At 62.2% G+C, this 114803-nt stretch carries 102 protein-coding genes and 4 tRNA genes (2 of these 106 cut by a window edge); 36 read left to right on the top strand and 70 right to left on the bottom strand.

The window, feature by feature from the left end:
* Together cheR and CRP40_RS02215 are read right to left on the bottom strand one after the other, a co-directional pair.
* On the bottom strand, window positions 1-373 hold the start of the coding sequence (gene cheR, locus CRP40_RS02220) for a protein-glutamate O-methyltransferase CheR (protein WP_023533991.1). The gene continues 455 nt to the left of window position 1, outside the view; only the first 373 of its 828 coding nucleotides appear in the window; its start codon is at window positions 371-373; its stop codon lies beyond the left edge, outside the window.
* A gap of 50 nt (window positions 374-423) precedes the next feature.
* Window positions 424-1353 carry a chemotaxis protein CheV gene (locus CRP40_RS02215; RefSeq protein ID WP_023533940.1) on the bottom strand — a complete coding sequence of 310 codons (930 nt, stop codon included), beginning with the start codon at window positions 1351-1353 and terminating at the stop codon, window positions 424-426.
* Window positions 1354-1429: 76 nt separating this feature from the next.
* On the opposite strand from CRP40_RS02215, the gene flgA reads away from it, so the two are divergent.
* From flgA to CRP40_RS02195, 4 genes are all read left to right on the top strand, one after another.
* Window positions 1430-2179, top strand: coding sequence for a flagellar basal body P-ring formation chaperone FlgA (gene flgA, locus CRP40_RS02210; RefSeq protein WP_027915933.1), 750 nt, complete (start codon window positions 1430-1432; stop codon window positions 2177-2179).
* 165 nt (window positions 2180-2344) lie between these two features.
* Complete coding sequence (gene flgM / locus CRP40_RS02205) at window positions 2345-2659, top strand: flagellar biosynthesis anti-sigma factor FlgM (protein ID WP_023533930.1); 315 nt, start codon at window positions 2345-2347, stop codon at window positions 2657-2659.
* 49 nt (window positions 2660-2708) lie between these two features.
* Window positions 2709-3176: a flagellar protein FlgN gene (locus CRP40_RS02200; RefSeq protein ID WP_027915932.1), complete on the top strand. Its 468-nt coding sequence runs from the start codon at window positions 2709-2711 to the stop codon at window positions 3174-3176.
* A gap of 79 nt (window positions 3177-3255) precedes the next feature.
* Window positions 3256-3999: a flagellar brake protein gene (locus CRP40_RS02195; protein WP_027915931.1), complete on the top strand. Its 744-nt coding sequence runs from the start codon at window positions 3256-3258 to the stop codon at window positions 3997-3999.
* A 470-nt stretch (window positions 4000-4469) separates the two neighbouring features.
* On the opposite strand, the gene CRP40_RS02185 is transcribed toward CRP40_RS02195, so the two are convergent.
* Both CRP40_RS02185 and bkdR read right to left on the bottom strand, forming a co-directional pair.
* Window positions 4470-5807, bottom strand: coding sequence for an MFS transporter (locus CRP40_RS02185; RefSeq protein WP_027915930.1), 1338 nt, complete (start codon window positions 5805-5807; stop codon window positions 4470-4472).
* A 165-nt stretch (window positions 5808-5972) separates the two neighbouring features.
* Window positions 5973-6458 carry a Bkd operon transcriptional regulator BkdR gene (bkdR, locus tag CRP40_RS02180; RefSeq protein ID WP_023533792.1) on the bottom strand — a complete coding sequence of 162 codons (486 nt, stop codon included), beginning with the start codon at window positions 6456-6458 and terminating at the stop codon, window positions 5973-5975.
* 198 nt (window positions 6459-6656) lie between these two features.
* Between bkdR and CRP40_RS02175 the strand changes: the two genes are divergently transcribed.
* From CRP40_RS02175 to lpdA, 4 genes are read left to right on the top strand one after another with little or no spacing between them, the layout of a single operon-like run.
* Entirely contained in the window at window positions 6657-7889 is a 1233-nt protein-coding gene (locus CRP40_RS02175) for a 3-methyl-2-oxobutanoate dehydrogenase (2-methylpropanoyl-transferring) subunit alpha (RefSeq protein ID WP_027915929.1), read from the top strand.
* 1 nt (window position 7890) lies between these two features.
* Complete coding sequence (locus CRP40_RS02170; RefSeq protein WP_027915928.1) at window positions 7891-8949, top strand: alpha-ketoacid dehydrogenase subunit beta; 1059 nt, start codon at window positions 7891-7893, stop codon at window positions 8947-8949.
* Complete coding sequence (locus tag CRP40_RS02165) at window positions 8950-10221, top strand: dihydrolipoamide acetyltransferase family protein (protein ID WP_027915927.1); 1272 nt, start codon at window positions 8950-8952, stop codon at window positions 10219-10221.
* A gap of 2 nt (window positions 10222-10223) precedes the next feature.
* Window positions 10224-11603 (top strand): dihydrolipoyl dehydrogenase, encoded by a 1380-nt coding sequence (gene lpdA, locus CRP40_RS02160; protein WP_027915926.1) that lies wholly within the window; start codon window positions 10224-10226, stop codon window positions 11601-11603.
* A 27-nt stretch (window positions 11604-11630) separates the two neighbouring features.
* Here lpdA and CRP40_RS02155 read toward each other — a convergent pair whose 3' ends face one another.
* The 3 genes from CRP40_RS02155 to phnN form a co-directional block, all read right to left on the bottom strand.
* Complete coding sequence (locus tag CRP40_RS02155; RefSeq protein WP_027915925.1) at window positions 11631-12629, bottom strand: diguanylate cyclase; 999 nt, start codon at window positions 12627-12629, stop codon at window positions 11631-11633.
* A gap of 202 nt (window positions 12630-12831) precedes the next feature.
* Window positions 12832-12908: transfer RNA gene (locus tag CRP40_RS02150), tRNA-Arg, on the bottom strand.
* 110 nt (window positions 12909-13018) lie between these two features.
* Window positions 13019-13612, bottom strand: a complete 594-nt coding sequence (phnN, locus tag CRP40_RS02145; RefSeq protein ID WP_027915924.1) for a phosphonate metabolism protein/1,5-bisphosphokinase (PRPP-forming) PhnN — start codon at window positions 13610-13612, stop codon at window positions 13019-13021.
* 343 nt (window positions 13613-13955) lie between these two features.
* Here phnN and CRP40_RS02140 point away from each other — a divergent pair, with 343 nt between their 5' ends.
* Window positions 13956-14282 carry an Arc family DNA-binding protein gene (locus CRP40_RS02140; protein ID WP_027915923.1) on the top strand — a complete coding sequence of 109 codons (327 nt, stop codon included), beginning with the start codon at window positions 13956-13958 and terminating at the stop codon, window positions 14280-14282.
* A 130-nt stretch (window positions 14283-14412) separates the two neighbouring features.
* Here CRP40_RS02140 and mgtE read toward each other — a convergent pair whose 3' ends face one another.
* From mgtE to alaS, 7 genes are all read right to left on the bottom strand, one after another.
* On the bottom strand, window positions 14413-15855 hold the full coding sequence (mgtE, locus tag CRP40_RS02135; RefSeq protein WP_027915922.1) for a magnesium transporter: 1443 nt from the start codon (window positions 15853-15855) through the stop codon (window positions 14413-14415).
* Window positions 15856-16256: 401 nt separating this feature from the next.
* Window positions 16257-16333 (bottom strand) — tRNA-Arg (locus CRP40_RS02130).
* A 70-nt stretch (window positions 16334-16403) separates the two neighbouring features.
* Window positions 16404-16480, bottom strand: a tRNA-Arg gene (locus tag CRP40_RS02125).
* 106 nt (window positions 16481-16586) lie between these two features.
* Window positions 16587-16677 (bottom strand) — tRNA-Ser (locus CRP40_RS02120).
* Window positions 16678-16749: 72 nt separating this feature from the next.
* Window positions 16750-16938, bottom strand: coding sequence for a carbon storage regulator CsrA (gene csrA / locus CRP40_RS02115; RefSeq protein WP_023533771.1), 189 nt, complete (start codon window positions 16936-16938; stop codon window positions 16750-16752).
* Between the two features lie 167 nt (window positions 16939-17105).
* Complete coding sequence (locus tag CRP40_RS02110; protein WP_023533761.1) at window positions 17106-18341, bottom strand: aspartate kinase; 1236 nt, start codon at window positions 18339-18341, stop codon at window positions 17106-17108.
* A 118-nt stretch (window positions 18342-18459) separates the two neighbouring features.
* Entirely contained in the window at window positions 18460-21084 is a 2625-nt protein-coding gene (gene alaS / locus CRP40_RS02105; RefSeq protein WP_027915921.1) for an alanine--tRNA ligase, read from the bottom strand.
* Between the two features lie 395 nt (window positions 21085-21479).
* Here alaS and CRP40_RS02100 point away from each other — a divergent pair, with 395 nt between their 5' ends.
* Window positions 21480-22313: a hypothetical protein gene (locus CRP40_RS02100; RefSeq protein ID WP_027915920.1), complete on the top strand. Its 834-nt coding sequence runs from the start codon at window positions 21480-21482 to the stop codon at window positions 22311-22313.
* A gap of 3 nt (window positions 22314-22316) precedes the next feature.
* Here CRP40_RS02100 and astE read toward each other — a convergent pair whose 3' ends face one another.
* From astE to acs, 13 genes are all read right to left on the bottom strand, one after another.
* Window positions 22317-23324 carry a succinylglutamate desuccinylase gene (gene astE / locus CRP40_RS02095; RefSeq protein WP_027915919.1) on the bottom strand — a complete coding sequence of 336 codons (1008 nt, stop codon included), beginning with the start codon at window positions 23322-23324 and terminating at the stop codon, window positions 22317-22319.
* A gap of 11 nt (window positions 23325-23335) precedes the next feature.
* Complete coding sequence (locus CRP40_RS02090; protein ID WP_023533754.1) at window positions 23336-23626, bottom strand: type IIA topoisomerase (DNA gyrase/topo II, topoisomerase IV), A subunit; 291 nt, start codon at window positions 23624-23626, stop codon at window positions 23336-23338.
* A gap of 13 nt (window positions 23627-23639) precedes the next feature.
* The gene (gene astB / locus CRP40_RS02085; protein WP_027915918.1) at window positions 23640-24989 is read right to left on the bottom strand and encodes an N-succinylarginine dihydrolase; all 1350 of its coding nucleotides are present in this window, start codon (window positions 24987-24989) and stop codon (window positions 23640-23642) included.
* A 20-nt stretch (window positions 24990-25009) separates the two neighbouring features.
* A complete protein-coding gene (gene astD, locus CRP40_RS02080; RefSeq protein WP_027915917.1) occupies window positions 25010-26473 on the bottom strand; it encodes a succinylglutamate-semialdehyde dehydrogenase in 1464 nt (487 codons plus the stop codon).
* Entirely contained in the window at window positions 26474-27502 is a 1029-nt protein-coding gene (astA, locus tag CRP40_RS02075; protein WP_023533743.1) for an arginine N-succinyltransferase, read from the bottom strand. It abuts the gene before it with no gap.
* Between the two features lie 69 nt (window positions 27503-27571).
* Window positions 27572-28591, bottom strand: a complete 1020-nt coding sequence (aruF, locus tag CRP40_RS02070) for an arginine/ornithine succinyltransferase subunit alpha (RefSeq protein WP_027915916.1) — start codon at window positions 28589-28591, stop codon at window positions 27572-27574.
* A 129-nt stretch (window positions 28592-28720) separates the two neighbouring features.
* Window positions 28721-29941 carry an aspartate aminotransferase family protein gene (locus CRP40_RS02065; protein ID WP_027915915.1) on the bottom strand — a complete coding sequence of 407 codons (1221 nt, stop codon included), beginning with the start codon at window positions 29939-29941 and terminating at the stop codon, window positions 28721-28723.
* A gap of 238 nt (window positions 29942-30179) precedes the next feature.
* Window positions 30180-31160, bottom strand: a complete 981-nt coding sequence (gene argR / locus CRP40_RS02060; protein WP_023533814.1) for a transcriptional regulator ArgR — start codon at window positions 31158-31160, stop codon at window positions 30180-30182.
* 98 nt (window positions 31161-31258) lie between these two features.
* Window positions 31259-32023 (bottom strand): ATP-binding cassette domain-containing protein, encoded by a 765-nt coding sequence (locus CRP40_RS02055; protein ID WP_027915914.1) that lies wholly within the window; start codon window positions 32021-32023, stop codon window positions 31259-31261.
* A 22-nt stretch (window positions 32024-32045) separates the two neighbouring features.
* Window positions 32046-32744, bottom strand: coding sequence for an ABC transporter permease (locus tag CRP40_RS02050; protein ID WP_023533799.1), 699 nt, complete (start codon window positions 32742-32744; stop codon window positions 32046-32048).
* Window positions 32741-33430, bottom strand: a complete 690-nt coding sequence (locus CRP40_RS02045) for an ABC transporter permease (RefSeq protein ID WP_023533806.1) — start codon at window positions 33428-33430, stop codon at window positions 32741-32743. Before CRP40_RS02045 ends, CRP40_RS02050 begins: the two co-directional genes overlap by 4 nt.
* Window positions 33431-33518: 88 nt before the next feature.
* Window positions 33519-34304, bottom strand: a complete 786-nt coding sequence (locus CRP40_RS02040; protein WP_027915913.1) for an ABC transporter substrate-binding protein — start codon at window positions 34302-34304, stop codon at window positions 33519-33521.
* Window positions 34305-34860: 556 nt separating this feature from the next.
* Window positions 34861-36822, bottom strand: coding sequence for an acetate--CoA ligase (acs, locus tag CRP40_RS02035; RefSeq protein ID WP_023533744.1), 1962 nt, complete (start codon window positions 36820-36822; stop codon window positions 34861-34863).
* A gap of 385 nt (window positions 36823-37207) precedes the next feature.
* On the opposite strand from acs, the gene CRP40_RS02030 reads away from it, so the two are divergent.
* Window positions 37208-37462 (top strand): DUF2790 domain-containing protein, encoded by a 255-nt coding sequence (locus CRP40_RS02030; RefSeq protein ID WP_027915912.1) that lies wholly within the window; start codon window positions 37208-37210, stop codon window positions 37460-37462.
* 105 nt (window positions 37463-37567) lie between these two features.
* Here the strand turns inward: CRP40_RS02030 and CRP40_RS02025 are convergent, their stop codons facing one another.
* On the bottom strand, window positions 37568-39130 hold the full coding sequence (locus CRP40_RS02025) for a sigma-54-dependent phenylalanine hydroxylase transcriptional regulator PhhR (protein WP_027915911.1): 1563 nt from the start codon (window positions 39128-39130) through the stop codon (window positions 37568-37570).
* A 250-nt stretch (window positions 39131-39380) separates the two neighbouring features.
* On the opposite strand from CRP40_RS02025, the gene phhA reads away from it, so the two are divergent.
* The 3 genes from phhA to CRP40_RS22280 all read left to right on the top strand — a co-directional run bounded on the left by phhA (window position 39381) and on the right by CRP40_RS22280 (window position 40933).
* Complete coding sequence (gene phhA / locus CRP40_RS02020) at window positions 39381-40169, top strand: phenylalanine 4-monooxygenase (protein ID WP_027915910.1); 789 nt, start codon at window positions 39381-39383, stop codon at window positions 40167-40169.
* Between the two features lie 40 nt (window positions 40170-40209).
* A complete protein-coding gene (locus CRP40_RS02015; protein ID WP_023533765.1) occupies window positions 40210-40566 on the top strand; it encodes a 4a-hydroxytetrahydrobiopterin dehydratase in 357 nt (118 codons plus the stop codon).
* Window positions 40567-40804: 238 nt separating this feature from the next.
* The gene (locus CRP40_RS22280) at window positions 40805-40933 is read left to right on the top strand and encodes a hypothetical protein (protein WP_255212317.1); all 129 of its coding nucleotides are present in this window, start codon (window positions 40805-40807) and stop codon (window positions 40931-40933) included.
* An 87-nt stretch (window positions 40934-41020) separates the two neighbouring features.
* Here CRP40_RS22280 and CRP40_RS02010 read toward each other — a convergent pair whose 3' ends face one another.
* Window positions 41021-44041, bottom strand: a complete 3021-nt coding sequence (locus tag CRP40_RS02010) for an FAD-binding and (Fe-S)-binding domain-containing protein (protein ID WP_027915909.1) — start codon at window positions 44039-44041, stop codon at window positions 41021-41023.
* A gap of 150 nt (window positions 44042-44191) precedes the next feature.
* Here CRP40_RS02010 and CRP40_RS02005 point away from each other — a divergent pair, with 150 nt between their 5' ends.
* Window positions 44192-45076 (top strand): LysR substrate-binding domain-containing protein, encoded by an 885-nt coding sequence (locus CRP40_RS02005; protein ID WP_027915908.1) that lies wholly within the window; start codon window positions 44192-44194, stop codon window positions 45074-45076.
* A 62-nt stretch (window positions 45077-45138) separates the two neighbouring features.
* On the opposite strand, the gene CRP40_RS02000 is transcribed toward CRP40_RS02005, so the two are convergent.
* The 6 genes from CRP40_RS02000 to CRP40_RS01975 all read right to left on the bottom strand — a co-directional run bounded on the left by CRP40_RS02000 (window position 45139) and on the right by CRP40_RS01975 (window position 51739).
* On the bottom strand, window positions 45139-46557 hold the full coding sequence (locus CRP40_RS02000; protein ID WP_027915907.1) for an amino acid permease: 1419 nt from the start codon (window positions 46555-46557) through the stop codon (window positions 45139-45141).
* A gap of 806 nt (window positions 46558-47363) precedes the next feature.
* Complete coding sequence (rluB, locus tag CRP40_RS01995) at window positions 47364-48431, bottom strand: 23S rRNA pseudouridine(2605) synthase RluB (RefSeq protein ID WP_027915906.1); 1068 nt, start codon at window positions 48429-48431, stop codon at window positions 47364-47366.
* A 193-nt stretch (window positions 48432-48624) separates the two neighbouring features.
* Entirely contained in the window at window positions 48625-49401 is a 777-nt protein-coding gene (gene scpB, locus CRP40_RS01990) for an SMC-Scp complex subunit ScpB (RefSeq protein ID WP_027915905.1), read from the bottom strand.
* Window positions 49388-50110, bottom strand: a complete 723-nt coding sequence (locus tag CRP40_RS01985; RefSeq protein WP_176505834.1) for a ScpA family protein — start codon at window positions 50108-50110, stop codon at window positions 49388-49390. Before CRP40_RS01985 ends, scpB begins: the two co-directional genes overlap by 14 nt.
* Before the next feature lie 125 nt (window positions 50111-50235).
* Window positions 50236-50865, bottom strand: coding sequence for an L-threonylcarbamoyladenylate synthase (locus tag CRP40_RS01980; RefSeq protein ID WP_023533818.1), 630 nt, complete (start codon window positions 50863-50865; stop codon window positions 50236-50238).
* A gap of 13 nt (window positions 50866-50878) precedes the next feature.
* Entirely contained in the window at window positions 50879-51739 is an 861-nt protein-coding gene (locus CRP40_RS01975) for a PHP domain-containing protein (RefSeq protein WP_027915902.1), read from the bottom strand.
* Window positions 51740-51806: 67 nt separating this feature from the next.
* Here CRP40_RS01975 and CRP40_RS01970 point away from each other — a divergent pair, with 67 nt between their 5' ends.
* From CRP40_RS01970 to CRP40_RS01950, 5 genes are all read left to right on the top strand, one after another.
* Window positions 51807-52400 (top strand): septation protein A, encoded by a 594-nt coding sequence (locus CRP40_RS01970; protein WP_027915901.1) that lies wholly within the window; start codon window positions 51807-51809, stop codon window positions 52398-52400.
* 1 nt (window position 52401) lies between these two features.
* Window positions 52402-52701 (top strand): YciI family protein, encoded by a 300-nt coding sequence (locus CRP40_RS01965; RefSeq protein ID WP_027915900.1) that lies wholly within the window; start codon window positions 52402-52404, stop codon window positions 52699-52701.
* A gap of 117 nt (window positions 52702-52818) precedes the next feature.
* Complete coding sequence (locus CRP40_RS01960) at window positions 52819-53496, top strand: response regulator transcription factor (RefSeq protein WP_027915899.1); 678 nt, start codon at window positions 52819-52821, stop codon at window positions 53494-53496.
* 134 nt (window positions 53497-53630) lie between these two features.
* Entirely contained in the window at window positions 53631-54047 is a 417-nt protein-coding gene (locus CRP40_RS01955; RefSeq protein WP_027915898.1) for a Spy/CpxP family protein refolding chaperone, read from the top strand.
* A 75-nt stretch (window positions 54048-54122) separates the two neighbouring features.
* The gene (locus CRP40_RS01950; RefSeq protein ID WP_027915897.1) at window positions 54123-55457 is read left to right on the top strand and encodes a sensor histidine kinase; all 1335 of its coding nucleotides are present in this window, start codon (window positions 54123-54125) and stop codon (window positions 55455-55457) included.
* Window positions 55458-55518: 61 nt separating this feature from the next.
* Here the strand turns inward: CRP40_RS01950 and CRP40_RS01945 are convergent, their stop codons facing one another.
* The gene (locus CRP40_RS01945; RefSeq protein WP_027915896.1) at window positions 55519-56079 is read right to left on the bottom strand and encodes a nitroreductase family protein; all 561 of its coding nucleotides are present in this window, start codon (window positions 56077-56079) and stop codon (window positions 55519-55521) included.
* A 167-nt stretch (window positions 56080-56246) separates the two neighbouring features.
* Between CRP40_RS01945 and CRP40_RS01940 the strand changes: the two genes are divergently transcribed.
* Window positions 56247-57701: a TrkH family potassium uptake protein gene (locus tag CRP40_RS01940; RefSeq protein WP_027915895.1), complete on the top strand. Its 1455-nt coding sequence runs from the start codon at window positions 56247-56249 to the stop codon at window positions 57699-57701.
* Here the strand turns inward: CRP40_RS01940 and CRP40_RS01935 are convergent.
* On the bottom strand, window positions 57658-58719 hold the full coding sequence (locus tag CRP40_RS01935) for an AraC family transcriptional regulator (RefSeq protein ID WP_027915894.1): 1062 nt from the start codon (window positions 58717-58719) through the stop codon (window positions 57658-57660). The genes CRP40_RS01940 and CRP40_RS01935 overlap by 44 nt on opposite strands.
* A 153-nt stretch (window positions 58720-58872) precedes the next feature.
* Between CRP40_RS01935 and CRP40_RS01930 the strand changes: the two genes are divergently transcribed.
* A complete protein-coding gene (locus CRP40_RS01930; protein WP_027915893.1) occupies window positions 58873-59184 on the top strand; it encodes a DUF962 domain-containing protein in 312 nt (103 codons plus the stop codon).
* A gap of 45 nt (window positions 59185-59229) precedes the next feature.
* Here CRP40_RS01930 and CRP40_RS01925 read toward each other — a convergent pair whose 3' ends face one another.
* From CRP40_RS01925 to recQ, 3 genes are all read right to left on the bottom strand, one after another.
* Entirely contained in the window at window positions 59230-59511 is a 282-nt protein-coding gene (locus CRP40_RS01925; protein ID WP_027915892.1) for a SelT/SelW/SelH family protein, read from the bottom strand.
* A 24-nt stretch (window positions 59512-59535) separates the two neighbouring features.
* Window positions 59536-59973 (bottom strand): MarR family transcriptional regulator, encoded by a 438-nt coding sequence (locus tag CRP40_RS01920; protein WP_023533772.1) that lies wholly within the window; start codon window positions 59971-59973, stop codon window positions 59536-59538.
* 148 nt (window positions 59974-60121) lie between these two features.
* On the bottom strand, window positions 60122-62269 hold the full coding sequence (gene recQ, locus CRP40_RS01915) for a DNA helicase RecQ (RefSeq protein WP_027915891.1): 2148 nt from the start codon (window positions 62267-62269) through the stop codon (window positions 60122-60124).
* Window positions 62270-62510: 241 nt separating this feature from the next.
* Here recQ and CRP40_RS01905 point away from each other — a divergent pair, with 241 nt between their 5' ends.
* The 3 genes from CRP40_RS01905 to CRP40_RS01895 all read left to right on the top strand — a co-directional run bounded on the left by CRP40_RS01905 (window position 62511) and on the right by CRP40_RS01895 (window position 65139).
* Entirely contained in the window at window positions 62511-63098 is a 588-nt protein-coding gene (locus tag CRP40_RS01905; RefSeq protein WP_027915890.1) for a UPF0149 family protein, read from the top strand.
* Between the two features lie 6 nt (window positions 63099-63104).
* Complete coding sequence (locus CRP40_RS01900; RefSeq protein ID WP_027915889.1) at window positions 63105-63470, top strand: YbaN family protein; 366 nt, start codon at window positions 63105-63107, stop codon at window positions 63468-63470.
* Between the two features lie 310 nt (window positions 63471-63780).
* Window positions 63781-65139, top strand: a complete 1359-nt coding sequence (locus CRP40_RS01895) for a TolC family outer membrane protein (protein WP_027915888.1) — start codon at window positions 63781-63783, stop codon at window positions 65137-65139.
* Between the two features lie 17 nt (window positions 65140-65156).
* On the opposite strand, the gene CRP40_RS01890 is transcribed toward CRP40_RS01895, so the two are convergent.
* The 5 genes from CRP40_RS01890 to CRP40_RS01875 form a co-directional block, all read right to left on the bottom strand.
* Window positions 65157-65768: a DTW domain-containing protein gene (locus CRP40_RS01890; protein ID WP_027915887.1), complete on the bottom strand. Its 612-nt coding sequence runs from the start codon at window positions 65766-65768 to the stop codon at window positions 65157-65159.
* A 90-nt stretch (window positions 65769-65858) separates the two neighbouring features.
* On the bottom strand, window positions 65859-67424 hold the full coding sequence (locus CRP40_RS01885) for a PAS domain-containing methyl-accepting chemotaxis protein (protein ID WP_027915886.1): 1566 nt from the start codon (window positions 67422-67424) through the stop codon (window positions 65859-65861).
* Between the two features lie 346 nt (window positions 67425-67770).
* Window positions 67771-67899, bottom strand: coding sequence for a PA1414 family protein (locus CRP40_RS22315; RefSeq protein ID WP_023533827.1), 129 nt, complete (start codon window positions 67897-67899; stop codon window positions 67771-67773).
* Window positions 67900-68085: 186 nt separating this feature from the next.
* On the bottom strand, window positions 68086-69012 hold the full coding sequence (locus tag CRP40_RS01880) for a DMT family transporter (RefSeq protein ID WP_027915885.1): 927 nt from the start codon (window positions 69010-69012) through the stop codon (window positions 68086-68088).
* Window positions 69013-69107: 95 nt separating this feature from the next.
* Entirely contained in the window at window positions 69108-69515 is a 408-nt protein-coding gene (locus tag CRP40_RS01875) for a hypothetical protein (RefSeq protein ID WP_027915884.1), read from the bottom strand.
* A gap of 200 nt (window positions 69516-69715) precedes the next feature.
* Here CRP40_RS01875 and CRP40_RS01870 point away from each other — a divergent pair, with 200 nt between their 5' ends.
* Window positions 69716-69988: a hypothetical protein gene (locus tag CRP40_RS01870; RefSeq protein WP_027915883.1), complete on the top strand. Its 273-nt coding sequence runs from the start codon at window positions 69716-69718 to the stop codon at window positions 69986-69988.
* 57 nt (window positions 69989-70045) lie between these two features.
* Here the strand turns inward: CRP40_RS01870 and CRP40_RS01865 are convergent, their stop codons facing one another.
* Window positions 70046-71368 (bottom strand): DEAD/DEAH box helicase, encoded by a 1323-nt coding sequence (locus tag CRP40_RS01865; protein ID WP_033695144.1) that lies wholly within the window; start codon window positions 71366-71368, stop codon window positions 70046-70048.
* Window positions 71369-71508: 140 nt separating this feature from the next.
* On the opposite strand from CRP40_RS01865, the gene CRP40_RS01860 reads away from it, so the two are divergent.
* Complete coding sequence (locus tag CRP40_RS01860) at window positions 71509-72816, top strand: mechanosensitive ion channel family protein (RefSeq protein WP_027915881.1); 1308 nt, start codon at window positions 71509-71511, stop codon at window positions 72814-72816.
* 54 nt (window positions 72817-72870) lie between these two features.
* Here the strand turns inward: CRP40_RS01860 and CRP40_RS01855 are convergent, their stop codons facing one another.
* Window positions 72871-73140 carry a DUF3077 domain-containing protein gene (locus CRP40_RS01855; RefSeq protein WP_081728226.1) on the bottom strand — a complete coding sequence of 90 codons (270 nt, stop codon included), beginning with the start codon at window positions 73138-73140 and terminating at the stop codon, window positions 72871-72873.
* An 830-nt stretch (window positions 73141-73970) separates the two neighbouring features.
* Window positions 73971-75146 carry a DUF3800 domain-containing protein gene (locus tag CRP40_RS01850; RefSeq protein WP_027915879.1) on the bottom strand — a complete coding sequence of 392 codons (1176 nt, stop codon included), beginning with the start codon at window positions 75144-75146 and terminating at the stop codon, window positions 73971-73973.
* A 463-nt stretch (window positions 75147-75609) separates the two neighbouring features.
* Here CRP40_RS01850 and CRP40_RS01845 point away from each other — a divergent pair, with 463 nt between their 5' ends.
* Complete coding sequence (locus CRP40_RS01845) at window positions 75610-76608, top strand: DUF2314 domain-containing protein (RefSeq protein ID WP_081728225.1); 999 nt, start codon at window positions 75610-75612, stop codon at window positions 76606-76608.
* 129 nt (window positions 76609-76737) lie between these two features.
* Here the strand turns inward: CRP40_RS01845 and CRP40_RS01840 are convergent, their stop codons facing one another.
* The 9 genes from CRP40_RS01840 to mtnA form a co-directional block, all read right to left on the bottom strand.
* Window positions 76738-77673: an AEC family transporter gene (locus CRP40_RS01840; RefSeq protein ID WP_027915878.1), complete on the bottom strand. Its 936-nt coding sequence runs from the start codon at window positions 77671-77673 to the stop codon at window positions 76738-76740.
* A gap of 1 nt (window position 77674) precedes the next feature.
* Window positions 77675-78550, bottom strand: coding sequence for a carboxylate/amino acid/amine transporter (locus CRP40_RS01835; protein ID WP_027915877.1), 876 nt, complete (start codon window positions 78548-78550; stop codon window positions 77675-77677).
* A gap of 154 nt (window positions 78551-78704) precedes the next feature.
* Window positions 78705-80381, bottom strand: a complete 1677-nt coding sequence (gene rpsA / locus CRP40_RS01830) for a 30S ribosomal protein S1 (protein ID WP_003252673.1) — start codon at window positions 80379-80381, stop codon at window positions 78705-78707.
* A gap of 124 nt (window positions 80382-80505) precedes the next feature.
* Window positions 80506-81192 carry a (d)CMP kinase gene (gene cmk / locus CRP40_RS01825; protein WP_023533778.1) on the bottom strand — a complete coding sequence of 229 codons (687 nt, stop codon included), beginning with the start codon at window positions 81190-81192 and terminating at the stop codon, window positions 80506-80508.
* On the bottom strand, window positions 81189-83396 hold the full coding sequence (locus CRP40_RS01820; protein ID WP_027915876.1) for a bifunctional prephenate dehydrogenase/3-phosphoshikimate 1-carboxyvinyltransferase: 2208 nt from the start codon (window positions 83394-83396) through the stop codon (window positions 81189-81191). The genes cmk and CRP40_RS01820 overlap by 4 nt, the downstream gene beginning before the upstream one ends.
* Before the next feature lie 110 nt (window positions 83397-83506).
* Complete coding sequence (pheA, locus tag CRP40_RS01815) at window positions 83507-84601, bottom strand: prephenate dehydratase (RefSeq protein ID WP_023533762.1); 1095 nt, start codon at window positions 84599-84601, stop codon at window positions 83507-83509.
* The gene (serC, locus tag CRP40_RS01810; protein WP_023533733.1) at window positions 84601-85686 is read right to left on the bottom strand and encodes a 3-phosphoserine/phosphohydroxythreonine transaminase; all 1086 of its coding nucleotides are present in this window, start codon (window positions 85684-85686) and stop codon (window positions 84601-84603) included. The genes pheA and serC overlap by 1 nt, the downstream gene beginning before the upstream one ends.
* A 136-nt stretch (window positions 85687-85822) precedes the next feature.
* On the bottom strand, window positions 85823-88588 hold the full coding sequence (gene gyrA / locus CRP40_RS01805) for a DNA gyrase subunit A (RefSeq protein WP_027915875.1): 2766 nt from the start codon (window positions 88586-88588) through the stop codon (window positions 85823-85825).
* A gap of 387 nt (window positions 88589-88975) precedes the next feature.
* Window positions 88976-90052 (bottom strand): S-methyl-5-thioribose-1-phosphate isomerase, encoded by a 1077-nt coding sequence (gene mtnA, locus CRP40_RS01800; protein ID WP_027915874.1) that lies wholly within the window; start codon window positions 90050-90052, stop codon window positions 88976-88978.
* Window positions 90053-90412: 360 nt separating this feature from the next.
* On the opposite strand from mtnA, the gene ubiG reads away from it, so the two are divergent.
* Genes ubiG through CRP40_RS01785 form a run of 3 tightly spaced genes read left to right on the top strand, consistent with a single transcriptional unit; the run spans window position 90413 to window position 92552 of the window.
* Complete coding sequence (gene ubiG, locus CRP40_RS01795; protein WP_023533768.1) at window positions 90413-91111, top strand: bifunctional 2-polyprenyl-6-hydroxyphenol methylase/3-demethylubiquinol 3-O-methyltransferase UbiG; 699 nt, start codon at window positions 90413-90415, stop codon at window positions 91109-91111.
* A gap of 2 nt (window positions 91112-91113) precedes the next feature.
* Entirely contained in the window at window positions 91114-91785 is a 672-nt protein-coding gene (gene mupP / locus CRP40_RS01790; RefSeq protein WP_027915873.1) for an N-acetylmuramic acid 6-phosphate phosphatase MupP, read from the top strand.
* Window positions 91786-91811: 26 nt separating this feature from the next.
* The gene (locus tag CRP40_RS01785) at window positions 91812-92552 is read left to right on the top strand and encodes a YciK family oxidoreductase (RefSeq protein ID WP_027915872.1); all 741 of its coding nucleotides are present in this window, start codon (window positions 91812-91814) and stop codon (window positions 92550-92552) included.
* Between the two features lie 103 nt (window positions 92553-92655).
* Here the strand turns inward: CRP40_RS01785 and CRP40_RS01780 are convergent, their stop codons facing one another.
* The 5 genes from CRP40_RS01780 to CRP40_RS01760 all read right to left on the bottom strand — a co-directional run bounded on the left by CRP40_RS01780 (window position 92656) and on the right by CRP40_RS01760 (window position 99208).
* Window positions 92656-93441 (bottom strand): iron-containing redox enzyme family protein, encoded by a 786-nt coding sequence (locus CRP40_RS01780; RefSeq protein ID WP_027915871.1) that lies wholly within the window; start codon window positions 93439-93441, stop codon window positions 92656-92658.
* Window positions 93442-93471: 30 nt separating this feature from the next.
* Window positions 93472-95928 carry an EAL domain-containing protein gene (locus CRP40_RS01775; protein ID WP_027915870.1) on the bottom strand — a complete coding sequence of 819 codons (2457 nt, stop codon included), beginning with the start codon at window positions 95926-95928 and terminating at the stop codon, window positions 93472-93474.
* 305 nt (window positions 95929-96233) lie between these two features.
* Window positions 96234-96554 carry a hypothetical protein gene (locus CRP40_RS01770; RefSeq protein ID WP_027915869.1) on the bottom strand — a complete coding sequence of 107 codons (321 nt, stop codon included), beginning with the start codon at window positions 96552-96554 and terminating at the stop codon, window positions 96234-96236.
* Entirely contained in the window at window positions 96551-97915 is a 1365-nt protein-coding gene (locus CRP40_RS01765) for an acyclic terpene utilization AtuA family protein (RefSeq protein WP_027915868.1), read from the bottom strand. The genes CRP40_RS01770 and CRP40_RS01765 overlap by 4 nt, the downstream gene beginning before the upstream one ends.
* On the bottom strand, window positions 97916-99208 hold the full coding sequence (locus CRP40_RS01760) for a citrate:proton symporter (protein ID WP_027915867.1): 1293 nt from the start codon (window positions 99206-99208) through the stop codon (window positions 97916-97918). It lies immediately after the preceding gene.
* Between the two features lie 129 nt (window positions 99209-99337).
* Here CRP40_RS01760 and CRP40_RS01755 point away from each other — a divergent pair, with 129 nt between their 5' ends.
* Entirely contained in the window at window positions 99338-100210 is an 873-nt protein-coding gene (locus CRP40_RS01755) for a LysR family transcriptional regulator (RefSeq protein WP_027915866.1), read from the top strand.
* Window positions 100211-100297: 87 nt separating this feature from the next.
* Here the strand turns inward: CRP40_RS01755 and CRP40_RS01750 are convergent, their stop codons facing one another.
* From CRP40_RS01750 to CRP40_RS01730, 5 genes are all read right to left on the bottom strand, one after another.
* Window positions 100298-102130 (bottom strand): ABC transporter ATP-binding protein, encoded by a 1833-nt coding sequence (locus CRP40_RS01750; protein WP_027915865.1) that lies wholly within the window; start codon window positions 102128-102130, stop codon window positions 100298-100300.
* A complete protein-coding gene (locus CRP40_RS01745) occupies window positions 102123-102755 on the bottom strand; it encodes a DsbA family protein (RefSeq protein ID WP_027915864.1) in 633 nt (210 codons plus the stop codon). The genes CRP40_RS01750 and CRP40_RS01745 overlap by 8 nt, the downstream gene beginning before the upstream one ends.
* 3 nt (window positions 102756-102758) lie before the next feature.
* Window positions 102759-103691, bottom strand: coding sequence for a rhodanese-related sulfurtransferase (locus CRP40_RS01740; protein WP_027915863.1), 933 nt, complete (start codon window positions 103689-103691; stop codon window positions 102759-102761).
* 217 nt (window positions 103692-103908) lie between these two features.
* Window positions 103909-104205 (bottom strand): BolA family protein, encoded by a 297-nt coding sequence (locus tag CRP40_RS01735; RefSeq protein WP_027915862.1) that lies wholly within the window; start codon window positions 104203-104205, stop codon window positions 103909-103911.
* Between the two features lie 8 nt (window positions 104206-104213).
* Window positions 104214-104738: a DUF2059 domain-containing protein gene (locus tag CRP40_RS01730; RefSeq protein WP_027915861.1), complete on the bottom strand. Its 525-nt coding sequence runs from the start codon at window positions 104736-104738 to the stop codon at window positions 104214-104216.
* A 152-nt stretch (window positions 104739-104890) separates the two neighbouring features.
* On the opposite strand from CRP40_RS01730, the gene CRP40_RS01725 reads away from it, so the two are divergent.
* Window positions 104891-106285, top strand: a complete 1395-nt coding sequence (locus tag CRP40_RS01725; RefSeq protein ID WP_027915860.1) for a class II fumarate hydratase — start codon at window positions 104891-104893, stop codon at window positions 106283-106285.
* Window positions 106286-106496: 211 nt separating this feature from the next.
* Here CRP40_RS01725 and CRP40_RS01715 read toward each other — a convergent pair whose 3' ends face one another.
* Window positions 106497-107459 carry a DMT family transporter gene (locus CRP40_RS01715; protein WP_027915858.1) on the bottom strand — a complete coding sequence of 321 codons (963 nt, stop codon included), beginning with the start codon at window positions 107457-107459 and terminating at the stop codon, window positions 106497-106499.
* A gap of 182 nt (window positions 107460-107641) precedes the next feature.
* Window positions 107642-109135: a polyphosphate:AMP phosphotransferase gene (gene pap / locus CRP40_RS01710; protein ID WP_027915857.1), complete on the bottom strand. Its 1494-nt coding sequence runs from the start codon at window positions 109133-109135 to the stop codon at window positions 107642-107644.
* Window positions 109136-109265: 130 nt separating this feature from the next.
* Between pap and mnmC the strand changes: the two genes are divergently transcribed.
* The 3 genes from mnmC to CRP40_RS01695 all read left to right on the top strand — a co-directional run bounded on the left by mnmC (window position 109266) and on the right by CRP40_RS01695 (window position 113880).
* Window positions 109266-111236 carry a bifunctional tRNA (5-methylaminomethyl-2-thiouridine)(34)-methyltransferase MnmD/FAD-dependent 5-carboxymethylaminomethyl-2-thiouridine(34) oxidoreductase MnmC gene (mnmC, locus tag CRP40_RS01705; RefSeq protein ID WP_027915856.1) on the top strand — a complete coding sequence of 657 codons (1971 nt, stop codon included), beginning with the start codon at window positions 109266-109268 and terminating at the stop codon, window positions 111234-111236.
* A 108-nt stretch (window positions 111237-111344) separates the two neighbouring features.
* Window positions 111345-111752: a DUF2946 family protein gene (locus CRP40_RS01700; protein ID WP_023533821.1), complete on the top strand. Its 408-nt coding sequence runs from the start codon at window positions 111345-111347 to the stop codon at window positions 111750-111752.
* A gap of 76 nt (window positions 111753-111828) precedes the next feature.
* A complete protein-coding gene (locus CRP40_RS01695) occupies window positions 111829-113880 on the top strand; it encodes a TonB-dependent receptor (RefSeq protein WP_027915855.1) in 2052 nt (683 codons plus the stop codon).
* 41 nt (window positions 113881-113921) lie between these two features.
* Here the strand turns inward: CRP40_RS01695 and CRP40_RS01690 are convergent, their stop codons facing one another.
* On the bottom strand, window positions 113922-114803 hold the 3' portion of the coding sequence (locus CRP40_RS01690) for an iron ABC transporter permease (RefSeq protein ID WP_027915854.1). It continues 138 nt past the right edge of the window; 882 of the gene's 1020 nt are visible here — the last part of the coding sequence; the start codon falls outside the window, past its right edge — the gene reads right to left on this strand; it ends in the stop codon at window positions 113922-113924.

The following is a 114803-nucleotide window of genomic DNA, read 5'->3' as shown; positions in this document are numbered from 1 at the left end:
CGATGGCCATGGAGATGGAGTACGGCTCCTGGCCCGACGAGCACGCCGCCGACCACATGCGCAGGCGCTGGCCAGGGTTGTTGCGGATGAACTCGGGGATGACCTTGTTCTTGAGCACCTCGAACGGGTAGGTATCGCGAAACCACAGGGTTTCGTTGGTGGTCATGGCGTCGACCACCTGCTCGCGCAGGCCGCCACGCGGCTGCGCCTGAATGCGCTGCACCAGCTCGCCCAGGCTCTTGATGCCCTGCTGCTCCATCAACTTGTTGAGGCGGCTGGACACCAGGTACTGCTTATTCTCGCCCAGCAAGATGCCACAGGCTTTTTCCAGAAATACCCGGAACTGTTCGAAATCCAAATTACCCGTAGACACTGCTGCCGCCTCTTTTCAATCACTGTGGCCGGGGCGAACCCCGGCGCCTTTCAATGCGCTGCCTTGATCCGGTCAACCACGCGCTGGGCCAGATCATCCGGCCGGAACTTGGCCAGGAAGTCATCGGCGCCCACTTTCTTGACCATCGCCTGGTTGAACACCCCGGACAGGGAAGTATGCAGGCAGATGTGCAGCTTTTGCATGCGCGGGTCGCTGCGAATTTCCGCTGTCAGGGTATAGCCGTCCATTTCCGGCATCTCAATGTCGGAAATCATCATCAGAAACTCTTCTTCGGGCTTCTTGCCTTCGTCCACCAACTGGCGCAGGTAGTTCAAGGCCTGGCGACCGTCATTGAGCGCCACCACCTCGACGCCGACGGTCTGCAGACAGCGGCTGACCTGCTTGCGTGCCACCGACGAATCGTCGACGGTCAACACCCGCAGCATCACGGCCTTGTCCTGCACCTCGGCGTCCACCACACCCGCCGACACCGACTCCGAAGACGGCGCGACCTCGGCCAGCACCTTCTCCACGTCGATGATCTCGACCATGCGGTTGTCCACCCGAGTGACTGCCGTCAGGTAGTGATCGCGGCCGGTCCCCTTGGGTGGCGGATGGATTTCTTCCCAGTTCATGTTGACGATGCGCTCGACCGAGTGCACCAGGAAGCCCTGGGTCTTGGTGTTGTACTCGGTAATGATCACGAAACTGCTGCGCGTGTCCTCCTGCAACGGGCGCAGGCCGGTGGCCATCGACAGGTCAAGGATCGGGATCGTCGCGCCGCGAATGTTGGCGACGCCGCGCACCACCGGGTGCGCCTTGGGCAGAATGGTCAGCGCAGGGCATTGCAGCACTTCCCTGACCTTGAAAACGTTGATGCCATAAAGCTGTTCGCCGTTGAGGCGGAACAGCAGCAGTTCCAGGCGATTCTGCCCTACCAGCTGTGTGCGCTGGTTGACCGAATCCATAACCCCCGCCATGCCGAACTCCTTACCTGTCAGCCATTCGTTGCCACTCACTCAAGAAGTCGGCACGGGCTTTGCTTTTTTGAGCGCCATGTACATGAAAACGACAGTTTCCCGACGATTGACGCGCCTGCTGGCTGGCTTGCTGGCCGCACTGTGCCTGCTGGTACCGGTTCGCACCTGGGCGGACACGTTCACCATGCCTGAACAGCTTATCGGTGTCACCCAGGGGTTTCTTGAGTTCACCGTCGAAGATTATCTCGCCACGACCCAAACGGCCGGCCGCTACGAGATTCAGGTCAACCCGTTGGACCCACGGTTGCGCATGCCCCTGTGCAGCCAGGCGCTCGACGCCTCGTTGGAAAGCCCGAGCGTGCCGCTGGGGCGGGTGACGGTGCGTGTGCGCTGCGACGGCGCGGCGCCTTGGACCGTGTTCGTGCCCGCCACTGTTCGCTTGTTCCGCGAGGTGGTCGTGGTCACCCGCCCGCTGCGACGGGACAACGTGGTGAGCGAAGGTGATGTGGCCCTGCGCGAACGGGACGTCGGCACGCTGGGCCAAGGGTTTCTGACCGATATGGGCCAGGCGGTCGGCATGAAGATGCTGCGCCCGACGGTGATGGATCAGGTGCTGACGCCTCAGCACCTGGAGCAGGCGGAGGTGGTGCGCAAAGGCGATCATGTGGTGATCGTTGCCCGCAGCGGCACGTTGAGCGTACGCATGCCTGGCGAGGCGCTGAGCAAAGGCGGCATCAGCGAGCAGATTCGGGTGCGCAACCTCAATTCCAAACGCGTGGTCAAGGCCATGGTGACAGGCCCGGGCCAGGTCGAGGTGAGCATGTAAGCCAGTGGGCGAAAGCCGCTGGCGCACGGGAACCGCTTTTTTTAGACTGTGTCAGAAAACGGGTAACAGGCTGTCGCTCAAGACAGCCACGCATTTGTGCCTAAAGTTTATCGTGAGTTGGCCGAAAACAAGGCAAGCGTCCATAAACCCAGAGGTTTTCTGATCATGGTCATCGACTTCAGTCGTTTGAATAATTCCCCGGCCGTCACCGGCGGCGTACGCGGCAGCAATGCCCCTGGCAGCACTGAAAAGCCGGCCGCCAGCCAGGAAACAGTAAAGGGCGCGGGTGCAAGCGGAGAAGCCGTACACCTGAGCCCAGAGGCCCAGCAGTTGCAAAAGATCAGCGACAAGCTGCGCGATGAACCCGTCGTCAACAGCGCCAAGGTAGCCCAGCTCAAACAGGCCATTGCCGACGGCAGCTACCAGGTTGATGCCGGCCGGGTCGCCAGCAAGCTGCTTGATTTCGAAGCACAGCGTTGACCGTCGGGTGCGCTGACTTCAATGGACGCTTGAAAACCGGGAGTTAGCCATGCATGACACCACGCTGCTGCAACTGATCGAACAAGACATTGCCCCCATGCAGGAGCTGCTCGAGCTGCTGCAGAACGAGGCCGTCGCGCTGCACGGTCGCGACATGCAGTTGCTCGAGCAGATCCTGGCGCGCAAACAGTCACTGATCATCCTGCTCGAACAACACGGCCAGCGCCGTGGCCAGTTGCTGACCGACCTGGGCCTGAGCGCAGACCGCGCCGGCGTACAGGCGGTGGCGGCGCAATCGCCGCACGGTGACGTGATGCTGGAGCGACTCGATACGCTGGCGCAGCTGATGGATGAATGTCAGCAGGTCAACTTGACCAATGGCCGTATCATTCAGGTTCAGCAACAGGTCACCAATAATCAGGTACGCATTCTCATGGGCGGTGACTCACCCTCGCTCTACAACAGCCGCGGCAGCACCTCGCCCCTGACCAAGCCGCGCGCCCTCAGCCAAGTGTGATTTCCCTATCAAGGCACGGCACATACTGGCAAAATGCTGTTAATTGCCTGTGTTGCTTTTGCCTGGAGAACGTCAAGCCGTGTTCAATGAATCCGATGCCCCGCAACCGCCCAAGGTGCTGAGCACACCCTTGGAAATTGCGGCCAATTTACGGCAGCTCCAGGAAAGTCACGACCCCCTGATCATCACCTTCCATGACCGAGGCCATCGCTTCCAGAGTTACGTGGTGGACGTCGATCGGGAAAACAATGTGCTGGCGCTTGACGAGCTGATCCCCCGCGACGGTGAGAAATTCATCGAAAACGGCGAGCATTTCCGGGTGGAAGGCTTTCATGATGGTGTGCGCATCGCCTGGGAATGCACCCACGGCTTGCGCATCAGCGAAGTGGACGGCCATCGCTGCTACCGCGGCGGCCTGCCACTGGAGATGACCTACCACCAGCGCCGCAACGCATTTCGTGCCGCGCTGAAGCTGTCGCAGCTGGTGGACATCATGCTTGATGGCACGCACCTCAAGGGCAATGGTGCCTTGCGTGGCAAGTTGCTGGATGTGTCAGCTACCGGGTGCAAGCTGCGCTTTGACGGTAATGTCGAGGATCGCCTGCAGCTGGGTCAGGTCTATGAACGCTTCAAGGCCGGCGCACCGCTTGGGTTGGTGGATACCATGGTCGAGCTGCGCCATCTGCATTATGAAGAGCGCATCAATACCACGTTTGCTGGGGTTCGTTTTCATAACCTCAGTGGGCCTGCCCAGCGCAAGGTGGAGAGTTTTGTCTATCAGCTGCAGCGTGAGGCGCGGCGGTTTGATAAGGACGATTATTGATTTGCAGCTGGCGGCTAGTTCGGTTTCTCGGCAGTTCTGGGGTTTGGTGGTATCGAGTAGGGTTTGAAGCGTTGGTGTAGGCGCTCAGGACGTGTAGGCATTCATTGGCGAGGGTGGCGCGCAGTCACCCTTCCGCCTTTACGGCGGCTCACTTTTTGTCTTGTCAAAAAGTAAGCAAAAACCGCCTGCTCCTATCATACGGCCCCTGCGCTGCGCTCCGGGGTTCCCTCGCTCCGGGCTTGCTCCCGGGAGGGCCGCGCTGCAGGCCCCATCCTGGGGCCCAGCGCTTGACAGGCATCCATGCCTGTCACCTCCCTGCGCAAGCCCTGCGCTCGGCCTCCTGAAGTCGCGATCTGCGGCGCCTGGGCTACCGCGCGCTTAGAAGCAGCAACAGCAACAGCTACAGCTACAGCAAAACAGCGCATGTCTCTGATTTCATGCTCAAGCAGCTGCCCAAACTTCCCCCACATTCAAACCGGCTTGTCCCCCTGAAGCTCCTCCTGCGGCGACTCGCTGTCTTTCTCGGCCTCCTCCGTATCCTCGGCCGCTACCGGTGTCTGCATCACATCCTGCACGGTCTGCTCATCCACACGTGGGTCCAGCGCTGCCGACAGGGGCGAGCCGGCGGCGGGCATGGCGACGTGGCCCAAGGGGGCATCCTGGACCTGGTGCAGGCCAGTAACGGCTTTTGGACGGATGCGCCAGACCAACACGAGGGCAAAGAACACGAAGAAGGCGTACAACATCTGCACCCCCAGCACTTTCATCAGCACGCCGGCAGCCAGTGGGCCGATGCACGCCCCTACGCCATAAGTCACCAGCAGCATGGCAGTCAGCGAAACGCGGCGCTCGCTCTCCACGTGGTCGTTGGAAAAAGCCACGGCCAGCGGGTACAGGCTGAACTGCAACAGCGACACCACAAAGCCCATGGCGAACAGCACCTCCAGCGGCACGTCGGGCAGGATCGCCAGCGGCGCGGCGGTCACAGCCAGCCCCACCGCGACACTGCGAATCAACACCGCACGGTCGTAACGGTCCGACAACCAGCCCAGCGGCCACTGAACCACCAGCCCTGCGAAGATGCAGCAGCCCATGAACAGACCGATCTGCTCGGTGCTCAGGCCCTGGCTGGCGGCATACAGCGGAGCAAGGCCGTAGAACGAGCCGACGATCAAACCCGAACCCAGTACGGTACTGAGCGACTGCGGTACGCGCTTGATGAAGAACTTCGGCTCCATGGGTGCCGGACGCAGCGGCGCAGGGTGGATGCGGCGGGTCATGGCCACCGGTACCAGGCACAAGGCGAAGCACATCGCGACCAGCATCAGCAGCTCAAGCCCCAGCTCAGGGTGCACCACCAGTATCAGCTGACCCAACACCAGGCCCAGGTAGGACGCGATCATGTACCCACTGAACACCGCGCCCCGGTACTTCACGTCCGCCTGCTCGTTGAGCCAGCTTTCGATGACCATGTACTGGCACATCATGCCCAGGCCCACGATCATCCGCAGCCCGACCCAGGCCGGCAGCCAGTTGGTCAGGCCATGCCCGAGCACGGCGGCGCCGACGATACCGGCGCAGGTGGCATAGGCGCGTATATGCCCTACTCGGCCGATGAGCCGGTGGCCGACCTTGCCGCCCACGGCGAGGCCGAAGTAGTTGGCCGCCATCAAGGCACCGACCCACAGGCTATCGACGTTGTCGGCAGCTAGGCGCAGCGCCAGGTAGGTACTGAGCAGGCCCGAGCCGATCAACATCATCAATGCAGCGAAATACAACGACTGAAACGGCTTCCAGATAGTGCGCATAAATCCCTTCGGCTCCCGGGTTGAGCTGGCAGTGGTACGTGCAGAATAAAGGCTTACGACAGGCGTTGCAGGCCCCGTGCTGCAAAATCGAATAGTCCCTCGTCCGTGGCCAGGTGATAGACGGGTCAGGCCACGCCACAGGGCACCGACGAACTTGGACAGCAGTCATTCGCGCAAGGTCATACCGTTTGCCGGTAACGGCAGGGCTGTCTTGTAACGCACCTGCTTGAGGGCGAAGCTGGAACGAATGTTGGCAACGCCCGGCAGGCGGGTCAGGTAATCCAGAAACCGCTCCAGCGCCTGAATGCTGGGCAGTAGCACACGTAGCAGGTAGTCCGGGTCGCCAGTCATCAGGTAGCACTCCATGACCTCGGGCCGTTCGGCGATCTCTTCCTCGAAGCGGTGCAATGCCTGCTCTATCTGTTTTTCCAGGCTCACATGAATGAATACATTCACATCCAGCCCCAGCACCTCGGGCGACAACAGCGTGACCTGCTGGCGAATGACGCCCAGCTCCTCCATGGCCCGCACCCGATTGAAACAGGGCGTAGGCGACAGGTTGACCGAACGTGCCAGCTCGGCGTTGGTAATGCGGGCGTTTTCCTGAAGGCTGTTGAGAATGCCGATATCGGTACGATCGAGTTTGCGCATGAGACAAAATCACCGGTTTTTTGTGTTTATGCGAAATGTTTATCTGGCCTGCTCGCCAAAGGCAATCAACTAGAGAGAAATATTCTGCGCCGAGGCAACTAACATGTAGTTAACGCTGACCTGCTGGTCACGAGCCGGCACTCAGCAGCGACCGCTTCAAAGCTCACAAAAACAAATACCCGAGCGAGCGTAAACAGCATGAACGAGTACGCCCCCCTGCGCCTGCATGTGCCCGAGCCTACCGGCCGGCCAGGCTGCCAGACCGATTTTTCCTACCTGCGCCTGAATGACGCCGGCCAGGTCCGTAAACCGCCCATCGACGTAGAAGCCGCCGATACCGCCGACTTGTCCGGCAGCCTGGTGCGCGTGCTGGATGAACAGGGCAATGCCCAGGGCCCCTGGGCCGAGGACATTGACCCCCAGGTACTGCGTCAGGGCATGCGCGCCATGCTCAAGACCCGGATCTTCGACAGCCGCATGGTCGTCGCCCAGCGCCAGAAGAAGATGTCCTTCTACATGCAGAGCCTGGGCGAAGAAGCCATCGGCAGTGCCCAGGCACTGGCGCTGAACCGCACCGACATGTGCTTTCCGACCTATCGCCAGCAAAGCATCCTGATCGCCCGTGACGTTTCGCTGGTGGACATGATCTGCCAACTGCTCTCCAACGAGCGTGATCCGCTCAAGGGCCGCCAGTTGCCAATCATGTATTCGGTACGCGAGGCTGGCTTTTTCACCATCAGCGGCAACCTGGCGACCCAATTCGTGCAAGCGGTGGGCTGGGCCATGGCCTCGGCCATCAAGGGCGATACCAAGATCGCCTCGGCCTGGATCGGCGATGGTGCCACCGCCGAATCGGACTTCCACACCGCCCTTACCTTCGCCCACGTCTACCGCGCCCCAGTCATCCTCAACGTGGTCAACAACCAGTGGGCGATTTCCACGTTCCAGGCCATCGCTGGCGGCGAGTCCACCACCTTCGCCGGCCGCGGCGTGGGCTGTGGCATCGCCTCGTTGCGCGTGGACGGCAACGACTTCGTGGCCGTCTACGCGGCCTCGCGCTGGGCAGCCGAACGCGCACGCCGCGGCCTCGGCCCCAGCCTGATCGAGTGGGTCACCTACCGTGCTGGCCCGCATTCCACGTCCGATGATCCGTCCAAGTACCGCCCTGCGGACGATTGGAGCCACTTCCCGCTGGGCGATCCGATCGCTCGCCTGAAGCAGCACCTGGTCAAGATCGGCCACTGGTCCGAAGAAGAACACCAAGCCACCACGGCCGAATTCGAGGCTGCCGTGATCGCCGCGCAGAAGGAAGCCGAGCAGTACGGCACCCTTGCCAACGGACACATCCCCAGTGCCGCTTCGATGTTCGAGGACGTGTACAAGGAAATGCCGGACCACCTGCGTCGCCAACGTCAGGAACTGGGGGTCTGAAATGAACGATCACAACAACAGCATCAACCCGGAAACCGCCATGGCCACCACCACCATGACCATGATCCAGGCCCTGCGCTCGGCCATGGACATCATGCTCGAGCGCGACGATAACGTGGTCGTGTATGGCCAGGACGTCGGTTACTTCGGCGGCGTCTTCCGATGCACCGAGGGCCTGCAGAACAAGTACGGCAAATCGCGGGTGTTCGATGCCCCGATTTCCGAAAGCGGCATCGTCGGCACGGCGGTGGGCATGGGTGCCTACGGCTTGCGGCCGGTGGTGGAGATTCAGTTCGCCGACTATTTCTATCCAGCCTCGGACCAGATCGTGTCGGAAATGGCGCGGCTGCGTTACCGCTCTGCTGGCGAGTTCATCTCGCCGCTGACCCTGCGCATGCCATGTGGCGGGGGCATTTATGGTGGCCAGACCCACAGCCAGAGCCCGGAAGCGATGTTCACCCAGGTGTGCGGGCTGCGCACCGTCATGCCGTCCAACCCCTATGACGCCAAGGGGCTGCTCATTGCCTCGATCGAGTGCGATGACCCGGTCATCTTCCTTGAGCCCAAGCGCCTGTACAACGGCCCCTTCGATGGCCACCACGACCGTCCTGTGACGCCATGGTCCAAGCATCCCCAAAGCGCCGTGCCCGACGGTTACTACACCGTGCCCCTGGACAAGGCAGTGGTAACCCGGCCCGGCAACGACGTCACGGTCCTCACCTATGGCACGACGGTCTATGTCGCCCAGGTCGCGGCCGAAGAGACAGGCGTCGATGCCGAGGTGATCGACCTGCGCAGCCTGTGGCCGCTGGACCTGGAAACCATCGTCGCCTCGGTGCAGAAGACCGGCCGCTGCGTGGTGGTACATGAGGCCACGCGAACCTGCGGGTTCGGTGCCGAACTGGTCGCGCTGGTGCAAGAGCACTGCTTCCATCACCTGGAGGCGCCCATCGAGCGCGTAACCGGTTGGGACACGCCCTACCCCCATGCACAGGAGTGGGCGTATTTCCCAGGGCCATCGCGGGTGGGTGCGGCATTGAAAAAGGTCATGGAGGTCTGAATGGGCACGCATGTCATCAAGATGCCGGACATTGGCGAAGGCATCGCGCAGGTTGAGTTGGTCGAGTGGTTCGTCAAGGTGGGCGACCTGATCGCCGAGGATCAGGTCGTGGCCGATGTCATGACCGACAAGGCCACGGTGGAGATCCCCTCCCCGGTCAGTGGCAAGGTCATGGCCCTGGGCGGCCAGCCTGGGGAAGTGATGTCGGTTGGCAGCGAGCTGATCCGCATCGAAGTCGAAGGCAACGGCAACCATGTGGACGCCCCGCAGGCCAAGGCCGCCGAAACACCACCTGCCAGCGAAGCCCCCAAGCAGGCTGCACAGGAACAACCCGCGCAGGCCACGCTGACGCCCCCGGCCAACCGCCCGGCCGCACCGCTGGCGCCCCGCCAGGCCAGCGACAAACCCCTCGCCTCGCCCGCGGTGCGCAAACGCGCGCTGGATGCCGGCATCGAGCTGCGTTATGTGCATGGGAGCGGCCCTGCCGGGCGCATCCTGCATGAAGACCTCGATGCCTTCCTCAGCCAGCCCCAACGCACCGGTGAGCAAGCGCCAAGCGGCTACGGCAAGCGCACCGACAGCGAGCAAGTCCCGGTAATCGGCTTGCGGCGCAAGATCGCCCAGCGCATGCAGGACGCCAAACGGCGCGTGGCCCACTTCAGCTACGTCGAAGAAATCGACGTCACTGCTCTCGAAGCGCTGCGCCAGCAGCTCAACGGCAAGCACGGCCAAGACCGCGGCAAGCTCACCCTGCTGCCGTTCCTGGTCCGTGCGCTGGTCGTGGCACTGCGTGATTTTCCACAGATCAACGCCACGTACGATGACGAAGCACAGGTCATCACCCGCCATGGCGCGGTGCACGTCGGCATCGCGACTCAAGGGGACAACGGCCTGATGGTGCCGGTGCTGCGCCATGCCGAGGCAGGCAACCTGTGGGCCAATGCAGCGGAAATCGCCCGTGTGGCCAATGCCGCTCGCACCAACAAGGCCAGCCGCGAAGAACTGTCGGGTTCGACCATCACCCTGACCAGCCTCGGCGCACTGGGCGGCATCGTCAGCACGCCAGTGGTCAACACCCCGGAAGTGGCCATCGTGGGCGTCAACCGCATGGTCGAGCGGCCCGTGGTCATCGACGGCCAGATCGTGGTGCGCAAGATGATGAACCTGTCCAGCTCGTTCGACCACCGTGTGGTCGATGGCATGGACGCCGCGCTGTTCATCCAGGCCGTGCGAAGCCTGCTGGAACAACCCGCCTGCCTGTTTGTGGAGTGAGCATGCAACCGATCATCGAAACCACGCTGCTGATCATCGGCGGCGGCCCCGGCGGCTATGTGGCCGCCATCCGCGCCAGCCAGTTGGGCATACCTACGGTCCTGGTCGAAGGGCAAGCGCTGGGCGGAACGTGCCTGAACATCGGTTGCATTCCGTCAAAAGCCTTGATTCATGTAGCCGAGCAGTTCCATCAAGCCACCCGGTTTGCCGAGGGCTCCCAACTTGGCATCCGCGTAGCCTCCCCCGAGCTGGACATTCATCAGAGCGTTGCATGGAAAGACGGTATCGTCGACCGGCTGACTACCGGTGTAGCCGCCCTGCTGAAAAAGCACGGGGTCAAGGTCATCCAGGGCTGGGCGAAGTTGCTCGACGGCAAGCACGTGGAGGTCGACGACCAGCGCATCCGCTGCGAGCACCTGTTGCTGGCCACGGGCTCGAGCAGCATTGAGCTGCCCATGCTGCCGCTGGGGGACGCCGTCATTTCATCGACCGAGGCACTGACGCCCACTACGGTGCCGCGCCATTTGGTGGTGGTCGGTGGCGGATACATCGGTTTGGAACTGGGCACTGCGTACCGCAAGCTGGGTGCGCAGGTGAGTGTGGTGGAGGCCCGCGAACGGGTGTTGCCCACCTACGACGCCGAGCTCACCGCCCCCGTGGCCGAGTCGCTGAAAAAGCTCGGCATCGCCGTTTACCTCGACCACAAGGTGGAAGGCTATGAGCAAGGCACGCTGGTGGCCCGCAATAGCGAAGGCTCGCCCCTGCGCCTTGATGCCGACAGGGTACTGGTAGCGGCCGGCAGGCGCCCGCGCACCCAAGGTTTTAACCTCGAATGCCTGGACCTGCGCATGAATGGCGCGGCGATTGCCATCGACGCGCAGTGCCAGACCAGCATGCGCAACGTGTGGGCCATTGGTGACGTGGCGGGCGAGCCGATGCTGGCGCACCGGGCGATGGCCCAAGGCGAAATGGTCGCCGAACGCATCGCTGGCAAGGCACGTCGCTTCGAGCCGGCTGCGATCGCTGCGGTGTGCTTCACCGACCCGGAAGTGGTCGTCGCTGGCCTGACCCCTGATCAGGCGGTGGCGCAAGGGCTGGACTGCATCGTGGCGCAATTCCCCTTTGCCGCCAACGGGCGGGCCATGAGCCTGGAGTCCAAGACGGGGTTTGTGCGGGTGGTGGCACGCCGCGACAACCACCTCGTGCTGGGTTGGCAAGCGGTAGGCGTGGCTGTCTCCGAACTGTCCACTGCCTTTGCCCAGTCATTGGAAATGGGCGCGCGGCTGGAGGATGTGGCAGGCACGATTCATGCCCACCCAACCCTGGGCGAGGCGGTCCAGGAGGCCGCCCTGCGCGCGCTGGGCCACGCACTGCACATCTGACCCTTGCCGCAGCCTGGGTCAGCCAGGTCATTGGGCGACGGCGTTCTTGCCTGCGCCCTTTGCCCGGTAAAGCGCCTGATCGGCGCGCGCCAGCAGACTGTGCGGGTCGTCGTCTTCGCGCCACTGCACCACGCCGTAGCTCAAGGTCAATCGACACTCGCCAATGGGCTCCAACTGCGCTACCACCTCGCGCAGTTGTTCGGCGCAGGCGCAGGCTTGCTCCAGGCTCGTCTGGGCCAGGACCAGGACAAATTCATCACCCCCCCAACGCGCCAGCAAGTCGGTAGTGCGCTGGCGTGAGCGCAATGCCTCGGCTACGCGAACCAAGGCGGCGTCCCCCTGCGCATGGCCGTATTGGTCGTTGATAGGCTTGAAGTCATCCATGTCCATGGCGATGATCGACAGCGGCTGGCGAAAGCGCTGAGCCCGCTCGCACTCCTGCTTGAGCACATTCTCCAACCGATAGCGGTTGGCGATGCGCGTCAGGGAATCACGCTCGGCAAGCTCGCGGTTTTCGTCCAGTTGGCGCTGGAGCTGCTCGTTCACCCAGGACAATTCGCGCGTGCGCTCGGCGACCAGACATTCCAGCGATTGGTTGCGCCGCTCAAGCTGCGCCAGTTGCCGCTTGCCGCTGTCGATGTTGCGATGGGCACCCAGCATGCGTGCCACCGAGCCGTCCGGATTGCGTGCAATGACGTACCCACTGTCTTCGACCCACAGGTAGCTGCCGTCGGCGCAGCGGCACCGGTACTCGACCAGGTAACGCTCGTTGCGCTGATGGATATAGGCATCGAAGTGGGCCATGACACGCTGGAAATCGTCGGGGTGGATCAACCGCTCCCAGGTCAATACCGAGTTTTCCTGCGAGTGAGGCGCATAGCCGAGCATGAGGTACCAGCCAGGATTGCGATAGACATAACCCGTGTTGGCATCCCAGTCCCAGATACCGTCGCTGATCAGGTCATAGAGCGTGTGCAGCTGCTCCTGGGTAAAGCCCGTGGGCACGGGGGTGACGTGCTGGTTCATGCAAACTCCTGGATAACCAGCAACTGCGCCCCCAGTCCAAGGGCTGCTGAAGGTGGACAGAGACGGCGCGCGCCCAGTGAGGGTGGCCTTTGACTGGGCAAGCATAGGGGTACGGGCGTAGGGCTGAAATACGTCTTAAGGCGTAGATTTGTAACGGGCGATTGGCGCAGGAGAACGGAGTGCTGGAGGCACTGGGGAGAAATGGCGTCCCAGGCAGGAATTGAACCTGCAACCTTCCCCTTAGGAGGGGGATGCTCTATCCAATTGAGCTACTGAGACACAACAACTGGCAGCAGGCGCTGCTCAGCGGGACGGCGTGCATGTTAACCAGCGTGTCGCCGTTTGTCATGTGTTGGAGTGCCATTTGAGCGTAATCCTTTTCCGCAGCCCTAGTGAGCCTGGATAACGCCCTCTTCTCGCAACATGCCCAGCAAGGCCTCCACTGCCGTGGACAGCGTAGTCGAGTTGTCCACCGTTCGTACGCCATAGTCGGCCGCATCACTCAAGCTGACATGCCGAGCCAGGCGCTGGTCGATCTCGGCTTGAGTCTCCCGGCCGCGGGCCTGCAGGCGTTGACGCAGGATATCGAGACTGACGTCCACACGGATGGCCAGCAAGTCAGGGTAGCGGATACGCGCCTGAGCCAGGTGGCCGCGCGAGCCGTTTACCAGCACCGACCTGCCCTGCGCTAGCCACTCGTCTATCTGCCGGGGAATGCCGTACTGCAACCCGTTGGCCTGCCAATGCATGGCGAACGCGCCTTGCAGCTTCATCTGATCGAACTCCTCGGCATCGACGCCTATCGCTGCCTCCCCTTTGGCCTCTGGCGAGCGTGTGATGACCCGACGGGCGATTTCGACACGCGCTGCCGCCAGCTGCGGTCTGGCAGCGTCGATCAATGAATCTTTGCCCGCGCCAGACGGTCCGATCAACAGAATCAGCCTGCCTTTAGGGCGCGAAACGCAGCTTGCATCATGGTGCATTGCCACTATGCTCTCTGGTTAAGAACCTGTGCGTTTGACGCTACTTTCGGCACAGGTTTCAGGTTTTTTGCAGGATTAGCGGGGATACATCTGACGTGAGGCCGCTAGTGGACGTGGGAAAATTTTAACCAGTGCTCATTTCTGATAATTGGTACTGGCATAAAGCCTTTATGAAGATCACTATTTGTCACAGAATTGACGCCAAGGAAACGGCAGAATTGAGGCAAGATGAGCGTCCATCTGCACAACCGGTTGAACATTTTGGCGATAAGGCGGTCGTATTTCCACCCCGCGCGGCCAATTTGAGAACCGCTTCCCCTGAACCAAAATCTGGTCAATTTATATGCGCCCAATGAAACAGGCTATTTATTCGAGCCGCACTGCTGACAAGTTCGTCGTTCGCCTGCCAGACGGGATGCGTGAGCGCATCGCCGAGGTAGCACGCAACCACCACCGCAGCATGAACTCGGAGATCATTGCACGCCTGGAGCAGAGCCTTATCCAGGAAGGTGCCCTGGGTGAGGAATTGAGCATGCGCCTGGACAGCCCTGAACTGTCGTTGCACGAACGCGAGCTGCTGCAACGCTTCCGCCAGCTCTCCCATCGCCAGCAGAATGCACTGGTTGCCCTGATTGCCCATGACGTGGAAATGGCCGCCGACGCTTCCTGACGCAAACCTTTGCTGTCACCCACAAAAAAGCCAGCTGATGCTGGCTTTTTTGTTTTGAGGGGTAGCCGCTTACCTGCCATCTATCACCCAGGCAGGCCAGGCGTTACGCAAGGCGTAACGCCCCGAGCCGTTAGAGCAGGAACACCGTGGCGAGCCCCAGGAAGATAAAGAAGCCGCCGCTGTCGGTGACTGCGGTGATCATCACGCTCGACCCCATTGCCGGGTCGCGCCCCAGCCGCGTCAAGGTCATCGGTATCAACACGCCCATCAGGGCCGCGAGCAGCAGGTTCAAGGTCATCGCGGCTGTCATTACCAGGCCCAGCGACCAGCTGCCATAGAGCCAGAAGGCCACGGCACCGATGACGCCACCCCATATCAATCCGTTGATCAAGGACACCGCCAGCTCTTTGCGCATCAGGCGCGAGGTATTACCGGGAGATACCTGGTCAAGGGCCATGGCGCGCACAATCATGGTGATGGTCTGGTTGCCGGAGTTGCCACCGATGCCCGCCACGATCGGCATCAGCGCAGCCAGGGCAACCAGCTTCTCGATGGACCCTTCGAACAAGCCGATCACCCGGGATGCGACGAAAGCGGTGATCAGGTTCACGGCCAGCCACGCCCAACGGTTGCGCAGCGAACGCCAAACCGACGCGAAGATGTCCTCTTCTTCGCGCAGACCGGCCATGTTCAGCACTTCGCTCTCACTCTCTTCGCGAATCAGGTCGACCATTTCGTCGATGGTCAGACGACCGATGAGCCGATCGCTCTTGTCCACGACCGGTGCCGATACCAGGTCATAGCGCTCGAAGGCCTGGGCTGCGTCGTAGGCGTCTTCATCGGGGTGGAAGGACACAGGATCGGTGGCCATCACGTCGGCCACTTGCTTGTCCGGGTCGTTGACCAGCAGGCGCTTGATCGGCAACACACCCTTGAGAATGCCATCGTGATCGACCACGAACAGCTTGTCGGTGTGGTTGGGCAATTCCTTGAGACGGCGCAGGTAACGCAATACCACTTCCAAGCTGACGTCTTCACGGATGGTCACCATCTCGAAGTCCATCAGCGCGCCGACTTGTTCCTCGTCATAGCTCAGCGCAGAGCGTACGCGCTCGCGTTGCTGGGCATCGAGGGTTTCCATCAGCTCGTGGACCACATCCCGTGGCAACTCAGGTGCCAGGTCGGCCAGCTCGTCGGCGTCCATTTCCTTGGCGGCAGCCAGCAGCTCGTGATCGTCCATGTCGGCGATCAACGACTGGCGCACGGCGTCTGACACTTCAAGCAGAATGTCGCCGTCACGATCCGAGCGCACCAGCTGCCAGACCGTCAGGCGGTCTTCGAGGGGCAAGGCTTCGAGGATGTAGGCGATATCGGCGGGGTGCAGGTCATCGAGCTTGCGCTGCAACTCGACGAGATTCTGCCGGTAGACGAGGTTTTCTACCAGGTCGTTGTGCGCACCCTCCTGGCGGTGGGTGACATCTTCGACCAGGCGCTGGCGCTGAAGCAGGTCAACGACCTGGGACAGGCGGTCCTGAAGGCTTTCTTGCGCTTTCTTTACTTCTACTTCAGTCATAGGCGAACTCCACTCCCAGCCGCGGAGCACGCCGGGGGAATCAATCGATTAGATCTATCTGTACGAAACGGTTTGGGGAGTAACTACTGGGTAAGTCCATGGTGGTAATCCACAAGCCCCGGCGGGGCTGACGGGCGCAATCATACACTGCTCAAGCTGACAGATCGCTTAAATTTTTGGCTATAACAATCGTTTGCGCGTCATTGCTCTGACAACGCATGAAACCATCGGTGCAATGGCATTGCGCGAGCTGGGTGTGCGCCCTGCCAAGGGCTTGGCATGCAGGCACAGAGCGCCTTAGCCGTATGTAAAACGTAGGGCGTAGGGCGTATAAGCGATTGGGAGTACAAACCCTGGAAAAACAAAAAGCCCGCTCAATGAGCGGGCTTCCTGTTTGGGTATGGCGGACTCAGCAGGATTCGAACCTGCGACCGCTCGGTTCGTAGCCGAGTACTCTATCCAGCTGAGCTATGAGTCCGTTTGGTAGTTTTAGACCAGGTTACCACTGGTTTCTTGAAACAGCCTTGATAACAAAGCCACTTCGAAAGTGGCGGACTCAGCAGGATTCGAACCTGCGACCGCTCGGTTCGTAGCCGAGTACTCTATCCAGCTGAGCTATGAGTCCGTGTCTTGCCGCGCATTATAGGTTGCTGAAACATTTTTGCAAGAACTTTTTCGTTTAAAATCAACTACTTAGCGTTCTTACAACTTACAGCAACCTAAGCGAATAATGGCGGTGAAGGGGGGATTCGAACCCCCGATACCCTTATGAGGTATACTCCCTTAGCAGGGGAGCGCCTTCGGCCACTCGGCCACCTCACCGCAACACGAGGCGAATATTAAACAGGTTCTTCCTCGTCTGCAACCCTTTTTTTGAAAAAAACTTCAAAAGAATTAAAGGCTTGGCTCCTCGTCCTTCTCGTTCTTGATCCGCAGGTAGATTTCCTCGCGGTGAACAGCCACTTCTTTTGGCGCGCTGACGCCGATACGTACCTGGTTGCCTTTGACGCCGAGCACCGTCACGGTGATCTCGCCATCGCCAATGATCAGGCTCTCCGCACAGCGACGAGTCAGAATCAACATAGCTTTCTCCTTACGCAAAACATTCAGGGGTAACAGTCTTTTGGGGTTTCAGCCGAGTCGTGGACGCCGACACGGGCTGTAATGCTTAATACACAGGCCTGGACGGGGCCTGCGCAACGAGCAGAAACGCGAAGGGCGCGGCAAGCCGCGCCCTCCCAGGCAGGGCCTTACTCGCTCTGTCGAGCCGGGGCGTCGAGCTCGAAGGCGGTGTGCAGGGCGCGCACCGCCAGTTCCAGGTACTTCTCCTCGATCACGACCGATACCTTGATCTCAGAGGTGGAGATCATCTGGATGTTGATGCTCTCTTTGGCCAGCGCTTCGAACATGCGGCTTGCAACGCCGGCGTGCGAACGCATGCCCACACCGACGATGGAAACCTTGGCGATCTTGGTATCACCGATCACTTCGCGGGCACCGATCTCGCGCGCGGTGTTCTGCAGCACGCTCTGGGCCTTCTCGTATTCGTTGTGCTGTACGGTGAAGGTGAAATCGGTGGTGTTATCGTGCGCCACGTTCTGCACGATCATGTCCACTTCGATGTTCGATGCACTGATCGGGCCGAGAATCTTGAACGCCACGCCCGGATTGTCCGGTACGCCGCGGATGGTCAGCTTGGCTTCATCACGGTTGAAGGCGATACCGGAAATGATCGGCTGTTCCATGGATTCCTCTTCATCGATGGTAATGAGGGTACCCGGACCCTCCTTGAAGCTGTGCAGCACGCGCAGCGGGACGTTGTACTTGCCGGCGAATTCCACCGAGCGGATCTGCAGCACCTTTGAACCGAGGCTGGCCATTTCCAGCATCTCTTCGAAGGTGATCTTCTCCAGGCGTCGTGCCAGCGGCACGACGCGAGGGTCAGTGGTATAGACGCCATCGACATCGGTGTAGATCTGGCATTCCTGCGCCTTGAGCGCAGCGGCCAGGGCAACACCCGTAGTGTCGGAGCCACCTCGGCCAAGGGTGGTGATATTGCCGTGCTCATCCACACCCTGAAAGCCCGCCACCACTACCACGCGCCCGGCCTTGAGGTCAGCGCGGATTTTCTGGTCATCAATTTGCAGGATGCGCGCCTTGTTGTGCGCACTGTCGGTCAGGATGCGCACCTGGTTGCCGGTGTACGACACGGCAGGTACACCGCGCTTGGTCAATGCCATGGCCAACAGCGCGATGGTGACCTGCTCGCCCGTGGACACGATCACATCCAGTTCGCGCGGAACCGGATGCTCGCTGATCTGCTTGGCCAGGTCGATCAGTCTGTTGGTTTCGCCGCTCATGGCAGACAGCACGACCACCAGGTCGTCGCCTGCCTCACGGTGCTTCTTGACCTTGTCGGCTACCTGCTCGATCCGCTCGATGGAACCGACAGAGGTGCCGCCAAATTTCTGTACGATCAACGCCATTTCAATGGTGCCTCAGCCCATACAGGGCCCCAAAAAACAATCCAACCTGAAGGGCAGGAAAACTCACCCCAGCAGGGCCATGAACGCCAATCGCGCTCAAGCCACCCTGCCCTTCATCTCAAAGTCCCTGCTCTGCGAACGGCACGGCCAGCGCCAGGGCCTGATCCAGGGCCGCGACGTCGACGCCGCCACCCTGCGCCATGTCCGGACGCCCGCCGCCCTTGCCACCCACTGCCGCAGCGGCTTGCTTCATCAGATCGCCAGCCTTGAGTTGGCTGGAGAGGTCTTTGGTCACGCCGGCCACCAGCACGACCTTGCCCTCATGCTCGCTGCCCAGCAGGATCACTGCATGGCCGAGCTTGTTCTTAAGCTGATCGACCAGGGCGAGCAAGGCCTTGCCATCCTGCCCGTCTACACGGGCGGCAAGCACCTTGGCACCCTTGACCGCCACAGCCGCGTTGGAGAGATCATCCCCGGCGGCACTGGCGGCCTTGGCCTGCAGCTGCTCGAGCTGCTTCTCCAGCTGGCGGTTGCGCTCGAGCACAGCCGACAGCTTGTCGATCAGGTTGTCGCGGTTACCTTTGACCAGTTGCGCAGCTTCCTTGACCTGCTCCTCGGCAGCGTTCAAATATGCCAGCGCAGCGGCACCGGTCACGGCCTCGATACGACGCACGCCCGACGCCACGCCGCCTTCGCTGATGATCTTGAAGACACTGATGTCGCCTGTGCGCTTGGCATGAATGCCCCCGCACAGCTCCACCGAAAAGTCGCCACCCATGGTCAGCACGCGCACCGTATCGCCGTATTTCTCGCCGAACAGGGCCATGGCACCCTTGGCTTTGGCCGTCTCGATGTCGGTCAACTCGGTTTGCACAGGCGTGTTGCGGCGCACTTCGCGGTTGACGATGTCTTCCAGCGCCTTCAGTTGCTCAGGCTTCACCGCTTCGAAGTGGCTGAAGTCGAAGCGCAGGCGTTGGCTGTCCACCAGCGAGCCTTTCTGCTGCACATGCTCGCCCAGCACCTGTCGCAAGGCTTCATGCAGCAGGTGGGTCGCCGAGTGATTCAGGGCGGTGGCGTGCTGCACGTCGGCATCGACCTTGGTCTGTACCGGAGAGCCTATGACCAGCGCACCGGTGGCGACCACACCGTGATGCAGGAAGGCGCCACCGGTCTTGGTGGTGTCCCGCACGTCGAAGCGCGCCGAACCTGCCTGGATGTAACCGGAGTCGCCCACCTGGCCACCGGACTCGGCGTAGAACGGGGTGCGATCGAGCACGATCACACCTTCCTGGCCTTCGCCCAGTTGGTCCACAGGCTGGCCATCGTGGTACAGCGCGATGATCCTGGCCGAGGCTTCGGTGGCCTCATAACCCAGGAACTCGGTCGCACTGTCGACCTTGACCAGGCTGTTGTAGTCCATGCCGAACGCGCTGGCAGAGCGTGCACGTTCGCGCTGGGCTTCCATTTCACGCTCGAAACCGGCCTCGTCGATGGTGAGCTCGCGCTCACGGGCGATGTCGGCCGTCAGGTCCATGGGGAAGCCGTAGGTGTCATAGAGCTTGAACACCACATCGCCCGGCACCACGCTGCCCTGCAACTGGGCCAGGTCCTGCTCGAGAATCCGCAGACCCTGCTCAAGTGTCTTGGCGAACTGTTCTTCTTCGGCCTTGAGCACACGTTCGATGTGCGCCTGCTGGCTACCCAACTCCGGGAACGCTTCACCCATCTCGGCGACCAGCGCGGCGACGATCTGGTAGAAGAAGCTGCCCTTGGCGCCCAGCTTGTTGCCGTGACGGCAAGCACGACGAATGATGCGGCGCAGCACATAGCCACGGCCTTCGTTCGAAGGCAACACGCCGTCGGCAATCAGGAAGCCGCAGGAGCGGATGTGGTCGGCCACCACTTTCAGCGAGGCCTGCCCCTCGTTGGTGCAACCGATGGCCGTGGCCGCCGCTGACAGCAGGTTCTGGAACAGGTCGATCTCGTAGTTCGAATGCACGTGCTGCAGCACGGCGCTGATGCGCTCCAGGCCCATGCCGGTATCGACCGACGGCGCCGGCAGCGGGTGCAGCACGCCGTCGGCGGTACGGTTGAACTGCATGAACACGTTGTTCCAGATCTCGATGTAACGGTCGCCGTCTTCTTCGGGCGACCCGGGCGGGCCACCCCAGATGTCTGCGCCGTGGTCATAGAAGATCTCGGTGCACGGCCCGCATGGGCCTGTGTCGCCCATGGTCCAGAAGTTGTCCGACGCGTAGGGTGCGCCCTTGTTGTCGCCGATGCGGACCATGCGCTCGGCCGGCACGCCCACTTCCTTGGTCCAGATATCGTAGGCTTCGTCGTCGGTGGCATAGACCGTGACCCAGAGCTTGTCCTTGGGCAGGTTCAGCCACTTCTCCGACGTCAGAAAGGTCCAGGCGAAGGTGATGGCGTCGCGCTTGAAATAATCACCGAAGCTGAAGTTGCCCAGCATTTCGAAGAAGGTATGGTGACGTGCGGTGTAACCGACGTTTTCCAGGTCATTGTGCTTGCCACCGGCGCGCACGCACTTCTGGCTGCTGACAGCACGGGTATAGGCGCGCTTCTCCGCTCCGAGGAAACAGTCCTTGAACTGGTTCATGCCGGCATTGGTGAACAACAGGGTCGGGTCGTTGTTCGGAATCAGCGAACTGGACGCGACTCGGGTATGCCCCTGTTCTTCGAAGAAGCGAAGGAAGGCTTCACGGATTTCTGCGCTTTTCATAGGATCTTCCACGGAAACGGCGGCCCATCAGGGCAAAGCGTCGACGAAACGACGGCAAAGGGCCGCATTATATCGGGCCTGCAGGCTTGGTGCAGTGAGTTTGTGCTATTGAAATGGCCGAATCGGCTATTGGCAGCGTCAAACGCATCAATCATTCATCACGCCTGATGCTAAATCCCCGGCTTCCCAACTGGCAACTCCTGAAACCGTTGCCTGCAACCGGTATCCCCGACAGGCGGCCTGAGCCCCGGGAATCAGCGTCCTGGCAGAATTAGCCACGCACCCCTGCGCATCACCGGCTCATTGAATACAGCGTCGGCCAAGCCTAAATAACTACCGCACCCAGCAAGCCCGGCAGCCTTAGCGTGAATGCTCTTGAACAGGAGATCATGCCCATGACTGCAGTAACCCAAACCGTCAATATCGACGGCGGCGACAATAGTGAGCGCTTGAGCTTCGGGGAACTGGACGAAGCGTTAGCCTACGACACTACAGACGGCGAAGAACGTCTGGGGTCTCGCGTCTACTTTGATTACGAGCTGTACAAACTCTATTCGGCTGGCCAGCTCAACATCCAACGAAGGGTGATCGAGGCATTCGACGACAACGTGAAGGTAGGCACCGTCGATGAAGTCCAGGTCTGGCTCGATACGGTGAACGTTAGCCTGAACCAGGAATGCGGCCTGGATCTGGAAATAGACGGCGTGCCGCTGAGACTGAACAGGTCCACACCCGATCAGCGTGTGCATCTGCTGTTCAGTGGCCAGGAGATTCCAGCGGGGCTGGCCGATAACGCCGACGGCACACTGCGCGTGGATGCCAATGCCAGCGCTGATGCGCGGTTCGAAACCACTGCCATCGACCACCTGTTCATCTACGGCACACCGCAGTTCCAGAACCGGGTGTATGAGCAGCTCGCACTGCTGTCGGGTTACCCAGAGTTGAAGAGGGCATTGGATGCTGCCCGCCAGGGCTATGCCGATGTGCCCGACATCGTGCTCATGCAATGCCATGCAGGCCCGGCGCAGCAGGGACCAGGCTTCGACCTGAGCCGCGTCATCCCAGCCAGATACGCCCATTTGCTACCCGGTGCCTACACCGCTGTACTGTACGACCCTTACCAAGCCAAGGGCCTGGACGGCCTGACTGCACTTGCCAGGCTGCTGCAGGACGCATACGAAGCCTTGACCCCAAGCGTACTGGTACCGGCTCTGGATATCGACATCTAGGGCTCAGGCCAGGTTTTCACCGTCATCAGGTACCACGATGATGCCCGCCCTGAGGCCATTGCGAACCTTGGGGTTGGGGAAGATGATCCGTGCGCCCTCCTCTTCGATCACCCAGCGCACGCCGGCAAGGTCATCGGCCAGCAGGTAGCCCTTGTTCAGCGGGGAGAAATTCTGGATGTCTGCTGGCAGGTGCAAGCGGAAACCATCGCTGTGCTTGATGACCTCACGCGCCACGCTGAACAACTGCAACCCCTCAAGCGACACGTCGTCATCGGGCTCGGTGGCTTGAAGGATGCGCACTAGCCGGGCTTCGAGCTTGTCGAGATTCACCGCGTCGTTCTGGCCAAAGGGGCGGGCCTTGCCCAGCTCAAGGGTAAAGGCCTCGGCGTCGAGCTGCTCGTAGGTAAACGCACTGAACGTGATTGAAGGCTTGCACTGCAGCAGTACCGCCTCCATGCCCGCTGCTGCCAGGCGGGCCAGTTCGCGCCGGGAATGCGCACGTCCTTGCTTGAAGGGATACAGCGCGAACTGCTCGATCCTGGAGCCTCGAATGGCCGTGTGCAGGTCGTAGTGCAGGCGACTACGCCCAGGCTTGCTGAAGAAGACCCGTGCGAACTGTTCGAGCTCCGCAGCGCGCAACGCCTCCGGCCCGCTGGACTGCTCGTGGCGGCCATTGAACAGGCGGTTGATGTCCTGTTCGATGAACCGCTCACCCTTGATGATGGCCGCCGGGTTGCCGAACAGGAACAGCACGCGCGCCCTGGGCACGATATCCCCGCGCGCAACGCCATGCAGCAAACGTTCGAGCAACTCGATCGGGGCCGTCTCGTTGCCGTGGATACCTGCAGACAGCAACAGGTCCAGGCCGCAGTCGTCAGCGGCGCTGGGGCTCACTTCCAGGGCACCCTGCCCCAGCCAGCGAAGGCGCACGCCCCTGGACGTCACTTGGGTCTTCTCGGCCGGTTCATGGCCGGTGAGGGTCAGCTCAAGCAGTTTGCCAAGGGCGAGCATGGCGGGCGTCCTCAGTGATGGTGGCCGCAGTCCGGGCCGTGAACGTGGTCGTCGTCTTCGCCCACGTCGGCCGGCTCCATTTCCAGTTGCAGGCTGACCAGGTTGGTCGCCAGGGGGCGCAGCAGCAGGTTGGCATACTCGGCATCGCCCTCCTCCACATCCACCCCGATCAGCAGTTGGCCACGGCCGTCCTGCTGGATCCATACTTCCTTGCCTTGCCACATCACGGCAAAGCGCGTGCACGAAGTTTCCAGCTGAGTGCCGTCTTCATCTTCCAGGATCAGGCGCAGGGCGTCGGTCATTGCAATTCTCTCTTCAAGGTTGGCGTTGGAACGGGTATACCGAGCCCAACTTGAGTATCTGGGTCAATTCGTCCAGTGCCGTACGGCACTCCTGCAACAACAGCGGATCGGCCAGGTCAGCGTCGACCAGACGGTCGCGGTAGTGCCGATCGACCCACTGCAGCAGTGTCTCGTACAACGGGGCGCTCATGATAACGCCTTGGTTCACCGCCGCCAGTTCCGTTTCGTTCAAGGCCACGCGAAGGCGCAGGCAAGCCGGCCCGCCGCCGTTTTGCATGCTCTGCTTGAGGTCGAACACCTGCACCTCCCGCACCGCCGTGCCCAGGCGGGTAAGCTGCTGCAGATACGCCCAGACCCGCTCATTGTTGCGGCACTCTTCCGGCACCACCAGCAGCATCGACCCATCGTCGCGGCTGAGCAACTGGCTATTGAACAGGTAGGAGCGCACGGCATCTTCTACCGATACGGTGGCACGCGGCACGCAAATGGCCTGCAACTCACCGCCCTTGGCGGCCAGCTTGATGCGAAGCTCGGTGAGCACGGCCTCGGTGTCGAGAAACGCATCCTCATGGTAGAACAGCACCTCCCCATTACCGACCGCGATCACATCGTTGTGAAACACACCTTGATCGATCACAGCGGGGTTCTGCTGAGCATAGACCACCGCGTCGGCGCTGAGCCCGTGCAGGCGGGCCACGGCCTGGGACGCCTCGAGGGTCTGGCGGGCTGGGTACTTCTGCGGAGCGGGGTAACGGTTGTCGAAGGCACTGCGGCCATAGACGAAAAATTCGACCCCAGCCTGCCCATAATCGTGGCAGAACCGCGTGTGGTTCGCGGCGCCCTCATCGCCGAATTGGGCGACGCCCGGCAAGGCGGGATGGTGGCTGAAATGCGCCTCGTCCCTGAACATCGCTGCCAGCACGCGGCTGGTGGTGGGGTGCTCGATACTGCGATGGTATTTGCAGTTGAGGTTGGCGGCAGTGAAGTGCACCCGTCCATCGGCCGTGTCGGCGCTGGGGCTGACTGTCGCGGCGTTGGCCACCCACATGCTCGACGCTGAGCAACTGGCCACCAGCAACGGCATGGCCTCCCGTGCGGCGCGCTGGATCACCTGGGCATCGGTGCCGGCGAAGCCAAGCTGGCGCAGTGCGGCCACATCGGGGCGCTCCTGAGGCGCCAGCACCCCTTGCTGGAAGCCAAGGTCGGCCAGCGCCTTCATCTTCGCCAGCCCCTGGCGCGCCGCTTCGCGCGGGTTGGACCCCTGGTGGCTGTTACTTTGAGAGGCCACGTTGCCGTAGGACAGGCCACCGTAGTTGTGGGTGGGCCCCACCAGGCCGTCAAAATTCACTTCGTATGCTTTCATCGGCAAGGCTCCGACCATCGTTATAGTGTGACGCCCGGCGCCAGGGTTGCCGGCAAGGTCAGGCCGGTGGCCTCCAGCGACGCGACGGGGTAGGCGCAGTAGTCGGCTGCGTAGTAGGCGCTTGCCCGGTGATTGCCACTGGCGCCCACCCCACCGAACGGCGCGCTGCTGGCAGCGCCGGTAAGCTGGCGGTTCCAGTTGACGATGCCTGCGCGGCTGTGGAGCCAGAAATGCTCGTAGCGGGCCTGGGAGTCGCTGAGCAACCCGGCAGCCAGGCCATAGCGGGTGTTGTTGGCTTCGGCAATGGCCGCCTCGAAATCGGGGTAGCGCAGCACCTGCAACAGCGGCCCGAAAAACTCCTCGTCCTTGCGCGGTGCCACGTCCGTGACATCGACGATACCCGGGGTCAGCAAGGCGGCGTCATGCTGCGGCTGCGTCATCTCCAGCAAGCTGACGCCGCCCCCGGCGATCAGCTCGGCCTGGGCGGCCAGCAGCGCGTGCGCCGCCTGCAGGGAAATCACCGAGCCCATGAATGGGGCTGGTTGCTGATCGAAAGCGCCCACGGCCAGGGTGCGGCTCACCTGAACCAGCCGCGCCAGCAACTGATCGCCCCATGGGCCCTGCGGCACCAGCAGTCGGCGCGCGCAGGTGCAGCGCTGGCCGGCCGAAATGAACGCCGACTGAACGATGGTGTAGACCGCAGCGTCGAGGTCCTGGACCTCGTCCACCACCAGCGCATTGTTCCCGCCCATCTCCAGGGCCAGAATCTTGTCGGGGCGGCCGGCGAACTGCTGGTGCAGCAGATGGCCGGTACCACTGGAGCCCGTGAAGAACAAGCCATCGATGCCAGGGTCGGCGGCCAAGGCCACACCCGTGTCACGCCCCCCTTGCACCAGGTTCAACACCCCGGTAGGCAGGCCGGCGGCAATCCAGCAATTGACGGTCAGCTCGGCCACCTTGGGCGTCAGCTCACTGGGCTTGAACACTACGCAGTTGCCAGCCAGCAGCGCCGGGACGATATGCCCGTTCGGCAAATGACCGGGGAAGTTGTAAGGCCCGAATACCGCCACCACGCCATGTGGCTTGTGCCGCAGCACTGCAGTGGCGTCAGCCAGTGGGCCGCTCTTCTCGCCGGTGCGTTCACGGTAGCTCTGCACCGAGATCGCCACCTTGTTGATCATGCTGGTGACTTCGGTAGCCGATTCCCACAAGGGCTTGCCGGTTTCCTCACCAATGCAATAGGCCAGCGCGTCGGCATGCTGTTTTAGCTGCGCGGCAAACTGTTCAAGCACCTCGATGCGCCCCTGCAGGCTCATGTGCGCCCAGGCGGGGAACGCCTGGCGCGCGGCCTGTACGGCAGTCCGCACCTGGCCTGCATCAGCCCCTTGACCTTGCCAGACGGTCGCCTGGCTCACCGGGTTGAGCGATGCCAGGTGCTCGCCGCGCCCTGCTACCCAGTTACCGCCGATGTAATGCGTGGTCATTTACTGGCCCTCCCGGGCGGCCGACAGGGGCACGGCCCGCACGTTGTCGCCTGCACCCATGCGCAGGCGCTTGGCCGTCAGCGGGTCGACCACCAAGGTGCCCGCCGCCAGCCGAGCCGGGGCGGCCGTGATGCGGCAGTCGTCGCGCTTACGGTTGTGGATGATGAAGGGCGTGGCATCCTCACCAGGCGTACCGATGGCCAGTACCAGTGTCTGGCTGTCGCGTACCGCGCGGATGCGGGCCGTGTCGCATTCGATGGCAGGCCCTGCGTCGAAAATGTCCACGTACCCCTGATAGGTGAAGCCTTCCTGCTTGAGCATGGCCAATGCTGGCTCGGTGTCGGCATGCACCCGGCCGATCACGCTGCGCGCCGCTTCGGACAGGAAGCAGGTGTAAAGCGGGAACCTGGGCATCAGCTCGGCGATGAAAGACTTGTTGCCCACACCCGTCAGGTAGTCGGCCTGGCTGAACTCCATCTTGAAGAAGTGGCGCCCCAGGCTTTCCCAGAACGGCGAGCGCCCCTGGGCATCGGACATGCCACGCATCTCCGCCATGATCTTCTGACCGAACAGCTCGGGAAACTCGGCGATGAACAGCATGCGCGCCCGGGACAACAGCCGACCATTGAGCCCTGAGCGGTAGTCATGGCGCAGGAACAGCGAGCACAGCTCGGAATTGCCGGTCAGGTCGTTGGCCAGGAACAGCGTGGGTATCTCGCGGTAGATCTTCAATTCCTGGGACGCACTGACGGTGAGCCCGACGCGGTAGTTGTACCAAGGCTCGCGCAAGCCTACGGCGCCAGCGATTGCACTGATGCCCACGACCAGCCCTTCGTCGTTTTCCAGCACGAAGAGGTAGTCGGTATCACCGCGCTCGGCTTCACCGCGAAAGCTCTTTTCCGCCCACCCTACGCGATGCTCCAGGCGTTCCTCGTTGGCAGGCAGCGTGGTCAGCCCCGTGGTGCCGGTGCTGCGTGCCAATTCGATCAACGCAGGCAGGTCGCTGCTGCGTACAGGACGAACGATCATGCTATCTCCTTGTGCGGCGGCATCAACCGGCGCGAAACTCTGCTAATCCTGCAAGATGGCGGTCGGCGCTCAGGCCGCGACCAGCCGCACACTGGCACCCTCGCCCACGCCCAGGGCGTCGGCCACCTCCTGGCTCAGGCTGACGGGCTTGCCAGGTACCCAGTCCAATTCCACCAGCACGGCACGGTAATCTTGCAGCTGGCCATTGCAGACCAGGTACGGCCGCGTGCCGCGGGCCGCCACCGGCTCGACTTTCACGGGCGCCACGCGGCTTTGTGCAATCGAACGAATACCGGAGGTACGGGCATGCAGGGTCGGGCCGCCATCGAAGATGTCGATGTAGTGCTCGGTTTCGAAGCCTTCGCGCATGAGGATGTCGAAGGTGATCTGCGCCCGCGGGTGCACCTGGCCCATGGCTTCCTGCGCAGCGTCAGGCAGCAACGGCACGTAGATAGGGTAATGGGGCATCAGTTCAGCCAGGAACGTGCGGCTTTTGAGGCCGCACAGGCGCTCGGCATCGGCGTAGCTCAAGTCGAAGAAGTTGCGCCCGATGGCGTCCCAGAAAGGCGACTCGCCCTGCTCGTCGCTGAAGCCTACGATTTCCGTCACAACCGACTCGGCGAACCGCTCGGGGTGCGATGCCATGAACAACAGGCGACCCCGGGAATTGAGTTCGGCCCACCCACTGCCCACAAGCTCGGGCAGCACGTAGAAGCTGGTCAGCAAACTGTTGCCGGTCAAATCGTGACACAGCGACAGGACGTGAATCTTGTTGTGGATCTTCAGTTCCCGCGAGGCGTGAACGAAGGTTTCGTTACGAAAACTGTAGAAAGGCTCGGAATAGCCTGCCGAGGCAACGATGGCCGAGCAGCCAGCCAGCTTGCCGGTCTCACTGTCTTCGAGTACGAAGAAGTAGCGTTCCTCGCCGTTGAAGCTCACCTCGGCGGCGAAGGAAGTTTCGGAGGCGGCGATCTTGTCGCCCAGCCGAGCGCTGTCGTCCGGCAACGAGGTGACACCAATGGGGCTGTCCGCAGCCATTCGCTGCACTTCGTTCAGATCAGCCATTTGCGCCGGGCGCATCACCAGCATGGTGTCACTCCTTGGAAAACGCGCTGCCAATGGCGGCGCGTGAAAAAGGCAGGCGCCAGGCGCCTGCGTTGGAATCCGGGCTCACCGGCCGGTGTCGCAACCGGCGCGGCGCCAACCCTGCGAGCCGGCTCAGCCTTGGGTCAAGGTGACCACGGCACGTTCGAAGCGCTGCAGGCCTTCCTCGATGTCGGCATCTTCGACAACCAGGCTAGGGGCAAAACGCACCACGTCAGGCCCTGCCTGCAACACCATGACGCCTTCTTTCTCGGCGGCATTGAGCACGTCCTTGGCCTTGCCCTGCCAGGCCTCGGAAAGCACACAACCGATCAGCAGGCCCACGCCGCGGACATGACTGAACAGCCCATTGTCACGACCGATCTGCTCCAGACGGGCCTTGAATCGTTCGTGCTTGGCCTTGATGCCCGCCAGGGTCTGCGGGGTGTTGATCACATCCAGCACGGCGCAGGCCACCGCGCAGCCCAGCGGGTTGCCCCCGTAAGTCGTACCGTGGGTGCCGACAGCCAGGTGCTTGGCCAGGTCATTGGTGGTGAGCATGGCGCCAATCGGGAAGCCGCCGCCCAGGCTCTTGGCGCTGGTCAGGATGTCGGGCGTCACGCCGTAGTGCTGGTAGGCGTACAGCGACCCGGTACGACCGACACCGGTCTGTACTTCATCGAATATCAGCAAGGCATTGTGCTGGTCGCACAAGGCGCGCGCGCCTTCCAGATAGGCCTTGTCAGCCGGGACCACACCGCTTTCACCCTGGATCGGCTCGATCACGACAGCGCAGGTCTTGTCGGAAATCTGCGCTTTCAACGCTTCCAGGTCGTTGTAGGGCACGTGGCTGATCCCGGTGATTTTGGGCCCGAAACCATCGGAATATTTTGGCTGACCACCCACGCTCACGGTAAACAACGTGCGGCCGTGGAAGCTGTTGAGCGTTGCGATGATCTCGTGCTTTTCAGGGCCGAAGCGATCATGGGCTACCCGGCGGGCCAACTTGAACGCCGCCTCGTTGGATTCGGCGCCGGAATTGCAGAAGAACGCGCGATCGGCAAACGTGGCCTCTACCAGTTTGTGAGCCAGGCGCAGGGCCGGCTCGTTGGTGAAGACGTTGGATACATGCCACAGGGTATTGGCCTGATCGGTCAGTGCCTTGACCAAAGCCGGATGGCAATGACCCAGTGCATTGACGGCGATGCCACCGGCAAAGTCGATCAATTCGCGGCCAGTCTGGTCCCAGACACGGGAGCCCTCGCCTCGCACAGGAATGAAGGCCGCCGGGGAATAGTTGGGGACCATGACCTGATCGAAATCGGCACGTAGCACCGGGGCTTGCTCAACGGACATCTGAGTCTCCTGAAGAGGATCGCTGACCTGAAAGTGGCGAGCGATGGGGGGATTGTAAGGAACGAAGAACGCGTGGCCTTGCGGCCAAGCGACAACTTGTTACAGCGCAAAACCGGCATTCGGGCGGGCTTTCGGCAATGCGACAAACACTGTCGCAATCGCGCAGTGTACGGCAGAGAAGAAGCTGGGTGAACGGGTGTTCACCTAGTTGTGCAGCCCGGCCGCGCTGACACGTCGACTAGCCTTTTTCAGCCGGCGCGGAGCTCAGTTCGAACGGGCTGCTGTTGCGTCGCTGATTGCGGTCTTCACGGGGCGTGGCGCCAAAGAAGTTGCGGTAGGCGCTGGAGAAATGCGGGCCGGAGGAGAAGCCGCACGACAGGCCTATCTGGATGATGGACTTGCTGGTCTGCATCAGCATCTGCCGTGCCTTGTTCAGGCGCAGCTCCAGGTAATACTGGCTCGGCACCCGGCTCAGGTACTGTTTGAAGATGCGCTCGAGCTGTCGCCGTGACACGCAGACATGCTGGGCAATTTCATCGGTGGTCAGCGGCTCCTCGATGTTGGCTTCCATCAACAGCACTGCCTGAGTGAGCTTGGGGTGGCTCGAGCCCAGCCGGTTCTGCAGCGGAATGCGCTGGCGCTCACCGCCCTCGCGAATACGCTCGACCACCAGTTCCTCGGACACCGCGCCTGCCAGCTCAGCGCCATGGTCCCGGGCCAGCACTGCCAGCAACAGGTCGGTTACCGCCATGCCGCCGCAGGCCGTCAGGCGATCGCGGTCCCAATCGAACAGGTGGCTGGTGGCGATGACCTTGGGGAACCGCTCGGCAAAATCGTCCTGCCAGCGCCAATGCACGGCCGCGCGATAGCCATCGAGCAGGCCGAGCATGGCCAGTGGATAGACCCCGGCAGACAACCCGCCAATCATGCAGCCGCTTCGGGCCAATTGCTTGAGCGCTGTCGACAGGCCAGCCCCGATGTTGCCCGGCGCTTCATCGGCCATCAGAAACAGCTTGTGGCACCCTTCCAGGCGCCCGTTCCAGGGCTCGCCCGGCATGCGCCAGCTGCCTTCGACCGGGGCTTCGGCCTGCAGGAACAGTGTTTCGTACACCACATCGGGATGGACCCGCTGCGCCACCTGCAGGACTTCTTCGGCCAGCGCCAGGGTCAGTGGCCGGGTGCTGGGCCAGATGAGAAAACCGATTCGCTGGGTGGTCATAGGGTAAGGTCCGAAACCTGAGATCGTTCGATTCGATGCGCCGGGTCAGGCTGCGCGTGACACGCAGCATGCCCTATCGTGGTGCAGAAAAGCAGCTTTTACTTCAGGCTGCCGGACAGGAACTGCTTCAGGCGTTCCGAACGCGGGTTGGCCAGCACCTCGCGTGGGCAGCCGGTCTCCTCGACCAGACCCTTGTGCAGGAACACCAACTGGTTCGACACCTCGCGGGCAAAGCCCATTTCGTGGGTTACCACCACCATGGTCCGGCCTTCCTGGGCCAATGCCTGCATCACCTTGAGCACATCGCCGACCAGCTCAGGGTCCAGGGCCGAGGTCGGTTCGTCGAACAGCATGACCTCAGGTTCAACGGCCAGCGCCCGTGCAATGGCCACCCGCTGCTGTTCGCCACCGGACATGTGGCCTGGGAAGGCATCCTTGCGGTGGGCGACCCCGACCTTCTCAAGGTAGTGCTCGGCCTTCTCAAGCGCCTCCTTGCGGCTGACCCCCAGCACATGCACCGGCGCTTCGATGATGTTCTCCAGCGCCGTCATGTGCGACCACAGGTTGAAATGCTGGAACACCATCGCCAGGCGCGAGCGCATGCGTTGCAGTTGGCGCGCATCGGCTGCCTTGAGTGCGCCATCCTTGCCGGGGGTCAGTTTCAGCTCTTCGTTGTTGAGCAGTATCTTGCCCGCATGGGGCTGCTCCAGCAGATTGATGCAGCGCAGGAAGGTGGACTTGCCCGAGCCACTGGAGCCGATGATGCTGATGACATCGCCTGCCTTGGCCGCCAGAGAAACACCCTTGAGGACCTCGTGGCTGCCGTAGCGCTTGTGCAGGTCTTGGACTTGGAGTTTGTACATGCTGTCGATTCTCACAGAGCGGTCAGTGCTTGCGCGGCGCCAGGTAGCCGAGCCAGCGGCGTTCGGCCATCTTGAACAGGCGCACCAGGATGAAGGTCAGGCACAGGTAGAACACGCCCGCCGTGATGTAGGCCTCGAAAGGCAGGTAGTACTGAGCATTGACCGTGCGTGCGGCACCTGTGATGTCGATCAGGGTCACGATCGATGCCAGGCTGGTGGTTTGCAGCATCATGATCACTTCATTGCTGTATTGCGGCAGCGCACGGCGCAGCGCAGACGGCAGCAGGATGCGTCGGTACATCTTCATGCGCGACATGCCCATGGCCTTGGCCGCCTCGATCTCGCCGTGGGGCGTGGCCTTGAGGCTGCCGGCAACGATCTCGGCGGTGTAGGCACTGGTGTTGATGGCGAAGGCCAGGCACGCGCAGAAGGTCGCGCTGGACAGCAAGGGCCAGAACACGCTGGCCCGCACGGCTTCGAACTGGGCCAGGCCGTAGTAGATCAGGAACAGCTGCACCAGCATGGGCGTGCCACGAATGACGTAGGTGTACAGCCAGGCCGGCAGGTTGACCCACGGGCGCTTTGACACGCGCATCAAGCCCAGCGGAATGGCCGCCAGCAAGCCGAAGAACAACGAGACCGCCAGCAGCTTGAGGGTGGTGAGCAGGCCGTCGAAATACATCGGCAACGCTTCCCAGACCACGTTGTAGTCGAAGATCATAGTTCGGTCACCTTGACACCCACCGAGTAGCGGCGCTCCAGATACTTCAGCGCCAGCAGCGAGACACTGGTCAGCACCAGGTACAAGGCGGCCACTGCCAGGAAGAAGGTGAAGGGTTCACGGGTGGCATCGGCCGCCTGCTTGGCCTTGAACATCATGTCCTGCAGGCCGACCACCGAAATCAACGCCGTGGCCTTGGTCAGCACCAGCCAGTTGTTGGTAAAACCTGGAATCGCCAGGCGAATCATTTGCGGCACCTGGATGCGGAAGAACACCTGCCGGGCATTCATGCCGTAGGCGACACCCGCCTCGGCCTGGCCTTTTGGAATGCCCAGGAATGCACCCCGGAACGTTTCCGAGAGGTAGGCGCCGAAAATGAAGCCCAGCGTCCCGATACCTGCCAGCAGCGGGTTCAGGTCGATGTAGTCGTCGTAGCCCACCAGCGGCGCCACGCGATTGATGATGTCCTGCCCGCCATAGAAGATCAGCAGGATCAGTACCAGATCCGGTATGCCGCGAATGACCGTGGAATACAGGTCGCCCAGCCAGGCCAGCCAGCGCACCGGCGACAAGCGCAGTGCCACGCCGATCAGGCCGAGCACGATGGCCAGGGCCATCGACGAAAGGGCGAGCTGTAGCGTCAGCCACGCCCCATCGAGGATGACTGCCCCGTAGCCTTTCAACATGTTGAGGTCCTCGACCTAGAGAATGAAAAATGGTGCAAACCTCAGCGCTCCTGCTGTTTGCACCATTGCACAGCGGTTGACGGCTGACTCAGTTCGCGTCTGGGCCGTAGATGTCGAAGTTGAAGTATTTCTTCTCGATCTCTTTGTACTTGCCGTTGGCACGGATGGCATCGATGGCCGCATTGATACGATCGACGTTGGCCTTGTCACCCTTGCGCACGGCAATGCCGACGCCGTCACCGAAGTACTTCACGTCGGTGAAGGCCGGACCGACGAACGCGAAGCCCTTGCCGGCATCGGTCTTGAGGAAGCCATCTTCCAACAGGGTGGCATCGGCCACGGTGCCGTCCAGGCGGCCAGCCGCCACGTCGAGGTAGATTTCGTTCTGGGTGCCGTAAGGCACCACGGTGGCCCCTTTGGGCGCGAGCACTTCCTTGGCGAAGCGATCGTGGATCGAGCCACGCTGCACGCCAATCTTCTTGCCCTTGAGCTCATCGAGGCTGTCGGTAACCGCGGTACCCTCCTTCATGACCAGACGCGCCGGGGTGAGGTAGTAACGCTTGGTGAAGTCCACCGACTTCTTGCGGTCCTCGGTGATGGACATCGAAGACAGGATGGCGTCGATCTTGCGCACCTTGAGCGCAGGAATCAGGCCGTCGAACTCCTGCTCGACCCAGGTGCACTTGGCTTTCATCTCTTCGCACAGGGCATTGCCGATGTCGTAGTCGAAGCCGGCGATGCTGCCATCGGGCTGCTTGAAAGCGAAGGGAGGGTAAGCCGCTTCGATACCGATTTTCAGCGGTTTTTCATCGGCCTGCGATACCAGGGAAAACACGGACAGCGCCAGGGCGCCAAGCAGTGCGAGCTTCTTCATCAGGTAACTCCATCGGTACGGGGCAATACAAGGCAGGTAACAGCTGCCCGATATGCGAATGGTTACAACGCGAGCCGCGCAGGGTTCGACCAAGGTCGCAGACCACGAGCGAGTGAATGGCATTTTAACGACAGCCCGGTAGTCGAAATTTCTTCAAAGCGACAACTACTTACAGAAGCGCTTGAAACCGCTACGGGCGATGTTGACAGCCAATGCAGAATATGCAAAAGCGCAAGAAATTGAACCCATGAATCTAGCAAATCCTGGGCCTATTATTGGCAAACCCTTGTGGGACGGCAAGTGTAGCGTGATAGACCGACACACATGACAGCCCAAATGCCCTCAAACAGCGCGAAGTGTTTCCAGGCGCCCCGCTATAGCGCATTGCCGGTGACAGAAAGTAACCGATCACTGTCGGGTAGCAGATTCAGCCGTCTCTTAAAGCAAAAACCCCGCCGGTTCACCCGGCGGGGCCGATATTGGACGCTGGCGTACTGCCGGCGCGACCCAAATTACCTTGCCATCAAGCTTGGATCTCGGGCCGCGCGCGGTGCCGTCAAGCCGTGGCCAAGCTCATGGCCTTGTGCGTGTCGATCAGGTGCTGCACGACACCTGGGTCTGCCAAGGTCGAGATATCCCCCAGTGCGTCATACTCGGCGGTTGCGATCTTGCGCAGGATGCGGCGCATGATCTTGCCCGAACGGGTCTTTGGCAACCCTGGCGCCCACTGGATCACATCCGGCGAAGCGATCGGGCCGATTTCCTTGCGCACCCAGTTCTTCAGTTCAAGGCGCAGTTGCTCGCTTGGCTCGACGCCGGCATTGAGGGTGACGTAGACGTAGATACCCTGGCCCTTGATGTCGTGCGGCACGCCCACCACCGCGGCCTCGGCCACCTTCGCATGCGCCACCATGGCACTTTCGATCTCGGCGGTGCCCATGCGGTGGCCCGAGACGTTCAGCACGTCATCCACGCGACCGGTGATCCAGTAGTAGCCGTCCTCGTCGCGGCGCGCGCCGTCACCGGTGAAGTACATGCCCCGGAAGGTCTTGAAGTAGGTATCGACGAACCGGTCGTGGTCACCGTACAGCGAGCGCGACTGGCCTGGCCATGAATCGAGGATCACCAGGTTGCCCTCGGTCGCGCCTTCGATCAGGTTGCCCAGGTTGTCCACCAGGGCCGGGACCACGCCAAAGAACGGGCGCGTGGCCGAGCCTGGCTTGAGCGCCGTCGCCCCTGGCAACGGGCTGATGAGGATGCCGCCGGTTTCGGTCTGCCACCAGGTGTCGACGACCGGGCAACGCTCCTTGCCCACGGTCTTGTAGTACCAGTTCCAGGCTTCGGGGTTGATCGGCTCGCCCACAGAGCCCAGCAGGCGCAGGCTGGAACCGTCGGCACCGTCCACCGCCGCCTGCCCTTCGGCCATCATGGCGCGGATGGCGGTGGGTGCGGTGTAGAGGATGTTGACTTTGTGCTTGTCGACGATCTTGGACACGCGGGTGATGTCCGGGTAGTTCGGCACACCTTCGAACAACACGGTGGTGGCACCGTTGGCGAGCGGGCCGTAGACGATGTAGCTATGGCCCGTGACCCAACCGACGTCGGCGGTGCACCAGTACACCTCGCCCGGGCGGTAGTCGAACACGCGCTCATGGGTCAGCGCCGCGTACACCAGGTAGCCACCGGTGGTGTGCAGCACGCCCTTGGGCTTGCCGGTCGAGCCGGAGGTATAGAGGATGAACAGGGCTTCCTCAGCCCCCATTTCCTTCGGCGCGCAGTGGCTGGAGGCCACTTTCATCAGGTCTTCGTACCAGATGTCGCGGTGCTGGTGCCAGGCGATGTCGCCGCCGGTGCGCTTGCAGACGATGATCTTCTGCACGCTGCTGGTTTCAGGGTTGGTCAGCGCCAGGTCGACGTTGGCCTTGAGCGGTGTACGGCGACCGCCGCGCACGCCTTCGTCCGCCGTGATCACCACCTTGGACTTGCAATCGATGATGCGCCCTGCCAGGGCCTCGGGCGAGAACCCACCGAATACGACTGAATGGATTGCACCGATACGGGCGCAGGCCAGCATGGCGACCACAGCCTCTGGGATCATCGGCATGTAGATGGTGACCACATCGCCGCGGTGCACGTCCTGCCCACGCAAGGCGTTGGCGAACTTGCACACCTGCTCATGCAGTTCGCGGTAGGTGATGTTGCGGTGTTCGGAGGGGTCGTCGCCTTCCCAAATGATGGCCAGTTGATCGCCACGCTCTTCCAGATGGCGGTCCAGGCAGTTGGAGGAAACGTTCAGAGTGCCGTCGGCAAACCATTTAATGTCCACATGGTGGTCATCGAAGGAGGTCTGCTTGACCTTGGTGAAGGGCTTGATCCAGTCAATGCGCTGGGCCTGCTCACGCCAGAAGCCGTCCGGGTTGATCACCGACTGCTGGTACATGGCCTTGTAGGTGGCCTCGTCTGTCAGGGTAGTGGCCGCGATCTCGGGACGAACGGGATACAGTGGAGCCGCACTCATCGTGTTTACCTCGGTGTAATAGTTGTTTTTGTATGGGACCGATGTAACTGTACCAGAGCGATAACCGCCATTCGACGTTGGTAGTAATTTGCCAGTCGATCAGGTCGCAACCGCTCAGGCGCGGGCATTTTGCTGCCTGCCAGGTTAAAGGCCTCGCAGATTGTTACCAATTTCACCAACAGACTTTATCAAAAGCCCCACTGTTTCAGCCTGGGCCACAGTTCTAGAATTGATCTCGCCAGCAACGGCAAGAAGATTGACAACCTGTAACCGCCCCCACGAAGGCAACTGTCAATTTTCTGCAAACGTGATCAATACCTTAACGGTTGTCGTAGTGCCTGACGCACTGCGCGCACCCTGACGACTTTAAACAGGCAGATTAAACATGAAAGCTTTAATGGTAGTACTGCTGGGCAGTCTGTGCGGGACGGCCATGGCCGACGAAGCCCAGGCCGCCGAACAGGCACCGGTTGAACAGTACAGTTACTCGCAACACCTGGACATCGACCACGTCATTTCCATGAGTGAAATCCCCAATGTCTGCGGCGTAGTGCCTGCTCGCATGACCTACGCCGACTCGCAAGGCCATACCCACGTGCTGGAATACCGCGTGATGGGCAATGGCTGCTCAAACGGCTGACAGCGCGGCGACCAAGGGGGCCGAATGACCCCCTTCGCGGCCGTCTGCACACAAGTAACACTCAAAAGTTAGAAGCAACAGGCCCCTACACTTATCACCGCCCACTCAGTGCCCTGCCGATTTGCCCAGTGAATAATCTTTCAACTTATTGGCAATGGTCGTGTGCGATACACCCAGGCGCTTGCCCAATGCTCGGCTGCTTGGAAACTCCTTGAGCAAACTTTCCAATACGGCTTTTTCAAAACGCCCGACAATATCGGACAATGCACCGTCCAGTGAAAAATCACCCAAAGGCTGTCGCACGCCATAATCGGGCAATCGCACATGTTCAGTCTTGACCACACCGTTTTCACATAACGACACAGCCTGGAACACCACGTTTTCCAACTGTCGAACGTTACCCGGCCACTCATAGCTGGCCAACTTTTGCATCGCCCCCGGCGCCAGGCGAGGCATGGCGCATCCGATCTGCCGACTGGCCTGATCGAGAAAATACTGCACCAGCCCATCAAGCCCATCCATGCACTCGCGCAAGGGCGGAATGTGCAATGACAGCACATTGAGCCGGTGGTACAGGTCCTGCCGGAACTCGCCCCGGGCACAGAGCTCGGACAGGTCCACCTGCGTGGCGCAGATCACCCGCACATCCAGATAGACCTCCTCGTCGCTGCCCACACGCCGAAAACATCCGTCTTGCAAGAACCGCAGCAACTTCACCTGAAGCCGCGGGCTCATTTCAGCCACGCCATCGAGAAACAGCGTGCCGCCGGCCGTCAGCTCCAGCAGCCCCAGCTTGCCTTCGGCGCGGGCGCCCTCGAAGGCGCCCGGCCCGTAGCCGAACAGCTCTGTCTCGGCCATCGACTCAGGCAAGCCGGCGCAGTTGAGCGCCATCAGCGGTGATTGTCCACGCGGGCTGGCCAGGTGGCACGCCCTGGCCAGAAGCTCCTTGCCGGTGCCGGTCTCCCCCTCGATCAACAGCGGTGCATCCAGCGGCGCCATTCGCCTGGCTTCACGGACAACGGCAGCCATCAGACGTGAACTCTGGAAAATGCTGTCGAACCCCCGCAACTCCTGCTTGCGCACATTGTAGATACGCTCACCGATGCGATCGGCACGGTGCAAGGTGAGCACGGCGCCAGCCAACGCTTCGCTGTCGTCATGCTCCGATTGCAGCGGCGCGATGTCGGCCAGGAACACATGGCCCCTGACCTGTACCCGCAGGCCGTTGATACGCGACTTGTTGCTACGCACCAGTTCCGGCAGGTCGAAGTCGTCCACGTAGCGAGCCAGAGGCAGGCCGGGCACTTCGTCGACTCGCACCCCCAGCAATTGGGCCGCCGATCGGTTCGCCGCCACAATGCTGCCACCCATGTCGATCGAGAGCACGGGAAACTCCAGCGCCCCTAACAGGGCATTGAGCTCCATGTGCCGGCGCTCGCTAGGCATCAGCCCCACGCGTTTGACGCCGAACACGCCCGTAATGGCCTCGAACTTGGGGCGCAGGGCCTGGAACTGAAGGTTGATGAGGTTCGGGCAGTGCAGGTAGATGGCGTTGCCATGGTCCCCACCCACTTCGCCCCGCAATACGTTGATGCCGTATTCGACCAGCAGGTTGAGGATGTCGCGCAGAATACCGATACGGTTCTGGCAGTGCACTTTGATACGCATAGAGGGTACGCCTGGCAAAAACTTCCCGTCTGAGCGGAAAACTTGTAAAGAAATGCTGACGAAATGACCGCTAACGATCATCGCAGGCGCTTGATGTTGGGACAAAATAGCGGATTTGTAAAATTATCCTTACAAGATAGCGTGTTTGCCTGCGCTCTAGCCCTTGCATAAGTAGGTGTGCACCGAGCAATAAAGGGTTATTTCTGATGCCTACCTGTACATAACGACAAGAGCCGACCAGGAGACCTTCATGAAGCACACCCAGTACGTGGCCCGCGAGCCGGATGCCCAGGGCTTCATCGATTACCCGCAGCAGGAGCATGGCGTGTGGAACACGTTGATCACCCGCCAACTGAAGGTGATCGAAGGGCGTGCCTGTCAGGAATACCTCGACGGTATCGAGCAGTTGAAGCTCCCTCATGACCGCATTCCGCAGCTGGGCGAGATCAACAAGGTGCTGGGGGCAACCACCGGCTGGCAGGTCGCTCGGGTTCCGGCATTGATTCCGTTCCAGACGTTCTTCGAGCTGCTCGCCAGCAAGCGCTTCCCGGTGGCGACATTCATTCGCACACCCGAAGAACTGGACTACCTCCAGGAACCAGACATCTTCCACGAAATCTTCGGCCACTGCCCGCTGCTGACCAACCCCTGGTTCGCCGAATTCACCCATACCTACGGCAAGCTGGGCTTGGCCGCCACGAAAGAACAGCGTGTTTACCTGGCGCGCCTGTACTGGATGACCATCGAATTCGGCCTGATGGACACACCCAACGGCCGCAAGATCTACGGCGGCGGCATTTTGTCCTCGCCCAAAGAGACGGTCTACAGCCTGTCCGGCGAACCGGAGCACCAGGCCTTCGACCCCATCGAGGCCATGCGCACCCCTTACCGGATCGACATCCTGCAGCCGGTGTACTTCATACTGCCAGAGCTCAAGCGCCTGTTCGACCTGGCTCATGAAGACATCATGGGCATGGTCGCGCAAGCCCAACAGCTGGGGTTGCACGCGCCGAAGTTTCCACCCAAGGTTGCCGCTTGACCGCTGCTTGCCACTCACAACGCCACATGGATAAGAACGTATGAATGCCTTGAACCAAGCCCACTGCGAAGCCTGCCGCGCCGATGCACCGAAAGTCAGCGAGCAGGAGCTTGCCGAGCTGATTCGCGAAATACCGGACTGGAACATCGAAGTGCGTGACGGGCACATGGAGCTTGAGCGCGTATTTTTGTTCAAGAATTTCAAGCACGCCCTGGCGTTCACCAATGCCGTCGGGGAAATTGCCGAGGCCGAAGGCCATCACCCAGGGCTGCTGACCGAGTGGGGCAAGGTGACCGTTACCTGGTGGAGCCACTCGATCAAAGGCCTGCACCGTAACGACTTCATCATGTGCGCACGCACCGACAAAGTGGCCGAGACGGCCGAAGGGCGCAAGTAAACTGCCCAAGGCTTCAGTCTCGGGGCTCACACGGGCGTGGCCGCCGGTCACGCCTTTTTTATGCCGCCAGAGCAGCCTTGAGCCTGCGGCACGAGCCGCCTTGATCGACCCGCTGCGGGGGCCGGGCGTAGGAAAAAAGCCAAACTGTCATCCAGACTTGTGTATCCTGCCCCAGCTTCTTGAAGCTTCACACGCGCCTGGCGCAGCCTTTTCACTCACACTTGCGAGGAACGACGAGATGCACGAGATCCCGAATCTTCCCTTCCCAAGCCTGAACCCAGAAGAGCCCACCGTTACCGCCCATGCCGACTCGGCACCTGCCCGCGAGCAGGAAGGTGACGATCAGACCAGCGCCGATCAGGACTAGACCGCGCGCACTGGCTGTGTGAAAACGGCTGATCGACACCTGGCGCTTCAGCACGTTTTCACACCGCTCGGTCGAGCAAGTTTCCCTTCAGCGCCTGGCGAACTGCAACACCACTTCCAATGGATGACGCATCGGCCGCCCGGCCATGCGCTTGACCTGACTGCGGCAGGAATAGCCGGTCGCCAAAGGCTCCCCTTCCTTATCCAGTTTCAGCGCCCACGACTGCTCGAAGATGTCCTTCGAGGTCTGCTGATTGCGCGCCTCGTGCCCATAGGTACCCGACATGCCGCAGCACCCGGTGGCCTCGGTGATCAGCTTGAGCCCCATGCGTTCGAACACCTGCTCCCACTGCCGGGTGCTGGCAGGGGCGTTGGTCTTCTCGGTGCAATGGGCCAACAGGCGGAAGGTGGACGTGCTCCCTGCCGCTTGCTCGGGCAACGCGCTCAGCAGCCACTCCTGAGGCAACAGCACGGTGGGGCACCCTTCGAGCCCAGGCACTTTCGGGTATTCCTGGCGATAGACGAGGGTCATGGCCGGATCCAGCCCGACCAACGGCACCCCGCAGTCGGCCAGCGCCTTGAGCTGGGTGGCGTTGCGCACGGCGGCCTTGGCGAAGGCACCCAGAAAGCCCTGAACATGCAGCGGCTTGCCATTGGCACTGTACGGTGCCAGGAAAACCTTGTGGCCCAGGCGATGCGCCAGGTCGATGAATGCCGACAGCAACGGCGTCTCAAAGTAGCGGGTGAATGCATCCTGCACCAGCACGATGCTGCGCTCGCGCTGGGCGGGTGTCAGTTCGCGTAGCGCCGGCACAGTGGCCACGCCCACGCCACAGCGCGTCAGGGTCGCCTGGAAGTTGAACCGGCTGATCAACGGGCTATCGACCATGCCCACCTGCTCGGCCAGCAGACGGCTGACCCATTTCGAGCCCATCACCGCGTTGTACAGACCAGGCGCATGGGCCAGGTACGGGATGGTGAATTCCAACGACCCGATCAGGTAGTCGCGCAAGGGGCGCTGGTAACGGGTGTGGTACAGCTCGAGAAAGCGCGAGCGGAAGTCAGGTACGTTGACTTTGATCGGGCATTGTCCTGCGCAGGATTTGCACGCCAGGCAGCCAGCCATGGCGTCATAGACTTCATGGGAAAAATCTTCCTGCCCCTGGCGCCGCGCCCGCTCGTTGCGCAACCGCGCTGGCAGCCCTTTGACCCAGGACACCGGCTTGCGCGCCACCTCCAGTACATCGACCCCCGCCTCGCCTTGCAGACGCAACCATTCGCGCATGAGCGAAGCCCGCCCCTTGGGCGAGTGCCGACTTTCACGGGTCGCCTTCCACGACGGGCACATGGCGTCGTTCGGGTCGTAATTGTAGCAGGCACCGTTGCCGTTGCAATGCACGGCGCTGCCATAGGCCTGCCAGACCCGCTCATCGATGGTGCGATCCAGCTCGCCGCGCAAGGTCACGCCATCGACCTTGGTCAGGCCCTCGCTGGCCCCGAGCGGCGTGCAGATCTTGCCGGGGTTGAGCTGGTTGTGCGGATCGAACGCGCCTTTGAGGCGCTGCAGTGCCGGGTACAGCTCGCCAAAGTACTCGGGCACGTACTCCGAGCGCAGGCCCTTGCCGTGCTCGCCCCACAACAGACCGCCGTAGCGACGGGTCAAGGCAGCTACTGCATCGGAGACAGGCTTGACCAATGCCGCCTGGGCCGGGTCCTTCATGTCCAGCGCAGGGCGCACATGCAGAACCCCGGCATCGACGTGCCCGAACATGCCGTACGCCAACCCGTAGCCGTCGAGCAAGGCACGGAACTCGGCGATGTAGTCGGCAAGTTTTTCCGGTGGCACCGCCGTGTCCTCGACGAACGGCTGCGGCCGCACTTCGCCTTCGACGTTGCCCAGCAGGCCAACCGAGCGCTTGCGCATGGCGTAGACGCGGGTCACCGCCTCAGCCCCCTCGGCCAGCGTATGGCCAAGGCGCTCGACGCTGGTGTCGACACGCAGGTGATCGATGAAGGCCTGGACCTTTGCGTTGACCTCGACGGGGTCATCACCGCAGAACTCGACCAGGTTGATGCCCAGCGTGGGGCGCTCGGGGTCGGCCGGGAAATACTCGGCGACGCTGTGCCAGACAATGTCCTTCATCGCCAGCCCAAGCACTTTGGAATCGACGGTCTCGATGGACAATGGCCGGTGCGCCATCAAGGCATTGGCATCGCGCAGCGCATCCATGAAGCTGGCGTACCGTACGTTCACCAGGGCAGCATACTTGGGAATCGGCAGCACGTTGAGCTTGGCCTCGACCACATACCCCAGCGACCCTTCGGCGCCGCACAGTACGCTGTTGAGGTTGAAGCGGCCTTGCTCGTCTCGCAGGTGCGCCAGGTCGTAGCCGGTCAGGCAGCGATTGAGCGGGGGAAAGGTGGTGCGGATGAGTTCAGCCTGGGTGTCCCAGATATCCAGGGCCGTGCGGTACACCTGACCCACGCGACCGGGCGCCGTACACGCTGCCTGCAACGCGTCTTCGTCAAGCGGCAGGCTGTGCAGGCGCTCACCCCCGAGCAGGATGCTGTGCAGCTCAAGCACATGGTCGCGCGTTTTGCCATAGGTGCAACTGCCCTGCCCGCTGGCGTCGGTGTTGATCATGCCACCCACGGTCGCGCGGTTCGAAGTGGACAGTTCAGGCGCGAAGAACAAGCCATGGGGCTTGAGGGCGGCGTTGAGCTGATCCTTGACCACACCGGCCTGCACCCGCACCCAACGCTGCTCGGCATTGATTTCGAGGATGCCGTTCATGTGCCGCGACAAATCCACGACCACGCCGTCGGTCAACGACTGGCCATTGGTGCCTGTGCCGCCACCGCGCGGGGTCAGCTTGATCGCCTGGAAGCGCGACTCGCCCATCAGCGTGGCGACGCGCGCCACATCATCGGCGTCCAATGGGAACACCGCAGCCTGCGGCAGACGCTGGTAGATGGAATTGTCGGTGGCCAGGACGGTTCGGGTACCGTAGTCGGCGCTGATCTGGCCACGAAAGCCACTGTCATGCAGGGCTTTGAGAAATGCCGGGTAGTCGGCGTCAGGTGCAACGGTAGGCAGCTGGGCGATCATCGAAGGACGGCCTCGGAATAGGGCTGGTTCACGGAAAAGATGTCGTGGCGGCATGGGTGGTGCCGGCAACAGTGACGAATGTGGCAATGTTCCTGTAGTTTTACGCCAGGGGCAAACGGATAATCCTGCCGCTATCGATGACTTTCATGAATGAATTACCGCCACCTAACCCCGTCCATGTCTCTGCTGCTGGCCTTCGAGGCGGCCGCCCGGCACCAGAGCTACACCCGCGCGGCCACTGAACTGTCGCTGACCCAGAGCGCGGTCAGCCGGCAAGTTCAGGCGCTGGAACAGCAGTTGGGTCTGACCCTGTTTCGCCGCGAGGGTCGCCAGGTACGGTTGACGGACGTCGGCCGCCTGTACCAACGCGAGCTCAGCGAAGCACTGGGCCGCATTCGGGGCGCGACCCTACAGGCGCTGGCCTACCAGTCCGGGGTCGGCACTTTGCGCCTGGCCACCTTGCCCACCTTTGGCTCCAAATGGCTGTTGCCGCGCCTGAACGACTTCTACAAGGCGCACCCTGGCATGCTTGTGCACTTGCATTCGCGTATCGAAGCCATCGACTTCGACACCAGCGAGATCGATGCAGCCATTGGCGTGGCCAGCGGTGACCTGCCAGGGCTGATCAGCCACCGCCTGCATGCCGAGGAACTGCTGGTGATCCTTCCGGCCCAGGCCGCAAACGAACAACCGCACTGGAGCCCCACCCGCATCAGCGAGCAGTTACTGTTGAACGTGGCCAACAACCCCCATGCCTGGGGTGAATGGTTCTCGCACCATGGCCTGCCCCACCGAAGCATGCGCCTGGGGCCAAGCTTCGAGTTGACCTCGCACTTGATTCAGGCCGTGCAGGCGGGTATTGGTGTGGGCCTGGTGCCCCGCGTGCTCGTGGAAGACGAGCTGGCCAAAGGGGCGCTGTACAGCCCAGGCCTGGCATTCGCCAGTCAACGCAGCTATTACCTGATCTATCCGCCGCGCAACGAAGCGCTACCTTCGCTACGGGCATTCAGGGCGTGGCTGCTGGAACAGATCTGACGCGCAGAAAAGAAAACCCGAAGCGGTCGACGCTTCGGGTTTTACAGGCGACTGTACGACGCTTATTTGGCGGCGCTGCCAACGGCTTCAGTGATGACGCCCTTACGCCGTGACTTGATGACATAAGCTACGAACATGCAGAGCAACCAGACCGGGATGGCGTAGACGGACACCTGGATACCCGGAATCTGCAGCATGATGCCCAGGATCAAGACCACGAAGGCCAGCACCACGTAGTTGCCGTAGGGGTACCACAGCGCCTTGAACAGGGGTTTCTGACCCGTGCGGTTGAGGTGCTGACGGAACTTGAGGTGCGAGTAGCTGATCATGGCCCAGTTGATCACCAGGGTAGCGACGACCAGCGACATCAGCAGCTCCAGCGCGCTGGAAGGCATCAGGTAGTTGAGCAGCACGGCGATCAGGGTCACGGCCGCGGACACCAGAATCGAACGCACCGGTACGCCACGCTTGTCGACCTTGGCCAAGGCAGCCGGCGCATCGCCCTGCTCGGCCATGCCCAGCAGCATGCGGGCATTGCAATAGGTACCGCTGTTGTACACCGACAAGGCCGCGGTCAGGACCACGAAGTTCAGCAGGTTGGCGGCCACATCGCTGCCCAGCAACGAGAACACCTGCACGAACGGGCTGCTGCCGTAGCTGCCGCCGGAGGCATCGATGCTGGCGACCAAGGTGTCCCACGGCGTGAGCGACAGCAGGATCACCAAGGCACCGACGTAGAAGATCAGGATGCGGTAGATGACCTGGTTGATGGCCTTGGGGATCACGGTCTTGGGCTTGTCGGCCTCTGCGGCCGTAAAGCCGAGCATCTCCAGCCCCCCGAACGAGAACATGATGAACGCCAGGGCCATCACCAGGCCACTGACCCCATGGGGGAAGAAGCCACCGTGCGACCACAGGTTGGCCACGGTAGCGTCAGGCCCGCCACTGCCGCTGGTCAGCAGGTAGGCACCCAGGCCAATCATGCTGACAATGGCCACCACCTTGATGATGGCAAACCAGAACTCAGCTTCGCCGAAGAACTTCACGTTCATCAGGTTGATGGCGTTGATCAGCACGAAGAACGCAGCGGCTGTTACCCAGGTAGGGATTTCCGGCCACCAGTAGTGCACGTACTTGCCCACGGCGGACAATTCGGACATGCCCACCAGGATGTACAGCACCCAGCAGTTCCAGCCCGACAGGAAGCCGGGGAAGCCACCCCAGTAGGTATGGGCGAAATGGCTGAACGAGCCGGCCACGGGCTCCTCGACGATCATTTCGCCGAGCTGGCGCATGATCATGAAAGCGATGAAACCACAGATCGCGTAGCCCAGGATCATCGACGGGCCGGCGGATTTCATCACGCCCGCCGAACCCAGGAACAGGCCGGTACCGATGGCGCCTCCCAGGGCGATCAACTGAATATGGCGGTTCTTCAGGCCCCGCTTGAGCTCGCCTGAATGCTTGTCGTGTCCACTCATGAACGAAGTCACCTGCATTGTTTTTATCTGTGACGGAATCGGACCCACCGCGCTCGTGGCGCAGCGGAATGGGCAAGGTGGTCACCTTGTTTCCTGAAGGTACAGCTGCGCGGTCGAGTCAACCGGGCGGGGTCAGGAGTGCGCGGTACGCAAAGGGGTCACAGGTAAAACGCGGCGCACTGTATAACCCTGCAAGCGCGCAGGCGTCAACGCGTTGCGTGGTTTCCGGCGGAAAAAACGCAGCGTTCCTGAGGTAATGGCCTTTGTGGGCGAGTTGATCGGCGTACATGGCGCCTCCATTTGTTGTTTTATCAACCGGCTCTGCGGCGGGCTGTTGCACGGGGCAATGAGGGCTATAACACCGTGGAGCGGGGGTTTAAGCAAGGGAGGTGAAGGGCTGAGGACGCAACCGGAGAGAGGGGCTTCGGCAAGCTTTCTTTACGGACGGGGACTTTTTCTGATTTGCTGCGAGAATCAGCCAAGGCTTGTAAACAAAACCTTACAAGCTGGAAATATAAGTTGCCAGACTAACGAAATGGCTTTGCGCCCAATGGGTTACGGCCGACCATGAGTTGAGTCAGATCAGCACACTCGCACCCTCTGGCAGGGTGCATCTGGCAAGGCATGCATCATTTAGCGGGCTGCACATTGGGGCCGCTTCGCGCCCCATCGTTGGCCACTGGCTCCTGCTCAGCGCGAGATATTCGCCTTTTGCAGAAGCCGGCTTGCGGGCAATGGGCTGCGTAGCAGCCCCAATGTGTTCAGCGTCGGTAATTAAGCAAGGGCCAACAATGGCTCCGAATGCCTCAGCCGCGTGGCTTGCCGCGACCACGGCCTGCAGGCTTGTCACCCTCGGGCTTGGCCGGGCGCTTGCGCATTTCGCTCGGGCGCTCGGCCACTGCGCTGCCACGGTTGCCTTTGCGCGGCGATTCTTCGCGCGCCGGGTGTGCTGGACGCTCGCCGGCCGCTGCGCCGTCCTGGGCCGGGCGCAGGCTGCGCACGCGCTCACCTCGACCCAGGGGGCGGGACGATTTGCGCTGCAGACGCTCCATCTTGTCCTTGGCCTTGAGCTTCAAGGCCGGCAACGCCACGGGCTGCAAGCCCACCTCGGCCGCCAGGATGTCGATTTCACCCTGGGTCATTTCCCGCCAGCGGCCCATGGGCAAATCCGAGTTGAGGAACACCGGGCCAAAGCGCACACGCTTCAGGCGGCTGACCACCATGCCCTGCGACTCCCACAGGCGACGCACCTCACGGTTGCGGCCTTCCATCACCACGCAGTGGTACCAGTGGTTGAAGCCTTCGCCGCCTGGTGCCTTCTGGATGTCGGTGAACTTGGCGGGGCCGTCTTCGAGCATGACACCCGCCTTCAGGCGCTCGAGCATCTCGTCATCCACTTCCCCACGTACGCGCACGGCATATTCGCGGTCCATTTCGTAGGACGGGTGCATCAGGCGGTTGGCCAGCTCACCGTCGGTGGTGAACAGCAGCAAGCCGGTGGTGTTGATGTCCAGACGGCCGATGTTGATCCAGCGACCTTCCTTGGGACGCGGCAGGCGATCGAACACGGTCGGGCGACCTTCAGGGTCATCGCGGGTGCAGATCTCGCCATCGGGCTTGTTGTACATGATCACCCGGCGCGTCGCCTCGGCCGCTTCTTCACGCTTGATCAGCTTGCCGTCGACGGCAATGGCGTCATGCAGGTCGACTCGCTGGCCAAGGGTGGCTGCAACGCCGTTGACCTTGATGCGGCCCTGGCTGATCCAGGCCTCGACGTCACGGCGCGAGCCCACGCCAATACGCGCGAGGACTTTCTGCAGCTTCTCGCCAACAGGTGGGGTGATCTGGGTATCTTGCAGGTCTTGCTCACTCATCTGGGCACCTCCCGGTGTAGGAATGAAAACAGGTTTCTGGCAACGAACGCGCCAAAAGGCCGCGCATCATACGTGGTTCGCCGCCTGAATGCATGGGAGGGTAGAAGCTTTTCCACCCTCTGCCACGACTTTCTGCCAGGCGGGCCCTGCTCGACGGCCTGGCCCATGGCCACAGCAGATCGAGTTGAGGCGATCAGGCCTGCTCGCTCGGCTCCCCCTCCAACGGCGTTTCGGCATCAGGGTCGTGCTGGAGCACATCGTCGAAATCGGTCTTGAGGCCCTGCTCCATGGCGTCGAGCTCCACGAGCAGGCTGCGAAAGCTGGTCTCATCCTTGACCGGCTCAGCCTCCTCGTCCTCGCCCAGGCTGGCGTCGGCCAGGGCCTGCAGGTGCGCCGGTACCGGGGCATCGTCCGGGTCGAGCAAGGGCTCGGGTTCCATCTCGCGCAATTCGGCCAGCGCTGGCAGCTCATCCAGGCTGCGAAGGTTGAAATGGTCCAGGAATGCCTTGGTCGTGGCAAACAGAGCCGGCCGTCCGGGCACTTCCCGGTGGCCCACTACACGGATCCACTCGCGCTCGACCAACGTCTTGACGATGTTGCTATTGACCGCGACGCCACGCACGTCCTCGATTTCGCCACGGGTGATGGGCTGGCGGTAGGCAATCAGCGCCAGGGTCTCGAGCAGCGCCCGAGAATAGCGCTGCGGGCGCTCTTCCCACAGCCGGCCGACCCAAGGCGCGTAATCCTCGCGAATCTGCAGCCGATAACCGTTGGCCACCTCCTTGAGCTCGAACGCCCGACCGGCGCACGATTTGCCTAGCACTTCGAGTGCTCGCTTGAACGTCTTCGGCTCGGGCCGCTCGGGCTCCTCGAACAGCTCGTACAAGCGCTCAAGCGATTGAGGCTTGCCAGAGGCCAGCAGGAAGGCTTCGATCAACGGGGCCAGGTCGCGGGGGTCATTCAGGTTCATGGGCGTCTTCGGCAGGAGCAGGGCGTAACCGCACATGGATGGCGGCAAAGGCTTCATTTTGCACCAGTTCGACGAGGGTTTCCTTCACCAGCTCCAACACAGCCATGAACGTGACCACCACCCCCAGCTTGCCTTCATCGGGCGCGAACAGATCGATGAAGGGCACGAAACCACCGTCTTTCAAGCGTTCCAGCACCTGCCCCATGCGTTCCCGGGTCGACAGGGTCTCTCGGCTGATCTGGTGGCTTTCGAACAGGTCGTTGCGGCGCATCACTTCGGCCATGGACGCCAGCAGCTCCGGCAGGCTGACCTGCGGCAACAGCTTGCGTACCTTTGCCTGGGGCGCCTCCAGGCACGGCACGACCAGGTCACGACCGACCCTGGGCAACCCGTCCAGGCCTTCGGCGGCCGCCTTGAAACGTTCGTACTCCTGCAGACGTCGGATCAGCTCGGCGCGTGGGTCGCCCTCCTCCTCGACCGTGACGCTGCGCGGCAGCAACATGCGCGACTTGATTTCGGCCAGCATGGCGGCCATCACCAAGTATTCGGCAGCCAGCTCAAGGCGCACGGTTTTCATCAACTCGACGTAGCCCATGTACTGGCGAGTGATTTCTGCCACCGGGATATCGAGGATATCGATGTTCTGCTTGCGAATCAGGTACAGCAGCAGGTCCAAAGGCCCTTCGAACGCTTCGAGAATGACCTCCAGGGCATCGGGGGGTATGTACAAGTCCAGCGGCAGCTCGGTCACGGCCTCGCCGTAGACCAGCGCGAGCTGCAACTGGCCTGGCAGCTCGGCCGGCTCGGCCGCTGCCTGGGCGAACGGCTCGGCGGTCACGCGTTGACCATGAACGGAGTAGGGTCGCCGCAGCCTTCGCGAATCAGTTCGGGTTCATCGCCTGACAGGTCGATGATGGTCGACGCCTTGAGGTCACCGTAGCCGCCATCGATGACCAGGTCGACATGGTGCTCCAGACGCTGGCGAATTTCGTAGGGGTCGGTCATGGGTTCGGCGTCGCCGGGCAGGATCAGGCTCACGCTCATCAAGGGCTCACCCAGCTCGGCAAGCAGTGCCAGGGTAATGGCATGGTCCGGCACGCGCAGGCCGATGGTGCGGCGTTTTTCATGCAACAACAGGCGCGGCACTTCGCGCGTGCCGTTGAGAATGAAGGTGTAGGGCCCCGGCACATGGGCCTTGAGCAGGCGGAAGGTGCCCGTATCGACCTTGGCGTACAAGCCCAACTGGGACATGTCGCAGCACATCAGGGTGAAATTGTGGGTCTTGTCCAGCCCGCGCAAACGGCGCACCCGCTCGATGGCCGACTTGTCACCGATCTGGCAACCCAGCGCATAGGCCGAGTCGGTGGGGTAGACCACTACCCCACCCTTGCGGATGATCTCGACCGCCTGGCGTATCAGTCGCGGTTGTGGGTTTTCCGGGTGAATCTGGAAAAATTGGCTCACGTCGTCGTCCTGTTCAAACCGGCAATGGCTGTTCATGGCTGAAACGGTGCCACACAGGTGGCAGGTCCTCGGGCAAAGGCCGATAGGCACCGATTTCGCCCCAGGTGCCGGGGCCGTGGAAGTCACTGCCAGCACTTGCCAGCAGCCCGAACTCACGGGTGAGGATGGACAGGGTGCCCACCTGCTCGGCCGGCATCATCCCATTGACCACTTCAAGCGCCTGCCCGCCTGCCTGAATATAGTCGGCAATCAGCCGCCTGCGCTTGCTGCGCGTCAGCTCGTAATGCATGGGATGCGCCAGGCTCACCCATGCGTTGGACTGGCGCAGGGTGGCAACGGTTTCCTCCAACGATGGCCAATGTTGCTTGACGTCACCGAGCTTGCCGGCACCGAGCCATTTGCGGAAGGCCTCGCCCCGGTCTTTGACGTGGCCGGCATGCACCAGGTAGTCGGCAAAATGTGGCCGGGCCGGGGCATTGCCACTGTCACCGAGCGCCTGCTGGATTTGCCGGGCACCTGCCAGCGTCCCTGGCATGCCCTTGGCTGCCAGGCGCTTGTCGATTTCCTCGGCACGCAACCAGCGGCCACGGTGCAGGGCCTCGATCGCCGCCAGCAAGGGCGGTGCATCTACGGGGAAGTTGTAACCGAGTATGTGGATGGTTGCGCCGCCCCAGGTACAGGACAGCTCGACGCCGCTGACCCATTGCATGCCGTGCTCGCGGCAGGCCTGGCGGGCTTCGGCCAGGCCTTCGAGGGTATCGTGGTCGGTGAGCGCCAGCGTACGCACCCCATGCTCGAAGGCCCGGGCGACCAGGGCCGAAGGCGACAGGGCGCCGTCGGAGGCCGTGCTGTGACAGTGCAGATCAACATTCATAGAGTAGCGCTTTCGCTGGATTCGATGTTTGTTATTATGCCGTCACATCCCGGTTCTGGCTGCCATTGTGAAACAATTCATCGATTTCATCCCGCTGCTGCTGTTCTTCATCGTCTACAAACTGGACCCACGGCCCGTCGAGCTGGCCGGGCACAGCTTCGAATTCGGTGGTATCTACAGTGCCACTGCCATGCTGATCATCAGCTCGCTGGTGGTGTACGGCGCGTTGTTCCTGCGCCAGCGCAAGCTCGAGAAAGGCCAGTGGCTGACGCTGGTCGCCTGCCTGGTGTTTGGCGGCCTGACCCTGGCCTTTCACAGCGAAACCTTCCTCAAGTGGAAGGCGCCGGTGGTGAACTGGCTGTTCGCCCTGGCCTTCGCCGGTAGCCACTTCATCGGCGACCGGGTACTGATCAAGCGCATCATGGGCCATGCGCTGACCTTGCCCGATGCCATCTGGGCCCGCCTGAACCTCGCCTGGATCGCGTTCTTTCTGTTCTGCGGCGCCGCCAACCTGTTCGTCGCCTTCACCTTCCCAGCGTTCTGGGTCGACTTCAAGGTGTTCGGCAGCCTGGGCATGACCGTGCTGTTCCTGGTGGCACAAGGGCTGTACCTGTCGCGCCACCTGCAAGATACCTCCTCTGCCTCCAAACCCAAGGACTGACATGCTCTACGCCATCATTGCCAGCGACGTCGCTAACTCCCTGGAAAAACGCCTGGCTGCGCGCCCGGCCCACATCGAGCGCCTTCAGCAGCTCAAGGCAGAAGGCCGGGTGGTACTGGCCGGCCCGCACCCGGCCATCGACAGCAACGATCCAGGCGAGGCAGGCTTCAGCGGCAGCCTGATCGTGGCCGAGTTCGATTCCCTGACCGCCGCCCAAGCCTGGGCCGATGCCGATCCCTACATCGCTGCCGGCGTCTACGACCAGGTCGTGGTCAAGCCCTTCAAGCAAGTGCTGCCTTGAAACACCTCGCCTAGAAGGCGTGCTTGGCATCGCCAGTTGGCAGCTGACCTCAAGACTGGGGTATCTTTCCGGCTGGCGGACCAACGCGTCGCCGTCAATGGTTGAATTGAGTGAGTCATGAGCGAGCTGTTACTGATTGATGACGACCAGGAGCTGTGCGAGCTGCTCAGCAGCTGGCTGACCCAGGAAGGGTTCACTGTGCGGGCCTGCCACGATGGCCAGGCTGCACGCCAGGCGTTGGCCGAACGTGCGCCAGCGGCCGTGGTACTGGATGTGATGCTGCCCGACGGTAGCGGTCTTGAACTGCTCAAGCGCCTGCGCAGCGAGCATGCCGACCTGCCCGTGGTGATGCTGTCGGCCCGCGGCGAGCCGCTGGACCGCATCCTGGGCCTTGAACTGGGCGCCGACGACTACCTGGCAAAGCCGTGCGACCCACGCGAGCTGACTGCGCGGCTGCGCGCCGTGTTGCGCCGCAGCCATCCAGCCCCGGCCACCAGCCAGCTGGAATTGGGCGACCTGGTCTACAGCCCTGCCCGCGGGGTGGCCAGCATCGACGGTCGCGAGCTGACCCTGACCCTGTCCGAGAGCCGCATTCTTGAAGCATTGCTGCGCCAACCGGGCGAGCCTCTGGACAAACAGGCGCTGGCGCAGATCGGCCTTGGTCGCCGGCTGACGCTCTACGACCGCAGCCTGGACATGCACGTGAGCAACCTGCGCAAGAAGATCGGCCCGCACGCCGACGGCCGCCCCCGCATCATCGCCTTGCGCAGCCGCGGCTACTACTACTGCCTGTAGTACTTGCGTCAGTCTGATGCCAGGAAAGGGAACTGGCCTTTACGTTCCCTTTACCGTGCCCTGACCGCGCTTGACGATCATCTCCCTAGACTGTGCTCATCCGGTGATCGCCGGCCCATGACAGGAGAGACACCATGCGCAAGACCCTTACCGCCCTGCTGTTCGCCGCCGCACTGCCCACCGTTGCCATGGCCATGCCCGACGGCGGCCCGCGCCATGATGGCCCGCATCATCGCGGCGGCCCGGCCTTCCACGAACTGGACCTGAGCCGCGAACAGCGCGACCAGATCGGCAAGCTGATGGGCGATCAGATGAAACAGCGCCACGACATCACCGAGCGTTACCTTGGCAAGCTGCCGGCGGCCGATCAGAAAGCCATGAAAGAAGAGATGCAGGCCAGCCGCGACAAGACCGACGCTGCGGTACGCAACCTGCTCAAGCCAGACCAGCAGAAGAAGTTCGACGAACTGCAAAAGGAACGCGCCGCCAAGAAAGCGGAGTGGCAGGAGTTCCAGGCCTGGAAAGCTGAAAAAGCCGGCAAGTCCCAGTAAGCTCCACTGTCAGCGCCCGCTGTGCGCCAGGTTCGCCTGGTGCACGGCGGGCTTTCATCGTTTGGGGAGGTCTACGTGCGTTCACTGTTCTGGCGCATCCTGGCCAGCTTCTGGCTCGCCATCGCCCTGGTAGCTGGGCTGTCGATATTGCTGGCGCACACGCTCAACCAGGACGCCTGGATTCTAAGCCGTCACCCGGGGCTGAACACGTTGGCCAGCCAATGGGCCAGGCACTACGAACAGGAAGGCCCGGACGCAGCGCAGCATTTTCTCGAAAGGCGCAAGGCGCGCTACAAGATCGACGTGCAAGTACTGGACGACAGCGGCGACGCTGTGGTGCCAGGCACCTTTCCCCGGCGCGCGGCTGCACTCGAAGCCAGGCAGCATAACGATGAGCGGCGCCTGCCGTGGCGCCGCCTGACCGAGGAATACACCAGCCCCGAGAGCAAGGCGTCCTACCTGCTGATCTACCGCATCCCTCACCCTGCCCTCGATGCCTGGCACCGCGAGAGCCTGCTCTGGCCGCTGAGCGCACTGGGCATCGCCCTGGTGGTGCTGACCCTGTTCAGCCTGTTCGTCACACTGTCCATTACCCGCCCCCTGAGCCGCTTGCGTGGCGCGGTGCACGACCTGGGGCAGAGTACCTACCAGCAGAACAGCCTGGCGCAACTGGCCGGCAGGCGCGACGAATTCGGCGTCCTGGCCAAGGATTTCAACAAGATGGGTGCTCGCTTGCAGAGCACCATCGCCAGCCAGCGCCAGTTGCTGCGCGATGTGTCCCACGAGCTGCGCTCTCCGCTGGCCCGTCTGCGCATCGCCCTGGCCCTCGCCGAACGTGCCGAGCCGCAGCAACGCCAGGCCTTGTGGCCGCGCCTGACCCGCGAATGCGATCGGCTGGAAGACCTGATCAGTGAGATTTTGACCCTGGCGCGCGTGGATGCCGACCAGGCCCATGCCGAAACGGTCGATCTCAACGCGCTACTGGGCAGCGTGCGCAAGGACGCGCAACTGACGGCACCCGAGCATGACGTGCGCCTCGAAGCGCAACCCGGGTTGACCTTGCAAGGTTGGCCGACCCTGATCGAGCGTGCGGTGGACAACCTGCTGCGCAATGCACTGCGCTTTACCCCCGCGGGTCAACCCGTGGAGCTGAGCGCCTGGCGCGAGGACGACGTGCTCAGGGTCTGCGTACGTGACCGAGGCCCCGGCGTGGCAGCTGAGCACCTGGCCCAGCTGGGCGAGCCGTTTTTCCGGGCGCCGGGGCAAAAAGCCCCTGGACACGGCCTTGGGCTGGCGATTGCACGCAAGGCGGCAGAGCGCCACGGCGGCCGACTGATACTGGCCAACCATCCACAAGGCGGTTTTGTCGCAACCCTGGCGCTGCCGGTGGCAGAAGCACCTGGCAGCTAGCGCCACCACGCAGGTCTGCGCCAAGGCCAGCGGCTTGGGTCAAACGCGGCGGGCTGGGCGGTCAGTCGCCCCAGGCGCTGACGAAGTCGGCAGTGGCGAGCACAGGCGCCGTGCGAGGCTCGGTCATGGGCGTACCCACATACAGGAAGCCAAGCAGCTCCTCGTTTTCTGCCAAGCCCAGGCCTTCATGAACATGGGCATCGAAGGCCAGGTCTCCGGTACGCCATACGGCACCCACGCCCTGGGCGTGCGCGGCAATCAGTATGCCGTGGGCGGCGCACCCTGCTGCCAGTTGCTGCTCGAGCACTGGGACCTTGGGGTGCTGCTTGTGCAAATGGGCAATGACCACGATCAGCAAGGGCGCGCGTAGCGGCATGGCGCGGGCCTTGCTCAATGCCGCCTCACTGGCATCACCGCGCTTCTGAACCGCGCTGGCGAACAGTTCACCCAACCGCTCGCGTGCTTGGCCTTCGATGGTCAGAAAGCGCCACGGGCGTAGCTGACCGTGGTCCGGGGCCCGCAGCGCAGCCTGAAACAAGGCCTCACGCTGGGCATCGTTGGGCGCAGGGTCGGTCAGGCGCGGGACCGAAACCCGGTTGAGCAATGCGTCGAGAGCCTCCATCGGCTACCCTCCTGGAACATGAATGTGCGGCCATTCTCAAGGGCCCGGCCCCAGGCTGCAAGCCCGACCTCGTCCGAGACCTGCAGCATGAAGATGCAGCTTGGCCTTGAGCCTTTGCGCCCCACAGGTAGAATGGCGCCCTTCCGTTTCGAGCCCGAGCAGAACACATGGCGTTGCCGACCTTAAGGATCATTGGTTTCATCATCGGCATCTTCCTCATCACCCTCGCCGTGGGCATGGCTGTCCCCATGGCTACCTTGGTGATTTTCGAACGCACCAGCGACCTGCCGTCCTTTCTCTGGTCGAGCCTGATCACCTTCGTGGCGGGCCTGCTGCTGGTAGTGCCCGGCAGGCCGGAGCACGTGCATTTGCGTCCGCGTGACATGTACCTGCTGACGGTGTGTTCCTGGGTGGTGGTGTGCGTATTCGCTGCCCTGCCCTTTCTGCTTACGCAGCACATCAGCTACACCGATGCGTTTTTCGAAAGCATGTCGGGCATCACCGCCACTGGCGCTACCGTACTCAGCGGCCTGGACAGCATGTCGCCCGGCATCCTGATGTGGCGCTCGATGCTGCACTGGCTGGGCGGCATCGGCTTCATCGCCATGGCGGTGGCCATTCTTCCCCTGTTGCGCATCGGCGGCATGAGGCTGTTCCAGACCGAATCCTCGGACCGCTCCGAGAAGGTGATGCCGCGCTCGCACATGGTCGCCAAGTCCATCGTCGGGGTCTATGTCGGGTTTTCCATTTTCGGTGCCCTGGCGTTCTGGTGGGCCGGCATGAGCCCGTTCGATGCGATCAACCACGCCATGTCGGCGATCTCCACCGGCGGTTTTTCAACGTCCGACCAGTCCCTGGCCAAATGGGACATGCCCGCCGTGCACTGGGTGGCCGTGGTGGTGATGATCCTCGGCAGCCTGCCGTTCACCTTGTACGTGGCCACGTTGCGCGGCAACCGCGGGGCCCTGATACGTGATCAACAGGTGCAAGGCTTGCTGGGCATGCTGGTCGCGACCTGGGTGATACTGGGCACCTGGTACTGGTACACCACCAACCTGCACTGGCTCGATGCCTTGCGTCACGTCGCACTGAACGTGACCTCGGTCGTGACCACCACAGGGTTTGCGTTGGGTGACTACAGCCTGTGGGGCAATTTTTCGTTGATGCTGTTCTTCTACCTGGGATTCGTGGGCGGGTGCTCCGGCTCGACGGCCGGCGGCATCAAGATATTCCGGTTCCAGGTGGCCTACATCCTGCTCAAGGCTAACCTCAACCAGTTGATACACCCCCGGGCGGTGATCAAGCAGAAGTACAACGGGCATCGCCTCGACGAAGAAATCGTACGCTCCATCCTCACGTTTTCCTTCTTCTTCGCCATCACCATCTGCGTGATGGCATTGCTGCTGTCATTGCTGGGGGTCGACTGGATGACCGCCCTGACCGGCGCGGCCGGGACGGTGTCCGGTGTGGGCCCCGGCCTTGGCGAAGTGATCGGGCCGTCCGGCAACTACGCCAAACTGCCCGACGCTGCGAAGTGGATCCTGGCCGGCGGCATGCTGCTGGGCCGGCTGGAAATCATCACCGTGCTGGTGTTGTGCATGCCGGCTTTCTGGCGTCACTGACGGCGTCGAGATCGGTGCCCAGGCGTGCCCGGTACTCGCTGGGCGTGACGCCAAACCAACGGCGAAAGGCCCGATAGAAGTTGCTAGGGTCGGCGAAGCCAAGCAGGTAGGCAGTTTCCAGCAAGGTCATGGTGGGCTGGGCCAGGTACTGTTCGGCCAATTCGCGCCGGGTATCGTCAAGTAACGCCTGGAAGCTGGTGCCCTCGTCTTGCAGCCGGCGCTGCAAGGTGCGCTGGGACAGGTGCAGTGCCTGTGCCAGGGTTTCACGCTTGGGCTCGCCCTGGGGCAGGATGCGGCACAGCACCTGACGCACCCGATGGGTCACCCGGCTCTCCGAGAAACGTGCCAGGTACTCACCGGCGAACCGATCGTGCAACACGGCCATGGCTTCGTTGGCCGTGGGCAGGGGTGCCTCCATGTCAGCCCGCTCGAACACCAGAGCATCGTGGGGGGCATTGAAGATCAACGGGGAATGAAAGGCTACCTTGTAGGGTTCCAGGTGCTTGGGCGGTGGCCCCTGTATCAGTACCCGCCGCGGCTGCACTGGCCGGCCGCTAAGCCATTTGCACAAGGACAGCGCACAGGCCAGCGACGCCTCGGCACTGTGCCGGGTGGGCGGCAAGTGGTCGCCGTGCACGGTCAGGATCAGCGAATAGCCTTCAGGGGTGAGGATGAAGCTCAAGTCAGAACTTTCGGCAATGATGCGCTGATAGCGCACCAGCCGTGCGAAGCCTTCGGCCAGGGTACGGCTGGACATCAGCGCGTAGCCCACCACATGAAAGGATGCAGGCCTGACCACGCGCGCCATGTTCAGGCCTATTGCTTCATTGCCCGACAGCTCCACCGCCAGTTGCCAGAGCCGGGTCATGGCGTCCTGCGGGAAGCGCGCATCCGGATCATCGAGAGCAGCGAAGTCCAGCCCCAGCTGCTTGAACATGGCCTGGCAATCGAGCCCTTCGAGCTCCAGCGCCTTGACGATCCCAGATGCCCAGCTGGCGGAGGTGGTTCTTTCGCTCATGGCACGCTTCTTATGCTGACCGCTCCTGCGGTGAACCCCAAGGATACTCAATTGGCGCCTATTGTCACTGGTACGCCTCGTCAGTGACTCTAGACTCGAATCAGGCTCCACGCCGTGTCTATCATTCGCCAGTCAACCTTCCGGAGCAGTGTCATGGACCGCACAGCGCAATTCCGAACCTTCGCCGAGTTCTATCCCTACTACCTCAGTGAGCACAGCAACCCCACGTGCCGCCGTCTGCACTTCGTGGGCACCAGCCTGGTCATTGCCCTGCTGGCCTATGCCATTGGTAGCGGCAAGTGGATGCTGCTGCTCGCCGTGCCCGTGGTCGGCTACGGCCTGGCCTGGGCAGGTCATTTCTTTTTCGAGAAGAATCGGCCAGCGACCTTTACCTATCCCTTCTACAGCCTGCTGGGGGATTTTGCGATGTTCAGGGACGTGCTACTGGGCAAGGTGCGCCTCTGACGCCAAAGGGCCAGACTGCCCGCGGTATCGACACGGCCAGGGCGGTCAGCGATCGTTGTGACCCAGGTCGCGCTGTGGATCGATCTGATCGCGTATGCGCTGCTTGAGCACCTTCGCTTCGGGGAAGCCGCCATCGGCCTTGCGCTCCCACACCTGCACGCCATCGCACGTGATGCGAAAGACGCCGCCGCTGGCGGGCTGCAAGGCCACCTGCCCCAGGTCCTGGCCAAACGTACTGAGTAGCTCTTGGGCCAGCCAGCCGGCACGCAACAGCCACTGGCACTGGGTGCAATAGGTGATGATGATTTCAGGCTTTGGCTCGGTCATGTGATACCCCTCGCAATCGATGGATCAGGGCTTTTCGAGGTTGCCCAGAATCTTGGCATGGACCCGCATGCAGACCTCAAGGTCTGCTTCGTCGACACCTGTGAAAAGCTCGATGCGTAGCTGATTGGCGATGGTCTCGATCTGCTCGATCAGGGGCTTGGCCGGGGGGCACAGCACAATCTTCTTGGCCCGCCGGTCTTCGACAACGGCCTGGCGGCGCACCAGCCCCTGCCCTTCGAGGCTGTCGAGCAACCGCGCCAGGGTCGGGCCCTCGACGCCGACGCTCTGGGCCAGTTCGCGCTGGGTGGGCGCCTCCTCGAACCGCGCCAGGTGCAGCAGCACCAGCCACCGCGCCTGCGACAGATTGAGGCCGGCCAGGCGGCGATCAAGCTCGGCACGCCAACCACGGGACATCTGGGCAAGCTGCATGCCGAAGCGGTGTTGATTGTCGGTCAGGGGCATAAAGCGACTCGTTGAACAGTTCTAATTGTTAGGCAGCTAATCATGCGCGGCGCGACGAGGCAAGCCGTCCGGTCGCGCTGCTGCAGGGGAAACATGCGCTGGCATGACACGGATCAGCAAACCGCTTGGGGCAAGGCAGCGTGCATCGTTACAGCTCGAACTCTGCCGCCAAGGCGGCGCGCACGCAGTGCAAGACGCCGTCTGGCACACGTGATCCGAACAACGGCGCAATGGTGGAAACGGGTGGCAATTCGCCTTCGCCGTCGAGGAAGGCATCCTGGATCTCCGACAGAAGATCTTCCGGCAGGTCCAGCGCCTGTTCGAGGTTAAGCTCCTGACGCCCCAACGCCTCGGCCAGCAGGCTGTAGACATTCTTTTCCGTGCAGTCGAGCTGGCCGGCGATCTGCGCCGGCGTCATGCCGGCGCGGGCCAGGCTGACCAACTCATGACGCAAGTCCAGTACCACCTTCGGCGCCTCAGGGGTACCGCCACTGCCATTGAGCACTTCCAGGAAAGCCTGCCCGTAGCGTTCCAGCTTGCGGGCGCCAACACCGCTGACCTGCGCCATGTCGCTCAGGGTCACCGGCTGGCTGCGCAGCATCTCGAGCAAGGTGGAGTCCGGGAAGATGACGTAAGGCGGGACGCGGTGCTCTTCGGCAAGCTTGCGGCGCAAGGTGCGCAGCGCTTCCCACAATTCGCGTTCTTCTGCGCGCACCAACTGGCTGGCCGGGCTGCCGCCGCCAGAAGACGATGCCTTGGCCACGGTCTGCGGCTTCAGGTCACGGCGCAGTTGCAACGTGACCTCGCCCCGCAACAGCGGCCGGCAGCTGTCCGATAGGCGCAGGCCGCCGTAGCCTTCCAGGTCGATATCCACCAGGCCACGGGCCACCAGTTGGCGGAACAGGGAGCGCCAATCGGCCTCGGCCAGCGCCTTGCCGACGCCGAACACCGACAGCTTGTCATGACCGAAATTGGTCACTTTCTCGGTCTGCTTGCCCAGCAGCACGTCCACCAAATGCCCCACGCCATAACGCTGGCCGGTACGAAATACCGCTGACAACGCCTGACGGGCAGGCTCGGTGGCATCCCACGTCTGCACATTGTCGACACAGTTGTCGCAGTGCCCGCAGGGCTGTTCCAGCGTCTCATCGAAGTACGCCAGCAAGGTCTGGCGTCGGCAACGTGTCTCCTCGCACAAGGCAAGCATCGCGTCGAGTTTGTGCTGCTCGATGCGCTTGTGGCGCTCGTCACCTTCGGAGTTCTGCAGCATTTGCTTGAGCATGACCATGTCCTGCAAGCCGTACGCCATCCAGGCGTCCGAAGGCAGGCCGTCACGACCGGCGCGACCGGTTTCCTGGTAGTAGGCTTCCAGCGACTTTGGCAGGTCCAAGTGCGCGACGAAACGCACGTTGGGCTTGTCGATGCCCATGCCAAAGGCGATGGTCGCGACCATGATCAGCCCTTCTTCGTTGAGGAACCGATGCTGGTTGGCCGAGCGCGTTTCAGCCGGCAGACCGGCGTGGTATGGCAGCGCCGGGAAGCCTTGGTCGCAGAGGAAGGCAGCGGTTTCGTCGACTTTCTTGCGCGACAGGCAATAGACGATACCTGCGTTTCCACGGCGTTCGCCGAGAAATGCCATGAGCTGCTTGCGGGGCGCTTCCTTGGGGACGATGCGGTAGAAGATGTTCGGCCGGTCGAAGCTCGACAGGAAGCGCTCGGCCCCCTGCAGGTGCAGACGCTGGACGATTTCTTCCCGGGTACGCATGTCCGCAGTCGCGGTGAGCGCGATGCGGGGTACATGGGGGAACAGCTCGGCCAGTTGGCCCAGTTGCAAGTATTCGGGGCGAAAATCGTGGCCCCACTGGGATACGCAGTGGGCTTCGTCGATGGCGAACAGGGAAATGTCCAGGTCGCGCAGAAAATCGAGCATGCGCGGTTGCACTAGGCGCTCTGGCGCCAGGTAGAGCATCTTCACCTCGCCGCGGCGCAGGCGCCCGGCCAGCTCACGTTGCTGCTCGGCGTTGAGCGTGGAGTTCAGCGCAGCGGCCGACACCCCCAGTTCATCGAGCGTGGCGACCTGGTCGTCCATCAGTGCGATCAACGGCGACACTACCACGGTCAAGCCTGGGCGCAGCAACCCCGGCACCTGGAAACACAGCGACTTGCCGCCACCTGTGGGCATCAGCACCAGGGCATCGCCACCATTGGCTACGCATTCGATGATCGCTGCCTGGCGCCCTCGGAAGCTGTCGTAACCGAAGATGTCCTTGAGAACGCGCTGAGCCTGTTCGAGCATGTGCAACTCCAAAAACGCCGTACCACCCCGCTACAGGCTGGACGAAAAACCCGCGCCGCACACGCCGAATGCGTAAGCGGTTTTTGCCAAGGGCCCGACAACGGTGGGCCTTTGGCTGGAAACCGCCAAGTATACCGCACCCACCCCCTGCACTGGCACCGTTGCGATGGGCGTGTCTTTGCCCCGCTGACGCTGCAAGGTGCTAGAATTCGGTATCGTTTATTCCCAAGGTAGCCCCGTAATGTCCTTCGCCGAGCAACTGACCCGCCTGCAAGCCTTCCTCGACGCCGATGAGCTGCACGAAGAAGCGCTGGACTATGTCGCCGCCCACGGCTACCTCACTGCCTTGTCGATCAACGCCGAGGAGGTGCCCGAGCGCGAATGGATCGACGCCTTGTTCGCCGAAGAACCGCACTACGCCAGCGAGGCCCAGCGCGTGGAGATCGAAGCCACCCTGGTTGCCCTCAAAGGCCATATCGCGCGCCAGTTGGCCAGCGATGACGAGTTCGAACTGCCGTGCGACCTGGATCTGGGCGATGACCCAGACGACTCCGACCTGCGCGGCTGGTGCATCGGCTTCATGGAAGGGGTTTTCCTGCGTGAGGAAGCCTGGTTCGAGAACGCCGAGGAAGAAGTGAGCGAGATGCTGCTACCGATCATGGTCGGTTCCGGCCTGTTCGACGAGCAGCCTGAATTTGCCGACATCGCCAGTAATGCCAGCCTCCAGGACGACATGATCGTGCAGATTCCCGAGGCCCTGACCGCGCTGTTCCTGCTGCTGCATGCTCCGGAAGAGAAACCGGCACTGCTCAAGCCCCGTCACCACTAAGCCGGCATGCGCTACCTGTTGCTGGCCATCGGCTGGCTGAGCGTGGCGCTGGGCGTGGTCGGCGTCTTCCTGCCGGTACTGCCGACCACGCCGTTTCTCCTGCTGGCAGCGGCGTGTTTTGCCCGCAGCTCGCCGCGCTTTCACAACTGGTTGGTCAACCACCCTCGCCTGGGGCCCTGGATCAGGGGCTATCTCGGGGGCGAGGGGATGCCGCTCAAAGCCAAGGCTTATGCCCTAGGCCTGATGTGGTTGAGTATCGCCGTTTCCTGCTACCTGGTTGCGTTTCCTTGGGCACGGCTGTTCATGCTGGCCAGTGCGGTGGGCGTCACTGTCTACATTCTTCGACAAAAAACCTATACACCGCGTAAGTGACAATAATTTGTCGCCAAATATCAATTTGGCCTTCCGTGCTGGTTTTTTATCTAAATCCGTTCTGGAACTGCCTGTAGCCCACGTCCAGCGCCATCTGGACGGCGCCGAGTGGCGCCTGATTCAGCAGCAACCCTACTAATCGTTAGACAATTAATGTCGAACATGGCACGTTGATATGAATAAATCTTCTTACTCATTCCAGTGAATGTACTTAGCTGTGGGCTAAAAAACCTGCAACACTATACGGCATCAAAATATAGTCATTTTTTTGGCGATCTGCAGGAAAAACCAGGATCAGGGAGAGGTACCCATGCGTCTTTTGAACCCCATCACCAGCGCGTTGCTGTTGGCTCTGGCAAGTGCCCACGTGCAGGCGATGTCGATCACCGAAGCTGTCCAAAGCGCCGTGGATTACCACCCCCAGGTCAGCTCGAACCGCAACAGCAAGTTGTCTGCTGATGAAGATGTGAAGTTCGCCCGTGGGGGCTACTACCCGTCCGTCGACTTGGTGGCGGGCTACGGCCGTCAGCGCTCTGACAACGCCAATACGCGCGCAGAAGGCCGTCATAACAAAGAAACCCTCAACTACTCCCAGGCCGACCTGCGCCTGCGGCAGATGATCTTCGATGGGTTCAACACCTCCAGCGAAGTGGGCCGCACCCAAGCGGTCTCCACTTCCCGTGCGTACTACACCCAGGCGGTGGCTCAGGACGTTGCCTTGCGCGCCATCGAGGTCTACCTGGAAGTGCTCAAGCGCCGCGAACTGGTGAGCCTTGCCAAGAACAACCTGCAAGCCCACCTGCGAGTGAACGACCAGATCGGCCTGCGCAACGAACGGGGCGTAGGCAGCACGGCTGACCTGGACCAGTCCCGTGCCCGTCGCGCCCTGGCGGAAAACAACCTGGATACCGCAGAGGTCGACCTGGCCGATGCCGAGGCCAACTTCTTCAGCGTCGTAGGCCGTGTGCCGGATGAGCTGGAAGACCCGCAAGCGGTTGCCGTGCAGATGCCTGCAACGCTGGAAGAAGCACGCGAAGGCATGCGCCAGAACAACCCCTACCTCAAGTCGGCCCAGGCAGACGTTAACGCTGCCGAAGAGCAGTACAAGGTTGCCAAGTCGACCTTCTACCCGCGCTTTGATGCCATTCTGGCCACCGGTGCCAACAACAACACCGGCGGTGAAAAAGGCCACAGCAACAACGACTGGCAGGCAGGCGTAGAGATGAACTACAACCTGTTCCGCGGTGGCAGCGACAAGGCACGCCTGAACTCCGATGCGCACAAGATCAACCAGGCTATGGACATTCGCAACAATGCACTGCGCGAGCTGACCGAAAACCTGAGCCTGGCCTGGAACGCCTTGAACAACGCCAGCAAGCAGTTGCCTACCGCGCGCGAATACGCCGACACCACCAAACGGGTGCGTGCTGCCTACCAGGACCAGTTTGGCCTTGGCCAGCGCACCCTGCTGGACGTGCTCGACAGTGAGAACGAACTGTACAACGCCGACCGTCGTTACACCGAGGTACGCTACACCGAAGCCTATTCCCGCTACCGGGTACTGGCCACCATGGGCGAGCTGTTGAGCAAGCAGCGCATCTCGCTGCCGCCTGACGCCTATGCTGCCACCGAGGTGCGCACCGAAGCCCATCTGCCCGAGATGCGCTGATTGCACCGGGGCGCCGTTCAGGGCGCCCCTGTGTCCTTGCGATGATTACGCTGGTAGGTGCCTGCCCCCATGGCTTGGATCTGCCCTTCGATCAGGCCTTCGAACGGCGCCAGCACGGCGTCGAAGCTGACCGGTTGCTCGAGCACGTTCAAGGCCTGCACCACCGCCTCGATGGTCGATAGCGCGCCTGCCTCCGGGGCCTTGCGCAGTCGGTAGCGTGACGGCGTCACATTCCCTAGGGTTACTTTCGGCAGAGCCGCCAGCAGCGGGTTGAGGTACATCAACTTGCGCGCCTTGCGCCAGGTGCCGTCCGGCACGACCAGCAACAACGGCATGCCGTCGGTCTGCGTGTAAGGCCCGAGCGCTTGTGAGTCCGCGCCCGGGAACAACACCACTGGCCGATAACCTGGCATTGCCAGCCATTGATCCAGGTCCTTGAATACCTCACCTACGTGCAACTGGGCATTGACCAGGCCAAGCGCTGCCAGGCGAGCCGTGTTCAGCGCATGAGACGCCTCGCTTGGGTGCTGCAGCAGCAACACGCGGGTCCTGCTGCTGATCGCAGGTATCAAGGCGCAGAGGCAATGGTCGAGGGGGCGCAGGCAGCGCTCGCAGCGGGGTCTGGACATGGGGTCTCCTTGGCCGCGCAGTGTGCCACACAATCGCAGATCAACTGGCACGCCTTCAGGCCAAAGCGCGCCCAACGCAGGCATTGGCGATCAGCGATTGAAGCGCTCGGCCAAGCCATAGAGGTAGTCGGCCATGCGTTCGAGGTCCTGGCTGATTTGCGCGCCTTGCCGTGCCTGCCCGGCGCTTTGATCGCACAACTGGGCAATGCGCGTGATCTGCTGGTTGATGTCCTCGGCCACATGGCTTTGCTGTTCGGAAGCGGCAGCCATCTGCTGGCTCATGCCTGTGATCCTGCTGACCGCCTGGGCGATGCCGACCAGCGCGTTCTGCACGGCCTCGACGCTTTGCCTGCTGTCGCGCGCGATGCGTTCACCGTGGCCGGCGGAACTCACCGCCCGCTCGGCACCGGCGCGCAGGGTGGCGATGATCTGGTGAATTTCCTCGGTCGAGGTGCGGGTACGCTGGGCCAGCGAACGGACCTCGTCCGCCACCACGGCAAACCCCCGCCCTTGCTCTCCCGCACGGGCTGCTTCGATAGCAGCGTTGAGTGCCAGCAGGTTGGTCTGCTCGGCAATGGCAGTGATCACATCGACCACGCTGCCGATGGACTGGGTCTGCTGAGCGAGCGCATTGACGGCCTGGCCAATGTCACTGACCGCCTCGCTCATGCTGTCCATGGCATGCAGGCTCTGCTGGGCCAGCTCGCTGCCGCGCTGAGCGAGCTGATCGGCGTCACCGGCAGCATGGGCCGTGTTCTGAACGTTCTGCGTGACCTGCTGGATGGTGGCTGCCATCTCGGCGATGGCAGTGGCCGATTGATCCGTTTCACTGCGCTGACGGTCAAGCATCGCGGCCTGGGTGTCTGACAATTTCGAGGATTGTGACGCCCGGTCCTTGACCCCCACGCCTGCATCCTCAAGCCGGGTCAGGGCCGTTTGCAGGCGTGCTTCTTCACTCAGGATGGCCAGGTCCATTTGCCCATGCAGCCCGGGGCTGGCGCTATAGGTCAGCGCCACCAGCGGGCTGGTGAAAGCCTTGGGGTGTGCGGCCAGCGTGCGCTGGATGGCTTGGCTGTGCTGGCGTTCGATGACGTACCAGGCCAGCAGCAGACTGGTCATCAGTACCGCCAGCGCAGCGTAGGCCGGCAGGCTGGCATAGGCCAGCGCCGATATCACCCCGGCGGCGGCAAGCGGCCAGCCAGTCCCCAGGCGCTGACGCACACGTGCCACCCAAGGCAACGGTGCGCGGTCACTGCGCAGGCGTGCGTACAGGCGCTCGGCACGTGCGATCTGCGCGCGGCTGGGCACTGAACGCACTGACTCGTAACCACTGACGCGGCCTTGTTCGTAGATGGGCGTGACATAGGCACTGACCCAGTAATAGTCACCGTTCTTTGCCCGGTTTTTGACGATTCCCATCCAGGGCTTGCCCTGCTTGATGGTGTCCCACATATGGCCAAACACCGCGGCGGGCATATCCGGGTGACGTACCAAATTGTGGGGCTGACCCACCAACTCGTCATAGGTGAAGCCACTGATGGCCACGAACGCTTCGTTGCAGTAGGTGATTCGGCTATCCAGATCGGTGGTCGAGATCAGGCGCTGATCGCCGGGGAAGGTTCTTTCGTGCTCGGTGACGGGCAGGTTCGTGCGCATCTTCGGCGATCCTTGCAGGATGAAAATGTGAGAAAAATAGGCGCAAGGTTGATATGTAGCAGAGCGCTTTCAAATAGGAGGCCGTAGCCGCAGGAAATTATTGCATCCTGACGAAATACATCAACGCAATGTTTAACCCAATGTCGCAGCTGGCTGAAACAGGTCGCAATGAACGGGGATGAGCGCATGAAGCGGGAGGCATGACAGGGGGCGGAGCGGGGTTGCATCAGGCGGCATTAAGCCGCCTGAACAGACGGAACCTGGCAGCGGACGTGCCGGGAGCAGAAACGCTGATCGGAACAAAAAAGCCGCTCTACCCAAAAAGGGGAGAACGGCCTTCGCTCGCTCAGCGGCGTCGTGGCTGGCGAGGGCGCTGCTTTTCGTCAGTCGGTATGGGAACCGGCTGCAAGGGCGGCGGAATCAAACCCAAGGCAACCCCAAGGTCGTGGAGCCAGTTGTACAGTGCTTTATTCATAATGCCCCCTTTACGGGTAAGCCTAACGGCGAATCAGTTCGGCGCTGCCTTACACAGATCATAGCCGCATGTATCGGCTGACGCCTATATCTGATCTTACAGATGGGGGTGATTGTGACGCCGATCAAGCCGTTTGGGGGATTTCCTGGCACCGCCAATCGTTTCCCTATGTTACTGCTTGCCCCCTCATCCGACCCATTTGCGCAATTGCTGCCGTACCCAGGGCTCGGCACTTACCAGAACCACCCCCAAGAGCACCAGCACAGCGCCAAGTACGAAATTCACGGTCAGCGGCTCGCCCAGGATCAACACCCCGAAGGTGACGCCGAACAGGGGCGTGATGAATGAAAACACAGCCAGGTTCGATGCCAGGTATTTGCGCAACAGCCAGAACCAGGTCAGGTAGCTGATGAACGAGACGATTACGCCCTGAAACAACACGCTCCCAACCGCCAGCGGCGTCATGACCACATCGCCGGCCTGCCCCGTGATCAGCCCAATGAGCAGTAAACCGACGAAACCTACGGCTAGCTGATAGAACAGGGTAAGGGTTGCCGGCGCCTCGGAAAGCCGCGACCCCCTGACCACGACCGTGGTCGCGCCCCACGCCAAGCCGGCCAGTACCCCGAAGGCATCTCCCAGCAAGGTGCGCCCGTCCATGTTGGCCCATGACGTCCCACCCGCAAAGGCCATTGCAATGCCCACGAACGCCAGCAGTATACCCAGCCACTGCAACAACCTCAGCCGTTCGCTGGGCAGCATGAAATGCAGGCCAAGGGCGGTGAAGATTGGCGCTGTGTACAGGAACACTGACATGTGCGCGGCCGTGGTCAGCTTGAGCCCTTCGGCAATGAACAGAAACTCAAGCCCGAACAACCCACCCGCCAGTACACCCGCGCGCCAGGTCACCCCCATCTGCTTCCAGTCGCCGCGCCAAAGCACCATCAACCCGACCAGCACCGCAGCGATGCAATTGCGCAGGGTTGCCTGCATCACCGGGGCAATGTCCACGGCGGCCGTTTTTATCAGCACCTGCTGGCTGCCCCAGATCAGGCAGAGCACCACCATGACCTGGAACGCGAAGGCATCGGGGTTCTTGCGGGCCACGCTCATCGGCGGACCTCGAGACGGTACAAAGGCATGCGCAGTGATTCACCTGAAGAGAGGGACAGGAGATTATCGATTCACGCATGCCTCACTGGCCAGCCTTAAATGGCACCACCGGCAATCTGCGCCTTGGACGAGACGTGCTCGAAGGTGCGTTCATCCAACGCATCTTCCTGATCGTCCAGCACTTGCCGCGGGTGTTCAAAGCCTGGAATGCTGCTGTCGATCAGGCTCATCAGGCGCGACCCTCGCTCGGTCAGTACGAAGTTCTCGCCGTTACCACCCTCCTCTTCCGGGCGGCTTTGAATATAGCCTCGCTCCAGAAGCAGCTTCTCATAGTCGCAGGCCTGGGTTTTGAGGCGATCCAGGTCACCGACCGGCTCCCCCTTGGCCGCCAGATCAGCGGCATGCGCTTCGGCATAAGGGCGAGGCGTGAAGTTCTGCCCGCTACCGTTTTGTACTTCATGCAACAAGCGTTCGATCAGGTCCCAGTTATAGACAGTACGCATGCGATTACCTCCTGGTGTGCGTCGAGGATGTACACAGGCTTGGGACCTTCCGAATCTTCGCACGTTCCACGCAAATGGCCTGAAGGTCGCGTGCATTAGCTGCAAGAAACCACGCCAGCTTCTGCCCATTCATCCAAGGCTGTGAACCAATCGGTTTGCTGCACCTCAACCGTCCATCAACAACGCCGGAGGGCTAAAGGATGAAACCACTGCTGCGTATCACTTGCCTGGTTACCTTGTGCAGCGCGTTGCCCGCCTGGGCATGCACGCCGGAAGAAGCGACGCAAAAGCGCGAGGAACTGGCTGGGCTGGTGGCTCAACTGACCGAACAGAACCCGGCGAAGGCCAAGGAAATCAACGAGGAACTGCAAGGCATGCAGCTGGGAACCGCCAGCAAGGACTTGCCGGACAAGTGTCAGTTGATCGACACGCGTATCAAGGAATTGAAAGCGGCCGAGAAAAAGGCAGGGTGATACAGGGACGTTAGGCCAGAGCAGCGCTGAGCGCTGCCCTGGCCCAGGCCCCTGGTATTACTCGGCTGAGGGCTTGCGCTTCTTCAACGGTGCGAGCCCATCGGAGCTGGTCAACGGTGCGTTGGCCTTGGGCTTGGCCGTAGGCTTGCGCTTGGCAGTGGCCTTCTTGTCACCACCTTTCTTGTCCGTCTTCTTCTTTTTGGTACTGGCAGCCTTGCCAGACGCCTTGACCTTCTTGGGCCCGCTATAGGTGCCCTTGACTTCCTTGATGACCCGGCGCTCGAACTGCTGCTTGAGGTAGCGCTCGATGCTGGACATCAGGTTCCAGTCGTTATGGGTGATCAGCGAGATCGCCAAGCCTTCGCCGCCGGCGCGCCCGGTACGGCCCACCCGGTGCACGTATTCATCGCCGCTGCGTGGCATGTCGAAGTTGATGACCAGGTCCAGCCCATCGATGTCCAGGCCCCGCGCGGCCACGTCGGTGGCGACCAACACCTTGGAGCTGCCCTGCTTGAAGCGCTCGATGGCCAGCTTGCGGTCTTTCTGGTCCTTCTCGCCATGCAGCACGAACGCCTTGACGTCCTTGGCGACCAGGTGACCGTAGATACGGTCGGCCATGGCGCGGGTATTGGAGAAGATGATCGCCTTGTCGAAGGTTTCGTTGGCCAGCAGCCATTGCACGATCTGCTCTTTGTGCTGGTCATGGTCGGCGGTGATGATCTGTTGGCGAGTGCCCTCGGCCAATTGTGACACGCTGTTGAGCATCAGGTGCTCAGGGTCCTTCAGGACCTTGCCGATCATGTCGCGCAAGGCCGCGCCGCCGGTAGTGGCCGAGAACAGCAGGGTCTGCTCGCGGTTTTCGCATTCCTTGCACAGGCGCTCCATGTCCTCGGCGAAGCCCATGTCGAGCATGCGGTCGGCCTCGTCCAGGATCAGCACCTGGACGTGGGACAGGTCGAGGTTGCCGGCGTTGAGCTGCTCAAGCAAACGGCCCGGTGTGCCGATCAGCACGTCCGGCACCTTGCGCAGCATGGCGGCCTGTTCCTTGAAGTCTTCGCCCCCTGTCACCAGGCCCGACTTGATGTAGGTGAACTGCGAGAACAGTTGCACCTGCTTGAGGGTCTGCTGTGCCAGCTCACGGGTAGGCAGCAGGATCAGCGCGCGAATCTCCACACGACGCTCGCGCAGATCGACCAGACGATTGAGCAGCGGCAGAACGAACGCTGCCGTCTTGCCACTGCCGGTCTGCGCGGTGACACGCAGGTCCCGCCCTTGCAGCGCCAGGGGAATGGCGGCGGCCTGCACCGGGGTAGGCTCGACGAATTTAAGCTCGGCCACGGCTTTGAGCAGGCGTTCGTGCAAGGCGAATTGGGAGAACACGGAGGTAACCTCAGGCAAGTACGGAAATCAGCTGCATAGGGTAACGTTTTCTAGCGATTTAGCCGAATTTCTTTTGGCATGGGCCTGCCCATCCGCGTTCTAATAACGCTTCGTTTGGCAACAAGACTGTAAGCAAGCCCATGGACATCCAACGCTTCTGGCGCGACTCCCTCGACCTGTGGGGCACACTCGACCAACACCCCATGCTGCACGCCGCCATCGGCCTGGCCGTATTGCTGGTGATATCGCTGATTCTAGGGCGCCTGGCGCGCTTTCTGGTGCTGCACGGCGCCCGCCTGCTGGCACGCCAGCCAGCCCTGAAATGGCTCGACGACTTGCGTCACAACAAGGTCTTCCACCGCCTGGCGCAGACCACACCGTCGCTGGTGCTGCAGTTCGGGCTCAAGCTGGTGCCGGAGCTGTCCGACACCGCCCAGCACTTTCTGGGCAACCTGGCGTTGGCCTTCACGCTGCTGTTCATGACCATGGCCCTGTCGTGCCTGCTCGATGCCCTGCTCGACATCTATGCCCGCACCGAGCACGCCCGCACTCGCTCCATCAAGGGCTATGTGCAACTGGCCAAGATGATGCTGTGGATCTTCGCGGCCATCGTCATCGTCGCTACCCTGATCGACCGTTCGCCGTTGCTGCTGCTGTCTGGCCTGGGCGCGATGTCGGCCGTGCTGCTGTTGGTGTACAAGGACACGCTCTTGTCGTTCGTGGCCAGCGTGCAGCTGACCAGCAACGACATGTTGCACGTCGGCGACTGGATCGAAATGCCGCAGGTCGGCGCCGATGGCGATGTGGTGGACATTACCCTGCACACGGTCAAGGTACAGAACTTCGACAAGACCATCGTTTCCATCCCCACCTGGCGCCTGATGAGCGAATCGTTCCGCAACTACCGTGGCATGCAGCAATCAGGCGGCCGGCGCATCAAGCGCAGCCTGTTCATCGATGCCGCCGAGGTCCGTTTTCTGACCCGAGAAGAGGAACAGCGCCTGGGCCAGGTGCGCCTGCTGGGTGACTACCTGGCCGGCAAGCGTCAGGAGCTGCAAAGCTGGAACGAAGCCTTGGGGCCGGTGGCGGAACTCTCGGCCAACCGCCGCAAGCTGACCAACATCGGCACCTTCCGCGCCTTCGCTCTGGCCTACCTGAGAAACCATCCCGACGTTCACGCGAACATGACCTGCATGGTCCGCCAGATGCAGACCACGGCAGAAGGCGTGCCGCTGGAAATCTACTGCTTCACCACCACCACGGTGTGGGCCGAGTACGAGCGCATCCAAGGGGACATCTTCGATTACCTGTTGGCGGTGCTGCCGGAGTTCGGATTGAGTTTGTATCAGCAGCCCAGTGGCAATGACATGCGCGTAGGCCTGGCCGGGCACAATGCGCCCGTGCAGGAGCCGATGCCGCGGCGGATTGAGGAAATGAGCGAGGCTTGAGAGGGAGGGGGGCTGCTGCGCAGCCCTCTTGCCCTGTCCAGTAGTACAGAAGCTCTAGGGGGCACTCATCATTCCAAGCTCTGCGTCATCGAGTAAGGCCTTAGCCATCGCACATAGGTACTGCGAAGCCCATAGTAACTGTGGCTTGTCTTCCAGAGGACCGTCGAGAGACAAATCCCGTGCGTACCCCATCAACTCTGAAGCTTGCTCGCGCGCGTAATCGCAGGGAATACCAGGTTCGATACGAAACAAAGGATGGGTTTGATTTTGACCCTGATAAAACGTGGTTTTGCCTACGGTTAACGGAGTTTCTTCATTTGCCATCGACTGATCACCCTTAAGTAAGTTAGTTGACCCTTCTCGCACACAGCTCCGTCAGCCCAGAACAGCCCAACGAACGATTCGTGGAGTACGTTCGCGTCTGCGAGTTGAACCAATTCCTGCACTGACTCAAAAAGTACTGCGAGTGTCTTGGTGAGTGCAGCCACCGACATTGTGAGATGGGAAATCTAGGCTGCATGCCTGCGTGCCGCTAACTGCCAGCCTCGCACAGTACGAACAGCGTCCTGAAATCGAAAAGCAGTACCTGAAGTGGAGAGAAGGAAGGGGGATCCGGCACTATTTTCAGCATGGTATGACCCTCAATTTGAGATTGGGTACTACCACCATCTGCTGTCAAACAAAGGGTGGCAGCTGTACACAGGTTGACAGACCGGTCAAATTGAGAAACCCGGCGCACCCGAAGGCGCCCCATGTACAGCCGCCATTGAAGGCCAAGCTATGGATTGCAATTTGAGTCGGCCTGTCAAAGCCGGTCGTTGAGTCGCAACGACTGGCTGAGATTAGGGGCCAACCTGGAACACTGCAATGGGTGAGAGTATCTTTGGGAAATGCCCTACAGGGAAGATGTATAGTCTGATTTCTGCCGCTATGCACTGGACGGAGTAAGCGCTGACGGACATTGCAAGAAACAAGCGCGGCAGACCATTTCGCCAGCCAGACGACGGGCTATGATCGTTACGCTGTCGACGCGAGCCTCATACGAAACCGCGAGCGGTGAAATCACTTTGTCCGTCCCGCCGCCTTTGGTGAGTCACCCTCTTTCGGCGAAAGAACGCTTCAATCATCCCTCGGCCTGTACCGAAAGCTACCCATCATCTCTCTGTGATCAGGTCATCAAGTGAGGATAGTAGTTTCTGTAGGTCCACGAGCCTTGAAGCCTTGATGATGTCGTACTCACCTCGACTACTGAGCATGTAAACCTCTCGGGCTTTTTTGACACGCTCAAGCAACGGCACGACCACACCTGATGCCATCTCGAGAAAGTCATTGATGTCAGCTCTTGTTTGGGGAATCTTATATCCCTTGGATGTACTCGTGATGATGACATCAGCATCTCGTAACTTTGCAATGCCGCTCGACCTCACACGCTGCTTGGACAGATCACCAAAGCCCCTCTCCTCCAGATGAGCAAGGATGTCGGCTATTGGAATGTAGTCCTTGGTCACAAACTCACTCTGGAATCTGAGGTAATCCAGAATACTGAGCTGCAAACGCTCGTCCTCGTCCGGATAAAGGCCGGCTTTATCGATGAAAATATCCGCCTGACGCAGAGCCTCCTGATGCACATGCCAGTCCGCGTAGCTGGAATCATCCATCGAGGGAGCAAGCAGCGAATTGAACTTGGGTGGCCATTCGAGAATGCCGAGCGTCTGCTCACGTAGGATCTTTTTATAGACCTCAGTAATAATGCCGACAGCTTTTTGCTCATAGAGCTGGGCCACGGACCCCGCAAAGAAATCAGCGACCTGAATCAACACATCATCCTTGCTGGATTTTGTCTGGAATGCATGATCGTCCCCGAAGAGGTCTCCCATATAGCGATCCTCAACGTAGGCCTTAAGGCTTTCCTGAAACTCAGCTCCGCCATGCTCATCTACCATCATCTGCAGACTGTGGCAGTTCGTGAAAAGTCGGTTGTAAAGCAATCCGTTGATATGCTTCACGAACGAGGTCTTGAATTGCAGCCCCCCATCTTTGTAGATGCGCTCCTTCTCCACCGCCACGAAATAGAGCTTGATCGGAAGGTTCGCCAGGTCGGTCAGAATACGAACACGTCGCTCAGCATCCTTCGCCCGCACCTTACTGGACTTGATTTCGCCCGTTTGGAAGTGCTTCCGCCGGAGCGCCTCGGCACAGTGGTAGGCATCCTGCAGATTTTTCTCAGCAACAAGAATGGAACAAATGACGAAGAAACGAGAGCTCCCGGCCTTGGATATGCCCAGATCAGAATTACCTGACTCGTCCACATAGGCGTATGTCTTATCCAATTAGATGCCTCCTCATTAATAGGTAGCCGTAGTGCTACCAGGAGCAGGTCCTTCGCTGAATATGTGGACGCGATCAGGGCTGCTTCCACTCTGGCTATGGAGACTCCATAACTAGCGGAGCTATGCAGTCGCAGTCAAGCGCTACCAACAAAATCGCATGAAAGGAGTGTAGTGTCTCTATGGATTCTATGGACCCACGCCTATGCGGTCTAGTATTGCACCGGCGTCTGAACTGAGGTGAATCAAGCCTTAGTGCCTTACCTTATAAACGTTGAATCCGGCATGCCTAGACTCTGTACGAGCTTCCGAGAAAGCCAATTCCTGCCTCCCAACCCCAGAAGAACGTTACGAAAGACTATGGCTGTGTTCAAGGCTCGCCAGCCTCTCGAACCAGCTCCCTGCTCTTCGGTCAGATGACCTTGATACTCTTCGTCATCAACGCGCACTCACACGGATGTACCCCATGACCGAGCAAATCATCTACCCGGCCGACGACAACAGCCCTGCCCTTCAAGCCGCCATCGCCAATGCACAGGCCACGTTCAAGTTCTTCTGGCGCGAGCTCTCCTGGGAGGCGCGCCGGATCATCAAGGGCCTGGAAATGGCCGCCGTGAAGATGGCTTTCCCGGTCAAGGGCAACGACCCGGAACTGCCAACCGTCGAGAACATGTGGCTCAGCGAAGTGGCGTTCGACGGCGTCTCGATCAGCGGCGTACTGCTCAACGAACCGGAATGGGCTACGGGCTTCGATGCAGCGCAGCGTGTGACGCTGCCGTTTTCGGCGCTCACTGACTGGATGTACGTGTCTGCCGGTGAGGTCTATGGAGGCTTCACCATCGATGCAATGCGCAGCGAGATGCCCGCAACCGAACGTGCTGAACACGATGCGGCGTGGGGCCTGGAATTTGGTGAGCCCGGGTTCGTGGCGCTCGTACCGGCACCCAAAGGGCAACCTCAGGTATTGCTCTCGCGGGCCCTGGATACTCCTGCTGACGCCGAAGCGCTCAAGCGGCTGGAAGAGGCTGACCATCCCATGGCCGTGAACATGGTGGCGCAGGTGCACGATGCACTGGTGCAACATCCTGCCATGGTGACCGATCCCGATGAGGGCGGTTGGTTGCTGCTGCACCGCGAAACGCTGGCGGGCAACTACCCGGTGGTGAGCGCTCTGCTTGAGCACGGGGCCGACACCTCGGCGCTCAACCCGCTGGGTCAAACGCCGTTGCAACTGGCCGAGCAGGCAGGCTGGCCGCGACTGGTGCGATTGTTGCGCGGGGAGGAGGTGCCGCTTGCAGCGCCGCACGCCCCTGCCCCGCAGGCGCGACCCGCTGAACCTGACGAGGAGCAGACGCACACCCGGCCCCACGCCCAGGCGCAGCCACAGCAAAACAGCCGGCCGCGCTGGATGATCGTGGCTGGCGTGGTAATCGTGGTGGCCTTGATCTGGCTGCTGGTGCGCTAGCGACCTACCCGGCGGTCAAGCAGCCGTGTCGGTGAGGCGTTCTGGACCAGCGCCTCACCCTCAGTGTTCAGGTCCCGGCCAGCATGTCGCTGAACGCGATCGGAATCTCTGAGCGTTCGAACCGCTCATTCACTGCGCATACCCCAAAAGGTAAAGCAGCGCCGTCAAGGTCAGCAGTGAGACCACCGTTGACCAGAGAATGGTCCTGGAGATCAAGCCCGCATCCCGGTTGTAGTACTCCGCCAGCATGAACGGCCCAGTACCGGTGGGCAGTGCAGCCAGCAGCACGGCCGAGGCGGCCCACATGTCGGGCAGGTGAAACACCTTGTACGCCAGCACCCAGGTCAGCGCCGGCTGGCCGATCAATTTCAACGCCACCAGCGGCCAGGGGCTGGCCTGTGCGCGCGGCTGTTTCTCTGCCAGAAAGGCTCCGAGCGACACCAGTGCACAGGGCGTGGTGGCCAATGCGAGCATGTCGAGCAAGTGCATCACCGGTTCGGCCAGCCCCAGCCCGGTCATGGCCCACGCTGCACCTGCCAGCGGCGCGACGACCAGCGGGTTTTTGGCCAACGCCTTGAGCACCAGACCCACGGCGCGGCCCACTTCGGGCTCATCCTGCAAGCCGATTTCGATCAGCATCAGCGACAGGGCAAATACCAGGCAGACCACAATCAACGATGAAATCAGCGCTGGTTGCAAGCCAGGCTGACCGAACAGCAGCAAGCACAAGGGAATGCCGATGTAGCCGGTGTTGGCGTAGCCGGCACTCAGCCCATCGATGCTCGACGCCACTAATCCATGGCCGCCGCGCAGCCGCCATAGCAGGGTAATCGCAAACATCGCCAGGGCCCCGGCGCCAAATGCGGCGATGAAACCAGGGTGCCAGATTTCAGCCCAGGTGGCCGTGGCGGTGACCTTGAACAGCAAGGCCGGCAGGCACAGCCAGACCACCATCTTGTTGATTTCGGCCGCTGCCTTGTCGCCCAGTTTATGGGTACGGCGGCACAGGTAGCCGACGATGATCAAGGCGAAGATCGGTGCGACAATCACGAAAACGGTGTGCATGTCAGGCTTTGCCGGGCATTGGGGCCTGTGCCCGTGCACTGAAACGACTCAACCATACCGATCCCAGAATGATGGCTCCGCCTGCCAGAAGCCGCCCAAGCGGTTCATGCTGGTTCCAGATCAGCAGGTTGAGCAGCAGCCCCACCGGCACGTGCAGGTTGTTCATCACGGCGAGCGTGCCACCCGATACCAGGCAAGCACCCTTGTTCCACCAGTACAGGCCCAGCGCCGTGGGGCACAGCCCCAGAAACACCAACACGCCCCACTGCACCGACGTGCTGGGCAGGTGTGCGCCGTTGCCGAACAACACAAACGCAGGTAGGACCACCAACAGTGCCCCCAGGTAGAAATAGCCGAACCGCGCATAGTGCGGCAGGTCACTGGGAAAACGGGCAACCAGATGCCGATACAACACTTGGCCCGCGGCATACGTGAAGTTGGCCAGCTGTAGCAACAGGAAGCCCATGAAGAATTCGCCACTGATGCTGTCGAAGCGAATCACCGCCGCGCCGGCTACGGCCACCAGCGCTGCCAGCAGCGCCCATGGGTTGAACCGCCGGTTCATGGCATCTTCGATCAGGGTCACGTGCAACGGCGTAAGAATGGTGAACAGCAATACCTCAGGTACGCTGAGCACGCGAAAGCTCAAGTAAAGGCACACGTAGGTGATGCCGTACTGCAAGGCACCTATCAGCAGCATCGAGCGGACAAAGCGCGGTTCTACCTGCCGCCATCGGGTCAACGGCAGAAAGACCAGGCCCGCCAGCACCACGCGTGCAAGCACGGCAAAATAGCTGTCGACGTGGCCGGCCAGGTACTCGCCTATCAAGCTGAAAGAGAACGCCTGGATAAGCGCAACGATGATCAGATAGCCCATGGTTGTCTCTCGAAAATCAAGGTCGGGACCTTAGCGGGTTGAGGCAAGCGAGTTCAACCACGAAAAACGTAGGGACACGCCCTAAACGAGGCGAAGATGACGCCCATAAAAAAGGGCGACCCGAGGGTCGCCCTTTTTACCGATCAAACAGAACTCAGTTCTGCTTGGCCATTGCTTCGCGCAGCAGCGCAGCCATGGTGGTATCGGCAGCCGCTTCCGGAGCGTTTTTCAGGCTCTGGATGGCTTCACGCTCTTCAGCGTCGTCTTTGGACTTGATCGACAGGCTGATGACACGCGATTTGCGGTCAACGCTGATGATCTTGGCTTCGATCTCTTCGCCTTCCTTCAGAACGTTACGCGCGTCTTCAACGCGGTCACGGCTGATTTCGGAAGCTTTCAGAGTGGCTTCGATGTCGTCGGCCAGGGTGACGATGGCACCTTTGGCGTCAACTTCTTTCACGATGCCCTTGACGATAGCGCCCTTGTCATTGACAGCAACGAAGTTGGAGAACGGATCGTCTTCCAGCTGCTTGATGCCCAGGGAGATGCGCTCGCGCTCTGGATCGACCGACAGGATGACGGTTTCCAGCTCGTCGCCCTTCTTGAAACGACGTACGGCTTCTTCGCCGGTTTCGTTCCAGGAGATGTCGGACAGGTGAACCAGGCCGTCGATGCCGCCGTCCAGACCAATGAAGATACCGAAGTCGGTGATCGACTTGATGGTACCGGTGATCTTGTCACCCTTGTTGAACTGGCCGGAGAAGTCTTCCCATGGGTTGGACTTGCACTGCTTGATGCCCAGGGAGATACGACGACGCTCTTCGTCGATGTCCAGAACCATGACTTCCACTTCGTCGCCAACCTGAACGACTTTCGACGGGTGGATGTTCTTGTTGGTCCAGTCCATTTCGGAAACGTGTACCAGACCTTCAACGCCTTCTTCCAGCTCAGCGAAGCAGCCGTAGTCGGTCAGGTTGGTTACGCGAGCCTGTACGCGAGTACCTTCTGGGTAACGGGCAGTGATAGCTACCCACGGATCTTCGCCCATCTGCTTCAGACCCAGCGAAACGCGGTTGCGCTCGCGGTCGAACTTCAGAACGCGTACGTCGACTTCGTCGCCAACGTTAACGATTTCCGATGGGTGCTTGATACGCTTCCAAGCCATGTCGGTGATGTGCAGCAGGCCGTCGATACCGCCCAGGTCCACGAATGCGCCGTAGTCGGTGAGGTTCTTGACGATACCTTTGACTTGCTGGCCTTCCTGCAGGGTTTCCAGCAGGGCTTCGCGCTCGGCGGAGTTCTCGGCTTCCAGCACGCTGCGACGGGAAACGACAACGTTGTTGCGCTTCTGGTCGAGCTTGATGACCTTGAATTCCAGCTCTTTGCCTTCCAGGTGGGTGGTGTCGCGCACTGGGCGGACATCAACCAGGGAGCCCGGCAGGAACGCACGGATGCCGTTAACGTCGACAGTGAAGCCGCCCTTAACCTTACCGTTGATAACGCCCTTGACCACTTCTTCGGCGGCGAAAGCTGCTTCCAGAACAATCCAGCACTCGGCGCGCTTGGCTTTTTCACGGGACAGCTTGGTTTCGCCAAAGCCGTCTTCGACCGCGTCCAGCGCAACGTGCACTTCGTCACCGACCTTGATGGTCAGCTCGCCAGCTTCGTTGTAGAACTGCTCGAGCGGGATGACGCCCTCGGACTTCAGGCCAGCGTGTACGGTAACCCAGTCGCCGTCGATGTCGACAACGATACCGGTGATGATCGCACCCGGCTGAAGATTGAGGGTTTTCAGGCTTTCTTCAAAGAGTTCTGCAAAGCTTTCGCTCATTTTAATTCCTGTAGATTCGGGCGAAACAGACGCCCATCGCCACATTCCAGACAATGTGGGTTTCGTTTAGATAAAGGAAAGCGGGCAGGACGTTGACTGGTGCCCCTGCCTGCCTTCCTGGTTATCAGAGGAGATCGCGCAAGGCGAGCTCGCTCCTGATACGTTGCAACACCTGCTCGATGGACAACTCGGTTGAGTCCAACTGAATGGCATCGGCCGCTGGTTTGAGCGGGGCCACTGCACGTTGGGTGTCGCGCTCGTCACGCGCACGAATCTCATCCAGCAGACTCGACAGACTAACATCTTCACCCTTGCCCTTCAACTGAAGGTAACGGCGGCGGGCACGTTCCTCGGCACTGGCGGTCAGAAATACCTTCAGCGGCGCGTCCGGAAACACCACCGTGCCCATGTCACGGCCATCGGCAATCAGGCCTGGGGCCTCGCGAAAGGCGCGCTGGCGCACCAGCAGCGCATCGCGCACCGCAGGCAGCGAAGCAACCATGGAAGCACCGGCACCGACGGTCTCGGTGCGAATCACGTTGCTGACATCCTCACCCTCGAGAATGATCTGCTGCAGTTTACCGGGCTCGGCGGCAATGAATTGCACATCCAGATGGGCGGCAAGCTGAGTCAGCAACTCCTCGTTGGTCAGGTCCACGCCATGGTTGCTGGCATTGAAGGCCAGCAGACGGTACAGCGCGCCCGAATCCAGCAGCCGCCAGCCCAGCTCGCGCGCCATCAGACCGGCCACGGTCCCCTTGCCGGAACCACTGGGCCCGTCGATAGTAATGACTGGCGTCAAGGCGCTCACGACTTGCCCTCTTCGGCCACGCGGATGCCAACCTCAGCGCACAGCGACAGGAAGTTGGGGAACGAAGTGGCGACGTTGGCGCAGTCATGGATACGAATCGGCGCGCTGGCGCGCAGCGATGCGACGCTGAAGGCCATCGCGATGCGGTGGTCACCGTGCCCGTGCACCTCACCGCCGCCCAGTTGCCCGCCGTCGATGATGATGCCATCGGGGGTGGGCTCACACTGGATGCCCAAAGTGAGCAGGCCATCGGCCATCACCTGGATGCGGTCGGACTCTTTCACGCGCAGTTCTTCGGCACCGCGCAGCACGGTACGCCCTTCGGCGCAGGCAGCGGCGACGAACAGCACGGGGAATTCGTCGATGGCCAGTGGCACGAGCGCCTCCGGGATCTCGATACCCTTGAGCTTGGCACCGCGCACACGCAGGTCCGCCACCGGCTCACCGCCCACCTCACGCTGGTTCTCCAGGGTGATGTCGCCGCCCATCAAGCGCAGGATGTCGATGACGCCGGTGCGGGTCGGGTTGATGCCGACATGTTCGAGCACCAGTTCCGACCCCTCGGCAATGGATGCCGCCACCAGGAAGAACGCTGCAGACGAGATATCGGCCGGCACCTCGATGCGGGTGGCGGTGAGTTTGCCGCCGGACTGCAACGAGGCGACCGGGCCATCGGACTGCACGTGGTATCCGAAACCGCGCAGCATGCGCTCAGTGTGGTCGCGCGTTGGCGCCGGCTCGGTGACGGTGGTGCGCCCCTCGGCGTACAGGCCGGCCAGCAGCAGGCAGGATTTGACCTGGGCGCTGGCCATCGGCAGCGTGTAGGTCAGGCCCTTGAGCGGCTTGCCGCCGCGAATGGTCAGCGGCGGACGGCCTTCGGGGCCGGTCTCGACCACGGCGCCCATTTCGCGCAGCGGGTTGGCCACCCGGTTCATCGGGCGCTTGGAAAGCGAGGCGTCGCCGGTCATGGTGACGTCGAACGACTGGCCGGCCAGCAGGCCCGACAGCAGGCGCATCGAGGTGCCGGAGTTACCCACGTACAGTGGACCCGGCGGCGGCTTCAGGCCGTGCAGACCGACACCATGGATGGTCACGCGGCCCTGATGGGGGCCTTCGATGACGACGCCCATGTCGCGAAATGCCTGCAAGGTCGCCAGGGCATCTTCACCTTCGAGGAAACCCTCGACCTCGGTGGTGCCTTCGGCCAGCGAGCCGAGCATGATCGAGCGGTGGGAAATCGACTTGTCGCCCGGTACGCGGATTCGCCCGTTCAGGCGGCCACCGGGTTGGGCCAGGAAAATCAGATCGTTGGCGTTCATAGCGTCCACATAGGCCCGGCGGGCCAGGATTTTACTGAAATGCTCGCGGGCAAACCGAGCGCGGGTGAAAACACCCAGCAGCTGGTGCCCGTCCCCTTCAGCGATCGCGTCGCGCAAGGCGTCGAGATCACTGCGATATGTATCGAGTGTGCGCAGGACAGCGTCGCGGTTGGCGAGAAAGATGTCATGCCACATGGTCGGGTCGCTACCGGCGATTCTTGTGAAATCGCGAAAGCCTCCCGCAGCGTACCGGAAGATGTCCAGGTTTTCATTGCGCTTGGCCAGCGAATCGACCAGCCCGAAGGCCAGCAGGTGTGGCAAGTGGCTGGTCGCAGCCAGCACTTCGTCGTGGCGCTCGACGGGCATATGCTCAACGTCAGCCTCCAGCGTACGCCACAGGCGATCGACCAGGGCCAACGCAGCAGGGTCGGTTTCGGCCAGCGGCGTGAGGATGACCTTATGCCGACGGAACAGGCTGGCGTTGGACGCCTCCACCCCGCTCTGCTCGGAGCCGGCGATGGGGTGGCCAGGCACGAAGCGCGACAAGCGCTCGCCAAGGACCGAACGCGCTTCGCGCACGACGTTACCCTTGGCGCTGCCGACGTCAGTGATCACGGCCTCACCCAGATCGAGCCGGGCCAGGCGCGCCAGGACTTTCTCCATGGCCAGGATCGGCACGGCCAGCTGGATCACGTCGGCGCCAATGCAGGCCGTGGCCAGGTCCTCTTCGCAGCGATCGACCACGCCCAGGGCAACGGCCTGCTTGCGCGAAGGCGCATCGAGGTCGACGCCGACCACTTCGCGGCACAGGCCACTTTCACGCAGGCCTTTGGCGAACGAGCCACCGATCAGACCGAGACCGACCACCACCAGGCGGTCGATGATCGGGACGGGTTTGGTTTTTGCTGCTTTTACCACTGGTATGAACCCTGTACGAAAATCGAGGCAGTCCTTGAGGGCTTACGGGGCCATGCATCGGCCCAGAAGGTTGCGCTTCAAAGCACCGCCTTCGGATAAGACCCCAGCACTTTCAGCGCCACCGCCTCCTGGCTGATCTGTTCGAGCACTGCCTTGATCAACGGATCGCGGTGATGACCGACGAAGTCGATGAAGAAGACATACGTCCACTTGCCACTGCGCGAAGGCCGGGTCTCGATGCGGGTCAGGTCGATGCCGTTCTGGTGGAACGGCACCAACAGCTCGTGCAGGGCACCGGGCTTGTTGCTCATCGAGACGATGATCGAGGTCTTGTCGTCCCCAGTGGGCGGCACTTCCTGGCTGCCAATCATCAGGAACCGCGTGGCGTTGTCCGGGCGGTCCTCGATTTTCTCGGCAAGGCGGGTCAGCCCGTACAGGTTGGCCGCCATGTCGCCGGCGATGGCCGCCGAGTTCCACTCACCCTTGACCCGCTTGGCAGCCTCGGCGTTGCTCGACACCGCTACCCGCTCGACATTGGGGTAGTGGGCATCGAGCCACTTACGGCACTGGGCCAATGACTGGGCATGGGAGTAGATGCGGCTGATACTGTCGGTCTTGGTGTTCTCGCCCACCAGCAGATGGTGGTGAATACGCAGCTCCACTTCGCCACAGATCACCATGTCGTGCTCGAGGAAGCTGTCCAGGGTGTGGCTCACTGCGCCTTCGGTGGAGTTTTCCACCGGCACCACGCCGAAGTTCACGGCCCCGGCCGCCACTTCGCGGAACACCTCGTCGATGGCCGCCATCGGGCGGCTGACTACCGCATGACCGAAATGCTTCATGGCGGCGGCCTGGGTAAAGGTGCCTTCAGGGCCCAGGTAGGCGATCTTGAGCGGCTCTTCCAATGCCAGGCACGAGGACATGATCTCGCGGAACAGCCGCGCCATCTCCTCGTTGTCCAGCGGGCCCTTGTTGCGCTCCATCACGCGCTTGAGCACGGCAGCCTCGCGCTCGGGACGATAGAACACCGGCGCCTCGCCCTCGGCCAACGACGCCGTCTTGACCTTGGCCACTTCCTGGGCGCAGCGGGCACGCTCGCTGATCAGCTCGAGAATCTTTTCGTCGAGGCTGTCGATGCGCACACGCAGCGCCTGCAGTTCATGCTCGGACATCAACCGTGCTCCTTCTCGAATTCAGCCATGTAGGCCACCAGGGCTTCGACCGCATCCAGACCCAAGGCATTGTAGATGGATGCACGCATGCCTCCGACTGACCGGTGTCCCTTGAGGTTGAGCAGGCCACGGGCGTCGGCACCGGCCAGGAAGGCCTTGTCCAGACGCTCGTCGGCCAGGCGGAACGGCACGTTCATCCACGACCGGGCATTGACGCTGATCGGGTTGCTGTAGAACGCGCTGGCATCGATGAACCCGTACAGCAGGTCTTTCTTGGCACGGTTGCGCTGCTCCATGGCGTCCACGCCGCCCTGCTCCTTCAACCACTCGAAGACCAGGCCCGAGAGGTACCAGGCATAAGTCGCAGGCGTGTTGTACATCGAGCCATTGTCTGCCGAAACCTTGTAGTCGAGCATGGTCGGGCAGCTGCTGCGGGCATGGCCCAGCAGGTCTTCACGCACGATGACCACCACCAGCCCGCTGGGGCCGATGTTCTTCTGGGCACCTGCGTAGATCAGGCCGAACTGCGACACGTCGATGGGGCGCGAGAGAATGTCGGAGGACATGTCGACCACCAGCGGCACATCGCCGGTCTGTGGCACCCAGTCGAACTGCAGGCCACCGATGGTCTCGTTGGAGGCATAGTGCACGTAGGCTGCGTTGGCGGTCAGGTTCCATTCGTTCTGGCCAGGGATGGCCAGGTAGTCGTAGGGCTTGGCGCTGGCAGCCACGTTGACGTTGCCGAAGCGGCGCGCTTCCTCGATGGCTTTCTTCGACCAGATACCGGTCTCGATGTAGTCGGCGGTGCCGTCTTCAGGCAACAGGTTGAGCGGGATTTCGGCAAATTGCTGGCTGGCGCCGCCCTGCAGGAACAGCACCTTGTAATTGGAGGGGATGGACAGCAGGTCACGCAGGTCCTGCTCGGCCTTCTCGGCTATGGCCACGTAGTCGTCGCTGCGATGGCTCATCTCCATGACCGACAGGCCCTTGCCGTGCCAGTCCAGCATCTCGGCCTGGGCGCGCTGCAGCACGGCATCAGGAAGCGCGGCAGGGCCTGCGCAGAAGTTAAAGGCTCGTTTGCTCACATCCACTCTCGCTCTGCCAAATAGAACAACATCGTAATTCGGTGGCCCAGGCCTGCCTGGGGCCCTTGCAGGCCAAATGCCTGGCTTGATCAGTCAAACGGGGCGACCTTGGTCGCCCCGTTCGGGTTCAGCGCACTTACTCTTGCGGGGCTTCTTCGGCGCCCGCTGCATCTTGCTCGTCAGGGGCCTGGGCCTCCACGCCCTCCTCGTCAAGCTCGATGAGCGCATCGAGCTCTTCCTCGGAAGGCTCCTGGATGCGCTCAAGGCCCACCAGCGTCTCGTCGGAGGCCAGCTTGATCAGCGTCACGCCCTGGGTGTTACGGCTCAGGCTGGACACCTCGCCGACCCGGGTACGCACCAGTGTGCCCTGATCGGAAATCAGCATGATTTCCTCACCTTCCTGCACCTGGATGGCGCCGATCAGCAACCCATTGCGCCCCTTGGTACCCATGGCGATCACGCCCTGGCCGCCACGGCCGCGACGAGGGAACTTGGACAGCGGGGTACGCTTGCCATAGCCACGCTCGGACGCGGTGAGGATCTGCGCACCGGACTCCGGGATCAGCATCGAGATGATTTGCTGCCCCTTGCCCAGCTTCATGCCGCGCACGCCGCGGGCGGTACGGCCCATTTCGCGCACCACGCTTTCGGCAAAGCGGATGACTTTGCCGGCGTCGGAGAACATCATCACTTCCTTGGCGCCATCGGTGATGGCCGCAGCGATCAGGGTGTCACCTTCCTTGAGCTTCAGGGCGATCAGGCCGTTGGAGCGAGGACGGGCAAACTGGACCAACGGCGTCTTCTTGACAGTGCCGGAAGCGGTGGCCATGAAGATGTAGGCGCCAGTAGGCTCTGCCGCCCACTCGGGGGTGTCGCCTTCTTCCTCGTCCACTTCCTCGACTTCGACCAGCTCGCCTTCGAGCACGGCGTCATCGGCGTCTTCGAGTTCTTCTTCAAGGTCGGCGTTCTGCTGCAAGGCCTCAAGATCGACCTGCAGCATGGCGGTGATGCGCTCACCCTCTTCCAGCGGCAGCAGGTTGACCAGCGGGCGACCACGGGCAGCGCGAGATGCCTCGGGGATTTCGTAGGTCTTTTTCCAGTACACCTTGCCCTTGCTGGAGAACAGCAGCAGGGTGGCGTGACTGTTGGCGACCAGCAGGTGCTCGATGTAGTCCTCGTCCTTCACGCCGGTGGCCGACTTGCCCTTGCCGCCACGGCGCTGGGCCTGGTAGGCGGACAATGGTTGGGTCTTGGCATACCCACCATGGGAAATGGTCACCACGCGCTCTTCTTCGGGGATCATGTCGCCGTAGTTGAGGTCGTGGCTGGCATTGAGGATCTCGGTGCGGCGGGCATCGCCGTACTCGGCGCGAATCGCCTCGAGCTCTTCGCGGATCACTTCCATCAGGCGCTCGGCGCTGTTGAGAATGCGGATCAGCTCACCGATCTGCTCCAGGATTTCCTGGTACTCGGCCAGCAGCTTCTCGTGCTCCAGGCCAGTCAGGCGGTGCAGGCGCAGATCAAGGATCGCCTGGGCCTGTTCCGGCGACAGGTAGTACTTGCCGTCGCGCAGGCCGTATTGTTCAGGCAGGTCGGCCGGGCGGCACGAATCGGCACCGGCACGTTCGACCATGACCTGCACGGCACTCGATTCCCAGGCGGTGGACACCAGGGCTTCCTTAGCCTCCGACGGGGTGGGCGAGGCCTTGATCATCGCGATGACCGGGTCGATGTTGGACAGCGCAACCGCCTGGCCTTCGAGGATGTGGCCGCGCTCACGCGCCTTGCGCAGTTCGAACACGGTGCGCCGGGTGACCACTTCGCGGCGGTGGCGCACGAAGGCTTCGAGCAGGTCCTTGAGGTTGAGCAGGCGCGGACGGCCATCGACCAGGGCCACGACGTTGATGCCGAACACGCTCTGCAGCTGGGTCTGCGAGTACAGGTTGTTGAGCACCACCTCCGGCACCTCGCCGCGACGCAGCTCGATGACGATGCGCATGCCGTCCTTGTCGGACTCGTCGCGCAGCTCGGTGATGCCCTCGATCTTCTTCTCTTTGACCAGCTCGGCGATCTTCTCGATCAGGCGCGCCTTGTTCAACTGGTACGGCAGCTCGGTCACCACGATCTGCTGACGACCGCCCACCTTGTCGATGTCTTCGATCTGGGAGCGGGCCCGCATGTAGATGCGGCCACGGCCGGTGCGGTAGGCCTCGATGATGCCCTGGCGGCCGTTGATCAGGCCTGCGGTAGGGAAATCGGGACCGGGGATGTGCTGCATCAGCTCATCGATGGTGACGTCCGGGTTGTCGATCAGCGCCAGGCAGCCATCGATGACTTCGCCCAGGTTGTGCGGCGGAATGTTGGTGGCCATGCCCACGGCGATGCCGCTGGAACCGTTGACCAGGAGGTTGGGAATACGCGTCGGCATGACCGCCGGGATCTGCTCGGTGCCGTCGTAGTTGGGCACCCAGTCGACGGTTTCCTTGTGCAGGTCGGCCAGCAGCTCATGAGCCAGCTTGGCCATGCGCACTTCGGTGTATCGCATGGCCGCGGCGTTGTCGCCGTCCACCGAACCGAAGTTGCCCTGGCCGTCGACCAGCAGGTAGCGCAGCGAGAAAGGCTGGGCCATACGCACGATGGTGTCGTAGACCGCAGTGTCGCCGTGCGGGTGGTACTTACCGATCACGTCACCGACCACACGGGCGGATTTCTTGTACGGCTTGTTCCAGTCGTTGCCCAGTTCGCTCATCGCAAAGAGAACGCGGCGATGCACGGGCTTCAAGCCGTCACGCGCATCGGGCAGCGCTCGCCCGACAATCACGCTCATCGCGTAGTCGAGGTAAGACTGTCTCAGTTCGTCTTCGATATTGACCGGGAGGATTTCTTTGGCCAGTTCGCCCATGAGAAGCCTGATTCCTTTTTCTGGTGAAACTTCGCAGCGCCATCAAGGGCCGAACGAAGCTCGCCGCCGCAGTGCACTCGCCTGCGACGACTTACGACAAATCAATGAGTTGTGCCATGGATCTGCGCAATGAAGACCGCCGCACAGCGGGGTCTTGGAAACTGCCGGATATTACCACAACGGCAGGGGTAGTGGGAGATGCGGCAAGTGGCCAGCCGGGCCGCGAATTCATGCCCTGGCCGAGCGGTGCACGCCGGGGTGAACGGTAGCCGCGAGCCCCACAGGCCCGCGCTCGACAGCGCGCCGGGCAGGTGCGCCCGGGCGCGCGTGAACACCTGCTAGGTCGGCAGCGGGCTATGGCGCACGAAGGGTCTGCTGCGCCGCACTTCAGTGAAGGCGCTTGCGGCACATCATCTGCGCCAGCTTGGCGGTATCCGGGCGTTCGATAATGCCGCGCTCGGTCACGATCACATCAATCAGGTCCGCCGGGGTCACGTCGAAGACCGGATTGAATACCTCCACCTCCGGTGCCACCCGCGTGCCGGCATAGTCGAGCAGTTCATCCGGCTCGCGCTCTTCAAGCGGGATGTCATCCCCCGTCTCCAGGTTCAGGTCGATACTGCTGCTCGGGGCCACCACCATGAAGCGCACACCATGGTGCATGGCGCTGACCGCCAGTTGATAAGTGCCGATCTTGCTGGCCACATCCCCATTGGCAGCGATGCAATCAGCGCCGACCACGACCCAGGTGATGCCCTTGGTCTTCATCAAGTGCGCCAGGGCCGAATCGGCGCACAGGGTGACCGGCAGGCCTTCGTTGGCCAGCTCCCAGGCCGTGAGCCGCGCTCCCTGGAGCCACGGGCGAGTTTCCCCGGCGTACACCCGCTCCACCATGCCTTCCAGAAAGCCTGCGCGAATCACCCCCAGCGCGGTTCCGAAACCGCCGCTGGCCAAGGCGCCGGCATTGCCGTAGGTCAGCAGCGTCTGGGCATTGCCCTGGTGTCGGCGGATCAGTTCGGTGCCGTGCTGGGCCATGGTCAGGTTGGCCTCGCGATCGCTTTCGTGAATGGCCAGCGCCTCGGCTTCCAGTGCGCCCAGCACGTTCTCGTCGGGACGCAGGCGTTGCAGGCGCTCGCGCATCCGGTTCAAGGCCCAGAACAGGTTGGCTGCGGTAGGGCGCGCCTCGGCCAGGAGCATGAAATCCTCTTCGAGGTCCATCTCCCAGTCGCCACCTTCGGCCAGACGCTCCTCGGCGGCCAGTACCAGCCCATACGCGGCCACGATACCGATGGCCGATGCGCCGCGCACGGCCATGTCGCGAATGGCGGTGGCCACCTGGGCGACAGTGTCGCAGGCCAACCAGTGCTCCTGGGACGGCAGCAGGCGCTGGTCGAGCAGATGCAGAACGCCGCCCTGCCAGCGGATTCCGGTCACCTTCTCGGCCGCCAAAAGTTGCTCGCGCATCACCTCTCCCCGTCGTTCGCGTATCAAAAGCCGGCGATTATAGCGACCCGGCGCCCCGAGCGCTCGGGTATACTTCGGCCTTTTCCAGCGCAAGCTGCGCGCCGCAGACATCCGGCAGCACAAGCAAGGTTGGGCACAGCGTCGCTGGCCGAGGCGCCATCGCCGCCCGCCCTCTGGCATGGGCCTACTCGGCCACGCACAGAAAACCACCGTACTGCCCGACAGGCAAAAGGCCCACGGCGTGTGCACGAGCCCGGCCTGAACGCCGTGCGAACGCTTGGGCCAACGCCACCGTCTGTATGTCATGTACCTTGCAGCTTGCCACGTGAAGCTGATTCCCACGTTTCTGAGGACTGTTCAATGAGCAACGTCGACCGCGCTGAAATCGCCAAATTCGAAGCGCTGGCCCACCGCTGGTGGGACCGCGAGAGCGAGTTCAAGCCGCTGCACGATATCAACCCGCTGCGCGTCAACTGGATCGACGAGCGCGCCCATCTGGCTGGCAAGAAAGTGCTGGACGTGGGTTGCGGCGGCGGCATCCTCAGCGAAGCCATGGCCCTGCGCGGCGCCTCGGTGACCGGCATCGACATGGGCGAGGCGCCCCTGGCCGTCGCCCGCCTGCATCAACTGGAATCGGGCGTGGAGGTCGAATACCGTCAGGTCACGGCCGAGGCCCTGGCCGAAGAAATGCCCGGTGCCTTCGACGTGGTCACCTGCCTTGAGATGCTCGAGCACGTACCTGACCCGTCATCGGTAATCCGCGCTTGCTACCGCATGGTCAAGCCAGGCGGCCAGGTGTTCTTCTCCACCATCAACCGCAACCCCAAGGCCTACCTGCTGGCCATCGTCGGCGCCGAGTACATCCTCAAGATGCTGCCGCGCGGGACCCATGACTTCAAGAAGTTCATCCGCCCTTCCGAGCTGGGTGCCTGGAGCCGCGTCGCCGGCCTTGAGGTCAAGGATATCATCGGCCTGACCTACAACCCGCTGACCAAGCACTACAAGCTCAGCAGCGACGTGGATGTCAACTACATGATCCAGACCCTGCGCGAGGAATGAGCATGCGCCTGCGAGCGGTACTCTTCGACATGGACGGCACCTTGCTGGACACGGCGCCCGATTTCATCGCCATCTGCCAGGCCATGCTCGCCGATCGAGGCCTGCCGGCCGTCGACGACGAGCTGATCCGGGGTGTGATCTCCGGTGGTGCTCGCGCCATGGTGGCCGCCACCTTCGCCATGGACCCGCAGGCCGAGGGTTTCGAAGCCCTGCGCCTGGAGTTCCTGGAGCGCTACCAGCGCGACTGCGCCGTGCATACCCGCCTGTTCGATGGCATGAGCGAGCTGCTGGAGGACATCGAGCGAGGCAAGCTGCTGTGGGGCGTGGTCACCAACAAGCCGGTGCGCTTCGCCGAGCCGATCATGCAGCGCCTGGGCCTGGCCGAGCGTTCGGCCTTGCTGATCTGCCCGGATCATGTAAAGAACAGCAAACCCGACCCGGAGCCGCTCATCCTGGCCTGCAAGACCCTGGCGCTGGACCCTGCCAGTGTGCTGTTCGTCGGTGACGACCTGCGCGATATCGAATCCGGCCGAGATGCTGGCACCCGCACCGCCGCGGTACGCTTCGGCTACATCCATCCCGAGGACAACCCCAACAACTGGGGTGCCGACGTAGTGGTGGACAGCCCGCAGGACCTGCGTAAAGTCATCGACAGCGCCCTGTGTGGTTGCTGATCACCGCTAACGCCAAAGGATCTGACATGTTCGAATACACTGCCCGCCCCGACCTGCTCAAAGGCCGGGTCATCCTGGTCACCGGTGCCGGGCGCGGCATCGGTGCTGCCGCGGCCAAGGCCTACGCCGCCCTGGGCGCCACGGTGCTGTTGCTCGGCAAGACCGAAGCGAACCTCAATGCGCTCTATGACGAGATCGAAGCGGCCGGGCATCCCCAGCCTGTGGTGATCCCGTTCAACCTGGAAACCGCCTTGGCCCATCAGTACGACGAGCTGGCGGTCATGATCGAGGAACAGTTCGGGCGCCTGGACGGGTTGCTCAACAACGCCTCGATCATCGGCCCACGCACGCCCATGGAACAGTTGTCGGGCGACAACTTCATGCGCGTCATGCACATCAACGTCAATGCCACCTTCATGCTCACCAGCACCCTGCTGCCGCTGCTCAAGCAGTCCGAAGACGCTTCGGTAGTGTTCACCAGCAGCAGTGTCGGGCGCAAGGGCCGCGCCTATTGGGGCGCCTACGGCATCTCCAAGTTCGCCACCGAAGGCATGATGCAGACCCTGGCCGACGAACTCGAAGGGGTGGCGCCGGTGCGCTCCAACAGCATCAACCCGGGCGCGACGCGTACGGCCATGCGCGCGCAGGCCTACCCGAGCGAGAACCCCCAGGACAACCCGCTGCCCGAGCAAATCATGCCGGTCTACCTCTATCTGATGGGGCCTGACAGCAAGGGTGTGAACGGGCAGGCATTCAACGCCCAGTGAACGGCTCGTCTACCTGAGGCCGCCTTGCGCGTTCTCGGCCGTTTCGCAGCCCATCGCCGGCGTATCGGCGATGGGCTGAGCCTGCATCACGACAGGCGCGCAATCACCCCGCCGCCAACGCCGGGCTCGCCCGCTCGTGCTGGGTGGTTTCAAGTTGCATGCACCGCTCCAGGAACAGGTACATGCAGTCATAGCTCTTGCAGATGGCCCGGCGCAATTCGGTGCGCAAGGCCATGCTCGGGTTCTCGCCTACCAGCGTACAGATGATCTCCAGCGCCTCCCACGGGTGGGTGTCGTCATACTGCGCGTGCATCTTGAGCCACTTCATGGCCCGCTTGCGCTGCTCTTCCGGGAAGCCCATCGCGTAGGTGTCGGTGGAACACACCACCGCCGACCACTCCCCGGTGGCTCCTTCGATGGCATAGTTGGTGGCGGCCATGGCAATGGCCAGGTTTTCCGTGGCACACACACGCCAGCACCAATCGTTGAGGCCATTGAGCTCAGGCGGCACATCCTGAGCCTGCAGGTCGTGCAGGTGAATGCCGTGGGCGTGGGCCCAGTTCACCCAGTAATCGGCATGGTTAAGCTCCACGCGGATATTGCGCATCAACCAGCGCCGCGCCATGTCCTCGCCTGGGTGCCGGCCATAACGGGTCTTGGTGAGGTTATGGGCCATGTACAACGAGAACTGCTCGACCACCGGCCAGCCGCCGATCAGGTACTGGCGAATGGTCGCTTGCTTCAATTTGCCGTCACGCAGACGTCGATACACCTCATGGTCAACCACTCGCTGCTTGCTCTCATGGCAATCGGCAAGCAGTTGCTGGGCCCATTTGGGGTAACTGGCCGGGTCCATCAATGGCCCGATACGAACGAATGCATCAATCACTGTCTACTCCTTGTTCTTTGTGATTTCCAGCTAACGAAAGGTGCCAGGCGCCCGCTGCAACAGAGGCCGGGCGGCAATCCGTTGGCGATGCAGACTGTCACATGTGAATACCTGGGGCCGCTCGATCAGATAGCCCTGGGCGTAATCGACACCAATTTCCTGTAGCGCTTGTTCGATCATGGGTGTTTCCACGAATTCTGCAATGGTGCGCTTGCCCATGACATGGCCAATATGGTTGATGACCTCCACCATGGCCCGATTGACCGGATCGTCCAGCATGTCCTTGACGAAGCTGCCGTCGATCTTGAGGAAGTCGACGGGCAGATGCTTGAGGTAGGCGAACGATGACATGCCTGCACAGAAATCATCCAGTGAAAAACGACAACCCAGGCCTTTTAGCTCGTTGATGAAGCGAATGGCGCTGCCCAGGTTGGCAATGGCGCTGGTTTCGGTGATCTCGAAGCAGATCATGCGCGGAGGAATGGCATATTCGGCGAACAGGCGCTGCAGGTATTCGAGGAACTTGTCATCGCCGATGCTTGCACCGGACAGGTTGATGGCGCAGGTCGACAGCGGCCCCTGGTGGCCTGCATCCAGGCATTGGCGGATGATGATGAAGACGTTGCGCACTACCCAGCGATCGAGCGCGGTAATCAGCCCGTAGCGCTCGGCAGCCGGGATGAAGCTGTTGGGGAGTATGGTGCGCCCGCTTTCATCGTGCAGGCGCAACAGGATTTCGATGTGGCCGGGCCCCTCGAAAGCCTTCAACGGCGCGATCTCCTGGGCGTACAGGCAGAACCGGTTCTCTTCCAAGGCCACGTGCAAGCGCTGAATCCAGGCCATCTCGCCAAACCGAATGGACAGCTCGCTGTCATCGGCGTGGTACACCTGAACCCGGTTGCGCCCCTTTTCCTTGGCCATGTAGCAGGCCATGTCAGCAGCCCGCAGTGATGCCTCGAGGGTGCCGGGGGCCTGAGCGATATGCACCAGCCCGATGCTGACCGTGGTCACGAACGGCCGGCCTTTCCACACGAAATGCAGGCTCTGGACGGTCTGGCGTAACTGCTCGGCAATCCGCTCGGCCTGCTCGGACGGGCAATTCTCCAGCAACACGCCAAACTCATCGCCCCCCAGCCGCGCCAGCGTGTCACCTTCTCGCAGGCCCGATTGCAGCACGGCGCAAATGTGCCGAAGCAGCTCATCCCCGGCGGCATGGCCGCACGTATCATTGACCAGCTTGAACTGATCCAGGTCCAGGAACATCAGTGAATGCCGCCCAGGCTGGCGCGCCAGCGCATTGAGCGCCTGCTCCAGCCGGTATTCGAACTCGCGACGGTTGGCCAGGCCTGTCAGCGCATCGTGCGTGGCCTGCCAGGAGAGGTTGGCGATGTACTGGCGCTCCTGGGTCATGTCGTGCAGCACCAGCACGATGCCATTGACCTGTCCGTCATTGACAATGGACGAGCCCACCAGGTTGATCGACACCGTGCTGCCGTCCAGGCGCTGAATCAGGCGGGCATGTTCGGCGCCCCCTTTCAAACTGCCACTGAGCACCTGCTCCACCAGGCTGCGGCCCTCGTCCACGTCGTGCTCGTCCACCAGGGTGAACAGGGCCGACAACGGCAGGCCCAGGGCCTGGGCGGCCTTCCAGTGGGTCAGCTGCTCGGCCGCCGGGTTCATGTAGCCGATCAAGCCCTCCACATCCGTGGTGATTACCGCGTCACCGATAGCCTGCAAAGTGATCTGCGCACGCTCCTTTTCTTCCTCCAGCGCGTTGGCAAACGCCTGGCGCTGGGCCAGCAGTTTGCTGGAGCGCCGCCAGGCGATGGTGATCAGGATCATCGCAGTCAGCAGGTTGGTGATCAGCAGCACCCGCAGCAGGACGCGCGACCCCTCGCCCAGGGCATCGCTGAACGCCTTGGCAGCCGGCGTCACCCCCTCGTTGATGGTGGCAATGCGGCTTTTCCAGGCACGAATCACCTGCTCATCGACCGGCCCGCTGGCGAAGCGCTGGTGCATCTCGCCTGCCAGCACGTTCAGCTTGGCCAGGTAATCGTCGCCGATGTCCCAGTAATTGATGGCTGTCTGCAGGTAGCTGACAGTACGAAAGTGGCGGTAGAACCAGATGATGCGTTGCACGTCGTCGGGGTGGTTGCCACCTTGCAGGACGGCCTGGCGCACCGCCTCCAGGTCCAGATTCGACTGATCCATGAGCTTGCGCGCGCGGTGATCGCCCTGGGGCACCACGATGGCCTGCTGGTAGCGGCCATAGGTGGCTTCGTCGCGCGTGGTGGCGTACAGGTTGAGGTAGTAGATGGCGTCTTTTTGCGCCTTTGACCACAAGCTTTCGCCCGCCACGTAGGCACGCACGGCAGAAAGCGTGTAGAGGCTGAGGCTGCCAAGGGCGACCTGGAAAACCACCACGGCGATGAATGGCCAGGTGAGCCCGAGGAGCTTGGGCGCTTCTTGAGTGCGATGTCCCTTCATGGAGTCCCTGTCACAGAGCAGATAAGGCGCGAATCAACCCAGACAAAGCACAGCGTAGGCCATCTGCCATTAACGCGATGAAAATTTAGGGGCCCGATTTCAGTCAATGATAGCCGCCGCGCCTGCTGCCTGCAGGGCGCAGCGTCTGGCTCGCCGGTTTGAGCGTGGCGCGGTGCTGGACCCATTGTCGCAGACACCGCACGGACCCCGTCAATCACGTCATGCCAGCCTGGTTTTTGGCCCACTCAAGTGCGCACCGCAGGGGCCGGGCTTGACCCGTGCGCACGGCGCGGGCCGACCGCTTGTCAGAGTTCGAGATCCAGCAGCGCCGCCCCCAGCGTCTTGCCATGGGCATCCAAGGCCAGCGATCGGGTCACACCGCCACGCAGGATGCCGGGCAGCACGAAGTTCAACGCCCCGAGCTGCGCCAGCTCGTACCGGCGAACGGGGGGGCCTGCCGGGTCCAGCAACTCGGCAAAGTGGGCCGTGACGCGCTCTACCGTCAGCCACTGGGCCAGGCGCGGGTAGTCAGCCGAATCAAAGGCGATTACCGAGATGTTCGACGTGTCGCCCTTGTCGCCAGTACGGCTGTGGGCTATATCGCGCAATTTCGTGTGGGTACTCATGCCACCTCCTCCAGATGCACCTGCAAGGCGACCGCGTCCCTGGGCAGCAACAGCGAAGCCACCGCCACCACCTGACGCACCGACTTGCTCGCTCCACCGCCGCCATAGGGGCCGTTGGTGTAGAGGGTTTCCACCTCGTTGCCGATGCGCACCGCATCATTTTTGGTGGCGCAGCGCGCCGCCACACGCAGCCGCACCTCCCAGGGCTCGCCCTGGGCGCGCTGGGCCAGGTCGTCACCGTGCAAGGCGCTGACGCCTATCAGCTCGCTGCGTATATCGTCGCAGGCCACACCGGTCAGTTGCAGGCGCTTGCGTACGATCGCTTCGGCCAGGCGCCCGCGGGCCACCGCACCAGGGCCGCCATAGGACATCTGCCCTTCGCCGATCCAACCGTCGAGAAAACCCACCGACACCTTCAACGCCTCCGGGCGCGCGCGCCCACTGGCGCCTCGCACCTGGACCTCATCTTGATCCAGGGCCTGAAACGTCACCTGACTGAAATCAGCCGTCACATCGGGCGTAAGGTAAGCGGCCGGATCATGCACTTCGTACAACAGTTGCTCGGTGCAGGTAGCGGTATCGATGCGCCCGCCGGAACCGGCCACCTTGCTGATCACCGCATGGCCCATGGCATCGATTTCGGCCAGCGGGAAGCCGAGGCGGTCGAGTTCGGGCACTTCCTTCACCCCGGGGTCGGCGAAGTAGCCGCCGCTGATTTGCCCTGCGCATTCGAGCAGGTGCCCGACCAGGGTGCCGCGCCCCAGTAGCGTCCAGTCGTCGACGCGCCAGCCGAACTCGAACAGCTGCGGTGCGAGAAACAGCGACGGATCGGCCACACGGCCGGTGACCACGATATCTGCATCGGCCTGCAAGGCCTGCACGATACCCTCTGCGCCCACATAAGCGTTGGCTGAAATCAATCGATCGCCCAGTTCAGAGAGGGTGGCACCGTTGTCGAGGGTCTGCTCGGGCCATTGCTGCAAGGTGGCGAGCACATCGTCGCCGGTCAGCGCCGCCACTTTGATACCAGGCAAGCCCAGCTCAGCCGCGATGCGGCGGATTTCAGAGGCCGCGCCCAGTGGGTTGGCCGCACCCATGTTGGTGATGATGCGCAGGCGCCGCCGCGTGCCGTCGGCCCCTATACCTACGTAGGGCAGCACGCGGCGCATGCGCTCGCCCAGCAAGGGGTCGAAACCACCGTGCGGGTCCAGCAACCGCGCTTGCTGCGCCAGGGCGATGGTGCGCTCGGCCAGGCATTCGAACACCAGGTAGTCCAGTTCACCCTGTTGCGCCAACTCGATGGCCGGCTCGATGCGGTCGCCCGAATAACCGGCGCCAGCGCCGATGCGTATGGTCTTCATCTAGAAAACTCCAATGACCAGGGCGGTCAAGGTCATCAGAACCGAGGCCGCGAACAGGAAAGGGATGGTGAAGCGCTGGTGATCGGCCAGTTCGATCTTGCACAGGCCAACCAGCAGGAAGGTCGCGGGGGTCAGTGGACTGACCGGAAAACCCGTGGTGTGCACGCCCAGAAGCGAAGCCTGGGCTACTTGCATCGGGTCCACGCCCAAGGCTCTGCCAACCTCGGCGACCACCGGCATGATGCCGAAGTAGAACGAATCCGGGTCGAACAGCAGGCTCAGGGGCATGGAAAGAAAACCGACTACCGCAGGAATCAGTTGGCCATGCCCTGCAGGAATCTGCCCCACCGCCACCTCGGCCATCGCTTTGAGCATGCCGGTGCCTTGCATGATGCCGGTGAAGACGCCCGCGGCCAGAAGAATGCTGGCCATGGTCAGCGCGGTCTTGGCATGGGCGTCGATGCGCGCCCGCTGCGCGTCCACGTTGGGGTAGTTCAGGCACAAGGCGAGCACGGTACCGACCATGAACATCACCACCGGGTCCACCACCCCTGCGATCATTACGCCCATCACCACCAGGGTCAGCAGCAAATTGGGCCAGAACATGCGCGGCTTGCGCAGCTCGCGTTCGGCGTCAGTCAGCACACGCTGGTGAGGGGTGACGTCGAGCGCGTCCCGGCCCAGACCCAGGCGCCGTTCTTCGCGTCGCCCAAGCCAGTAGGCACAGGCGAAGACGAAGATCAGCCCGACGATCTGCACCGGAATCAGCGGCTGAAACAGGTCAGCCACCGGCACGTGCAGCGCTGCCGATGACCGCAGCACCGGGCCGGTCCAGGGCAGGAAGTTGACCCCGGCCGCCATGGCCGTGACGCAGGCCAGGATGCGCTTGTCCATGCCCAGGCGGGTGTACAGCGGCAGCATCGCGGGGATGGTCACCAGGAAGGTCACTGCGCCCGAACCGTCCAGGTGCACCAGCAGGGCCAGCAGGGCCGTGCCCATGACGATGCGCGTCGGGCGTGTGCCGACGCGCTTGAGGATGCGGTCGATGATCGGGTCGAGCATGCCGGCGTCGGTCATGATGCCGAAGAACAGGATGGCAAAAACGAACATGCCCACGACCGGGGCGACGTTCTTGATGCCGGTGATGATGAAGCCGCTGGTTTGCAGGCCGAAGCCACCGAGCAACGCCGCGATGATGGGCAAGGCGATCAGGGCGACCAGGGGGGAGATGCGTTTGCTCATGATGCTCACGAGCATGCACAGGACAGTAGCGACACCGAGGGTGGCGAGCATGGGGTTTCCTCTTGGGCCTCTGGTCCGCGGTTGCGAGAGAAGGCCCTGTTGTTGTTTTGCAAGAGTAATAACAACGGCGTTAGGCTCTGTGAATTGAAATATTCGGCAGGCCACGTTCGGAAAAACAAAATGAAGAATGCGATCCAGCTCATCCGTGCGTTCCTGGCGGTGGCGCGAACCGGTAACTTTTCCAAGGCCGCCCTGACCCTGAACCTGTCGCCCTCGGCGCTCACCGTGCAGATTCGCCAACTCGAAGACTGGCTTGGGGTGACCTTGCTCGAACGCAGCCCGCGTCACGTAGGCCTCACCGCTGCGGGTCAGCATGCGTTGTTGCCGATGGAAAAGTTGCTGCTCGATCTGGACAACATCGTCGAGGCGGCCCGTGACCATGCCACCTCCCGCCGTGGTGTACTGACCATCGCGGCCCTGCCCTCGCTGTGCTCGGGGTTGCTGCCAGGCGTGGTGCAGCGCTTTCGCGAACGCTTCCCCGGCATCGAGGTCAGGCTGCGTGACGTGGTAGCCCAGCGCATCGATACGCTAGTGCTGGAGCAGGAAGTGGATTTCGGCCTGGGTGTGCAGGCACGGCCTACCCAAGGGCTGGCGTTCAAGGCCGTGCTCGAAGATCGCCTGTGCCTGTACGTACCGCACGACCACCCCTTGGCCAGGCATACGGCGGTGACGCTGGCCGAAGCGGCGGCATACCCCATGCTGCTGACCGGACGGGACAGCAGCGTGCGCAACCTGGTCGAGCGGCTGTTCGCCGACGCGCGCCTGCCCCTGGCGGCAGGGCTAGAAGCTAACTACATGTCGACGGTGCTGGCACTGGTGCGTCAGGGCCAGGGCGTGGCGTTGTTGCCCGAGTCGGCCGACGAGGGCCGTCACGAAGTGAGCAAGGTGGCGGTGGATCATCCGGGAGTGGTACGCGAGATCGGCGTGATCACGCGGGCTGAACAGGTGATGGCGCCGGCCGGTGTCGAATTCCTGCGATTGCTCAGGCCCTAGCCTGGGTGTGAAACGCTCGAATACTCGGTGAGACTGTGTTGCAAGCAGCCCCGTCTGACCGTCGCCCCAAGGCACTTCACACAGCGCTCAGAGCTGCTGCAGGTGCCCGTACAGTTTGGCGTACAACCCGCCCTCGGCAATCAACTGCTGATGGTCGCCGTCCTCGGCCACATGACCGCCGTCGAACACCAGCACCCGGTCCGCCTGTTTCACCGCCGACAAGCGGTGGGCAATGATCAGCGTGGTGCGGCCCTTGAGAAAACGCGCCAGCGCCTGATGCAGGTTGTATTCGGTGGCAGCGTCCAGCGCCGAGGTGGCTTCGTCCAGAATGACCACCTTGGGTTCGGCCAGTACCATGCGTGCAATGGCCAACCGTTGACGCTGACCGCCGGACAAGCGAACACCCGAACGTCCCACCACGCTGTCCAGGCCGTGAGGCAGCGCGGCGATGGTGCCGTCGAGCTGAGCGATCCGCAGTGCCTGCCAGCAGGCATCATCGGTGCAGTCCCGGCCCATGGTCAGGTTGGCCCGCACACTGTCGTTGAACAGCGACGGGTGCTGCAAGACCACGGCCACCTGCTCACGCAGGGTTTCCAGGCCGATTTCCTGCAGGGTGGCACCGCCGAAGCGAATGGTGCCTGCATCCGCGCTGTACAGCCCGAGCAGCAGCTGCACGAGCGTGCTCTTGCCACCCCCGCTGGCGCCGACAATGGCCACCTTCTCACCGGGTGCGATGGCCAGGTTCAGGTTATCCAGCACCGGCTCGTCGGCGTAGGCAAAGGACAGGTCCCGTACCTCGATGCCCACCGTGGCGTGCCCGGCGAAAGGGTCACTGGCTGCCGGGTACTGGGGCTCGTCGGCGCGTGCCAGCAGCTCATTGAGGCGGTTGAGCGCACCGCCAGCGGCATAGTAGGCATATTGCAGGTTCAGCAACTGCTCGACCGGGCCGATCATGAACCAGAGGTAGCTGAAGACGGCAAGCATCTGGCCAATCGACAAGTCCGAGAACAACACCGTCAACATGGCCGCTGCGCGGAAAATGTCGATGCCGAACTGGAACAACAGCCCGCTGGCGCGGCCGCTGGCGTCGCTCTTCCACTGCGATTCCACGGCGTAGTCGCGCACCTCGCGCGCCTTGACGCCCAATCGACCGAGGAAATAGCCCTGGCGGTTACTGGCGCGGACCTCCTGGATGGCATCGAGCGTTTCGGCTAACGCCTGGGTGAAGCGGGCCGTGCTGTCGTTCTCGAGCTTTTTCAGGTGCTTGACCCGCTTGCCCAACTGCACCGTGAAGTAGATGACCAGCGGGTTGAACAGCAGGATCAGCAGCGCCAGTTGCCAGTGCATCCACAGCAGGATGGCGGCCGTGCCGGTGAGGGTGAGCATGGCGACCAGAAAGCGGCTGAGGGTCTCGCCCACGAACTTGTCGAGGGTGTCCAGGTCCGTGACCAGGTGCGTGGTGACCGTGCCGCTGCCCAGGTTCTCGTACTCTTTCAGGGAAATACGCTTGAGCCGTTCGATCAGGCGAATGCGTAGCCGGTAGACGATGTCCTTGGCCAATCCGGCGAACAGCCTGGCCTGGATGACGTTGAACGCCAGTGCCGCCAGGCGCAGGCACAAGGTCAGGCACAACATCAGGCCGATATAGCCTGCTGCGACCTGCCAGCCAGACGGCAGCAGCTGGTTCATCCACTTGAGCGCGGCATCGCCGTGCCCGAGCAGCACTTCATCCACCAGCAGCGGCAGCAATAATGGGATCGGGACACTGCAGCAGGCTGCCAGCACGGCAATCAGGTTCGCCGTCCACAGCTGCTTTTTGTGGTGCAGGGCAAGCCGGCGGATTTCCGACCAGCTCAACCGGTCGGCCGAGCCCGCCGGCTTGGACGGCGCCGGGTCGGGCGACCCGGGCACATCAAGCATTGGCAGCCTGCTGCAGCCAGCGGCCAAGCAACGGTTGCAGACGCTCAAGCGGCTGATAACCGTTGGTCAGCAAGGCCAGTTGACCGTTGCGCTCAGCGAGCAAGGTCGGGAAGCCCGCGATGCCCAAGCCTTGCGCCCAGGCGAAATCCGCGGCGGTGGCAGCGCGGGTTTCGGCGCGGGTGAACGCCTCGGCGAACGGCCCGCGCTCAAAACCCGCCTGCTCGGCCAGCTCCACCAGGTGCGGGGCGGTGGTCACGTCATGAGCCCCTTCATAGAACGCAGACTGTATGGCTGCCAGCAGAGGCCAGAGGCGCTCGCCATCCAACTCGCGGGCAGCAACCAGTGCTCGGCAGGCCGGTTCGGTGTCGTAGACAAAGCCGTCGGGCATGGCGCCCTCGAAATTGAAAGGCTGCCCCGTTGTCTGGGCCACGGCCTGCCAATGCTCGAGAATGTACTTGCGGGTGGCGCCGTCCAGCGCGGCACTGCCGCTGCGCAGCCCGCCGACCACCAGATGGGTAGGCACGCCCGCCTGACTGGCCTGATCGATCAGCGCACTGGCCACCGGTGCGAAGCCCCAGCACCAGGAACACATCGGGTCCATCACGTAGATCAGGCGCGCAGACATCAATCAGGCCTCGGCTTTGTAGTTGTGGCCAATCGGGTGTGGCAGGTTGCGGGCCTTGGCCAGCTCGATCTGCTTCTGCCGGTCGATGGCGCTGCGGCGGGTCTTTTCGCTCAGCGAATCCCAGCAGTGCGGGCAGCTTACACCTGGCGAGTAGTGCTCCGAGGCACGCTCCTGGGCATTGATCGGGTGACGGCAGGCGTGGCACTGGTCATATTCACCCTCGCTCAGGTCATGGCGAACCGTGACGCGGTTATCGAACACGAAGCAGTCGCCCTCCCACAGGCTTTGTTCCTGTGGCACTTCCTCGAAGTACTTCAGGATGCCACCTTTCAGATGATAGACCTCCTCGAAGCCTTCACCGAGCATATAGCTGGACGCTTTTTCGCAACGGATGCCGCCAGTGCAGAACATGGCGACCTTCTTGTGGCGGGCCGGGTCGAAGTTGGCCTTGATGTAGTCGGGAAATTCGCGGAACGTTTCGGTCTTGGGGTCGATGGCACCCTTGAACGTGCCGATGGCCACTTCGTAGTCGTTGCGCGTGTCGACCAGCAGCACCTCGGGGTCGCTGATCAGCGCGTTCCAGTCCTTGGGCTCGACGTAGGTGCCCACCGCCTGATTGGGGTCGACCCCAGGCACGCCCAGGGTGACGATCTCTTTCTTGAGCTTGACCTTGGTACGGTAGAAGGGCTGCTCGTCGCAGTACGACTCCTTGTGGTCGATGTCCACCAGGCGCGGGTCGCTGCGCAGCCAGGCCAGCAGGCCGTCGATGCCTTCGCGGGTGGCCGACACGGTGCCGTTGATGCCCTCATGGGCCAACAGCAAGGTGCCTTTGACATGGTTGTCGAGCATGGCCTTGAGCAGCGGCTCGCGTAGCTCGACGTAGTCTTGCAAGGTGACGAACTTGTACAGCGCCGCGACGACGATGGGGTGTGACATGAATCAGGTTCTCCAGGTGGCTGCCCTCGTAAGGGGCGGACCGGGTTACACAATGAACAAAGGGCCGCCGCACGCCCATCGCAGGCACACCTGCCGCTTCAGGTGCCCGGTGCGTCAACGCAGTGGGGTTACCTGAAGCAGCTGGCGTACCAGCGATGGGCTGTGCAGCAGCCCCTTTTTGGGATGAAGCGGATTCTACCAGAACAACAGCAAGCTTTCAGTGCCCGCCGCCGGCGCAGACAGGCGATGCCGGCGCACTGCCGACCTGTGCCCATTCATCGCCGGTATAGGTGTGAATCGCCAGCGCATGAATCTGGCCCATCAGCTCGCCCATGGTCGCATACACCTTCTGGTGCCGCTTGACGCTGTTCAAGCCTTCGAACACCTCGCTCACGATCACGGCCTTGTAGTGGGTCTGCTGACCACGGCTGTGCATGTGGCTTTCATCGAGCACCTGCAGGTGCTGAGGCGCCAGGCTCGCCAGTTGCTGTTCGATACGCTGTTGCATGTTCATGGCCGTGCTCACTTCTTGGCTGGCGCGGCTGCCTTGCCGTAGTTAGGGTCCAGCTCCTTGGTCATGTCTTCAAGCAGCTTGTTGACCACCGGCACCGCCGGTTCGAGGGTCTGCTGGGTCAGCTGAGCCGATTGCTGGGTGACCTTGGGCATCTCGCGCAGCACCTTGCGGCCAAGGGGCGACTCGTAGAACTTGACCAGGTCCTTGAGCTCTTGCTCGGTAAAGGTCTGGGTGTAGAGGTCGACCATCTTGGGCTTGAGCTTCTTCCAGCCGATGGCGTTGTCCAGCGCGGCGTTGGCCTTGGCCTGGTAGCTTTCCAGCACAGGCTGCTTGGAGGCAGGCGCCTTGGTCTGGGCAAAGCGCTGGGCGAACATCTGCTGCACTTGCATGTACACCGGCGTGCCCAGTTTGTCGGCATTGGCCAAGGTCAGGAATTTCTCGGCAGCGGCGTTGTGGCTGGGGGTGGCGGCCAGGACCTGGCCACTGGCGCAAGCCAGGGCGACAGCAGCACAGAGGACACGAAGACGGGTCATTGCATTTCCTTCAGGAGGGGGAGGCGGTACCTCAGAGCGAGCATTCTGCGCCCGCCAGGGCGAGCTGCTCAAGTGGCACGACAGGCGATTGAACCGCCAGGTCGCATGAGGGCCTAAACTGCTGATTCTGACTGACAGGGAGTGAATGCAGCATGAGCCGTATCGAAACAGACAGCCTTGGGCCGGTTGAAGTTCCTGAGCACGCCTACTGGGGCGCGCAGACTCAGCGCTCGTTGATCAACTTCGCCATCGGCCAGCAACGTATGCCGCTCGCCGTCCTGCATGCCCTGGCGCTGATCAAGAAGGCCGCTGCCCGCGTCAACGACCGCAACGGTGCACTGCCCGCCGACATTGCCCGGCTGATTGAGCAGGCCGCCGATGAGGTCCTGGACGGCAAGCACGACGATCAGTTCCCGCTGGTGGTCTGGCAGACCGGCAGTGGCACGCAGAGCAACATGAACGTCAACGAGGTGATCGCAGGTCGCGCCAACGAACTGGCCGGCCAGGTGCGCGGCGGCAAGTCGCCGGTGCACCCCAACGATCACGTCAACCGCTCCCAGAGCTCCAACGACTGCTTCCCCACCGCCATGCACATCGCAGCCGCCCAGGCCGTGCACGCGCAACTGCTGCCGGCCATCGCCGAGCTGTCCTCGGGCCTGGCTGAGCTGTCGGCACGGCACCATCGCCTGGTCAAAACCGGACGCACCCACATGATGGATGCCACGCCGATTACCTTCGGCCAGGAAGTCTCGGCGTTCGTGGCGCAACTCGATTATGCCCAGCGCGCCATCCGCGCCAGCCTGCCGGCGGTCTATGAGCTGGCCCAGGGCGGCACGGCGGTGGGCACGGGCCTCAATGCGCCCCAGGGGTTCGCCGAAGCCATTGCTGCCGAGCTGGCCGCTCTGTCCGGGCTGCCCTTCGTGACCGCACCCAACAAGTTTGCAGCGCTGGCCGGGCACGAGCCGCTGACCAGCCTGGCTGGGGGGCTGAAAACCTTGGCGGTGGCCTTGATGAAGATCGCCAACGACCTGCGCCTGCTCGGATCAGGGCCCCGTGCGGGGTTGGCCGAGGTGCGCTTGCCCGCCAACGAGCCCGGCAGTTCGATCATGCCGGGCAAGGTCAACCCGACACAGTGCGAGGCGCTGTCGATGCTGGCCTGCCAGGTGCTTGGCAACGATACCACCATCGGTTTTGCCGCCAGCCAGGGGCATCTGCAGTTGAACGTGTTCAAGCCGGTGATCATCCACAACCTGCTGCAGTCCATCGAGCTGTTGGCAGACGGTTGCCGCAACTTTCAGCAGCATTGCGTAGCGGGCATCGAGCCAGATACCGAGCAGATGGCCGCACACCTGGAGCGAGGGCTGATGCTGGTAACGGCACTCAACCCGCATATCGGGTACGACAAGGCCGCAGAGATCGCCAAGAAAGCCTATGGCGAGGGCAAGACCCTGCGTGAGGCGGCGCTTGAGCTGGACTACCTCACCAACGAGCAGTTCGATGAGTGGGTAAGGCCGGAGAACATGCTGGCGCCGGGTGGCAAGGGTTGAAGTCTGTGGGGGCGGCTTGCGTTGCCCCCTTTTATTCGGCAACGCCAAAAAGGCTCGCGCATTGGGTGTGGGAGCAACTGTCTTGCACCGCATCCGGGCCAGCGAGTCCCCGTGTGAGCGGCAGGGATAGGCTGCCGAGCGGCCGCAACCATTCCTGCTGCTCCTTCTGCCCAACCGGCGTCTGATCAGAGGCGCCACCCGCCCCCAACACCTAGGACACCTGCGCAAGCCGCGCGCGACGTGCCCGCCATCCCGCCACCAGTGAAGGCCCGAGCGCAACCAGCGCCGAGCCTGCCACCACGACCACAGCCCCTACATACCCGAGCAGGTTGATCTGCTCCGCCTGCACATACTCAGGCCACACCAGCGCAGCCAGTGCCACCGCCACGAACGTCACCAAGGGCGTCAATGCCAACGTCGCACTGACCCGGGAAGCCTCCCAATGCGCCAGGGCTTCGGCAAAGGCGCCATAGGCCACCAGCGTGTTCAGGCAGCACGCCAGCAGCAGCCAGCTCTGTACGGGGCTCAGTTGCAAGACTTCCAGCGGCTGCACCCAAGGCGTCAGCAGCGCCGCGCAGCACAGGTAGATCACCATCATCACCTGCTGCGAGTTCCACACCGTCAGCAACTGCTTCTGGCTCAAGGCGTAGAACACCCAGATACTGGTGGCCAGCACAATGGTGAGCACACCTGTGGTATAGGCGCCAAGCGAAGTCAACAGTTCTTCCAGGCGCTGGTTGAAGAACAGCCCGAAACCTGCCAGCAGGATCAACAGCCCCACCCCCTGCCCTACGCTGAATCGCTCGCGAAACACGAATACGCTGGCCACCAGCAACAGCACCGGCCCCAGCTGCACCACCAGCTGCGCCGTACCAGGGCTGAGCAGCTTCAAGCCGATCAGGTACAGCACGTAATTGCCCATCAGCCCCAGCACCGCCACCCCCACCAGGCCCCTGCCCTTGCGCGTGAGCCTGCCCAAAGACGGCAGGCGACGGTTGGCCGTCAGCCAGGCGCACAGCAGCCCACCGGACACCAGCAGGCGATACCAGGTCACCGTCAACGGGTCCATCACCTGCAACACCTGCTTGAGCTTGATCGGCAGGATGCCCCATAGCAATGCAGTCAACAGGGCAAGCAGCAGGCCGTGAACCCAACGGCCGGAGGTGGTATGCATGGTGTCCTCGATCAGATCCGTGGTGGGGGTGGCTGAATTCTACGGGGTTGCGCAGGTAACCAGCGCAGGCATGCCGGGAAAAGAATTCATCACGTCATTCTATGGGGGCATGATGCGGGCAACACACCGGAGCGCAGCCGCGTTGCACATGCCCACCTGCCTGTCAGGGGTGCGCGCCCCGCCTACTTCTTGTGCTTGGCGAACGCCGCTTCCAGCGCCTCGTTGATAGTGCGCAGGACCTTGACCCGCGCCCAGCGCTTGTCGTTGGCTTCGACCAACGTCCAGGGCGCAATCTCGCTGCTGGTGCGGTCGACCATATCGCCTACGGCCTGGCTGTAGTCGTCCCACTTGTCGCGGTTGCGCCAGTCGTCCTCGGTGATCTTGTAGCGCTTGAATGGGGTTTGCTCACGCTCCTCGAAGCGTTCGAGCTGGGTCTGCTGGTCGATGGCCAGCCAGAACTTGACCACTACCACGCCCGCGTTCACCAGTTGCTCTTCGAAGTCGTTGATTTCGCCATAGGCGCGCATCCAGTCGGCAGGGCTGCAGAACCCCTCGACCCGCTCCACCAGCACCCGGCCATACCAGGAGCGGTCGAAGATGGTGAACTTGCCACGCGCGGGAATGTGCCGCCAAAAACGCCACAGGTAAGGCTGCGCGCGTTCTTCTTCGGTCGGCGCGGCAATGGGCACGATCCGGTACTGACGGGGGTCCAGGGCAGCGGCCACGCGCCGGATCGCACCGCCTTTGCCCGCCGCATCATTGCCTTCGAAGGCCGCTACAAGGGCATGACGGCGCATGTGCTTGTGACGCAGCAAACCGGCCAGGCGCGCCTGCTCGGTGACCAGTTGCTCTTGATAGTCGGCCTTGTCCAGACGCACTGTCAGGTCCAAGGCGCCGAGCAGGCTGCGCTGATCAATGCTGCGCCCGAGCGGCGCGACATTGCCCACGTGCTTACCCTTGGGATTGTTGGCCAGGGCCGCCTGCAAGCTGTCGAGCAGGATACGCCCGACGGCCAGGCTGCGGTAATTGGGATCAACCCCCTCGACGATATGCCAGGGCGCGTAATCGCGGCTGGTGCGGCGCAGCACACGTTCCCCGAAGCGCACGAAGCGGTCGTAGGTGTGCGACTGCTGCCAATCCAGCGGGCTGATCTTCCAGCTGTGCAAGGGGTCGTCCTTGAGGGATTTGAGCCGCGCCTTCATCTGCTTCTTGGAAAGATGAAACCAGAACTTGATGATCAACGCGCCTTCATCGCACAGCATCTGCTCCAGGCGTTCGGCGCCGTTGATGGCCTGGTCCAGCACCGCATCCTTCAACACTCCATGCACGCGCCCTTGCAGCATCTGGCTGTACCAGTTGCCAAAAAACACCCCCATGCGCCCCTTGGGCGGCAAGGCGCGCCAGTAACGCCAGGCCGGTGGCCGCGCCAGTTCCTCGTCGGTCTGCTGATCGAAGGTGAGCACATCGATCATGCGCGGGTCCATCCACTCGTTGAGCAGCTTGACCGTCTCGCCCTTGCCGGCCCCCTCCACGCCATTGATCAGCACGATGACCGGAAAACGCGCTTGCTGCTTGAGCTCATACTGGGCCTCGAGCAGTGCTTGACGCAGGGCTGGAACCTCGGCGTCGTAGGTTTGCTTGTCGATGCTGTGACCAATCTCGGCAGATTCGAACATGCACGGGCTCCTTCAATGGATAAACAAGACTAGCGCAAAAGCACACCTGGGGCGGGGGTTTGGGCTGCAAGAAAGCCCCAGCCATGCGACTATCGCCACTTCTTCAGTCGCTTGTCGCTGCGCACCCGCCATGACCGTATCTCCCCCTCTCCAGCACGCCCAGATCGACTGGGACGAACAGGGCCGCCCTCATTCGCGGCATTACGATGACGTGTACTTCGCCGTCAACGAAGGCATCGATGAAACCCGCCATGTGTTTCTCGGACAGACCCGCCTGGCGGAACGTTTCACTGCAATGGCGCCCCATGCCTGCGTGGTCATCGGCGAGACGGGCTTTGGCACCGGCATGAATTTCTACTGCGCCTGGCAACTGTTCGCGCAACATGCCCACGCAGACGCCCGGCTTCATTTCGTCAGCGTCGAGAAATTCCCCCTGGACCGCGATGACCTGGCCCGTGCCATCAGCCTGTGGCCAGAGCTTGCCGCTTACAGCCAGCCTTTGCTGGCGCAATACGTGGCAGTGCACCCGGGGTATCAGCAATTCACCTTCGAAGGTGGGCGCGTCACCCTCACCCTGCTGATCGGTGATGTGCTTGAGCAATTGCCAGAGCTCGACGCCCAGGTCGATGTCTGGTTCCTCGATGGCTTTGCCCCTGCCAAGAACCCCGACATGTGGACCCCGGCACTGTTCGCGCAACTGGCGCGGCTGTCCCACCCCGGCACCGTGCTGGGTACGTTCACCACCACCGGCTGGGTACGCCGCAGCCTCGTGGAGGCGGGTTTTGCCATGAAGAAGGTGCCTGGCATCGGCAAGAAGTGGGAAGTAATGAGCGGGGCGTATGTGGGCCCACCCCCTGCCCCGACAGCACCTTGGTACGCCCGACCGCCTTCAGGTGATGGGCCGCGTCAGGCCGTGGTGGTGGGTGCAGGGCTGGCCGGCAGCTGCACGGCGGCAAGCCTGGCCCGTCGAGGCTGGCAGGTCACGGTACTGGAGCGGCATGCGGCAGCGGCGCAGGAAGCGTCCGGCAACCCGCAGGGGGTGCTGTACCTCAAGCTATCGGCGCACGGCACGGCCTTGTCCCGAATGATTCTCGCCGGTTTCGGCTACACCCGCCGTCAGCTTGAGCACCTTCAGCGCGGCGAGGACTGGGACGCCTGCGGCGTCCTGCAACTGGCCTTCGACGACAAGGAGGCGGCGCGCCAGGAAAAGCTGGTGCAGGCCTTCGAGCCCGGGCTGGTACACGCATTGACCAAGGACCAGGCCCAGGCCGCTGCCGGCATCACCTTACCGGCAGGTGGGCTGTTCTATCCCGAAGGCGGCTGGGTGCATCCACCGGCGCTGTGCCGCCAACAGCTTGCGCATCCGAACATCCGCCTGGTCCCGCACCAAGAGGTTCTGTCGCTGCACAAGGTCGCTGGGCGGTGGCAGGCCTGGGCCGGTGATCAGTTGCTGGCCGACGCGCCGGTGATGGTCCTGGCCAGTGCTGCCGAGGTCAAACGGCTCGAGCCCTGTGCCGGCTTGCCGCTCAAGCGCATCCGTGGGCAGATCACCCGGCTACCCGCAACACTCCAGAGCCAAGGGCTGGGCACCGTGGTCTGCGCGCAAGGCTATGTAGCGCCTGCGCGATGCGGCGAACACACCCTGGGCGCCAGCTTCGATTTCCACAGCACTGACCTGACCCCCACGGCGGCCGAGCATGAGGGCAACCTGGCGCTGCTGGACGAAATTTCTCCTGACCTGTCCCTCCGCCTTGGCGCAACGGGGTTCAATGTGCAGGCGCTTGAAGGCCGCGCCGCTTTCCGGTGCACCAGCCCGGACTACCTGCCTATTGTTGGGCCGTTGGCCGACGACCCTGCCTTCGCCCAGGCCTATGCAGCCCTTGCCCGGGACGCACGACAAGTGCCGCAGGTGGCATGCCCTTGGCTCGAGGGCCTGTACGTCAACAGCGGCCACGGCTCACGGGGTTTGATCACCGCGCCGCTCAGCGGTGAGCTGGTGGCGGCCTGGGTCAGCGGCGAGCCGCTGCCGGTACCGCGAACGGTCGCCGAAGCCTGCCACCCCAACCGCTTTGCACTGCGCCGGCTGGTTCGGGGCAGATAGCAGGTGCCTCGTCCAGGCAGGCGCCCTGCGACAATAGGGCGCAGCTGCGACCTTTCATCCCCGAGCGCGAATAAGGCTTAATACGGGCCTTGTTCGCCTGGGGGTCGGATGACCGTACGTGCACGCTCACTTGTGTGTTTGCTTGCAGCCATTGCCGTGCTGTTCAACCTGCTGGCGATGCCGCTCGACCGCGCCTTGCAATCCCCCAGCATCGACAGCCAATCGCTGATCCTGGGCAGCTTCTGCAGCCTGCACGGTGCGCAAAGCCTGCCCAAGTCACTGCTGGCCCAGCTCAAGGCCGAACTGCCGCAGCTTGACGATCAGCCAGAAATGAAACACCAGGTCGGTGACTGCTGCTGTGGCCATGCCGGGCATGCCTTGATGGCCAGCAATTACTATCGCCACCTGTTCCCCCGCTACTGGCCCGACGCACTGCTGATCGGCGACAGCCACAAGCTGCCGTTGCCGCGTGAGCAGTGGCCCAAACTCAACCCCCGCGCCTCCCCCCTGGCCTGACCCGTCGCCGCTTACCCAATGCTGCCCCGCACCATGCGGCGCGCAGCGCTGCTCGACTGTCTCCAGGAAACACTTCATGTCTGCGTTTCGTCATACCGCACGCGCCGTCCTGCCCGTGCTCGCTGTTTACAGCCTTAGCCCCTTGTCATCGGCCGTTGCCGAAACACGCTCTGCCGAGAACTCGATAATGACCCTCGGTGCGGTCAGCGTGACCAGTACCGAAAGCGGCCCGCTGGCCACCCGCAGCGTGCTCAGTTCGGTGGATATTCTAGGCGGTGACATCCTCGAAAAAATGCCAGTGGCCTACAGCTGGGAGCTGTTGCGCCGGGCACCGGGGGTGATGCTCACCGAGTTCAACCAAGGCACTACCTCGGGCAAGCTGTCGTTTCGCGGCTTCAATGGCGAAGGCGAAGTGAATGCGGTCAAGTTGCTGATCGATGGGATCCCCAGCAACACCAATGACGGCAACATGCCCTTCATCGACGCGGTGTTCCCCATGGACATCGACAGCATCGACGTGGTGCGCGGCACCAGCGACCCGCGCTATGGCCTGAACAACATCGCCGGAAACGTCAACATCAACACCCGCACTGGCGGCAACTACAACAAGGCGCGCCTGCGCTACGGCAGTTTCAACACCCGCGAGGTGCAACTGGCCAAAGGCATCGAGACCAGCAACTGGACGCAGAACTACTTCTTCGCCCGCCAGCAGGTCGACGGTTACCGCGATCATGCCGAAACCGAACGCTACAGTTTTGGCGGCAAGTGGTTCTATACTCCTGACGATGGCAGCTATCGCCTTGGCCTGATCGCCCGCCACTACGAGTCAGAAGCTCAGGAGGCCGGCTACCTGACCGAGGATGACGCCCGCCATCATCCGCGCATGAGTAATGACTACAACGCCACGGACAAAGGCACGCGGCGAATGAATCAGGTCAGTGTGCACCTGGACGCCGACCTGGCCGAGACCCTGTCCTGGTCGGCCAAGACCTACTTCAATACCTATGACGACCGTCGCTGGACCCAGTACTGGCGCACGAGTTCACAGCAGGAGCGCGACACCTACGAGGACCAGTACGGCGCCATCACCTCGCTGACCTGGCGACCCCAGGTGGACTGGCTGCACGCCTTTGCGCTGGAAGGTGGCAGCGATGTGCAGAAGCAACAGAACCGCAGCGAGCGCTACCGCACCGTGGAGCGTGTACGCCAGGCGCAGACACGCGACCAGGACTTCGACTTCAACACGGTCGGTGCCTACGTGCAGGCGCAGATCGAGCCGTTCGAATCGTTGAAGATCGTGCCGGCCTACCGGGTGGACAAGATCAGTGGTGACTTCACCAACAAGATGACCGGGCAGGGCTACGACATCAACGACTACGGGCTGATCAAACAGCCCAAGCTCAGCATTGTCTATTCGCCATGGAAGTTCGCCAGCGTTTATGCCAACTGGGGCCGCACCTTCCAGGTCGGGACCGGCGCCGCAGCGTACAAGGTGCCGCCGCGCAACGAGGACCTGGCCCCTTCGATCAACGAAGGCTGGGAAACCGGCATCAAGTTCACCCCGGCCAGCTGGGTCGATGGCCGCGTGGCCTACTGGCGTCAGGATGCCTCTGGCGAAGTGAGCCGGCGCCTGAACGACCCCAGCGGGGAGTCAGACAATGTCGGTGAGACACGCCGTTGGGGCTACGACCTGCAGGTCAACCTGCACCCGGACGAGCGCACCGAGGTATGGATGTCGTACTCCTGGCAGTACTCCAAGATCCTTGAGCCCAGCAGCGCGTTACCAGGCAGCAAAGGCCAGGAAATCGATCACGTGCCCCACCATCTGTGGAACACCGGCATCAGCTACCAGGCCACGCCCGCGCTGCAGCTGACTGCCTGGGCGAACGGGCAGACCCACTACTACCTGGAGCGGGAGAACATCCAAGGTACGTATGGCGGCTACGTCCTGATGAACCTCGGTGCAACCTACAAGCTCAGCGAAACCATGAGCGTGGACTTGCAGTTGAAGAACCTGACCAACCGCTACTTCGAGTACGTCTGGTACGACCCGGATGGGGCAGATGCGTCACTGCACTCCCCCGGCGACGGCCGTGCGCTGTATGCAGGGCTCACCCTGGACTTCTGATGCAGGCCACGGCAAGCCCCCCAGGGTGGCTTGCCGTGGCGTCACCGCTTGAGCAACAGCATGAAGAACACCCCGCCCAGTGCTGCGGTCGCAATGCCAATCGGCAGGTCCTGCGGTGCGATCAGGGTACGGGCAGCCACATCCACCCACACCAGAAACACCCCACCCAGTAGCGCACTGACCGGCATTAGCCTCCGATTGTCCGCCCCCACCAGCAGGCGCGCTACGTGGGGCACCATCAGGCCAACGAAACCAATGGCGCCCGACAGCGAGACCAGCACCCCGGTCAACAAGGACGTGCAGATGAACACCTGAAGGCGCAGGCGCCGGCCGCAGACGCCCAGGCTGATCGCGGTCTGCTCCCCACTCATCAGTGCATTCAGGCCGCGCCCCATCACCTGTAGGGCACACAGCCCAAGCAGCACGCACAGTGCCGGCAGCCAGATGACCTCCCATCGGGCAGCCCCCAGCCCACCCAGCATCCAGAACACCACCGACGCCGCAGCGTGCTGGTCACCGGTATAGAGCAGCACGTTAACCACGGCCATGAGTACGAAGGACACCGCGACCCCCGCCAACAGCAGGCGATCGCTTTCCAGGCGCCCACTGCGACGCGCCACGCCGATCACCAGCAGCATGCTCCCTATTGCCCCCGCGAACGCAGCCAGCGGCAGGCTGAGTACACCGACAAAGTCCCCGACATAGAGCATCACCAGCACCGCGCCCAACGCCGCGCCGGCGCTGACGCCCAGCAAATGCGGATCTGCCAGGGGGTTTCGGGTGACGGACTGCAGGGCTGTGCCCACCAAGGCAAGCCCTGCCCCGACCAGTGCGCCCAACAGCACACGCGGGGCACGGATGAGCCAGACGATGTGCACCTGGCTCTTGCTGAGCGCAGGCCCCCAGTCGATGCCCAATTGCTG

Source organism: Pseudomonas sp. URMO17WK12:I9, from assembly GCF_900230165.1.
Classification (GTDB): domain Bacteria; phylum Pseudomonadota; class Gammaproteobacteria; order Pseudomonadales; family Pseudomonadaceae; genus Aquipseudomonas; species Aquipseudomonas fulva.
The sequence above is the reverse complement of the archived record's forward strand: the minus strand, read 5'-3'. Positions and strand labels throughout refer to the sequence as shown.

Excerpts from the sequence above, each read along its gene's own strand:
- CRP40_RS02215 (WP_023533940.1), bottom strand. The coding sequence starts at position 1,353 with ATGGCGGGGGTTATGGATTCGGTCAACCAGCGCACACAGCTGGTAGGG.
- flgA (WP_027915933.1), top strand. The coding sequence starts at position 1,430 with ATGTACATGAAAACGACAGTTTCCCGACGATTGACGCGCCTGCTGGCT.
- flgM (WP_023533930.1), top strand. The coding sequence starts at position 2,345 with ATGGTCATCGACTTCAGTCGTTTGAATAATTCCCCGGCCGTCACCGGC.
- CRP40_RS02200 (WP_027915932.1), top strand. The coding sequence starts at position 2,709 with ATGCATGACACCACGCTGCTGCAACTGATCGAACAAGACATTGCCCCC.
- CRP40_RS02185 (WP_027915930.1), bottom strand. The coding sequence starts at position 5,807 with ATGCGCACTATCTGGAAGCCGTTTCAGTCGTTGTATTTCGCTGCATTG.
- bkdR (WP_023533792.1), bottom strand. The coding sequence starts at position 6,458 with ATGCGCAAACTCGATCGTACCGATATCGGCATTCTCAACAGCCTTCAG.
- CRP40_RS02175 (WP_027915929.1), top strand. The coding sequence starts at position 6,657 with ATGAACGAGTACGCCCCCCTGCGCCTGCATGTGCCCGAGCCTACCGGC.
- CRP40_RS02170 (WP_027915928.1), top strand. The coding sequence starts at position 7,891 with ATGAACGATCACAACAACAGCATCAACCCGGAAACCGCCATGGCCACC.
- CRP40_RS02165 (WP_027915927.1), top strand. The coding sequence starts at position 8,950 with ATGGGCACGCATGTCATCAAGATGCCGGACATTGGCGAAGGCATCGCG.
- lpdA (WP_027915926.1), top strand. The coding sequence starts at position 10,224 with ATGCAACCGATCATCGAAACCACGCTGCTGATCATCGGCGGCGGCCCC.
- CRP40_RS02155 (WP_027915925.1), bottom strand. The coding sequence starts at position 12,629 with ATGAACCAGCACGTCACCCCCGTGCCCACGGGCTTTACCCAGGAGCAG.
- phnN (WP_027915924.1), bottom strand. The coding sequence starts at position 13,612 with ATGCACCATGATGCAAGCTGCGTTTCGCGCCCTAAAGGCAGGCTGATT.
- CRP40_RS02140 (WP_027915923.1), top strand. The coding sequence starts at position 13,956 with ATGCGCCCAATGAAACAGGCTATTTATTCGAGCCGCACTGCTGACAAG.
- mgtE (WP_027915922.1), bottom strand. The coding sequence starts at position 15,855 with ATGACTGAAGTAGAAGTAAAGAAAGCGCAAGAAAGCCTTCAGGACCGC.
- csrA (WP_023533771.1), bottom strand. The coding sequence starts at position 16,938 with ATGTTGATTCTGACTCGTCGCTGTGCGGAGAGCCTGATCATTGGCGAT.
- CRP40_RS02110 (WP_023533761.1), bottom strand. The coding sequence starts at position 18,341 with ATGGCGTTGATCGTACAGAAATTTGGCGGCACCTCTGTCGGTTCCATC.
- alaS (WP_027915921.1), bottom strand. The coding sequence starts at position 21,084 with ATGAAAAGCGCAGAAATCCGTGAAGCCTTCCTTCGCTTCTTCGAAGAA.
- CRP40_RS02100 (WP_027915920.1), top strand. The coding sequence starts at position 21,480 with ATGACTGCAGTAACCCAAACCGTCAATATCGACGGCGGCGACAATAGT.
- astE (WP_027915919.1), bottom strand. The coding sequence starts at position 23,324 with ATGCTCGCCCTTGGCAAACTGCTTGAGCTGACCCTCACCGGCCATGAA.
- CRP40_RS02090 (WP_023533754.1), bottom strand. The coding sequence starts at position 23,626 with ATGACCGACGCCCTGCGCCTGATCCTGGAAGATGAAGACGGCACTCAG.
- astB (WP_027915918.1), bottom strand. The coding sequence starts at position 24,989 with ATGAAAGCATACGAAGTGAATTTTGACGGCCTGGTGGGGCCCACCCAC.
- astD (WP_027915917.1), bottom strand. The coding sequence starts at position 26,473 with ATGACCACGCATTACATCGGCGGTAACTGGGTAGCAGGGCGCGGCGAG.
- astA (WP_023533743.1), bottom strand. The coding sequence starts at position 27,502 with ATGATCGTTCGTCCTGTACGCAGCAGCGACCTGCCTGCGTTGATCGAA.
- aruF (WP_027915916.1), bottom strand. The coding sequence starts at position 28,591 with ATGCTGGTGATGCGCCCGGCGCAAATGGCTGATCTGAACGAAGTGCAG.
- CRP40_RS02065 (WP_027915915.1), bottom strand. The coding sequence starts at position 29,941 with ATGTCCGTTGAGCAAGCCCCGGTGCTACGTGCCGATTTCGATCAGGTC.
- argR (WP_023533814.1), bottom strand. The coding sequence starts at position 31,160 with ATGACCACCCAGCGAATCGGTTTTCTCATCTGGCCCAGCACCCGGCCA.
- CRP40_RS02055 (WP_027915914.1), bottom strand. The coding sequence starts at position 32,023 with ATGTACAAACTCCAAGTCCAAGACCTGCACAAGCGCTACGGCAGCCAC.
- CRP40_RS02050 (WP_023533799.1), bottom strand. The coding sequence starts at position 32,744 with ATGATCTTCGACTACAACGTGGTCTGGGAAGCGTTGCCGATGTATTTC.
- CRP40_RS02045 (WP_023533806.1), bottom strand. The coding sequence starts at position 33,430 with ATGTTGAAAGGCTACGGGGCAGTCATCCTCGATGGGGCGTGGCTGACG.
- CRP40_RS02040 (WP_027915913.1), bottom strand. The coding sequence starts at position 34,304 with ATGAAGAAGCTCGCACTGCTTGGCGCCCTGGCGCTGTCCGTGTTTTCC.
- acs (WP_023533744.1), bottom strand. The coding sequence starts at position 36,822 with ATGAGTGCGGCTCCACTGTATCCCGTTCGTCCCGAGATCGCGGCCACT.
- CRP40_RS02030 (WP_027915912.1), top strand. The coding sequence starts at position 37,208 with ATGAAAGCTTTAATGGTAGTACTGCTGGGCAGTCTGTGCGGGACGGCC.
- CRP40_RS02025 (WP_027915911.1), bottom strand. The coding sequence starts at position 39,130 with ATGCGTATCAAAGTGCACTGCCAGAACCGTATCGGTATTCTGCGCGAC.
- phhA (WP_027915910.1), top strand. The coding sequence starts at position 39,381 with ATGAAGCACACCCAGTACGTGGCCCGCGAGCCGGATGCCCAGGGCTTC.
- CRP40_RS02015 (WP_023533765.1), top strand. The coding sequence starts at position 40,210 with ATGAATGCCTTGAACCAAGCCCACTGCGAAGCCTGCCGCGCCGATGCA.
- CRP40_RS22280 (WP_255212317.1), top strand. The coding sequence starts at position 40,805 with ATGCACGAGATCCCGAATCTTCCCTTCCCAAGCCTGAACCCAGAAGAG.
- CRP40_RS02010 (WP_027915909.1), bottom strand. The coding sequence starts at position 44,041 with ATGATCGCCCAGCTGCCTACCGTTGCACCTGACGCCGACTACCCGGCA.
- CRP40_RS02005 (WP_027915908.1), top strand. The coding sequence starts at position 44,192 with ATGAATTACCGCCACCTAACCCCGTCCATGTCTCTGCTGCTGGCCTTC.
- CRP40_RS02000 (WP_027915907.1), bottom strand. The coding sequence starts at position 46,557 with ATGAGTGGACACGACAAGCATTCAGGCGAGCTCAAGCGGGGCCTGAAG.
- rluB (WP_027915906.1), bottom strand. The coding sequence starts at position 48,431 with ATGAGTGAGCAAGACCTGCAAGATACCCAGATCACCCCACCTGTTGGC.
- scpB (WP_027915905.1), bottom strand. The coding sequence starts at position 49,401 with ATGAACCTGAATGACCCCCGCGACCTGGCCCCGTTGATCGAAGCCTTC.
- CRP40_RS01975 (WP_027915902.1), bottom strand. The coding sequence starts at position 51,739 with ATGAATGTTGATCTGCACTGTCACAGCACGGCCTCCGACGGCGCCCTG.
- CRP40_RS01965 (WP_027915900.1), top strand. The coding sequence starts at position 52,402 with ATGCTCTACGCCATCATTGCCAGCGACGTCGCTAACTCCCTGGAAAAA.
- CRP40_RS01960 (WP_027915899.1), top strand. The coding sequence starts at position 52,819 with ATGAGCGAGCTGTTACTGATTGATGACGACCAGGAGCTGTGCGAGCTG.
- CRP40_RS01955 (WP_027915898.1), top strand. The coding sequence starts at position 53,631 with ATGCGCAAGACCCTTACCGCCCTGCTGTTCGCCGCCGCACTGCCCACC.
- CRP40_RS01945 (WP_027915896.1), bottom strand. The coding sequence starts at position 56,079 with ATGGAGGCTCTCGACGCATTGCTCAACCGGGTTTCGGTCCCGCGCCTG.
- CRP40_RS01940 (WP_027915895.1), top strand. The coding sequence starts at position 56,247 with ATGGCGTTGCCGACCTTAAGGATCATTGGTTTCATCATCGGCATCTTC.
- CRP40_RS01935 (WP_027915894.1), bottom strand. The coding sequence starts at position 58,719 with ATGAGCGAAAGAACCACCTCCGCCAGCTGGGCATCTGGGATCGTCAAG.
- CRP40_RS01930 (WP_027915893.1), top strand. The coding sequence starts at position 58,873 with ATGGACCGCACAGCGCAATTCCGAACCTTCGCCGAGTTCTATCCCTAC.
- CRP40_RS01925 (WP_027915892.1), bottom strand. The coding sequence starts at position 59,511 with ATGACCGAGCCAAAGCCTGAAATCATCATCACCTATTGCACCCAGTGC.
- CRP40_RS01920 (WP_023533772.1), bottom strand. The coding sequence starts at position 59,973 with ATGCCCCTGACCGACAATCAACACCGCTTCGGCATGCAGCTTGCCCAG.
- recQ (WP_027915891.1), bottom strand. The coding sequence starts at position 62,269 with ATGCTCGAACAGGCTCAGCGCGTTCTCAAGGACATCTTCGGTTACGAC.
- CRP40_RS01905 (WP_027915890.1), top strand. The coding sequence starts at position 62,511 with ATGTCCTTCGCCGAGCAACTGACCCGCCTGCAAGCCTTCCTCGACGCC.
- CRP40_RS01900 (WP_027915889.1), top strand. The coding sequence starts at position 63,105 with ATGCGCTACCTGTTGCTGGCCATCGGCTGGCTGAGCGTGGCGCTGGGC.
- CRP40_RS01895 (WP_027915888.1), top strand. The coding sequence starts at position 63,781 with ATGCGTCTTTTGAACCCCATCACCAGCGCGTTGCTGTTGGCTCTGGCA.
- CRP40_RS01890 (WP_027915887.1), bottom strand. The coding sequence starts at position 65,768 with ATGTCCAGACCCCGCTGCGAGCGCTGCCTGCGCCCCCTCGACCATTGC.
- CRP40_RS01885 (WP_027915886.1), bottom strand. The coding sequence starts at position 67,424 with ATGCGCACGAACCTGCCCGTCACCGAGCACGAAAGAACCTTCCCCGGC.
- CRP40_RS22315 (WP_023533827.1), bottom strand. The coding sequence starts at position 67,899 with ATGAATAAAGCACTGTACAACTGGCTCCACGACCTTGGGGTTGCCTTG.
- CRP40_RS01880 (WP_027915885.1), bottom strand. The coding sequence starts at position 69,012 with ATGAGCGTGGCCCGCAAGAACCCCGATGCCTTCGCGTTCCAGGTCATG.
- CRP40_RS01875 (WP_027915884.1), bottom strand. The coding sequence starts at position 69,515 with ATGCGTACTGTCTATAACTGGGACCTGATCGAACGCTTGTTGCATGAA.
- CRP40_RS01870 (WP_027915883.1), top strand. The coding sequence starts at position 69,716 with ATGAAACCACTGCTGCGTATCACTTGCCTGGTTACCTTGTGCAGCGCG.
- CRP40_RS01860 (WP_027915881.1), top strand. The coding sequence starts at position 71,509 with ATGGACATCCAACGCTTCTGGCGCGACTCCCTCGACCTGTGGGGCACA.
- CRP40_RS01855 (WP_081728226.1), bottom strand. The coding sequence starts at position 73,140 with ATGGCAAATGAAGAAACTCCGTTAACCGTAGGCAAAACCACGTTTTAT.
- CRP40_RS01845 (WP_081728225.1), top strand. The coding sequence starts at position 75,610 with ATGACCGAGCAAATCATCTACCCGGCCGACGACAACAGCCCTGCCCTT.
- CRP40_RS01840 (WP_027915878.1), bottom strand. The coding sequence starts at position 77,673 with ATGCACACCGTTTTCGTGATTGTCGCACCGATCTTCGCCTTGATCATC.
- CRP40_RS01835 (WP_027915877.1), bottom strand. The coding sequence starts at position 78,550 with ATGGGCTATCTGATCATCGTTGCGCTTATCCAGGCGTTCTCTTTCAGC.
- rpsA (WP_003252673.1), bottom strand. The coding sequence starts at position 80,381 with ATGAGCGAAAGCTTTGCAGAACTCTTTGAAGAAAGCCTGAAAACCCTC.
- pheA (WP_023533762.1), bottom strand. The coding sequence starts at position 84,601 with ATGTCCGAGCATGAACTGCAGGCGCTGCGTGTGCGCATCGACAGCCTC.
- gyrA (WP_027915875.1), bottom strand. The coding sequence starts at position 88,588 with ATGGGCGAACTGGCCAAAGAAATCCTCCCGGTCAATATCGAAGACGAA.
- mtnA (WP_027915874.1), bottom strand. The coding sequence starts at position 90,052 with ATGCGCGAGCAACTTTTGGCGGCCGAGAAGGTGACCGGAATCCGCTGG.
- ubiG (WP_023533768.1), top strand. The coding sequence starts at position 90,413 with ATGAGCAACGTCGACCGCGCTGAAATCGCCAAATTCGAAGCGCTGGCC.
- mupP (WP_027915873.1), top strand. The coding sequence starts at position 91,114 with ATGCGCCTGCGAGCGGTACTCTTCGACATGGACGGCACCTTGCTGGAC.
- CRP40_RS01785 (WP_027915872.1), top strand. The coding sequence starts at position 91,812 with ATGTTCGAATACACTGCCCGCCCCGACCTGCTCAAAGGCCGGGTCATC.
- CRP40_RS01775 (WP_027915870.1), bottom strand. The coding sequence starts at position 95,928 with ATGAAGGGACATCGCACTCAAGAAGCGCCCAAGCTCCTCGGGCTCACC.
- CRP40_RS01770 (WP_027915869.1), bottom strand. The coding sequence starts at position 96,554 with ATGAGTACCCACACGAAATTGCGCGATATAGCCCACAGCCGTACTGGC.
- CRP40_RS01765 (WP_027915868.1), bottom strand. The coding sequence starts at position 97,915 with ATGAAGACCATACGCATCGGCGCTGGCGCCGGTTATTCGGGCGACCGC.
- CRP40_RS01760 (WP_027915867.1), bottom strand. The coding sequence starts at position 99,208 with ATGCTCGCCACCCTCGGTGTCGCTACTGTCCTGTGCATGCTCGTGAGC.
- CRP40_RS01755 (WP_027915866.1), top strand. The coding sequence starts at position 99,338 with ATGAAGAATGCGATCCAGCTCATCCGTGCGTTCCTGGCGGTGGCGCGA.
- CRP40_RS01750 (WP_027915865.1), bottom strand. The coding sequence starts at position 102,130 with ATGCTTGATGTGCCCGGGTCGCCCGACCCGGCGCCGTCCAAGCCGGCG.
- CRP40_RS01745 (WP_027915864.1), bottom strand. The coding sequence starts at position 102,755 with ATGTCTGCGCGCCTGATCTACGTGATGGACCCGATGTGTTCCTGGTGC.
- CRP40_RS01740 (WP_027915863.1), bottom strand. The coding sequence starts at position 103,691 with ATGTCACACCCCATCGTCGTCGCGGCGCTGTACAAGTTCGTCACCTTG.
- CRP40_RS01735 (WP_027915862.1), bottom strand. The coding sequence starts at position 104,205 with ATGAACATGCAACAGCGTATCGAACAGCAACTGGCGAGCCTGGCGCCT.
- CRP40_RS01730 (WP_027915861.1), bottom strand. The coding sequence starts at position 104,738 with ATGACCCGTCTTCGTGTCCTCTGTGCTGCTGTCGCCCTGGCTTGCGCC.
- CRP40_RS01725 (WP_027915860.1), top strand. The coding sequence starts at position 104,891 with ATGAGCCGTATCGAAACAGACAGCCTTGGGCCGGTTGAAGTTCCTGAG.
- CRP40_RS01715 (WP_027915858.1), bottom strand. The coding sequence starts at position 107,459 with ATGCATACCACCTCCGGCCGTTGGGTTCACGGCCTGCTGCTTGCCCTG.
- pap (WP_027915857.1), bottom strand. The coding sequence starts at position 109,135 with ATGTTCGAATCTGCCGAGATTGGTCACAGCATCGACAAGCAAACCTAC.
- mnmC (WP_027915856.1), top strand. The coding sequence starts at position 109,266 with ATGACCGTATCTCCCCCTCTCCAGCACGCCCAGATCGACTGGGACGAA.
- CRP40_RS01700 (WP_023533821.1), top strand. The coding sequence starts at position 111,345 with ATGACCGTACGTGCACGCTCACTTGTGTGTTTGCTTGCAGCCATTGCC.
- CRP40_RS01695 (WP_027915855.1), top strand. The coding sequence starts at position 111,829 with ATGTCTGCGTTTCGTCATACCGCACGCGCCGTCCTGCCCGTGCTCGCT.